The 112613-nt window shown below is 62.7% G+C and carries 110 protein-coding genes and 1 tRNA gene (1 of these 111 running past the window's edge); 37 read left to right on the top strand and 74 right to left on the bottom strand.

Annotation, left to right across the window (positions count from 1 at the left end):
• Both HALO32_RS03255 and rluD read right to left on the bottom strand, forming a co-directional pair.
• Positions 1-430 (bottom strand): polyphenol oxidase family protein (locus HALO32_RS03255; protein ID WP_192576421.1); only part of this gene is annotated, 430 nt, incomplete at its 3' end.
• A gap of 10 nt (positions 431-440) precedes the next feature.
• Positions 441-1400 (bottom strand): 23S rRNA pseudouridine(1911/1915/1917) synthase RluD, encoded by a 960-nt coding sequence (gene rluD / locus HALO32_RS03260; protein ID WP_151442373.1) that lies wholly within the window; start codon positions 1398-1400, stop codon positions 441-443.
• Positions 1401-1525: 125 nt separating this feature from the next.
• On the opposite strand from rluD, the gene HALO32_RS03265 reads away from it, so the two are divergent.
• Positions 1526-2341, top strand: a complete 816-nt coding sequence (locus HALO32_RS03265; protein WP_151442374.1) for an outer membrane protein assembly factor BamD — start codon at positions 1526-1528, stop codon at positions 2339-2341.
• A gap of 32 nt (positions 2342-2373) precedes the next feature.
• A complete protein-coding gene (brnA, locus tag HALO32_RS03270; RefSeq protein ID WP_151442375.1) occupies positions 2374-2610 on the top strand; it encodes a type II toxin-antitoxin system BrnA family antitoxin in 237 nt (78 codons plus the stop codon).
• Between the two features lie 89 nt (positions 2611-2699).
• Here the strand turns inward: brnA and HALO32_RS03275 are convergent, their stop codons facing one another.
• Positions 2700-4331, bottom strand: coding sequence for an NAD+ synthase (locus HALO32_RS03275; RefSeq protein ID WP_151442376.1), 1632 nt, complete (start codon positions 4329-4331; stop codon positions 2700-2702).
• A gap of 101 nt (positions 4332-4432) precedes the next feature.
• Between HALO32_RS03275 and HALO32_RS03280 the strand changes: the two genes are divergently transcribed.
• Together HALO32_RS03280 and HALO32_RS03285 are read left to right on the top strand one after the other, a co-directional pair.
• On the top strand, positions 4433-4777 hold the full coding sequence (locus HALO32_RS03280; protein ID WP_325063449.1) for a PP0621 family protein: 345 nt from the start codon (positions 4433-4435) through the stop codon (positions 4775-4777).
• Between the two features lie 137 nt (positions 4778-4914).
• Positions 4915-5463, top strand: a complete 549-nt coding sequence (locus HALO32_RS03285; protein ID WP_151442475.1) for a GspH/FimT family pseudopilin — start codon at positions 4915-4917, stop codon at positions 5461-5463.
• Positions 5464-5596: 133 nt separating this feature from the next.
• Here the strand turns inward: HALO32_RS03285 and HALO32_RS03290 are convergent, their stop codons facing one another.
• The 16 genes from HALO32_RS03290 to rplU all read right to left on the bottom strand — a co-directional run bounded on the left by HALO32_RS03290 (position 5597) and on the right by rplU (position 21043).
• A complete protein-coding gene (locus tag HALO32_RS03290) occupies positions 5597-6907 on the bottom strand; it encodes a PilX N-terminal domain-containing pilus assembly protein (protein ID WP_151442377.1) in 1311 nt (436 codons plus the stop codon).
• Positions 6904-7494: a PilW family protein gene (locus tag HALO32_RS03295; RefSeq protein ID WP_151442378.1), complete on the bottom strand. Its 591-nt coding sequence runs from the start codon at positions 7492-7494 to the stop codon at positions 6904-6906. The genes HALO32_RS03290 and HALO32_RS03295 overlap by 4 nt, the downstream gene beginning before the upstream one ends.
• The gene (pilV, locus tag HALO32_RS03300; protein WP_151442379.1) at positions 7491-8009 is read right to left on the bottom strand and encodes a type IV pilus modification protein PilV; all 519 of its coding nucleotides are present in this window, start codon (positions 8007-8009) and stop codon (positions 7491-7493) included. Before pilV ends, HALO32_RS03295 begins: the two co-directional genes overlap by 4 nt.
• Positions 8006-8452 (bottom strand): GspH/FimT family pseudopilin, encoded by a 447-nt coding sequence (locus tag HALO32_RS03305; protein ID WP_192576422.1) that lies wholly within the window; start codon positions 8450-8452, stop codon positions 8006-8008. Before HALO32_RS03305 ends, pilV begins: the two co-directional genes overlap by 4 nt.
• On the bottom strand, positions 8439-8867 hold the full coding sequence (locus HALO32_RS03310) for a type IV pilin protein (RefSeq protein WP_151442476.1): 429 nt from the start codon (positions 8865-8867) through the stop codon (positions 8439-8441). Before HALO32_RS03310 ends, HALO32_RS03305 begins: the two co-directional genes overlap by 14 nt.
• A 383-nt stretch (positions 8868-9250) precedes the next feature.
• Positions 9251-10219: a 4-hydroxy-3-methylbut-2-enyl diphosphate reductase gene (gene ispH / locus HALO32_RS03315; RefSeq protein WP_151442381.1), complete on the bottom strand. Its 969-nt coding sequence runs from the start codon at positions 10217-10219 to the stop codon at positions 9251-9253.
• Positions 10220-10357: 138 nt separating this feature from the next.
• Complete coding sequence (gene fkpB, locus HALO32_RS03320; RefSeq protein ID WP_151442382.1) at positions 10358-10819, bottom strand: FKBP-type peptidyl-prolyl cis-trans isomerase; 462 nt, start codon at positions 10817-10819, stop codon at positions 10358-10360.
• Positions 10820-10894: 75 nt separating this feature from the next.
• Entirely contained in the window at positions 10895-11383 is a 489-nt protein-coding gene (gene lspA, locus HALO32_RS03325; RefSeq protein ID WP_151442383.1) for a signal peptidase II, read from the bottom strand.
• 58 nt (positions 11384-11441) lie between these two features.
• A complete protein-coding gene (gene ileS, locus HALO32_RS03330; RefSeq protein WP_151442384.1) occupies positions 11442-14276 on the bottom strand; it encodes an isoleucine--tRNA ligase in 2835 nt (944 codons plus the stop codon).
• Positions 14277-14286: 10 nt separating this feature from the next.
• Entirely contained in the window at positions 14287-15402 is a 1116-nt protein-coding gene (gene ribF, locus HALO32_RS03335) for a bifunctional riboflavin kinase/FAD synthetase (protein WP_151442385.1), read from the bottom strand.
• Between the two features lie 312 nt (positions 15403-15714).
• Positions 15715-17238, bottom strand: a complete 1524-nt coding sequence (murJ, locus tag HALO32_RS03340; protein ID WP_151442477.1) for a murein biosynthesis integral membrane protein MurJ — start codon at positions 17236-17238, stop codon at positions 15715-15717.
• A gap of 282 nt (positions 17239-17520) precedes the next feature.
• On the bottom strand, positions 17521-17787 hold the full coding sequence (rpsT, locus tag HALO32_RS03345; protein WP_151442387.1) for a 30S ribosomal protein S20: 267 nt from the start codon (positions 17785-17787) through the stop codon (positions 17521-17523).
• A gap of 205 nt (positions 17788-17992) precedes the next feature.
• Entirely contained in the window at positions 17993-19132 is a 1140-nt protein-coding gene (proB, locus tag HALO32_RS03350; protein ID WP_151442389.1) for a glutamate 5-kinase, read from the bottom strand.
• A 13-nt stretch (positions 19133-19145) separates the two neighbouring features.
• Entirely contained in the window at positions 19146-20333 is a 1188-nt protein-coding gene (cgtA, locus tag HALO32_RS03355) for an Obg family GTPase CgtA (RefSeq protein WP_151442390.1), read from the bottom strand.
• Positions 20334-20417: 84 nt separating this feature from the next.
• On the bottom strand, positions 20418-20675 hold the full coding sequence (gene rpmA / locus HALO32_RS03360) for a 50S ribosomal protein L27 (RefSeq protein WP_089714316.1): 258 nt from the start codon (positions 20673-20675) through the stop codon (positions 20418-20420).
• Between the two features lie 56 nt (positions 20676-20731).
• Positions 20732-21043 (bottom strand): 50S ribosomal protein L21, encoded by a 312-nt coding sequence (rplU, locus tag HALO32_RS03365; protein ID WP_151442391.1) that lies wholly within the window; start codon positions 21041-21043, stop codon positions 20732-20734.
• 292 nt (positions 21044-21335) lie between these two features.
• Here rplU and ispB point away from each other — a divergent pair, with 292 nt between their 5' ends.
• The 4 genes from ispB to HALO32_RS03385 all read left to right on the top strand — a co-directional run bounded on the left by ispB (position 21336) and on the right by HALO32_RS03385 (position 24657).
• Positions 21336-22343: an octaprenyl diphosphate synthase gene (gene ispB, locus HALO32_RS03370; protein WP_151442393.1), complete on the top strand. Its 1008-nt coding sequence runs from the start codon at positions 21336-21338 to the stop codon at positions 22341-22343.
• Between the two features lie 91 nt (positions 22344-22434).
• A tRNA-Pro gene (locus HALO32_RS03375) sits at positions 22435-22511 on the top strand.
• Between the two features lie 1256 nt (positions 22512-23767).
• Positions 23768-24043, top strand: a complete 276-nt coding sequence (locus HALO32_RS17910; protein WP_192576423.1) for a hypothetical protein — start codon at positions 23768-23770, stop codon at positions 24041-24043.
• Positions 24044-24222: 179 nt separating this feature from the next.
• Positions 24223-24657, top strand: coding sequence for a DUF4113 domain-containing protein (locus HALO32_RS03385; RefSeq protein ID WP_151442394.1), 435 nt, complete (start codon positions 24223-24225; stop codon positions 24655-24657).
• Here the strand turns inward: HALO32_RS03385 and HALO32_RS03390 are convergent.
• The gene (locus HALO32_RS03390; RefSeq protein WP_151442395.1) at positions 24644-25306 is read right to left on the bottom strand and encodes an SOS response-associated peptidase; all 663 of its coding nucleotides are present in this window, start codon (positions 25304-25306) and stop codon (positions 24644-24646) included. The two genes, HALO32_RS03385 and HALO32_RS03390, sit on opposite strands and share 14 nt — an antisense overlap.
• A 532-nt stretch (positions 25307-25838) precedes the next feature.
• On the opposite strand from HALO32_RS03390, the gene HALO32_RS03395 reads away from it, so the two are divergent.
• From HALO32_RS03395 to HALO32_RS03435, 9 genes are all read left to right on the top strand, one after another.
• On the top strand, positions 25839-29714 hold the full coding sequence (locus HALO32_RS03395; RefSeq protein ID WP_151442396.1) for a sensor domain-containing protein: 3876 nt from the start codon (positions 25839-25841) through the stop codon (positions 29712-29714).
• A gap of 233 nt (positions 29715-29947) precedes the next feature.
• Positions 29948-32383, top strand: coding sequence for a type I restriction-modification system subunit M (locus HALO32_RS03400; RefSeq protein WP_151442397.1), 2436 nt, complete (start codon positions 29948-29950; stop codon positions 32381-32383).
• On the top strand, positions 32376-33701 hold the full coding sequence (locus HALO32_RS03405) for a restriction endonuclease subunit S (RefSeq protein WP_151442398.1): 1326 nt from the start codon (positions 32376-32378) through the stop codon (positions 33699-33701). The genes HALO32_RS03400 and HALO32_RS03405 overlap by 8 nt, the downstream gene beginning before the upstream one ends.
• A gap of 46 nt (positions 33702-33747) precedes the next feature.
• Positions 33748-35559 (top strand): GmrSD restriction endonuclease domain-containing protein, encoded by a 1812-nt coding sequence (locus HALO32_RS03410; RefSeq protein WP_151442399.1) that lies wholly within the window; start codon positions 33748-33750, stop codon positions 35557-35559.
• 3 nt (positions 35560-35562) lie between these two features.
• Positions 35563-36219 carry a type II toxin-antitoxin system toxin DNA ADP-ribosyl transferase DarT gene (gene darT, locus HALO32_RS03415; protein WP_151442400.1) on the top strand — a complete coding sequence of 219 codons (657 nt, stop codon included), beginning with the start codon at positions 35563-35565 and terminating at the stop codon, positions 36217-36219.
• Positions 36216-37310 carry a type II toxin-antitoxin system antitoxin DNA ADP-ribosyl glycohydrolase DarG gene (gene darG, locus HALO32_RS03420; RefSeq protein WP_151442401.1) on the top strand — a complete coding sequence of 365 codons (1095 nt, stop codon included), beginning with the start codon at positions 36216-36218 and terminating at the stop codon, positions 37308-37310. The genes darT and darG overlap by 4 nt, the downstream gene beginning before the upstream one ends.
• A gap of 40 nt (positions 37311-37350) precedes the next feature.
• Positions 37351-38574 carry a hypothetical protein gene (locus HALO32_RS03425; RefSeq protein WP_151442402.1) on the top strand — a complete coding sequence of 408 codons (1224 nt, stop codon included), beginning with the start codon at positions 37351-37353 and terminating at the stop codon, positions 38572-38574.
• 73 nt (positions 38575-38647) lie between these two features.
• Positions 38648-42007: a type I restriction endonuclease subunit R gene (locus HALO32_RS03430; protein ID WP_151442403.1), complete on the top strand. Its 3360-nt coding sequence runs from the start codon at positions 38648-38650 to the stop codon at positions 42005-42007.
• The gene (locus HALO32_RS03435) at positions 42004-42705 is read left to right on the top strand and encodes a M48 family metallopeptidase (protein WP_151442404.1); all 702 of its coding nucleotides are present in this window, start codon (positions 42004-42006) and stop codon (positions 42703-42705) included. The genes HALO32_RS03430 and HALO32_RS03435 overlap by 4 nt, the downstream gene beginning before the upstream one ends.
• A gap of 1302 nt (positions 42706-44007) precedes the next feature.
• On the opposite strand, the gene cas6 is transcribed toward HALO32_RS03435, so the two are convergent.
• The 10 genes from cas6 to HALO32_RS03485 all read right to left on the bottom strand — a co-directional run bounded on the left by cas6 (position 44008) and on the right by HALO32_RS03485 (position 56466).
• Positions 44008-44988 carry a CRISPR system precrRNA processing endoribonuclease RAMP protein Cas6 gene (cas6, locus tag HALO32_RS03440; protein ID WP_151442405.1) on the bottom strand — a complete coding sequence of 327 codons (981 nt, stop codon included), beginning with the start codon at positions 44986-44988 and terminating at the stop codon, positions 44008-44010.
• Positions 44985-46166, bottom strand: coding sequence for a type III-B CRISPR module RAMP protein Cmr6 (gene cmr6 / locus HALO32_RS03445; protein ID WP_151442406.1), 1182 nt, complete (start codon positions 46164-46166; stop codon positions 44985-44987). The genes cas6 and cmr6 overlap by 4 nt, the downstream gene beginning before the upstream one ends.
• A gap of 37 nt (positions 46167-46203) precedes the next feature.
• A complete protein-coding gene (gene cmr5 / locus HALO32_RS03450) occupies positions 46204-46716 on the bottom strand; it encodes a type III-B CRISPR module-associated protein Cmr5 (RefSeq protein ID WP_151442407.1) in 513 nt (170 codons plus the stop codon).
• Positions 46713-47603: a type III-B CRISPR module RAMP protein Cmr4 gene (cmr4, locus tag HALO32_RS03455; protein WP_151442408.1), complete on the bottom strand. Its 891-nt coding sequence runs from the start codon at positions 47601-47603 to the stop codon at positions 46713-46715. Before cmr4 ends, cmr5 begins: the two co-directional genes overlap by 4 nt.
• A gap of 75 nt (positions 47604-47678) precedes the next feature.
• Positions 47679-48860, bottom strand: a complete 1182-nt coding sequence (locus HALO32_RS03460; RefSeq protein WP_151442409.1) for a type III-B CRISPR module-associated Cmr3 family protein — start codon at positions 48858-48860, stop codon at positions 47679-47681.
• The gene (gene cas10 / locus HALO32_RS03465) at positions 48857-50845 is read right to left on the bottom strand and encodes a type III-B CRISPR-associated protein Cas10/Cmr2 (RefSeq protein ID WP_151442410.1); all 1989 of its coding nucleotides are present in this window, start codon (positions 50843-50845) and stop codon (positions 48857-48859) included. Before cas10 ends, HALO32_RS03460 begins: the two co-directional genes overlap by 4 nt.
• A complete protein-coding gene (gene cmr1, locus HALO32_RS03470; RefSeq protein WP_192576424.1) occupies positions 50842-52107 on the bottom strand; it encodes a type III-B CRISPR module RAMP protein Cmr1 in 1266 nt (421 codons plus the stop codon). Before cmr1 ends, cas10 begins: the two co-directional genes overlap by 4 nt.
• A 50-nt stretch (positions 52108-52157) precedes the next feature.
• The gene (gene csm6 / locus HALO32_RS03475) at positions 52158-53381 is read right to left on the bottom strand and encodes a CRISPR-associated ring nuclease Csm6 (RefSeq protein ID WP_192576425.1); all 1224 of its coding nucleotides are present in this window, start codon (positions 53379-53381) and stop codon (positions 52158-52160) included.
• Positions 53382-53462: 81 nt separating this feature from the next.
• Entirely contained in the window at positions 53463-53696 is a 234-nt protein-coding gene (locus tag HALO32_RS03480) for a hypothetical protein (protein ID WP_151442413.1), read from the bottom strand.
• Positions 53697-55311: 1615 nt separating this feature from the next.
• Positions 55312-56466, bottom strand: coding sequence for a hypothetical protein (locus HALO32_RS03485; protein WP_151442414.1), 1155 nt, complete (start codon positions 56464-56466; stop codon positions 55312-55314).
• A 77-nt stretch (positions 56467-56543) separates the two neighbouring features.
• Between HALO32_RS03485 and csx16 the strand changes: the two genes are divergently transcribed.
• Together csx16 and HALO32_RS03495 are read left to right on the top strand one after the other, a co-directional pair.
• A complete protein-coding gene (gene csx16, locus HALO32_RS03490) occupies positions 56544-56924 on the top strand; it encodes a CRISPR-associated protein Csx16 (RefSeq protein WP_225809714.1) in 381 nt (126 codons plus the stop codon).
• Positions 56925-56986: 62 nt separating this feature from the next.
• Positions 56987-58246 (top strand): Card1-like endonuclease domain-containing protein, encoded by a 1260-nt coding sequence (locus HALO32_RS03495; protein WP_151442415.1) that lies wholly within the window; start codon positions 56987-56989, stop codon positions 58244-58246.
• Positions 58247-58569: 323 nt separating this feature from the next.
• Here HALO32_RS03495 and HALO32_RS03500 read toward each other — a convergent pair whose 3' ends face one another.
• From HALO32_RS03500 to HALO32_RS03560, 14 genes are all read right to left on the bottom strand, one after another.
• Positions 58570-60525 (bottom strand): DUF927 domain-containing protein, encoded by a 1956-nt coding sequence (locus HALO32_RS03500; protein WP_151442416.1) that lies wholly within the window; start codon positions 60523-60525, stop codon positions 58570-58572.
• Positions 60522-60854, bottom strand: a complete 333-nt coding sequence (locus HALO32_RS03505; protein ID WP_151442417.1) for a hypothetical protein — start codon at positions 60852-60854, stop codon at positions 60522-60524. Before HALO32_RS03505 ends, HALO32_RS03500 begins: the two co-directional genes overlap by 4 nt.
• Complete coding sequence (locus tag HALO32_RS03510; RefSeq protein WP_151442418.1) at positions 60851-61150, bottom strand: hypothetical protein; 300 nt, start codon at positions 61148-61150, stop codon at positions 60851-60853. Before HALO32_RS03510 ends, HALO32_RS03505 begins: the two co-directional genes overlap by 4 nt.
• A gap of 92 nt (positions 61151-61242) precedes the next feature.
• The gene (locus tag HALO32_RS03515; protein ID WP_151442419.1) at positions 61243-62256 is read right to left on the bottom strand and encodes a hypothetical protein; all 1014 of its coding nucleotides are present in this window, start codon (positions 62254-62256) and stop codon (positions 61243-61245) included.
• Positions 62257-62416: 160 nt separating this feature from the next.
• Positions 62417-63007, bottom strand: coding sequence for a tyrosine-type recombinase/integrase (locus HALO32_RS03520; protein WP_225809716.1), 591 nt, complete (start codon positions 63005-63007; stop codon positions 62417-62419).
• Positions 62973-63851 carry an IS21-like element helper ATPase IstB gene (gene istB, locus HALO32_RS03525; protein ID WP_151442420.1) on the bottom strand — a complete coding sequence of 293 codons (879 nt, stop codon included), beginning with the start codon at positions 63849-63851 and terminating at the stop codon, positions 62973-62975. Before istB ends, HALO32_RS03520 begins: the two co-directional genes overlap by 35 nt.
• The gene (istA, locus tag HALO32_RS03530; protein ID WP_151442421.1) at positions 63848-65362 is read right to left on the bottom strand and encodes an IS21 family transposase; all 1515 of its coding nucleotides are present in this window, start codon (positions 65360-65362) and stop codon (positions 63848-63850) included. Before istA ends, istB begins: the two co-directional genes overlap by 4 nt.
• A gap of 191 nt (positions 65363-65553) precedes the next feature.
• Positions 65554-66012 (bottom strand): site-specific integrase, encoded by a 459-nt coding sequence (locus tag HALO32_RS18065; RefSeq protein WP_225809718.1) that lies wholly within the window; start codon positions 66010-66012, stop codon positions 65554-65556.
• A complete protein-coding gene (locus HALO32_RS18070; RefSeq protein WP_225809720.1) occupies positions 66009-66503 on the bottom strand; it encodes an Arm DNA-binding domain-containing protein in 495 nt (164 codons plus the stop codon). The genes HALO32_RS18065 and HALO32_RS18070 overlap by 4 nt, the downstream gene beginning before the upstream one ends.
• 451 nt (positions 66504-66954) lie before the next feature.
• Complete coding sequence (locus tag HALO32_RS03540) at positions 66955-67518, bottom strand: PIN domain-containing protein (protein ID WP_151442422.1); 564 nt, start codon at positions 67516-67518, stop codon at positions 66955-66957.
• Complete coding sequence (locus HALO32_RS03545) at positions 67518-67970, bottom strand: helix-turn-helix domain-containing protein (protein ID WP_151442423.1); 453 nt, start codon at positions 67968-67970, stop codon at positions 67518-67520. The genes HALO32_RS03540 and HALO32_RS03545 overlap by 1 nt, the downstream gene beginning before the upstream one ends.
• Positions 67971-68354: 384 nt before the next feature.
• Positions 68355-68807 carry a universal stress protein gene (locus tag HALO32_RS03550; protein ID WP_151442424.1) on the bottom strand — a complete coding sequence of 151 codons (453 nt, stop codon included), beginning with the start codon at positions 68805-68807 and terminating at the stop codon, positions 68355-68357.
• 93 nt (positions 68808-68900) lie between these two features.
• Complete coding sequence (locus tag HALO32_RS03555; protein WP_151442425.1) at positions 68901-70397, bottom strand: SLC13 family permease; 1497 nt, start codon at positions 70395-70397, stop codon at positions 68901-68903.
• A gap of 124 nt (positions 70398-70521) precedes the next feature.
• Positions 70522-70764: a hypothetical protein gene (locus HALO32_RS03560; protein WP_151442426.1), complete on the bottom strand. Its 243-nt coding sequence runs from the start codon at positions 70762-70764 to the stop codon at positions 70522-70524.
• A gap of 661 nt (positions 70765-71425) precedes the next feature.
• Here HALO32_RS03560 and HALO32_RS03565 point away from each other — a divergent pair.
• From HALO32_RS03565 to HALO32_RS03580, 4 genes are all read left to right on the top strand, one after another.
• The gene (locus tag HALO32_RS03565) at positions 71426-73108 is read left to right on the top strand and encodes a ShlB/FhaC/HecB family hemolysin secretion/activation protein (RefSeq protein ID WP_151442427.1); all 1683 of its coding nucleotides are present in this window, start codon (positions 71426-71428) and stop codon (positions 73106-73108) included.
• Positions 73109-73172: 64 nt separating this feature from the next.
• The gene (locus HALO32_RS03570) at positions 73173-76376 is read left to right on the top strand and encodes a two-partner secretion domain-containing protein (RefSeq protein ID WP_151442428.1); all 3204 of its coding nucleotides are present in this window, start codon (positions 73173-73175) and stop codon (positions 76374-76376) included.
• Positions 76377-76472: 96 nt separating this feature from the next.
• Positions 76473-77138, top strand: coding sequence for a hypothetical protein (locus tag HALO32_RS03575; protein ID WP_225809722.1), 666 nt, complete (start codon positions 76473-76475; stop codon positions 77136-77138).
• A gap of 100 nt (positions 77139-77238) precedes the next feature.
• Complete coding sequence (locus HALO32_RS03580) at positions 77239-78243, top strand: GlcNAc-transferase family protein (protein ID WP_192576426.1); 1005 nt, start codon at positions 77239-77241, stop codon at positions 78241-78243.
• 65 nt (positions 78244-78308) lie between these two features.
• Here the strand turns inward: HALO32_RS03580 and HALO32_RS17915 are convergent, their stop codons facing one another.
• Positions 78309-78446: a hypothetical protein gene (locus tag HALO32_RS17915; RefSeq protein ID WP_192576427.1), complete on the bottom strand. Its 138-nt coding sequence runs from the start codon at positions 78444-78446 to the stop codon at positions 78309-78311.
• Between the two features lie 444 nt (positions 78447-78890).
• Between HALO32_RS17915 and HALO32_RS03585 the strand changes: the two genes are divergently transcribed.
• Together HALO32_RS03585 and rapA are read left to right on the top strand one after the other, a co-directional pair.
• The gene (locus tag HALO32_RS03585; RefSeq protein WP_151442430.1) at positions 78891-79691 is read left to right on the top strand and encodes a TlpA family protein disulfide reductase; all 801 of its coding nucleotides are present in this window, start codon (positions 78891-78893) and stop codon (positions 79689-79691) included.
• Positions 79692-79808: 117 nt separating this feature from the next.
• Entirely contained in the window at positions 79809-82757 is a 2949-nt protein-coding gene (rapA, locus tag HALO32_RS03590) for an RNA polymerase-associated protein RapA (RefSeq protein ID WP_151442431.1), read from the top strand.
• A gap of 239 nt (positions 82758-82996) precedes the next feature.
• On the opposite strand, the gene HALO32_RS03595 is transcribed toward rapA, so the two are convergent.
• Positions 82997-83902, bottom strand: a complete 906-nt coding sequence (locus HALO32_RS03595; protein ID WP_151442432.1) for a TIGR01777 family oxidoreductase — start codon at positions 83900-83902, stop codon at positions 82997-82999.
• A 91-nt stretch (positions 83903-83993) separates the two neighbouring features.
• Here HALO32_RS03595 and HALO32_RS03600 point away from each other — a divergent pair, with 91 nt between their 5' ends.
• The 11 genes from HALO32_RS03600 (at position 83994) to fabB (ending at position 94625) form a co-directional block, all read left to right on the top strand.
• A complete protein-coding gene (locus tag HALO32_RS03600) occupies positions 83994-85052 on the top strand; it encodes an NAD(P)/FAD-dependent oxidoreductase (protein ID WP_225809725.1) in 1059 nt (352 codons plus the stop codon).
• A 125-nt stretch (positions 85053-85177) separates the two neighbouring features.
• A complete protein-coding gene (locus HALO32_RS03605; RefSeq protein WP_151442434.1) occupies positions 85178-86092 on the top strand; it encodes a MerR family transcriptional regulator in 915 nt (304 codons plus the stop codon).
• A 13-nt stretch (positions 86093-86105) separates the two neighbouring features.
• Complete coding sequence (phrB, locus tag HALO32_RS03610) at positions 86106-87524, top strand: deoxyribodipyrimidine photo-lyase (protein WP_151442435.1); 1419 nt, start codon at positions 86106-86108, stop codon at positions 87522-87524.
• Positions 87525-87551: 27 nt separating this feature from the next.
• The gene (locus HALO32_RS03615; protein WP_151442436.1) at positions 87552-87986 is read left to right on the top strand and encodes a nuclear transport factor 2 family protein; all 435 of its coding nucleotides are present in this window, start codon (positions 87552-87554) and stop codon (positions 87984-87986) included.
• Between the two features lie 25 nt (positions 87987-88011).
• Complete coding sequence (locus HALO32_RS03620) at positions 88012-88806, top strand: SDR family NAD(P)-dependent oxidoreductase (RefSeq protein WP_151442437.1); 795 nt, start codon at positions 88012-88014, stop codon at positions 88804-88806.
• Positions 88803-90179, top strand: a complete 1377-nt coding sequence (locus tag HALO32_RS03625) for an NAD(P)/FAD-dependent oxidoreductase (RefSeq protein ID WP_151442438.1) — start codon at positions 88803-88805, stop codon at positions 90177-90179. Before HALO32_RS03620 ends, HALO32_RS03625 begins: the two co-directional genes overlap by 4 nt.
• Positions 90176-90955 (top strand): DUF1365 domain-containing protein, encoded by a 780-nt coding sequence (locus tag HALO32_RS03630; RefSeq protein WP_151442439.1) that lies wholly within the window; start codon positions 90176-90178, stop codon positions 90953-90955. Before HALO32_RS03625 ends, HALO32_RS03630 begins: the two co-directional genes overlap by 4 nt.
• Positions 90956-90984: 29 nt before the next feature.
• Complete coding sequence (locus HALO32_RS03635) at positions 90985-92220, top strand: SAM-dependent methyltransferase (protein ID WP_151442481.1); 1236 nt, start codon at positions 90985-90987, stop codon at positions 92218-92220.
• Positions 92221-92225: 5 nt separating this feature from the next.
• On the top strand, positions 92226-92753 hold the full coding sequence (locus HALO32_RS03640) for a DUF2878 domain-containing protein (RefSeq protein ID WP_151442440.1): 528 nt from the start codon (positions 92226-92228) through the stop codon (positions 92751-92753).
• A gap of 125 nt (positions 92754-92878) precedes the next feature.
• Positions 92879-93394: a 3-hydroxyacyl-[acyl-carrier-protein] dehydratase FabA gene (gene fabA / locus HALO32_RS03645; protein WP_151442441.1), complete on the top strand. Its 516-nt coding sequence runs from the start codon at positions 92879-92881 to the stop codon at positions 93392-93394.
• Positions 93395-93407: 13 nt separating this feature from the next.
• Positions 93408-94625 carry a beta-ketoacyl-ACP synthase I gene (gene fabB / locus HALO32_RS03650; RefSeq protein WP_151442442.1) on the top strand — a complete coding sequence of 406 codons (1218 nt, stop codon included), beginning with the start codon at positions 93408-93410 and terminating at the stop codon, positions 94623-94625.
• A gap of 70 nt (positions 94626-94695) precedes the next feature.
• On the opposite strand, the gene HALO32_RS03655 is transcribed toward fabB, so the two are convergent.
• Genes HALO32_RS03655 through HALO32_RS03670 form a run of 4 tightly spaced genes read right to left on the bottom strand, consistent with a single transcriptional unit; the run spans position 94696 to position 98384 of the window.
• Entirely contained in the window at positions 94696-95454 is a 759-nt protein-coding gene (locus HALO32_RS03655; protein ID WP_151442443.1) for a lysophospholipid acyltransferase family protein, read from the bottom strand.
• Complete coding sequence (locus HALO32_RS03660; RefSeq protein ID WP_151442444.1) at positions 95451-96341, bottom strand: sugar nucleotide-binding protein; 891 nt, start codon at positions 96339-96341, stop codon at positions 95451-95453. The genes HALO32_RS03655 and HALO32_RS03660 overlap by 4 nt, the downstream gene beginning before the upstream one ends.
• Positions 96342-96365: 24 nt before the next feature.
• On the bottom strand, positions 96366-96941 hold the full coding sequence (gene ssb / locus HALO32_RS03665; RefSeq protein ID WP_151442445.1) for a single-stranded DNA-binding protein: 576 nt from the start codon (positions 96939-96941) through the stop codon (positions 96366-96368).
• 48 nt (positions 96942-96989) lie between these two features.
• Complete coding sequence (locus HALO32_RS03670) at positions 96990-98384, bottom strand: MFS transporter (protein ID WP_151442446.1); 1395 nt, start codon at positions 98382-98384, stop codon at positions 96990-96992.
• A 160-nt stretch (positions 98385-98544) separates the two neighbouring features.
• Between HALO32_RS03670 and uvrA the strand changes: the two genes are divergently transcribed.
• Positions 98545-101406, top strand: a complete 2862-nt coding sequence (uvrA, locus tag HALO32_RS03675) for an excinuclease ABC subunit UvrA (RefSeq protein WP_151442447.1) — start codon at positions 98545-98547, stop codon at positions 101404-101406.
• A gap of 163 nt (positions 101407-101569) precedes the next feature.
• Here the strand turns inward: uvrA and rplQ are convergent, their stop codons facing one another.
• The 24 genes from rplQ to rplB all read right to left on the bottom strand — a co-directional run.
• Positions 101570-101956 carry a 50S ribosomal protein L17 gene (rplQ, locus tag HALO32_RS03680; protein ID WP_151442448.1) on the bottom strand — a complete coding sequence of 129 codons (387 nt, stop codon included), beginning with the start codon at positions 101954-101956 and terminating at the stop codon, positions 101570-101572.
• A gap of 39 nt (positions 101957-101995) precedes the next feature.
• Entirely contained in the window at positions 101996-102994 is a 999-nt protein-coding gene (locus HALO32_RS03685) for a DNA-directed RNA polymerase subunit alpha (protein ID WP_151442449.1), read from the bottom strand.
• Between the two features lie 86 nt (positions 102995-103080).
• On the bottom strand, positions 103081-103701 hold the full coding sequence (gene rpsD / locus HALO32_RS03690; RefSeq protein ID WP_089714379.1) for a 30S ribosomal protein S4: 621 nt from the start codon (positions 103699-103701) through the stop codon (positions 103081-103083).
• Between the two features lie 12 nt (positions 103702-103713).
• Positions 103714-104100, bottom strand: coding sequence for a 30S ribosomal protein S11 (rpsK, locus tag HALO32_RS03695; protein WP_040183105.1), 387 nt, complete (start codon positions 104098-104100; stop codon positions 103714-103716).
• A 39-nt stretch (positions 104101-104139) separates the two neighbouring features.
• Entirely contained in the window at positions 104140-104496 is a 357-nt protein-coding gene (gene rpsM / locus HALO32_RS03700) for a 30S ribosomal protein S13 (RefSeq protein WP_151442450.1), read from the bottom strand.
• Between the two features lie 123 nt (positions 104497-104619).
• On the bottom strand, positions 104620-104733 hold the full coding sequence (gene rpmJ, locus HALO32_RS03705) for a 50S ribosomal protein L36 (RefSeq protein ID WP_009099023.1): 114 nt from the start codon (positions 104731-104733) through the stop codon (positions 104620-104622).
• Positions 104734-104807: 74 nt separating this feature from the next.
• On the bottom strand, positions 104808-106139 hold the full coding sequence (secY, locus tag HALO32_RS03710; protein ID WP_151442451.1) for a preprotein translocase subunit SecY: 1332 nt from the start codon (positions 106137-106139) through the stop codon (positions 104808-104810).
• Entirely contained in the window at positions 106140-106574 is a 435-nt protein-coding gene (gene rplO, locus HALO32_RS03715; RefSeq protein WP_071943833.1) for a 50S ribosomal protein L15, read from the bottom strand. It abuts the gene before it with no gap.
• A 3-nt stretch (positions 106575-106577) separates the two neighbouring features.
• The gene (rpmD, locus tag HALO32_RS03720; RefSeq protein WP_089714387.1) at positions 106578-106760 is read right to left on the bottom strand and encodes a 50S ribosomal protein L30; all 183 of its coding nucleotides are present in this window, start codon (positions 106758-106760) and stop codon (positions 106578-106580) included.
• A 5-nt stretch (positions 106761-106765) separates the two neighbouring features.
• A complete protein-coding gene (gene rpsE, locus HALO32_RS03725) occupies positions 106766-107266 on the bottom strand; it encodes a 30S ribosomal protein S5 (RefSeq protein WP_089714388.1) in 501 nt (166 codons plus the stop codon).
• 11 nt (positions 107267-107277) lie between these two features.
• The gene (gene rplR, locus HALO32_RS03730; RefSeq protein WP_151442452.1) at positions 107278-107628 is read right to left on the bottom strand and encodes a 50S ribosomal protein L18; all 351 of its coding nucleotides are present in this window, start codon (positions 107626-107628) and stop codon (positions 107278-107280) included.
• Positions 107629-107637: 9 nt separating this feature from the next.
• Complete coding sequence (gene rplF / locus HALO32_RS03735; protein ID WP_151442453.1) at positions 107638-108168, bottom strand: 50S ribosomal protein L6; 531 nt, start codon at positions 108166-108168, stop codon at positions 107638-107640.
• A gap of 9 nt (positions 108169-108177) precedes the next feature.
• Positions 108178-108570: a 30S ribosomal protein S8 gene (gene rpsH, locus HALO32_RS03740; protein ID WP_151442454.1), complete on the bottom strand. Its 393-nt coding sequence runs from the start codon at positions 108568-108570 to the stop codon at positions 108178-108180.
• A 32-nt stretch (positions 108571-108602) separates the two neighbouring features.
• A complete protein-coding gene (gene rpsN, locus HALO32_RS03745) occupies positions 108603-108908 on the bottom strand; it encodes a 30S ribosomal protein S14 (RefSeq protein ID WP_089714396.1) in 306 nt (101 codons plus the stop codon).
• Between the two features lie 10 nt (positions 108909-108918).
• Positions 108919-109458 carry a 50S ribosomal protein L5 gene (rplE, locus tag HALO32_RS03750; protein WP_151442455.1) on the bottom strand — a complete coding sequence of 180 codons (540 nt, stop codon included), beginning with the start codon at positions 109456-109458 and terminating at the stop codon, positions 108919-108921.
• An 18-nt stretch (positions 109459-109476) separates the two neighbouring features.
• Positions 109477-109791 carry a 50S ribosomal protein L24 gene (rplX, locus tag HALO32_RS03755; protein ID WP_151442456.1) on the bottom strand — a complete coding sequence of 105 codons (315 nt, stop codon included), beginning with the start codon at positions 109789-109791 and terminating at the stop codon, positions 109477-109479.
• Between the two features lie 14 nt (positions 109792-109805).
• Entirely contained in the window at positions 109806-110177 is a 372-nt protein-coding gene (gene rplN, locus HALO32_RS03760; protein WP_106232380.1) for a 50S ribosomal protein L14, read from the bottom strand.
• A gap of 52 nt (positions 110178-110229) precedes the next feature.
• On the bottom strand, positions 110230-110490 hold the full coding sequence (gene rpsQ, locus HALO32_RS03765) for a 30S ribosomal protein S17 (protein WP_151442457.1): 261 nt from the start codon (positions 110488-110490) through the stop codon (positions 110230-110232).
• 1 nt (position 110491) lies between these two features.
• Entirely contained in the window at positions 110492-110683 is a 192-nt protein-coding gene (gene rpmC, locus HALO32_RS03770) for a 50S ribosomal protein L29 (RefSeq protein WP_089797139.1), read from the bottom strand.
• On the bottom strand, positions 110683-111096 hold the full coding sequence (gene rplP / locus HALO32_RS03775) for a 50S ribosomal protein L16 (protein ID WP_040183130.1): 414 nt from the start codon (positions 111094-111096) through the stop codon (positions 110683-110685). Before rplP ends, rpmC begins: the two co-directional genes overlap by 1 nt.
• Before the next feature lie 15 nt (positions 111097-111111).
• Positions 111112-111810 carry a 30S ribosomal protein S3 gene (rpsC, locus tag HALO32_RS03780; protein WP_151442458.1) on the bottom strand — a complete coding sequence of 233 codons (699 nt, stop codon included), beginning with the start codon at positions 111808-111810 and terminating at the stop codon, positions 111112-111114.
• Between the two features lie 11 nt (positions 111811-111821).
• A complete protein-coding gene (gene rplV / locus HALO32_RS03785; RefSeq protein ID WP_089714407.1) occupies positions 111822-112154 on the bottom strand; it encodes a 50S ribosomal protein L22 in 333 nt (110 codons plus the stop codon).
• Positions 112155-112172: 18 nt separating this feature from the next.
• Positions 112173-112448, bottom strand: coding sequence for a 30S ribosomal protein S19 (gene rpsS / locus HALO32_RS03790; RefSeq protein WP_151442459.1), 276 nt, complete (start codon positions 112446-112448; stop codon positions 112173-112175).
• Between the two features lie 33 nt (positions 112449-112481).
• On the bottom strand, positions 112482-112613 hold the 3' portion of the coding sequence (gene rplB / locus HALO32_RS03795) for a 50S ribosomal protein L2 (RefSeq protein WP_151442460.1). 699 nt of this gene lie beyond the right edge of the window; 132 of the gene's 831 nt are visible here — the last part of the coding sequence; the start codon falls outside the window, past its right edge; its stop codon occupies positions 112482-112484.

A 112613-nucleotide genomic window follows, 5' to 3' on the forward strand; every position in this document is an offset into this window, starting at 1 on the left:
CGGTCGCCTCGATCACCCCCCCGGCCAGTCCTCGCCAGCCGGCATGGGCCACCGCCACCCGCTCGCCGCGACGATCGCAGAGGAACACCGGCAGGCAGTCGGCGGTGAGCACCACACAGGCATAGTCGCGATTCATGGCCACGGCGGCGTCCGCCTCGGGCCGGGAAGGAGAGTAGCCCTGCTGCACCCGGGCACCGTGCACCTGGTCGAGCCACAGCAACGGGCGGCCGTCGCCCACCTCCTTTTCCAGTTGCCGGCGGCACAGCGCCACATGGGTCGGGTTGTCGCCCAGGTTCTCGCCGGGATTGAAGGCGGCGAAAGGCCCCTGGCTGGGGCCGGTCTCGCGGGTGGTGACGAAGGCACCCACGCTCTCCGGCGCCGGCCAGTCGGGCAGGATCGGAGTGGGGCGCAGGTCGAAGGTATCGCTCATCACGGGGTCCTTAGCGCATGGTCTCGCGGTCTTCGCGCAGGTAGTCGAGCAGCATCAGCAGGTCATCCGGCAAGGGTGCGCGGAACGCCATGCGCTCGCCGCTGGCCGGATGCACGAAGACCAGCTTGCGAGCATGGAGTGCCTGGCGCGGGAACTCGCGCAGGATCTCCTTGAGCGTCTCGCCGGCGCCGGCGGGCAGCTTCAGGCGCCCACCGTAGACCGGATCGCCGATCAACGGATAGCGCGCATGGGCCAGGTGCACGCGTATCTGGTGGGTACGGCCGGTCTCGAGCCGGCAGCGCACATGGGTATGGGCGCGGAAGCGCTCCACCACCCGGTAGTGGGTCACCGCCGGCTTGCCCGAGGCGTTCACCGCCTGGCGCTTGCGGTCGCGCGGGTGGCGGCCGATGGGCGCATCCACCGTGCCGCCGGCGGTCATCACGCCCACCACCACCGCATCGTACTCCCGGGACACGCTGCGCGCCTGCAGCTGCTCGACCAGAGCCGTCTGGGCGGTCAGGGTCCTGGCCACCACCATCAGGCCGCTGGTGTCCTTGTCCAGGCGGTGCACGATGCCCGCCCGGGGGATGGCTGCCAGCTGCGGGTCATGGTGAAGCAGGGCATTGAGCAGGGTGCCGTCAGGGTTGCCGGCGGCAGGGTGCACCACCAGGCCGGGCGGCTTGTCGATCACCAGCACCTCGGCATCCTCGTACACCACCCTCAGGGGAATGTCCTCGGGCTCGAAGCGGGTATCGTCCTCGAGCTCGGCCGCCAGGGCCAGGGCCTCACCGCCATAGACCTTGTCCTTGGGCCTGGCCGGCAGGCCATCCAGGGTCAGGGCCCCGCTCTTGATCCAGGCCTTGAGCCGCTCCCGGGAAAAATCGGCGAAGAGTTCGGCGGCGGCCTGGTCAAGGCGCAGGCCTGCCATGCGTTCGGGAACGCGGTGCTGTGCATCGAGGGTCTGGGACATGGGTCGGAACAGGACTCTTTGCGCACCGGGAGCGATGACTGCGTTTCGCTGCAAGGTGCTTTATAGTGGGCAGATATCGGCCGATTCTATCACGGCCACCCGGGTTGTTAGACACGAGGATCACGATGCGCGTTATCACCTCCCCCGCCCGCCTGGCGTCCCTGCTGCTGGCCGGTATTGTGCTGGCCGGTTGCGCCAGCAACGATTCCCAGGAAGACGAGCTCTCTGGCGTCGCCGAGCGCCAGCTCTACGAGGAGGGCCGCGAGGCCCTGGAGAGTAGCCGTTACACCACCGCCATCAACCGGCTCGAGGCCATCGACACCCGCTTCCCCTTCGGCGAGCATGCCGAGCAGGCGCAGCTGGAACTGATCTACGCCTACTACGAGACCGACGACTGGGAAGGCGCCCGGGCCGCCGCCAGCCGCTTCATCCGCCTGCATCCGGACCACCCCCAGGTGGACTACGCCTACTACATGCGCGGCCTGGCCGCCTGGCAGGCGGGGCGCTTCAGCCTGGAGCGGCTGCGGCTGATCGACATCTCCAAGCGCGACCTGGGGGCCACTCGCGATGCCTATGCCGACTTCCGGGAGCTGATCCAGCGCTTCCCGGACAGCCAGTACGCCCCGGACGCCCAGCAGCGTATCGTCTATCTGCGCAACGTGCTGGCCCGCCATGAGTTGCACGTGGCCGATTTCTACCTGCGCAAGGGGGCCTACCTGGCCGCCGTGGAGCGCGGCCGCTGGGTGATCGAGAACTACCCACAATCCGCGGCCACCCATGACGCCCTGGCGGTGATGGTGGAAGGCTACCTGGGCCTCGACATGCGCGACCGCGCCCGCGAGTCGCTCCAGGTACTGATCGACAACGCCCCGAACCACGAACGCCTCCGCGGCCGCACCTTCCGCCCGGAGCACGTGAAGGCTGACGGCCTCTCGGCATGAGCTCGCCGGGCGCAGCAGTGAGGTAGTCCTTTATGAAAGCCCATGATCTCGATAGCCGCTTCGATGACGGTAACGACATCATCGACGAGCTCGACCTCTCGCAAGCCAGTCGTCCGCTCAGAAAGCAGAAGCGCGTCAACGTCGACTTCCCGACCTGGATGATCGACTCGCTGGACCGGGAAGCCGCTCGTCTCGGCGTCACCCGCCAGTCCATCATCAAGATCTGGCTCGCCGAGCGCCTGGAGCAGCACGGCTCACATTCGCACTGATCCTCCCTCTTGAAGGCAGAACGCCACCGCCCGCAAGGGGGGGTGGCGTTTCTCGTTTCTATTGGCTCGGCGCTTGCGGCTTGGCGCTGTCAGTCCCCCGGCTGCCAGGCATTGACGATGGGATAGCGGCGGTCGCGACCAAAGCCGCGGCGGGTGACGCGCACCCCCACCGGCGCCTGGCGCCGCTTGTACTCGCAGCGGTCCACCAGCTTGACTACCTGGTAGACGTCATCGCGCTCGAAGCCCGCCTCTATGATCGCCTCGGCGCTCATGTCGCCCTCGATATAGCGCACCAGGATGGCATCGAGCACGTCATAGCCGGGCAGGGAGTCGCTGTCCTGCTGGTCCGGAGCGAGCTCGGCGGTCGGCGGCCGCTCGATGACCCGCTCAGGGATCGCCGGCGACTGGGTGTTGCGCCAGCGCGCCAGGCGGTAGACCCAGGTCTTGTAGACGTCCTTGATGGCGTTGTAGCCGCCCACCATGTCGCCGTAGAGCGTGGCATAGCCCACCGCCATCTCGCTCTTGTTGCCGGTGGTCAGCACCATCAACCCCTTCTTGTTGGAGATCGCCATCAGCAGCACGCCGCGGCAGCGTGACTGCAGGTTCTCCTCGGTGGTGTCCCGCTCGGTGCCGGCGAAGCTCTCGGCGAGCGTCGTCATGAAGGCCTCGACCATCGGCTCGATGGGCAGCACCTCGTAGCTCACGCCCAGCATCTCGGCCTGCTCGGCGGCGTCCTGCCGGGAGATATCCGCCGTGTAGTGGTAGGGCATCATCACCGCGTGGACGCGCTGCGGGCCCAGGGCATCCACGGCGATGGCCAGCGACAGCGCCGAATCGATGCCGCCGGAGAGCCCCAGCACCACGCCCTGGAAGCCGCTCTTGTTGACGTAGTCACGCAGGCCGGTGACCAGCGCGCAGTAGAGGTTATCTTCCGGCTCCACATCGGGCTCGGTCTCGCCCGGCTGCGGCACCCAGTGGTGCTTGTCGCGCACGAACTGCACCGGCATCAGGCCCACCGCCCAATGGGGCGCCTGCACCATCAGCTCACCCTTGGCATTGACGCAGGCCGAGCCGCCATCGAACACCAGCTCATCCTGGCCGCCGATCTGGTTGACGTAGACGATGGGCAGTTCCACCTCGCGGGCGCGCTCCTCGAGCAGCGACAGGCGCTCGGCGGGCTTGTCCTGGTGGAAGGGCGAGGCATTCAGGGTAACCAGGATCTGGGCGCCGGCGTCGCGGGCCTGGCGGACCGGCTTCTCGCTCCAGATGTCCTCGCAGATCAGGATGCCGATCTTCGCCCCCTTGTGCTCCACCACCAGCGGCTGGCTGCCACTGGTGAAATAGCGCTGCTCGTCGAACACCTGGTAGTTGGGCAGTGCCTGCTTGGCGTACTCGTCGAGCCACTCACCGTTGTAGAGCACCCCGGCCAGGTTCCAATTGTGGCCTTCGCGGCGCCCCGGGTAGCCGACGATGACCATGACATCGCGGGACATTTTCTCGGCCATGTGGGCCCGGGCGTGGCGCAGGCGAGTCTCCATGGAGTGGCGCAGCAGCAGGTCCTCCGGCGGGTAGCCGGTCAGGAAGAGCTCGGGCAGCACCACGATATCGGCACCATGCTCGATACGTGCCTCGCGCACGGTCTCGATGGCGAGGTCGGCGTTGCAGGGAATGTCGCCGACCAGCGGGTCGAGCTGAGCCATCACCAGGGTCAGGTCTTGCATGGGCTTGGAAATCTCTCGAGAATCGATGGGTGGCCGCCATTGTCCCGCAAGGGCGGCCGAGTGGCAAAGCCGGCCACCCCCACCTGGGAGTCCCGAAAGGAATGAACCTGTTGCTGATTCGCCTGATCCTCTTCGCCGTGATATTCATCGCCGGCCTGAAGCTTTACCGCATGTACCGCGAATGGAAACTCGACCGCGAGGGCCCGTCAGAGGGTGACAACGCCCAGGGCAACCGCATGGTGCGCTGCAGCTGGTGCCAGGTGCACCTGCCCGAGGACGACGCCCTGCGCGAACGCGGCGACTGGTTCTGCTCCGGCGACCACCGCGACAAGTACCTGGCCGAACTGAAAGAAGAGGAGAAGGAGAAACAGGAGCAGAAAGCAGACAAGTGGGAACAAAAGCAGCAAGACACCAAGGACGAGCAGAACGACAAGCGCGGGGACTAGCCCCCGCCCCTATCGCGAGAAAGCCCTCTCGCGCCAATGACTGACAGCCGCTGTAGGCGATCGCTTACAGCGGCGGCACCGTGCCCGACTAGCCTGAAGAAAGCACCCATCGAAAAGGCTCCCGCCGGGAGGGCATCATGCGCCCTGCTGTCAGTTTCCCTCTTTCTGCCCTTTCCTCGCGTCAACACGGGCTGACGCTGATCGAGCTGATCGTCGCCATCGCAGTGCTGGCCATCATCGCCACCGTGGGCATTCCGAACTTCCAGCAGTTTACGGCAAGGAATGAAGTCGCTGCGGAGGTGATGCGTATCAAGACGGCATTGGCACTGGCGAGAAATACGGCAGTGACGAGGCGGACGACGATATCGGTATGTCCAAGACCGACGCCTGACAGTACGGTCTGCAACTTTACGGACTGGACACACTCGCTCGTGGTGGTGGACGGCCAGGTCGCCAGCGGCGACCTGTCGGATGGGGAGTTACTCAAGGTGCTGGAAGGCAGCGGCGGCCCCACCGTAACCTTCAACCGCAGCTATCCCGTCCGCTATCAGGCCATGGGCTGGGCACGAGGCCACAACGGCACCTTTGAGATCTGTGGCCGCCACGGTGATGGAGTGAAAATCATCGTCAGCAATATGGGGCGCGTCAGGATCGGTGGTGACGCGGATGGAGAGCCGATGTGTTGAGCCCACATTTATCGGAGTGACCAAAAATGAGGACTTACCCCATCAATGCCCAAGTTTACTGGCTTGACTAGAGTTTCCAAAGATTGAAAATCGGCCCTCCATATTCTTTTCCTCAAATCATAGGCTATACGCATCAGGCTTCTCCAGCTGACAGGTTGTCTTCATCAGAGGGATTTTCAAGCTCTACCCAACCTTCTAAATGGCCAGAGACTGGCTTATAAAGAAGCCCCGAGTCAACACCCTCGTAATAGAAGCTGCCGTTTATAGTTATCGAACCACCAGTAATTATAGACCCATAAATCTCTGAATGCCCATTCTGTATAAACTCACCTTCTGCCCAGAAAGCGGCATACGTTTTCACGTTATTCTTACCATTAAATTCAATATTGGCGCCAGAGACAAAAAGTGTATCAGCCGAATCCTCTGAAATAATATCTGAAGAACCATCATGAACAATATTTCCAGCCGCCATAACGGTTACCCCATTTATATCGCCACCAGTACTAAGATCTCCGGGACAATAGTAGATAAAGTTTTTATCCATGACTTTAACATGATTCAAATCGTCTATATCTTCGTTTGGCAAAAAATCTGTCGGCTCAGAAAGGCCATCCGCTGAACAGCTTCCATCTGACTCTTGATCCAGTATCTTTATATAGCTATCAGCACCAGTTTTATAGCTCAAGACACCTTCATCTACAACAAGGTACTCAGCAACGATGAGGTCTATATAACTCTGCGCCGAAGGAACATCTATCTCCGCAACACCGGACACGGAGCAAATAGCAGTCTCACAATCGGAAGTGTCACCACCTGAGACACCATCAACATCAGCAGTTCCACTCGCAGTAATGGCACCGGCGGACTGAATATCAATATTCCCCTTGTCTTTAATCAGCAAACTCAAATCACCATTTGAGTGGACATTTCCAACAATAGTAGAGGCGCCATTGACTATGACACTTTCGTCGGAAAGCATCGAGCGAAAAGCATCATATCCTGGCGGCACCATTTCAACCCTAACTCTTCGAGCAGAAATTTCTTCATCATCCGCATCAAGCACAACCCCACGGCTGTAACCAATTACATGTCCACTTTCAGCACAAAGCATTAAGGCTTTGTATTCCTTACTCAATCCACCTCCAGAAATATCTCCAGAGGCCGCATACTCACTCGGGCCTCCCGTAAAACCTGAGCCGGAAAGAGAAGCTGACAAATCATCACAGAACAAAGCTCCTCCAGGAGAATAGTTAAAAGCCAATACAGCATCTAGCATATCATTCACACCTGCCTCTGCTGCTTGAAGCGCGCTAACAGAGAACCGATGATTTGCCGCCATCTTTTCCTCAAGCTGAGATGATTGAAAGCTGGACAAACCCAACAAGGCTGCCACCACCAACACCACCAGACTGACAATTAACGCGACTCCTTTCTGTGAATTCATGTTTCATCACCCCATAGTTCTAGCGCTCTTCCAACCGCCGATCGGTTAGCTATTGTGAAGTGAAAGACCTGATCATCAATCCTTCCAAGATCGTCCACCATAGTGATTGTGGCACGGACACCTAGACCAAAACTTATATAACTAAACTCAATAACACCGACACCTAAGACAACAGGCTCATCAACAACAGTACCGCCGCAGGACGACTCGACAAAGATTGTATTTTCTTCACCAACTGGCTGATAGTACTTAAGAGTATAAGAATCATCGCTGCAAATTGAATTCTCCCTATTAAAGGTAAGGGAAAGGGTTTCACCATCACTTAACAAACTTCCATCTGGTTCCAGCATGTCTGTGGAAGCAGAGCTTCTGACATCATAAGAAATGGAGTCCACCAAAAAACGCAGAGACTCTTGCCTTTCCAAAATCGCCAAAGAGTGATCAAATGACTTTTTGCTGACAACAAACAACTGGAAAGCTCCCAGCGTTATTAAGAGCCCCACAACCAAAGCAATCATTAACTCAACCAAAGAAAAACCTAAAGCCCTGCCGTTTTTCATCGGTTTTTTTCCAAAGGTCATCCTCATGGCGTCACCTCTGGCACTTCACCAATTATACTAGCGAGATACACAAGCTCTGAAACCTCCTCACTCGCAAACCTTTCATCATTCCACTTAACTGTTATAGTGTATCTACAGCCATTTCTAGCAACAGTATCTGAACCACCAGAACCAGCATTATTCTTAACCAAGCTGGGAATAAATACTGACCATTTCTCATACCACTGATCTAGAACTGTCTCGCTTAATTGCTCAGTAACAACAAGTGGATCACTGCTTTTAACTAGTACGTCATCTTTAACATCAGGGCACACCACTGAACTTGATCCTACAGCCTGCATTCCAAGTTGAATCCACAAACGTTCAACCATATCCTGAGCAGCCATAGTTGCCACAGATCTCTGATAGGAAACATGTGCTCCCTGCATAGCTTTCAGTTGCATTGTGGCTAACCCCAAGACCCCAACCGCCAGCACTAGCAAAGCAACCAGAGCCTCTATAAGCGTAAACCCAAAAGAATTCCGAAAGCTAAGGAGTTTCATGACTTGGCTCTCTTGATATTTCCTGCGGCATTAACTTCGATTGCCTTATCACCAATGTCTATCGTGCAAGATGTAAAGGTGCAACTATCTCTTCGCCCCAAACCATTAAATTCAACTGCATCCGTATTTCCACCATTAACAATTACACTTCCGTTAGTCGATGAAAAGGTTCTCAAAACATCAGCACCATACATCACTTCCATCTTCCACCCCCCGGAGTCACTACTTATCTCCGCCCTAACTACATTTCTTCTTTTAACGGCTTCACTTCTTGCAAAATGCAAACCGGTCAACACATTGTTATACTCAGCGGCCAAACGATTGCTTGCAATCATTGAACTGAAATTAGGCACAGCAATGGTGGCCATAATGACAATGACAGCGATAGTCACTAGCAGCTCAATTAAAGTGAAGCCGCAAGATTTACTATTACCAGCATTCATCGACTTTATCATCGGGCCCCTTTTTACCAGTTTGATCAAGAGTAAAGCTTGGGCACGCTGTGTCATCATTTTGAGGCGAACCGGCAGAGGGCGAAGCGGTAATACTATAGCTAGCAGAAGATGCATTGGCTGTGACACTATAATAATTTTCAGGTGATTCTATCGTTGTGCTTTCACTGGCACTTAAACTGGTTTTTTCACTGTTCCCAATACATGTAGTATATGTTTTAGTAGCTCCAGAGGCTGACACAGAACGAATACGATAATCACTAGTCACTGTATAACACCGCTCCAGTTGCCCTGCAGTTTGCATCAAAGCACTCTTGGCATCCGTCCGCCGCGACTCGGTCACATACCGCTGATAGTTCGGAATCGCAATCGCCGCCAGGATGCCGATCACGGCTACCGCAATCATCAATTCGATGAGTGTGAAACCGGCGGAGCGCCGGGTGCTGCCTGTCGGGGCCTGGGGCCTGGATCGGGGGCTTGTGGGGGCCACGCGGTGCGTCTCCCTGCGAGTCAAGGTATTTGTTTCAGTATGTATCAATACGGGACATTCCGATAGGGTGCGGGATCAATATTGCCATACCATCGGGTGAGTGGCTGCTTACACGCTGGCTTAGGCGAGGCCTGTGGGCTTGAGGGGCTCATAGCCGCCTCACGGCGGCACCATCGCTTCGCGTTGGGTCGCGCTGCAAGCAGTGCTCCCACAATAGCACCGCACCTACAGCCGCCTGGTAGCGGCACCATCGCTTCGCGATGGATCGCGCTGCAAGCAGTGCTCCCACAATAAAAGCGCTACTCGCTGGCGATAACGCGTTCGCGCAGCTCGCGGGGCATGGAGAAAGTGATGGTTTCCTCGCGGCCGGCGAGTTCCTCGGGAGCGGTGGCGCCCAGCGCCTGCAGCCGCTCGATCACGCCCTTGACCAGCACCTCGGGGGCGCTGGCACCGGCGGTGACACCGATCACTTTGACCCCGTCCAGCCACGCCGGGTCGACCTGCTCGGCGCTGTCGACCAGGTACGCCGGGGTGCCGACCCGCTCGGAGAGCTCGCGCAGGCGGTTGGAGTTGGAGCTGTTGCGGCTGCCCACCACCAGCACCAGATCACAGCCGTCTGCCAGCTCGCGCACGGCGTCCTGGCGATTCTGGGTGGCGTAGCAGATGTCGTCCTTGCGCGGGCCCTGGATCTCGGGGAACTTGGCGCGCAGGGCGTCGATCACCCGGGCAGTGTCATCCATGGAGAGGGTCGTCTGGGTGACGAAGGCCAGCTGGCTCGGATCCTTGACCTCGAGCCGAGCCACATCCTGTTCATCCTCGACCAGATAGATCTGGCCGCCATGGGAGGTATCGTAGCGTCCCATGGTGCCCTCCACCTCGGGGTGGCCCTCGTGGCCGATGAGGATGCATTCCTGGCCACGACGAGCATAGCGCAGCACCTCCAGGTGCACCTTGGTGACCAGCGGGCAGGTGGCGTCGAACACCTTGAGGCCGCGGCGTTCGGCTTCGGCCTGCACGGCACGCGAGACGCCGTGGGCCGAGAAGATCACGATGACATCGTCGGGCACTTCCTCGAGCTCCTCGACGAACACCGCCCCGCGCTCGCGCAGGCTGTCGACCACGTAGCGATTGTGAACCACCTCGTGGCGCACATAGATCGGCGGACCGAACGTGTCCAGCGCACTGTTGACGATATCGATGGCGCGGTCGACGCCAGCGCAGAAGCCGCGCGGGTTGGCGAGCCTGATGTGTATGGGGTTGGGTTGCATAGGGCCTTGCCTTGATGCTTGAGCATCTGCCTGTCGATAAGTTGGGGGTCGCCGCCTTCGCGCTGCAAGCAGCGCTCCTACACAGAACCTCGGTAATCCGCCAGACAATGTAGGAGCTTTGCTGGCAAAGCGATGGGGTCAATGCGTCGTAGCGGGCTTCACGTCCAGCACTTCCACCTCGAAGGTCAGGGTACGCCCTGCCAGCGGGTGGTTGAAGTCCACTTCCACCTGTTCGCCCTCGATATGCTTGATCACCCCGGGCAGTTCGCCGCCAGCGGCATCGGCGAAGGACATCACCATGCCCACTTCCGGCGCCTCGTCCTCGAAGTCGTCGCGCTTGAGCATCTGGATGTTCTGAGGATTGTGCTGGCCGAAGGCGTGCTCGGGGGTGATCTCGAAGCTGCCGGTCTCGCCGGTCGTCAGCCCCTTGAGGGGGTGCTCGAAGCCGGGCGGCAGGTTGCCGTCGCCCACCTGGAAGGTAGCGGCCTGCTTGTCACGGGTGGAATCCACCACGGTGCCGTCTTCCAGGCTGAGGGTGAAGTGCAGGGTCACTTCCATGCCCTCGCCGATGCGAAGGCCCTGGGATTCCTGGTTGTTCATGGCGTGTCTCTCGAAGCGTGCATGAAGTTCGCGAATGTGATGGCCGCTTGGACGGCAGGGCAGCGTGCGGGTTCCTCAGCCACGGCGGCGCGCTCGGCGCTTCTCGCCGAACAGCGATTCCCAGATCAGGCCGATGGCCCCCAGGGTGATGCCGATATCCGCCACGTTGAAGGCCGGGTAGTACCAGCCGGCGACGTGGAAGGAGAGGAAGTCCACCACGTAGCCGTGCACCAGTCGGTCGTAGAGGTTGCCGAGCGCCCCGCCGATGATCAGCGCCAGCGACACGGCCAGCAGCGTCTCGTCGGCCTTGAGGCGGCGCATCCACACCGTCAGGCCGATGCTCGCGCCTACGGCGATGATGGCGAAGAACCAGCGCTGCCAGCCGGGGTGGCCGGCCAGGAAGCTGAACGCCGCGCCGGTGTTGTGCAGCAGCGTCAGGTTGAAGAACGGCAGCACCTCTACCGGCCGAGCGTAGTCGAGCAGCCCGCTGGCGAGGTATTTGGTGGCCAGGTCCAGCACGACCACCGCCAGCGCCAGCCACAGCCAGCGCAGGGGGCGATGCATGGGCGGCAACGTAACGGCGCCGCCTGTATCCGCCCGCTTGCCGGATGACGCCTGGCGATCAGGCATAGAGACGCGTCTCGCCAGGGCCGTCCGGCAGGTTGCCGATGCAGCGCCCGCAGAGGTCCGGATGCGCGGGGTGGGTGCCCACGTCCTCGCGGTGGTGCCAGCAGCGCTCGCACTTGTTGTTGGGGCTCTCGACCACGGCCACCTTGAGCCCCTCGAGCTCGGTGGCCTCTGCTTCCCTGGCCTCGCCGAGCGGCGCCAGACGCACCTCGCTGGTCAGCATCACGAAGCGCAGCTCGTCGCCCAGCTTGGCGAGCGTGGCTTGCAGGGCGTCGTCCACATAGAGGGTGACCTCGGCGGCCAGGCTGCCCTTGATGGCCTTGGCGTTGCGGGCATCCTCCAGGCACTTGTTCACGGCCTGCTTGACCTCGAGCACCTGCTCCCAGAAGTCGCGGCCCATGTCGGCATCGTCCGCCAGCGTCTCGAGCCCGGTGTAGTACTCGACCAGCAGCACGCTCTCGCCGCGCTCGCCAGGGATGTTCTCGAAGATCTCCTCGGCGGTGAAGGAGAGGATCGGCGCCACCCAGCGGGAGAGCGCCTCGACGACCTGGTAGAGCGCGGTCTGGGCGCTGCGCCGCGCCAGGGAGTCGGCCTGGGTGGTGTACTGGCGATCCTTGATCACGTCCAGATAGAAGCCGCCCAGCTCCCGGGCGCAGAAGCCGTGCACCTGCTGGTACACATCGAGGAAGCGGTACTCTTCATAGGCCGTCTCGATGCGTGCCTGCAGCTGGGCGGCGCGGTCCACCACCCACTGGTCCAGGGCCAGCATGTCCTCGAACGGCACCGCATCGCGATCCGGCGTGAAGCCGTTGAGGTTGGCCAGCAAAAAGCGCGAGGTGTTGCGGATACGCCGATAGACGTCGGCGGTGCGCTTGAGGATCTCGTCGGAGACCGCCATCTCGCCGCCGTAGTCAGTGGAGGCCACCCACAGGCGCAGGATGTCGGCACCTAGCTTGTCCATCACCTCCTGGGGCGCCACCACGTTGCCCACCGACTTGGACATCTTGCGGCCATGGGCATCCACGGTGAAGCCGTGGGTGAGCAGGCCGCGATACGGCGGGTGGCCGTCGATGGCGCAGCCGGTCAGCAGAGAGGAGTGGAACCAGCCGCGGTGCTGGTCGGAGCCCTCCAGGTAGAGATCGGCACGCGGGCCGTTCTCGTGGCCGTGGGGATGCGAGCCGCGCAGCACGTGGCGATGGGTGGTGCCGGAGTCGAACCAGACGTCCAGGGTGTCGGTGACCTTGTCGTAGTCGGCGGCCTCCTCGCCCAGCAGCTCAGCGGGGTTGAGACGGAACCAGGCGTCGATGCCCTCCCGCTCCACACGCTGAGCGGCCTGCTCCATCAGCACCACGGTGCGCGGGTGCAGCTCACCGGTCGCCTTGTGCAGGAAGAAGGGAATCGGCACCCCCCAGTTGCGCTGGCGCGAGATGCACCAGTCCGGGCGGTTGGCGATCATGCTGTGCAGCCGCGCCTGGCCCCAGGCCGGGGTGAAGGTGGTCGCCTCGATGCCGGCGAGGGCTCGCTCACGCAGGGTCTTGCCATCGCGGCCTTCGAGGTCCATGCCCACGAACCACTGGGCGGTGGCGCGGTAGATCACCGGGGTCTTGTGGCGCCAGCAGTGCATGTAGCTGTGCGTGATGGTCTGGTGGGCCATCAGCGCGCTCACCTCGTCGAGCTTGGCGACGATCTGCAGGTTGGCCTTCCAGATCATCTGGCCTCCGAAGAACGGCAGGTCGTCGACATAGACGCCGTTGCCCTGCACCGGACTCTCGATCTCGTCGAAGGTCATGCCGTGCTCGCGGCAGGTGATGAAGTCGTCGACGCCGTAGGCCGGCGCCGAGTGAACGATACCGGTGCTGCCCACCTCGACCTCGACGTAGTCGGCCAGATAGACCGGTGACAAGCGATCGTAGAAGGGATGGCGAAAGTGGACGCCATCCAGTCGCTCGCCGGTGGCAGTGGCGACGATCTCGCCTTGCAGCCCGAAGCGCTCGAGGCACGACTCCACCAGCTCCTCGGCCAGCACCAGCAGGCGCTCGCCGGTGTCCACCAGGGCATAGGTGAACTCGGGATGCACATTAAGCGCCTGGTTGGCGGGGATGGTCCAGGGCGTGGTGGTCCAGATCACGATGGCGGCTGGCTTGGCAAGCCGGTCGAGGCCGAAGGCGGCAGCCAGGCGGTCAGCATCCTCCACGGGGAAGGCCACGTCGATGGCGTCGGACTTCTTGTCCTGGTACTCCACCTCGGCCTCGGCCAGCGCCGAGCCGCAGTCGAAGCACCAGTTGACGGGTTTCAGCCCCTTGAAGACATAGCCCGCCGCGACCATGTCGGCCAGCGCGCGGATCTCGCCGGCCTCGTTGGCATAGTCCATGGAGCGGTAGGGCGTGTCCCAGTCGCCGATCACCCCCAGGCGCACGAAGTCGGCGAGCTGGCCATGGATCTGTTCGGCGGCATACTCGCGGCACAGCTCGCGGGCCTTGCCGGGCTCGAGGTGCTTGCCGTGAGTGGTCTCCACCTTGTGCTCGATGGGCAGGCCGTGGCAGTCCCAGCCGGGCACGTAGGGGGCATCGAAGCCGGCCAGGTTCTTCGACTTGACGATGATGTCCTTGAGGATCTTGTTGACGGCGTGACCGATGTGGATGCTGCCGTTGGCGTAGGGAGGGCCGTCGTGAAGGACGAACAGCTCCCTGCCCTGGCGTTCTTTGCGCAGGCGATGGTAGAGGTCCATCTGCTTCCACTGCGCCACCCGGGCGGGCTCACGCTTGGGCAGCATGCCGCGCATGGGAAAATCGGTTTCTGGCAGGTTCAGAGTGTGCTTGTAGTCGCTCATATCCTGGGGGTCAGCCGTCGTCGTGGTCGGCGGGGGCACCCGCCGAGGAATCGGAAGTCACGGCCTCGCGCGCCAGCGGCGCCGATGCCAGAGGAAGAGAATCGTCGCGGCCGTCGCCTGCCGGACCTGCCGCGACAGGGTGTGCCGCCTCCTTTGCACCGGCAGCGGGGTGCTGTAGACAGTCGGCACCGGCGGCGGGGTGCTGTAGAAAGTAGGCCCGGGCGCGCGCCTGGTCGGCGCGGATCTGGGTCTTGAGCTCGTCGAAGTGGGCGAACTTCACCTCGCCGCGCAGCTTGGCGCAGGGGAAGACCGTCAGGCGCTCCCCGTAGAGGTCGCCGTCAAAGTCGAAGAGGTGCACCTCGAGTACCGGCCGAGAACTTCCCACCGTGGGGCGCCAGCCGATGTTGGCCACACCGGGCAGGCGTCGCCCGTCGGGGAGCTCGGTGACCACCGCATAGACGCCCTGCAAAGCCAGCGACAGGGCCGGCTGCGGCAGGTTGGCGGTGGGTACGCCGATGGTACGGCCCAGCTGGCGGTCGCGCACCACACGGCCGCCCAGCCGGTAGACGCGACCCAGCAGGCGCGCCGCGGCGGCAAAATTGCCGCTGGCCAGCAGGGTGCGCACCCGGGTGCTGGAGACCCGCTCGCCGTCGATGGTGAAGGTGCGAGTGTGTTCGACGCCGAAGCCCCAGGACTCCCCCACCTCGGTGAGCAGGTGAAAGTCGCCGCGGCGATCGCAGCCGAAGCGGAAGTCGTCGCCCACCACCAGATGACGCACACCCAGGCCGTCCACCAGCACGCGCTCGATGAACTCCAGGGCGGTCAGGCTGCGCAGGGCGTCGTTGAAGGGCAGGCAGAGGATGCGGTCGACCCCGCACTCGCCAAGCAGCGCCACCTTGTCGCGCAGCCGGTTCAGCCGCGGCGGTGCCTGGTCGCCGGCGAAGAACTCCCGAGGCTGCGGCTCGAAGACCACCACGGTCACCGGCAGGCCGAGCCGAGCAGCATGCTCGCGGCACTGGTCGAGGATCGCCCGGTGCCCGCGATGCACGCCATCGAAGTTGCCGATGGTGGCCACGCAGCCGCGATCCTCGTCACGCAGGTTGTGCAGTCCTCGAATCACTCGCATGGGGTCGTCACGCTGGGAAATAAAGTTAACGATTATAACGGACCGGGGGCCCCTTGACAGCCGGCGCGGCTTGGTCTTTCCCTGCTATCTCTTGTGGGGGCCGGTGATCGGCTGCTTATTGGGGGAGCTGACGGTTCGACGCTTCGTCTGGCACAGTGATGGAGTTCTCCGCTTATCGCTGTGCAAGCACAGCTCCTACTAAAACCTGCTCTTACAGCACTCCGCTCCCCAACCCCCTCCCTGAAACAGGTGGAGTGTAGGAGCAACGCTTGCGTCGCGATCCGTCGCGAAGCGGCGGTTGGTTGGCACCGGTCAGCCCTTCATCCGGAAATGCCGAATCCGCACCCCGAAGGCCGCCAGCCAGGCGAAGTAGACCGCCGCCCCGGCCGCCACCAGCACCGCCAGCCAGCCGGCGCGCGTCCAGACGCTCCATTCGAGCCACGCTTGCCACTCGGGGGCCAGCCAGGCCAGCCCCACGCCCATCACCGTGCAACCGCCAAGCAGTTGCACCGCATAGCGCCCCCAGCCGGGCTGGAAGACCAGCACGCCCTCCCTTCGCAGCAGCCAGGCCAGCAGGCCGGCGTTGAGGAAGGCCGAAAGCGCCGTGGCCAGTGCCAGGCCGGCATGGGCCAGGGGCCACACCAGGATCAGGTTGAAGACCATGTTGGCGACCATGGCGATGATGCCCACCTTCACCGGCGTGATGGTGTTCTGGCGAGCGAAGAAGCCCGGCGCCAGCACCTTGATCAGCATGAAGGCCACCAGGCCGAACGCATAGGCCCTGAGACTCATCGCCGCCATGGCGATATCGCGCTCGGTCATGGCGCCGTAGTGAAACAGCGCGATCAGCAACGGCTCGGCCAGCACGGCAAGGGCCAGGGCCGCGGGAAGCCCCAGCAGCAGCACGGTACGGATCGCCCAGTCGAGCATGGCCGCGAAATGCTCGCCGGACTGTTCGGCATGGCGCCGGGAGAGCGCCGGCAGGATCACCGTGCCGATAGCGATGCCGAACACCCCCAGCGGCAGCTCCACCAGGCGATCCGAGTAGTAGAGCCAGGAGACGCTGCCCGCCGCCAGAAGCGAGGCCAGCACGGTGTCGAGCAGCAGGTTGATCTGGGAGACCGAGACGCCGAACAGCGCCGGCGCCATCAGCCGCAAGATGCGCCGCACGCCGCTGTGGGCGAAGTCGGGCCACGGCCTTGGCAGCAGCCCCAGCCTCGCCAGGAAGGGAACCTGGAAGGCCAGCTGGGCACCGCCGGCGATGAGCACACCCCAGGCCAGCGCCATGGCCGGCTCCTCGAACAGCGGCGTGAGCAGGACCGCTGCCCCGATCAACGAGAGGTTGAGCAGCACCGGGGTGAAGGCCGGCACGGCAAAGCGGTTCCAGGTGTTGAGCGTACTGCCGGCAAAGGCCGTGAGCGAGATCAGCAGCAGATAGGGAAAGGTGAGCCTCAACATGTCGGCGGTCAGCGCCAGCTTTTCCGGGTCGCGGCCAAAGCCGGGGGCGAAGGCCCACACCAGCCAGGGCGAGGCCAGCATGGCCAACGCCGTGATCAGCGCCAGCACCGCCGTGAGGCTGCCGGCCACCGCATCGAGCAGTTCCTTCACCTCGCGCTTGCTGCCTCGGGTGGCGTATTCCGACAGTACCGGCACGAAGGCCTGGTTGAAGGCCCCCTCGGCGAACAGGCGACGCAGGAAGTTGGGGATCTTGAAGGCAACGAAGAAGGCGTCCGCCCCGTCGCCGGCACCGAACAGGGTGGCGATCACCACGTCGCGCGCCAGCCCCATCACCCGCGAGAGCATGGTCATCATGCTGACCACCAGGCCGGAGCGCATCAGGCCGCCCGCCTTGGGCGCCACCACCTTGTCGCTCTCCTCCACCGGCGCCGGCGGCTGCTCGCGATCCGTCACATCTACCTCCTCACCTGAGCCGTGCTCCGGTGAGAGCGATCTTCAGATCGCGAAGGGGGTCAAACGCCTCCCCGGCAGCTCAGGCTCCACCGCCGGGCGCCTTCCGGCGCCATTCGCGCAATGAATTGCGCTCCCACAGGGAATCGTCGGCACCTTCAGGAATCAAAAAAACCGGCCGCAGCCGGTTTTTCTGCTGGCGCTCCCGACTTACGCCGCGAGTGCCTTGATGCGCTTGTTCAGGCGGCTCTTCAGGCGCGCGGCCTTCTTCTTGGAGAGCACGTCCTTGTCGGCGATACGGTCGATGACCGGCTGCGCCTGCTTGAAGGCGTCCATGGCCTGGGCGTGGTCACCGCCGTTGATGGCCTTGACGACGTTCTTGATGTAGGTGCGGACCATGCTACGCTGGCTCGCCTTCAGAACACGACGACCTTCTGCCTGACGGGCACGCTTGCGGGCTTGCTTGCTGTTCGCCACTGACTGTCTCCTTGGAGAAAGTTGTGGTCGCCATCTATGGGCGACGCTTGATAACGGTATGATCCAACAGGAAAATAAAAAATCCCCGTCGGCCTGGCCATGTTGCCGGCTGCGCACTTGAACGCAGTCGCTTAGGGGCCGTGTCTGAGAGGATGGCGCATCCTATCACGCCAATCCCGTTCTTGCCATAGTTCCTGCGATGGTGCTAGAGCACCACCAGGTTGTCACGGTGGATCAGCTCCGGCGATTCCATGTAGCCGAGGATGGCCTCGATCTGGTGGCTGGGCTTGCCCACCAGCATACGGGCCTCGTCGGCGCCGTAGTTGACCAGCCCCTTGGCCACGCGACGCCCCTGATCGTCGACGCAGAGCACCATGTCGCCCCGGCGGAACTGGCCGCTGACCGCCGTCACGCCCACCGCCAACAGACTGGAGCCGCTGCTCTTGAGTACCTTCACCGCGCCGGCATCCAGGGCCAGGGTGCCACGCACCTGAAGCTGGCCCGCCAGCCAACGCTTGCGCGCCGCCATGGGTGCCTGCTCGGGGAGCAGCAGAGTGCCCAGCCGCTCGCCCTCGGCCAGGCGGCCGAGCACCGCCGGCTGACGGCCACTGGCAATCACCGTGACTGCGCCGGAACGGGCCGCCAGCTGGGCTGCCCGCACCTTGGTGGCCATACCGCCGCGACCGAGCACGCCACCGCCGCCGGCTACCGCCGCCAGGCTCGGGTCATCGGCGCGCCCCTCGGCGATCAGCCGTGCCTCGGGATTGCCACGCGGATCGGCATCGAACAACCCCTCCTGGTCGGTGAGGATCACCAGGGCATCGGCCTCCAGCAGGTTGGCGACCAGGGCGCCGAGGGTATCGTTGTCGCCGAAACGGATCTCGTCGGTGACCACGGTGTCGTTCTCGTTGACCACCGGCACCACCCCCAGGGCGACCAGGGTGCGCAGCGCCGAGCGGGCGTTGAGGTAGCGCTTGCGGTTGGAGAGGTCGTCGTGGGTGAGCAGCACTTGGGCGGTGAGCAGGCCGTGGCGAGCGAAGTGGCCCTCGTAGCATTCGGTGAGACCGTTCTGGCCTACCGCCGCTGCGGCCTGGAGCTCATGCACCGCCGAGGGCCGGACCTGCCAGCCCAGGCGCGCCATCCCGGCTGCCACCGCGCCGGAGGAGACCAGCACGACCTCGATGCCCCGGTGATGCAGTTCGGCAATCTGATCCACCCAGCCGCCGATGGCCACCTCGTCCAGCGCGCGGCCGTCGTTGGTCAATAGCGCGCTGCCGATCTTCACCACCACCCGGCGAGCACCCACCAGCGCCTCGCGGCCTGCCACCTGCTCGTTGTGCTCCATTCGCTCTTGATCCTCAGGGCGCGTATTCGATCTCGACGTCGTAATCGTCATCATCGAAATCGTCGTCATCTTCGTCGTCGCGCTTGCGCCTGCGACCCAGGCGGGCTTCGGTGCGCGCCACCGCCTCGTCTTCCATGCGTGCGCGCATCTCGCGGGCACGCTCGGCGGCCTCCTCATCCTCGTTCTCGAGGCGGCGCTGCTCGGTGAGCCAGCGGTGGGCAGCCTGCACCAGGGCGTCGGTGCCGTCGCTGGAAATCGCCGAAATGCGGAACACCGGCCCCTCCCAGCCAAGCCGACGGACGATCTCGTCGGCTACTGCCTCGCGCTCCTCGGCCGGCAGCAGGTCGAGCTTGTTGAGCACCAGCCAGCGCGGCAGCTCGGCCAGCGCCGGCGAGAACTCACCGAGCTCATGAATGATCGCCTCGGCGACCTCCACGGGATCGGACTCGTCGAAAGGCGCCACGTCCACCACATGAAACAGCAGCCGAGTGCGGGTCAGGTGCTTGAGAAAGCGCAACCCAAGGCCGGCGCCATCGGAGGCACCCTCGATCAGGCCGGGCACATCGGCCATCACGAAATGCTCATGCAGGCCAAGCTTCACCACGCCCAGGTTGGGCACCAAGGTGGTGAACGGATAGTTGGCCACCTTGGGCTTGGCCGCGGAGACGGCGCGGATCAACGTCGACTTGCCGGCATTGGGCTGACCCAGCAGGCCGACGTCGGCCATCACCTTCATCTCGAAGCGCAGGTTGCGACGCTCACCCTCGGTGCCCGGCGTGGTTCGCCGCGGCGCCCGGTTGGTGGAGGACTTGAAGTGAATGTTGCCAAGCCCCCGGCGTCCGCCCTGGGCAACCGGCACGACCTGGCCGATCTCGGTGACGTCGGCAATCACCTCGAGGGTGTCCTCATCGATCACCGTGGTGCCCACCGGCACCTTGACGTGCAGGTCGTCGCCGGCGCGCCCGCTCATCTGCCGCCCCATGCCGGGCTGGCCGTTCTGCGCCTTGTAAAAGCGCTGGTACTTGAAGTCGATGAGGGTATTGAGGGCATCGTCACCGATCAGGTAGACGGTGCCGCCATGACCACCATCGCCGCCGTCGGGACCGCCCTTGGGCACGTATTTCTCGCGGCGGAAGCTCAGGCAGCCATTACCGCCCTTCCCGGCTTCCACAATGATCGAGGCTTCGTCGACGAACTGCATCTCTTACTCTCCTGACGGCCCGTGCCGCCATGATACAAGAAGGCCCCGCCTGGGCGGGGCCTTCTCGCTGCAAGCATCAGGGTCTCAGGCAGAGACGATACTGACGAACTTGCGGTTCTTCGGACCCTTGGTCTCGAACTTGACCACGCCCTCGTCCAGCGCGAACAGCGTGTGGTCCTTGCCGATCCCGACGCCGGTACCGGCGTGGAACTTGGTGCCACGCTGACGGACGATAATGTTGCCGGGATTGACGACCTGACCGCCAAACAGCTTGACGCCGAGGCGTTTGGATTCGCTGTCGCGACCGTTACGGGTAGAGCCCGCTGCCTTCTTATGAGCCATTGCAAAGTCCTCGCTCGTTCAGGGGATATATCGAAAGCGTTCCGCTGCCGCGGCGCTTACGCGGAGATCCCGGTGATCTTGACTTCAGTGAACCACTGGCGGTGGCCCTGACGCTTCATGGAGTGCTTACGACGACGGAACTTGATGATGGTGATCTTGTCGCCACGGCCGTGGGAGACGACCTCGGCGGCCACCTTGGCACCGTCGACCAGCGGGGCGCCAACGGTGACGTCCTCGTCGTTACCCACCAGCAGGACCTCGTCAAACTCGATGGTGTCGCCGGTCGGTACTTCCAGCTTCTCGAGCTTGAGCGTCTGGCCTTCCTGAACGCGGTACTGCTTGCCACCGCTCTTGATAACTGCGTACATGCTTTTCTCTCCAGGACTCATCGGGTGTTGGCTCTTCATCGACCTGCTGCGAGTGGCGCCCCTTCCGGCAGCCATCTGACAGGGAGCATGATGAGTGGGTCGCGGATTATAACCGTGAGGGAACGACCGTACAACCCGCGAAGCAGGCTCCGAGAGCGATACAGTCAACCCGGCCGAAGGCCCGGCAGCACCAGCTTGACGCCCCCATGGGGGGCCCATAGCATGACCGGCAACCCGAAGCCAGAAGGGGCGCCTCTTGCCCCGGCACCCATTACTCGTCGAAACCGCCTCCATGCCAGCCAACGCCGCACCGCCCCAGTCATCCAGTCCCGCTCCCGCGTCGCTGCTCCATACCGTGGTCGCCGATGACTTCCTCGCCGTGAACCGCACCATCATGGCCCAGCTCGCCTCGCGCATCCCGCTGGTGGAAACCATCGGCCAGTACATCATCGAGAGCGGCGGCAAGCGGCTGCGCCCGCTGCTGGTGCTGCTGGCGGCACGCTCGCTGGACTACGCGGGCGACCGGCATATCACCCTGGCAACCCTGGTCGAGTTCATGCATACCTCGACGCTGCTGCACGACGACGTGGTCGACGAGTCCCACCTGCGTCGCGGCAAGGCCACGGCCAACGATGCCTGGGGCAACGCCCCCTCGGTACTGGTGGGGGACTTCCTCTATTCCCGCTCCTTCCAGATGATGGTGGAAGTGGGCTCCATGCGCATCATGGACGTGCTCTCGCGTGCCACCTGCACCATCGCCGAGGGCGAAGTGCAACAGCTCACCAACGTAGGCAATCCCGATACCGACGAGACAGCCTACTTCGAGACCATCCTGGGCAAGACCGCCATGCTCTTCGAGGCGGCCTCCCACAGCGGTGCCATCCTCGCCGATGCCAGCCCGGAGCAGGAAACGGCCCTGCAGCACTACGGCCGCTACCTGGGCCTGGCCTTCCAGCTGATCGACGACCTGCTCGACTACGAAGGCGACGCCGAAGCAATGGGCAAGAACGTCGGCGATGACCTGGCCGAGGGCAAGCCGACCCTGCCGCTGATCCAGGCCATGGCCGCCGGCTCTGCCGAGCAGCGAGGCCTGATCCGCCAGGCCATCCGCAAGGGCGGCCTCGACCACCTGGACGAAGTACTGGCCATCGTGCACGACACCGGCGCACTGGACTACACCCGGGCTCGCGCAGAAGAGATGGCCGACAAGGCCTTGGCACAGCTCGACGCCCTGCCCGAAAGCCCCTTCCGCGACAGCATGGCCCAGCTCGCCCGCACGGCCGTCGACCGGCAGACCTGAGCGGCGCAAAGCCGCCAAGAGACTTGCATGGCGGCAAGGCATGCGTATAATACGCCACGTCGGTTGCCACGCGCCCGACACTAGAAAGATTCGGAGTATAGCTCAGCTTGGTAGAGCGCTGCCTTCGGGAGGCAGAGGTCGTAGGTTCGAATCCTGCTACTCCGACCAAAAAACATAGTAAAAACGGCCACTTAGCCCTTCGCGGCAGTGGCCGTTTTTCGTTGTCAGCTCTCTAGGTTCCATGCAGGTTCCATGCGTAAAGAACTCCTGGGTCACCACAGATCGCAAGAGGCGGTTAACGGTTTCCATAAGTCAACGGGACATCCCCTGCACCCAGGGACGTGCCGCCTGCCACCGGGACGGAACGAACGGGCTCGCCTGAGATGAGTTGCTCTCCAGAAGGGCAGCGGACACAACCCGCTGCGCTTGCCACCGGGATACCCAGGTGGCGCGGGTATGGCCCATCCTCCTGGACGGGTCATCGTCATCCGGCATGAAGGGAGAGCAGAAGCTATCGGCTAGCTATGCCAGCTTGTCTTCCAAAAACACTTACAGCAGCTTGCCCGCGGTGATCAGCACCTTGAAGCCGTCGGTCGCGAACACCTCAGAAGGACATTGACCCTTGAGCCCGGAGCTGACTTAGCAGCTAGCTGGTCTGGGCGACCTCACCCAGGATCACCTAGCCGGGCGGCAGGCTGCCGGCGAAGGCCCTATGGTATGAATGCCGTCGCTCCCTGCGCCTCGATGTAGCGGTGACCTGCTTCAATGATCGACACGCTCCCATCATGCAAGATTCATCTTGTCAATAGTCAACGGCTACCTGAAACTGAGGTCAGGCAAAGGTCATGGGAAGACAGGCGCAGGTACCCAAGCGGGGGCGTCGTTGCCAAGGCATGAAGCCACAACAGGATCATCGTGGCTTCCCACGCTTAAACCTGAGTGAGTACATAACATGCAAAAGCAATCTCTAATGGCTCTGCTCCTGGCGTTAGGGTTTATCCCGGTAGGGACGGCTATCGCCCAAGAGCCGCAAGATGAAGATAGTCAAGCCACAACCTCGCTCGAAAACGCCTTATCCAATCAGCCATCCGATGAAGCCCAGTTCGGCCTGATGACTGCCATCGATGCGGTCTCCGCGGGTGGTGTAGATGGTCAGGCCATCAGCCAGGCCAGAAGCAACTCAGGTGAGGAGGAGGACGACAACGACGACAACAGTGCTGACTCCGACGACAGTGCCACCGGTGACAGACAGGCCCTAACCTCTCTCAATAACGCCTTGGAAAATAAACCAGACGAAGCCAGCTTCGGCCTGACGACTGCCATCGATGCGGTCTCTAACGGTGGTGTGGATGGTCAGGCCGTCAGCCAGGCCAGAAACAACTCGGGTGATAACGACGGTAACGGCGACAATTCCAACAACCCCAATGACAATACCAACAGTGCTGGCGGTGGCGGTAACGGCGGCGGTAACGGCGGTGGTACCGGTGGTGGTGCTGGCGGCGGTGCCGGTGGTGGTGCTGGCGGTGGTAACGGCGGTGGTGCCGGTGGTGGTGCTGGCGGCGGTGCCGGTGGTGGTGCTGGCGGCGGTAACGGTGGCGGTAACGGCGGCGGTAACGGCGGCGGTGGCGGTAACGGCGGAAATGGAAATGGCGGAGGTCGTCGCTAAGCCATCGGCCCAGGCAGGGGTTAACCGGGCATGAATCCCTAAAATCCTCGGTTGCCTATGGCGGGCTCTGTCGCGAAAAACTGGTTCTGACAGGAGCCCGCCATACCAGACCCGAATCCCCACCCATCCGGAACCGCCTAGCTTACCGCGACCCCACCCACAGCGACGGAGGAGCACTGACCTATCGGGCTTTCCGAGCCGGCATAGGACAGCCTGGCCCGGACCGTCTATGTCTTCCTCAAGACCAACCGACACCGCCCCGACCTGCCCCAGTATTCACCGAGTGCCGTGGTCGAACTGACGAAACCGACCGACGACAGCCGGGAGATCCTGCACGCTGTTGCCCAGGCCTTTGTTGCTATCTACGGCCCCCACTATCGGTTCATGAAGGCCGGCGTGATGCTGATCGACCTGATCGACGCCAACCGCCAGCAGCTGTCGCTGCTCGACACGGCCCAGACTGCAGCAGACCGGGAACGCGGCGAACGGCTGATGGCCACCCTGGACGAGCTCAACCGCCAAATGGGCCGCGGCACCGTCAAACTCGGCATGCCCACGCCCAACGCGGCCTGGCACCTGCGCTGCGCCAATCGTTCGCCGAGGTGGACGACTCGCTGGGAGGACCTGCCGCGAATTACGGTTCGTTAATCGGCTCAATCAGGTCGACGTCGTCCTCCATGGGCTTGTTGACCCGCTGGCTGACCGGCCAGTGGGTGATCAGCGCGGCATTCAGGTGATGCACCATTCGGCGGATCGTCTCGCGATCCGTCAGGTCGGGATCGAGCCAGGGCTCCAGGCTCTCGGCATCCAGCGCCAGCGGCATGCGCGGGTGGATCTCCTTGGCGACGCCGCGGGCCGGCTCGGTGAGGATCGCGCAGCCGGGCTTACCGTCGGGGCGCTCCGTCCAGATCCCGGCAAACCACAGCGGCTCACGATCGGTACGTGTCAGGTAGTGGGGCTGCTTGCGGCCCTCGAGTCGCACCCACTCAAACCACCCATCCGCCGGCACCAGGCAACGGTGGTGGGCAAAGGCACCCTTAAAGTAGTTGGAGGTGGCGACCTTCTCGACGGTGGCGTTGATGGGCTGTGGGGCCTTGTCGTCGGCCCAGTGGGGGCGATAGCCCCACCACAGCTCGTCCAGGGTCAACTGGCTGTCGGGGTCAGGCCGGAGAACAGCAGTGATCCAGGTGCCCGGTGCGACGTTGTAGCGAGGCGCCAGCGGAGGCTCGGCCAGCGGCAGCTTCAGGGAAGCCGAGAGGCTGCGAACATCAAGGTAGAGGACGAAGCGGCCACACATGATGGATACCGGGGCTGGGGATTGAGGTCATGATAACGGAACTCCTACTGGTGTGAGACTCAGCGCCCGACACCGTCAGGTAGTAAAGGTATCGTCAATCGGCTTACATCAATGGTCGCTGATCGCTTACAGCCACATCGAGATACTGCTACACGGTTGAGCCGGGGTGTCGCCGGCAGTATTCGGCCTCGGTCATCCGGAATCTCGTGGCAGCCTATAACGACGAGCAAAGAATTTTCCTCGATCAAGGAGCCTGCAAAAATTTGGTTCAACTATAGGGGCCCTACCTGAGCGAGAAAGGCGTCTGATATAGTCAATCCAGCACCATGAGATCTTCCCTACCACGATGCCCTCCGTGTTTGGCGCCTAGGTTCAATTTCACTTCTGGGCCGACGCGAGGACGGTACAAACGACCCGTCAGGCACACGCCTGTCAAATTCGCCGCTTGAAGACACGCGCCACTTTCGGCCACTCAGGCCGGTACCCCCATGGCCGGCTTATCCGGCCTAGCCACCAAGGACGGACTACCACCATGACACAGCGTCCGTTGGCGACGTATCTGACCGGCCTGATCTTGCTCTGCGTCTTGCCCTTGGGGTTGCTGTCCTTCTGGCTGGCCTTCGACAGTGTCCGCGATCGCGGGCATGAGATGCGCCAGGAAGCGCAGCAGCTTGTCCACAACGCCCGTGGTGCGATCGATCACTATCTGGATGCGCGCATTCGGGCACTCTCGATGCTGGCTGCCTCTCCGCTGGCGGATGCGCCCGAGCAATGGCCGCAGCTGTATGACGAGGCGCAAGGGTTTCGCGAGAGCTTCGGGAGCCACGTGGTATTTTCCGACGTGGGTGATCCGATGCAGATGCGCTTCAATACCCGAGTGCCCTATGGCACCAAGCTCCCGCCGCTTCCCCGTCCCGACGGCAAGGCCGCTGCCCCCCAGGCACTGGCGACGGGGCAAGCCGCCGTGGGTGATAGCTTCATGGGGCCCGTGGCCAACGAGATGCTGGTGGCCATCGTCGTGCCGGGCTTGCGTGACGGGGAAGTCACTCACCTGATGCTCAGCCCCTTGGCCGTCACCCAGTTGCAGCAGCGACTCGATACCCTGGCCTTGCCCGAGGCATGGTCACTGACCCTGACCGACAGCCAAGGGGGGCGTCTCGCCTATCGAGGCGGGACCAACGGTGACAACGTGGACCAGGAGGCGGCCGAAACTTTCCGCGGCGCCTCTGAGCGCTCCCCCTGGGAGGTCAGGTTGTCGATTCCTGAATCGGCCCTCAATGCCCCGCAACAGATGCTCGCCATCAGCCTGGCGCTGTTGATCATCACGGCCATTCTGGGCGGTGTATTCGGTGGCACCGTTGCCGCACGCCGCCTGGGTCGCCAGATGGCCGCCTTGGCGGAGCCTGACGCCTCAGCCCCCGCTTCGACCATACGAGAAATCGCCGATGTTAGGCGGCAACTCCAAGACAATGCCTCGCATCTGCGTAGCAGTGAGGCTCGCCACCGGGAGCTGTTCGAGGCCAACCCCCATCCGATGTGGGTCTACAGCCTAGAGACGCTCTCCTTCCTGGCGGTCAACGACGCCGCGATTCGTCAATACGGCTATAGCCGTTCGGAGTTCATGCGGATGACCATCAAGGACATCCGCCCATCCGAGGATATTCCCCGCCTGCTCGCCAACGTCGGACAGGTGGCCAGCAGTGCACAGCCGTTGGACCATGCGGGGGCCTGGCGGCACGTCACGCGCGACGGTCGAGACATCGACGTCGAGATCCATTCTCACAGCCTCCAGTACAATGGCGAGCCCGCCGAATTGGTGCTGGCGCATGACATCACTGATCGGCTTCGCGCCGAGGCGGCCTTGCGCAACAGTGAGGCCGAGTTCCGTACCCTGATCGAATCCATGCCCCAGATCGTCTGGGTCACCCGGCCCGACGGTTGGCACCTGCAATACAACCAGCACTGGTTCGACTTTACCGGGCTGACGCTGGAGGAAAGCCTCGGCCACGGCTGGAATCCGGCGTTCCACCCGGACGATCGACAGCGCGCCGCCGAACGGTGGCAGGCCGCCACCGCCACGGGGACCCCCTACGAGATCGAGTATCGACTGCGCCGCGCCGATGGCGCCTATCGCTGGATGCTCGGTCGTGCCCTGCCCTTGCGTGACAGCAGCGGCCAGATCGTCAAGTGGTTCGGCACCTGTACCGACATCCACGAGCTCAAGCGCACCGCGGAGCGCCTCACCGAGGCCCAGCGCATTGGCCGAATGGGCGACTGGGAGTACGACCTCGCGACCCAAGCCATCATCTGGTCCTCGCAGGTCTACGAGATCCTTGGTCGAGATCCGGCACTGGGGCCGCCGCAAGGACTGGAGGAGAACGAAGCGCTCTTCGCCCCGTCGAGCCGCCCACTACTTGTCGCCAAGGTCGAACAAGCCATTTCCAAAGGAGAGCTCCAAGAGTATGAACTAGTGGTCACCCACCCGGCCGGCAAGGAAGTGCAGGTGCGCGTCGTGGCGGTACCGAGCAAGGATTCGCTTGGCCGTGTTACTGGCCTATACGGCACGATCCAGGACATCAGCGAGGAAAAACGCGCCGAGCGTGCCTTGATGATTCGCGCCCATCAGCAGCGGTTGGTGGCCGAGTTCGGCCGCTCGGCACTCGCCTCGACGGACATTGAGGAGGTCTTCCGGGAGGCGGTCACCCTGATGGCCGACGGACTGGGCGTGGACTTTACCAAGGTTCTGCTCTGCGATGCATCGACCAATGCCTGCACCCTGGTAGCCGGTGTCGGCTGGGAAGCGGAGTGGATCGGTCGCAAGGTTTATCGCACTAGCTGGGCCTACTCCCAGACCGACCATGTCATGGATTCGCAGGAGCCGGTGATCATCGAGAACTTTCATGACGAAACGCGCTTCTCGCCATCACCGCTGCTCATACGGCACGGCATCCTGAGCGGCATCAATGTGGTAATCAAAGGGGTCGAGGCACCACTAGGCAGCCTCGGCGCCTATGCCCGTGAGGCACACTCCTTTTCTTCCGATGACATCCGCTTTCTGGAGAGCCTCGCCAATACGTTGAGCACGGCGCTCGAGCGACGCCTCGCCGATGAGCGCCTCGCCCACATGGCCCACCACGATGCGCTGACCAATCTGCCCAATCGCTTCCTGCTCACCGACCGGCTCAGCGTGGCGTTGGCTGAGGCCCAGCGGCACGGTCAGCACCTGGCCCTGCTGTTCCTCGATGTGGACCGTTTCAAGAACGTCAATGACGTCTACGGCCATACCTTCGGCGACCGCATTCTCCAGGAAATCGCCGAGCGGCTAAGAGGCGCAGTGCGGGCGATGGATACCGTCAGTCGCCAGGGCGGCGACGAATTCCTGGTGGTACTACCCGAACTGCACAATGACACGGAAGCCAAGCGTATCGCCGAGACGCTGCTGAGCACCTTCGCGCCTCCTTTCCAGGTCGAGAGTACCGAGGTAGTGCTCACGGCCAGCATCGGCATCGCCTGTTTCCCTGCCGATGGCCAGGAGGCCGAGACCCTGTTGCGTAATGCCGATGCCGCCATGTATATCGCCAAGGATCGAGGCCGCAACCGCTACCAATTCTATGCCGCGGACATGCATGCCAGGACCATGGAACACCTCATGCTGGAAGGTGACCTCCGCCGGGCGATCGAGAACCACCAGTTGCACCTGGAATACCAGCCCCAGATCGACTTGACGACCGGTGTCACCCTGGGACTCGAAGCCCTGGTCCGATGGCGACACCCCACCCACGGCCTGGTGTCCCCCGGCAAGTTCATCCCCATCGCCGAGGAGAGCGGCCAGATCATCCCGATCGGCACCTGGATCCTGGAAGAGGCTTGTCGCCAGCATGCCCGCTGGATCGACGACGGACTGCCGGTCGGCACCATCGCAGTCAATGTCTCGGCGCACCAGTTCCAGCAGCCCGACTTCGTCGAGGTGGTGGAGTCTGTGTTGACGCGGACCGGCCTGGCCGCAGACCGCCTGGAACTGGAGGTCACGGAGAGCGTGGTCATGCAGGGCATGGAGGTGGTGCTGGACAAGCTCCGGCGCCTGAACGCGCTGGGGGTCAAGCTGGCCATCGATGATTTCGGCACCGGCTACTCGAGCCTGAGCTACCTGAAACAGTTTCCCCTCTACCGACTCAAGATCGACCAGTCGTTCACCGCCGGCCTGCCGGATAATCGTGAGAGCCTGGCCATCACCCAGGCCATCATCCACATGGGACACAGCCTGGGCCTGGATGTCCTGGCAGAAGGGATCGAAACCCAGGCCCAAGAGACCCAGCTACGACACATGGCATGCAACGCGGGACAGGGGTATCTCTATGCCAGGCCACTCCCCGCCGATGACATCGAGGCATTCTTGTCGGCCCGATAACGCCGCGCTCAGCCAGGCCGAGCACTCCGTGCGTGGCTCTTGAAGCCTCCGGGTAGAGGCGACCACTCACCAGCACGGCCCTGTTCGCCCTGGCTGCTCTCTGCCTTACCCCACGCGCACCGCTGCCCCGCCAACCGGGCGTAGCCTTATGCTCCCATCTTTGGTGAGATAGGCACCAGTCACCACTGGTCGCACGAGGCGGCCGGCTCATCGAACACAGGGAACCGCTGTACATGATCCTCACCCTCAACCAGCTGGAACGGCACCTGTTCAAGGCGGCCGACATCCTGCGCGGCCGCATGGATGCCTCGGAGTTCAAGGAGTACATCTTCGGCATGCTCTTCCTGAAGCGCTGCTCGGACGTCTTCGAGCAGCGCCAGGATGAGGTCCGCGACCAGCTCAGGCAGGCCGGCAAGGGCGACATCGACATCGCCCAGGTGATCGAGATGCCGAGCTGGTACAAGGCGACCTTCTACGTGCCCGAGCAGGCGCGCTGGCCCTACCTGCTGAAGGAGGCCCACCAGGGCGTCGGTAATGCGCTGAACAAGGCGCTGGCCGGCCTGGAAGAGCACAACCCCAGCCTCACCGGGGTGCTGGAGCATATCGACTTCACACGCAAGGTGGGCTCCACCACCCTGCCGGACAAGAAGCTCCGCGACCTGATCGTTCACTTCAGCGAGTACCGCTTGCGCAACGAGGACTTCGAGTTCCCCGATCTGCTCGGCGCCGCCTACGAGTACCTGATCCGCGACTTCGCCGACTCCGCCGGCAAGAAGGGCGGCGAGTTCTACACCCCGCGCCCGGTGGTCCGCATGATGGTGCGGCTGATGGACCCCCAGGAGGACCACAGCGTCTACGACCCCTGCATGGGCTCGGGCGGTATGCTGATCCTCTCCAAGGAGTACCTGGAGGAACAGGGCGGCGACCCGCGCCGGCTCAACCTCTTCGGCCAGGAGACCTCCGGCTCGGTGTGGGCCATCGCCAAGATGAACATGCTGCTGCACGGGGTCAGCTCCGCCGACCTGCGCAACGACGACACCCTCACCGACCCGCAGCACGTCGAGGGCGGCGAGCTGGTGCGTTTCGACCGCATCCTCACCAATCCGCCGTTCTCCATCGGCTACACGCCGAGCCAGCACTTCCCGGAGCGCTTCCACTACGGCAGCGTGCCGGAGGGTGCCAAGAAGGCCGACCTGATGTTCCTGCAGCACATGGCCGCCTGCCTCAAGTCCGACGGCCGCCTGGCCACCGTCATGCCCCACGGCGTGCTGTTCCGCGGCGGCGACGAGAAGCGCATCCGCGCCGGGCTGCTCGAGGACGACCTGGTCGAGGCGGTGATCGGCCTGGCCCCCAACCTCTTCTACGGCACCGGCATCCCCGCCAGCATCCTGGTGCTGCGCGCCAAGGGGGCCAAGCCCGAGGAGCGCCGGGGCCGGGTGCTGTTCATCAACGCCGACCGCGAATACGACGAGGGCCGCGCCCAGAACCACCTGCTGCCCGAGCACATCGAGAAGATCGCCAGCACCTATGAGGCCTTCGCCGACGAGCCCGGCTTCGCCCGGGTGGTGCCGCTCATGGAGCTGCGCGACAACGACTACAACCTCAATATCCGACGCTACGCCGACAACACCCCGCCACCAGAACCCCAGGACGTTCGCGCCCACCTCATGGGCGGCGTGCCGGTGGCCGAGATCGACGCCAGACGCCTGCTCTTCGACGCCCAGGGCCTCGACCCCATGGCGCTCTTTACGCCCCGCAGCTCTGGTGAAAAGCCTGATCCCGACTACGTGGACTTCACCGAGCACCTGGCCGAGAAGCGCGACCTCAAGCCCGCCATCGAGGCCGATGCCAGCCTGCGGCAGAAGGAAGCCAGTGTGATGGCCGCCTTCGAGGCCTGGTGGGCCGAGCACGGCGCCAGCATCACCGGCCTCTCCGGCAACGGCGGCCGCCTCACCCGGCTGCGCGATGAGTTGCTGGGTAGCTTTACCGCGGCGCTGGAACCTACCGCCATGCTCGACCGTTTCGCGGTACGCGGCATCATCGCGGGCTTCTGGTTCGACAACAAGAACGAATTCCGCACCCTGCAGGCCCGCGGCTGCCTGGGCGTGGTGGACGCCTGGCGCACCAGCATCGTGAGCCTCCTGGAGGACGAGCAGAGCAAGGCCAACCCGCTGGACCACCGCCTGGTCCACTTCCTGCTCGAGGACTACGTCGCCGAGCTCGAGGAGCTCGCCGCCCGCAAGGCGGAGCTGGACGCCCAGATCAAGGCCGCCGAGGCCAAGCCGGAGGCCGACGACACTGAAGAAGCCGAATCCGATAACGGCGAGGACGACGATGCCCCGACGCCGGAGCAGATCAAGGCCTGGAAGAGCCAGCGCACTCAGGTGAAGAAGCAACACGCCGCCAAGCGCAACAGCTTCGAGCAGCACCTGAACCAGGCCGTGGACGCCTTAGACGAGCCCGCCGCAGCCGAGCTGGTCAACACCATCCTGCATAACGACCTCAAGGGCATCCTCGAGCGCTATATCCGCCAGCAGCGCCAGCAGGTGATCGCCACCTTCGAGATCTGGTGGGACAAGTACGGAGTGACGCTGGCCGACATCGAGGCTGAGCGCGACGCCGCCGCCAGGGAGCTGCAGCAGTATCTGGAGGGGCTGGGGTATGTCTAACTATCCAGAACTTCTAGCTTTGGAGTGCATGGTATCAGACCTCAGAGATGGGACACATGGCACCCATGAAAGGACCGAGTCAGGCGTGCCTTTCCTCAGCGCGAAAAACATCACTGATTCGGGCTTTGTGACGTGGAACGAGGATGACGACAAGATTACCGAAAGAGACTACCAGGCACTCAACTCCAGCTTCACATTAAAGTCTGGAGACCTATTGCTGACGATAGTTGGCAGCCTAGGCCGAAGGGCGATTTTTTTTGGTGAAAAGGTAACCTTCCAACGCAGCGTTGCTTATATAAGACCTAGAAAAGAGAAGGTTTTCCCGAAATATCTATTCTATGCTGTTGGGCATGAAAGTTTTCGGAGAGCGATGATTCAGAGGAGTAATGCCACTGCGCAAGCTGGCCTCTATTTAGGTGAGCTCGCCAAGATTAATGTGGGATGGTTTCCCATCAATGAGCAGCGGCTCATCGCCCACATCCTCGACACCCTCGACACCCAGATCCAGAAGACCGATGCGCTGATCGCCAAGCTGGAGAAGGTCAAGGAGGGCTTGCTCCACGATCTGCTGACCCGCGGCATCGGCGAGAACGGCCAGCTCCGTCCCAACTCCGAACAGGCGCCGGAGCTCTATAAGGAGTCGCCGCTGGGGTTGATTCCAAAACCTTGGAATACTGCAAAGCTGTCAGAGCTGATACTCGAGCACAACTCAGGCCTATACACACCAAAATCAAATTATGGGCGCGGCACCCCTATGCTCGGCGTCTCTTCACTTTACGCAATGGACGTACTTCAAAATCAAGAGCTTCGACGGGCGCCTATACCCAACAGCATGCTGGATAAGTACATCCTCAACGAAGGGGATATTGTATATGGAGAATCGTCGCTCGTACTTAATGGAATAGCCAAAACCGTGGTTGTTGGTGAGCTCGGAGAAGGTAAAGGTTTTGAGTGGCACACAAGAAGGATCCGTGTTGACAAAAGCACAGCGCACCCTGGTTTTATTTCAGCTCAACTCAGCCATTTTCAGTCCGTTAGAAATAAGATCATGTCCGTGGCTACTCAAACAGCACTTACCGGAATGACAACAAAGGATTTTTTCTCGGTCAGCGTTGTTCTTCCGAATATAAATGAGCAAAAAATAATATTCAGGAGGCTAGGGCAACTTGACGAAAGGATTGAAAAAGAAAGTTCAAAACTGACAAAGCTGAAATCTCTAAAAAAAGGGCTCATGGACGACCTCCTTACCGGCCGCGTCCGCGTCACCCCGCTGCTCGACCAGGCCCAAACCCAAGCTCAGCCCACCACCCCGGCATAGACCGGGGCACCCACAACAACCGGACCACATCGCACAGGGAACCGCCATGACCACCTTCGACAGTACCAAGCGCTCGCTGCCCGAGCTGCTCAAGGACATCACCACCGGCAAGATCCAGCTCCCCGACTTCCAGCGCGGCTGGGTGTGGGACGATGACCACGTCCAGAGCCTGCTGGTCAGCATCGCCCGCTCCTTCCCCGTGGGGGCGGTGATGCTGATGGAGACTGGCGGCGAGGTACGCTTCGAGACCCGCCCGGTGGAAGGTATCGACCCGGGCAGCGTGACCAAGGACCCGGACCAGTTGATTCTCGACGGCCAGCAGCGCCTCACCAGCCTGACCCAGGCCGTCGGCCTGACCTCCCCGGTGGACACCCGCACCGCCAAGGGCAAGGACATCAAGCGCCACTACTACTTCGACATCCGTACCGCCCTGGAAGGTGAGGACCGGCTGGAAGATGCCATAGTGGCGGTGGACGAGACCCGCCAGAAGCGCAGCGATTTCGGTCGCAAGGTGGACCTGGACCTCTCCACCCGCCAACTGGAATGCGAGCTACTCCACTTCCCCTGCGACAAGCTGCTGTCACCCAATGAATGGGCAAGCGACCTGTTCAAGTTCAACCAGGAGGAGATCGGTACCTACTTCGAGTTCCAGGAAAAGGTCCTCAGCGCCTTCTCCGCCTACCAGTTGCCGGTCATCGAGCTCAAGAAAGAGACCTCCAAGGAGGCCGTCTGCCTGGTGTTCGAGAAGGTCAATACCGGCGGCGTGCAGCTATCGGTCTTCGAACTGATCACCGCCAGCTACGCCGCTGAGGGCTACAATCTGCGCGACGACTGGTTCGGTTCCGACATTCGCAAGGTCCCCTCGCGCAAGGCCCGTTTCGAGGAGCACGAACTGCTCAGGGACGTGCAGAGCACCGACCTGCTCCAGGCCATCACCCTGTTGCACACCCGGGAGCGCAAGCTACAGGACATCCAGGAGGGCAAGACGGGCAAGCAGGTGCGTCCAGTCAGCGCCAAGCGTGCCTCGGTGCTGGACCTGCCGCTCTCCTCCTACCAGCGCTGGGCCGATGAGGTCGAGAAGGGCTTTGTCGAGGCGGCCCGCTTCCTGCTCCGGGAGTGCTTCTACAGCCGCCGCGAGCTGCCCTACGCCACCCAGGTGGTGCCCCTAGCCGCGATCATGACCCTGCTGGGCAATCGCTGGCGCGAGCCGCGTATCCACCAGAAGCTATCCCGCTGGTACTGGAGCGGCGTACTGGGTGAGCTCTATGGTGGCGCCGTGGAGACCCGGATCGCCCTGGACCTGGAAGAACTGATGAACTGGTTCGAGAACGACGTCGAGGTGCCGCGTACCGTGACCGATGCCTCCTTCGACCCGACCCGTCTGGAATCCCTGCGTAGCCGCCTCAGCGCCGCCTACAAGGGCATCAATGTGCTGATCCTGCGTGAGGGCGCCGAGGACTTCTTTTGGAAGGGCGACATCCAAGAGCTGGACAACCAGGGCGTCGAGCTGGACATCCACCACATCTTTCCTCGCGCCTGGTGCGACCAGCGGGGTATTCCGCCCCGGGTCTACGACGCCATCATCAACAAGACGCCGATCTCCTATAAGGCCAACCGCATGATCGGCGGCGACGCACCTTCCCAGTACCTGGCACGCCTGCAGGGCCACGAGCAGGTCCAACTCGGTGACGAGGCGATGAACGCCATCCTCGAGGGCCACCGCATCCCCACCGAGGCCCTGCGCGCCGACGACTTCGATGCCTTCTACCAGCAGCGCAAGCGCCGCCTGCTCGAGATCATCGAGAAGGCCATGGGCAAGAAGCCGCTGGTGGGTTCGGATGAAGGGATTGACGACTGAACCATGGCCATTGACCTGTCACGCAGCCTCAATCCCGACAAGGCGCTGATCTTTCGCATCACGCACCGCGCCAATCTGCCGTGGCTGCTGGAACATGGGCTCACCTGTCGTTCGGCTGCGGAACAGGACCCTGAGTTCATCACCATCGGTAAGCCGGAGCTGATCGAAAAGCGGACGAGGCGGGCGGTGCCGGTCCCGCCGGGTGGCGTCCTCAGCGACTACATACCGTTCTACTTCACACCAGCGTCGATGATGCTCTACAACATCGTGACTGGCCATGGGGTGCCCCGACAGAACCGTGGGGACATTATCGTGCTGGTGACCTCGCTTCCTCACCTACGACAGCTCGGCCTCCCCTTCCTGTTCAGCGATCGGCATGCCTACCTGGCCAACGCCGAGTTCAGCAACCGGCTGGAGGATTTAGCGGAGTTCGTGCCCTGGCGGCTCCTACAGTCCAAGGACTTCAAGCGTGACCTCGAGAACCCCGACAAGACGGACCGCTATCAGGCCGAGGCGCTGATCCATCGTCATCTGCCGGTCTCGGCACTACTGGGAATCGGCACGTATACTGACGAGATGCGATCCGCCGTCGAAGTACAGGTGGCGGCACACCAGCTTCCGTTGAAGGTGGTGACACGACCCAACTGGTTTTTCCCATGATTGAATACACCCGTGGCAACCTCCTCGAGGCCGACGTCGAGGCACTGGTCAACACCGTCAACACCGTCGGTGTGATGGGCAAGGGCATCGCCCTGATGTTCAAGGAGGCCTTCCCCGAGAACTTCGCCGCCTACGAGGCCGCCTGCAAGGGGCAGGAGGTGGTGACCGGCCGCATGTTCGTCACCGAGCATGATGCCCTGCTGGGGCCACGCTGGATCATCAACTTCCCTACCAAGCAGCACTGGCGAGCCAGGACGCGGTTGGAGTGGATCGAGACCGGGCTGGAGGACCTCAAGCGGGTGATCCGTAAGCGGGGTATTCGCTCCATCGCCCTCCCACCGCTGGGATGCGGCAATGGGGGACTCGACTGGGACCAGGTGCGCCCGCGTATCGAGGCCGCGCTAGGTGAGCTGGATAATGTTCAAGTGCTGGTCTTCGAGCCCACCGCCGAGTATCAGAATGTCGCCAAGCGCTCAGGCGTCGAGAAGCTGACGCCGGCGCGGGCGCTGATTGCCGAGCTGGTGCGCCGTTACTGGGTGCTGGGCATCGAGTGCTCGTTGCTGGAGGTCCAGAAGCTCGCCTGGCTGATGGAGCGACGTATCGTCGCCCATGGCCTCGATAACCCCCTCAACCTGCAGTTCCAGCCCCACCGCTATGGCCCCTATTCCGACAGGCTGCGGCACTTGCTCAACGGCCTGGATGGCAGTTACCTGCATAGCGAGAAGCGCATCAATGACGCCACCCCCGATGAGGTGGTGTGGTTCGATGAATCATGCCGAGAGCGCGTCACTGCCTATCTGCGAAGCGCCGAGGCCCTCCCCTATGCCGAGGCACTCGAGGAGGTAGATGACCTCATAGACGGCTTCCAGTCGCCACTAGGCATGGAAGCACTGGCCACCCTCGACTGGCTGATCAGCCAGCAGCAAGTCGAACCGACCGTCGAGGCCATCAAGGAAGGGTTGCGACATTGGCCCGATGATGTGGCTGGCCAGCGCAAGCTGCGACTCTTCTCGGATCGCCTGATCGCGCTGGCGCTGGAGCGGCTAACGAGTGGTTCTGATATTCAGGCACCATTGATCGCCGAGTCGTAGGGCGACATTACAACGGGCCTCGAACGGATGGGAGGTGGGTGTGGAGGAAGGGACACCGATCACGCATATCGATCGCGAACGGCTATATGAAAAGGTGTGGTCATCGCCCATGAGCCATCTCGCTCGCGAGTATGGTGTGGCGAGCCAAAGGCTGAAGGATTTGTGTGTTCAAGCCAAAATACCCACTCCCCCCGCGGGGCACTGGACGCGGGTGGCGGCAGGAAAATCGGTGATTCGGCCGCCGCTTCCCGAAGCGGCCAGAGATGCCAGTATCGTAATCATTGCGCCTTCCCCATCTTGCAACAAGACATCATCTCAACCGGCTAGGGTGGAGGCGGATGGCCGGAAGGCTAAGTCTGCAACGAAATCGATTCCTGGGCCCAAGCAGAAGTCGTCCGCCAAGTCAGCGCCCTACTTGAGCGTGCCGACTCAGTTGAGAAATCCGCATCGCATCATCGCCGCCTGGCTGGAAGAACATCAGCGAAGCCGGGAAAACGCCCGAAGAAGCACCCTGCCCGGTTTGGCGCCGACTCCTTTTACCTCGGTGGATCGCCGCCGGCAGCGGATTCTCGATACCCTTTTCAAGGCCATCGAGAAAGCGGGCGGTAAAGCGATAGAGGAAGACCGCAAGAAGTTGGCTATCGAGCTTGAAGGGGAGGCGATTCCCATCCAGCTGCGTGAGAAGAACAGGCAGATTCGTCGCTCCTTGACGGAAGATGAGAAGCGCTGGAGCTGGAATGCCGGTAAAGACTGGAAGCTTGAACTACAGCCGACCGGAAAGCTGGTCTTCGAGATCAAGCGCTATTTGCCCAGAGACTTCAGGCAGGACTGGCTGGAAACGGATGAGGTGACGCTGGAAGCGTGTCTCCCGGAAATTTTCAATACGCTGACGCGGGCCGCGCCGCTCCTGGCGCTCGAAACCCAGAAGCGGCGGGAAAGGGAGCGACTCGCCAGAATTGCCGAACATGAACGCTATCTTGCTGAGCAGGCGCGCAAACGCGACGACAACCAGTGGCAACGGTTTCTTGAAGTCGCGGACAACTGGCAGCGCCATGAACGTGCCCGACATTTTTTGCAGGCCCTGAAGCAGCTCGATCTCGATCCGGACATCATGATCGGAGAGAGATCCTTGGGTGAATGGCTGGTGTGGGTCGAGCGCAGACTGACAACCGGCAATCCGCTGAATCAGGGTATCGACACCCTGTTTGCCGACATTGAGAAAGTCACCAACTACACCTACTCACAGCAACACAAGCACTGGTAGCGCTCTTTCAAGCTCCACAGCATATTGTATTCATTAGCTTTACAGTTCACTCATCGCGCTTTGGAGTCACGGCATGGCAGGTCCCGAGTACACGGACGTCGAGAAGCCCTTCATCGACCAGCTGATGGGTCAGGGCTGGGAGTTCTTGACCGGTTCGGTGGACGACCCCGCCGTGACCCACCGCGAGAGCTTCGCCCAGGTGGTGATGGAGCCCGTGCTGCGCGAGCGGCTGTGCCAGATCAATCTGCGCGACGGCCAGCCCTGGCTCGATGAGGCCCGCCTCGACCAGGCGGTCGCGGCCATCACTCGGCTGCCGGCCAGCAAGGTGCTGGAGGCCAACAAGCAGGCCACCGAGCTGCTAGTGAACGGCCTGCCGGTAGAGGGGCTCGAGGGCTGGGACGGCGGCCGCGGGCAGGTCTTGCGCTATATCGACTGGAACGAGCCTACCAACAACGTCTTCACCGTGGTCAACCAGTTCAAGGTGAAGTGCCCACCCGGCCATGACTCGGCCAAGGGGCACGTGATCCCCGACCTGGTGCTGCTCGTCAACGGCATCCCGCTGGTGGTGGTAGAGTGCAAGAGCCGCACCGTGCCCGAGGGGCTCAGTCAGGCGGTGGACCAGCTGCGCCGCTACCACGACCAGCGCTTTCTGGAGAACGAGGTCGAGGAGCACGAGGGGGCGCCGGCGCTGTTCTCTACCAGCCAATTCCTGGTGGCCAGCAACTTCGACGAGGCGCGGGTGGGCACCATCGGCGCCCGCTTCGCCCACTACCTGAGCTGGAAGACGGTAGCGCCGCTGCGCGAGGCGGAGGTGGCCATCGATCTCGACGTGGCGGATCTGTCCGCCCAACAGCGCCTGGTCGCCGGCATGCTCACCCGGGCCAACCTGCTCGACATCGTGCGCCACTACACCCTGTTCATGAATATCGGCGGCCAGGAGATCAAGCTGGTCTGCCGCTACCAGCAGTTCCGCGGCGTGACCCGGGCCGTCGAGCGGCTGAAGCACGGCAAGACGCGCCGCGAGGACGGCGAGAGCGATCGCCGTGGCGGCATCATCTGGCACACCCAGGGCAGCGGCAAGAGCCTCTCGATGGTGTTCTTGGTGCGCAAGCTACGCACCGACCCGGCCCTGCGCCGCTTCAAGGTGGTGGTGATCACCGACCGCAAGGACCTGCAGGCCCAGCTCTCCGCCACCGCCGAGCTCACCGGCGAGAGCGTTGAGAAGGCCGGCAACACCGCGCAGCTCAAGAAGCTGCTGGCCCGCGACGGTCCCGGTCTGGTGTTCGGTACCATCCAGAAGTACCGCGATCCGGATGCCGAGGGCGAGAGCGAGAGCGAGGCAGAACCGGAAACGCACGATACTGGCGCCAGCGGCGGGCTGGACAGCGGCCGCCGCGATGCCGCCGAGACCCCCAAGAAGCCGACCCTGAGCGAGCCCTTCGAGGTACTCAACACCAGCGAAGACATTCTGATCCTGGTGGACGAGGCCCACCGCACCCAGGCCGGCGACCTGCACGCCAACATGATGCGCGCCCTGCCCAACGCCGCCCGCATCGGCTTCACCGGCACGCCCATCATCATGGGCGACAAGAAGCGCACCCACGACATCTTCGGCGACTACATCGACCGCTACACCATCAAGGAGGCCGAGCAGGACGGCGCCACGGTGCCGATCCTCTACGAGGGGCGCACCGCCAAGGGGGCGATCAAGGACGGCGCCAGCCTCGATGGCCTGTTCGAGGACCTGTTCCGCGATCACAGCAAGGAGGAGCTGGAGGCGATCAAGAAGAAGTACGCCACCAAGGGGCAGATCTTCGAGGCGCCACAGCTGATCCAGGAGAAGGCCCAGGACATCCTGCGCCACTACGTCACCCATATCCTGCCCAACGGCTACAAGGCGCAGCTGGTGGCCTACAGCCGCCGTGCGGCGCTGCGCTACTTCGAGGCTCTCGAGCAGGCCAAGGTCGAGCTGCTGGAGGAGGCCATGGCGCTCTCTCCCGAGGACAAGGCCCTCGATGACACTCAGCTGCTAATCCGACCGCTGCGGGTCAAGGCGGCCATCCAGGCCTGGCGCTATCGCCACGTGCTGCGCGAGCTGGAGTTCGCGGTGGTGTTCAGCAGCGGCAACAACGACGATTCTGCCTGGGCCAGGTGGAGCGATCGTGCCGCCGTCGAGAACCACATAAAGCGCTTCAAGAAGCCACTGCCGCCACTGGGTGGGGTGACCCCCAAGGACCCCGCCAAGCACGACCCGCTGGCTTTCCTGATCGTCAAGAGCATGCTGCTCACCGGCTTCGACGCTCCCATCGAGGGGGTGATGTACCTCGACCGCTCGCTGCGCGAGGCGGAGCTGCTGCAGGCCATTGCGCGGGTCAACCGCACCGGCCACGGCAAGAGCCACGGCATCGTGGTGGACTACTTCGGCGTGGCCAACCACCTTAAGGAGGCGCTGGCCGCCTACAGCGAGGAGGACATCGAGGGCGCCCTGCAGAGCCTCAAGGACGAGATCCCGCTGCTGCGCGACCGTCACCTTCGGGTCATCGACGTGCTGCGCACCAAGGGCGTGGACGACCTGGACGACGCCGAGGAGGCGGTGCAGGCGCTGGCCGATGAACGGGTGCGCGCCGAGTTCATGGTCAAGCTCAAGGAGTTCAACCGCGGCCTGGACGACGTGCTGCCGCGCCCCGAGGGGCTGGAGTTCGTCAACGACGCCAAGCGGCTCGCCTATATCCACGCGCTGGCGCGCAACCGCTACAAGGACACCCCGGAGCTGGGTCGCGACATCGGCAACAAGGTGCGCAAGCTGATCGACGACTACGTAATCTCGCTCGGCATCGACCCGCGCATCCCGCCGGTGCAGCTCACCGATGCCGAGTTCGACGACCATATCGGCCGCCAGGTGGGCGACCGCGCCAAGGCCTCGGAGATGGAGCACGCGGTGCGCTCCCACGTGCGCAAGCACCTGGACGAGGACCCGGTGAAGTACGGCCGCTTGAGCGAGCGCCTGGAGGAGCTCCTCGACCAGCTCGATGACCAGTGGGACGAGCAGGTGGAGGCGCTCAAGACGCTGATCCAGCAGCTGCGGGACGGCGCCAGCGTCGATGGCGAGGCGATCCCCGACATGCCGACCCACGCCGAGCCTTTCTGGCGGGAGCTGATGGCCAGCGCCGATCTGGAGGTGGAGCAGATGGACGCCGCCACCGCCCAGCGGCTGCTCGACGCCACCGAGGAGGTGGTGGCCACGATCCAGCAGGAGATCGCCATCCCCGACTTCTGGAAGCCCTCCCACATCCCCGACCAGGAGCGCCTCAAGCAGCACCTATTCAGCCAGCTGATGATGGGCGGCCTGGTGCCCATGGACCGGACCGAGGCCACCGCCGAGCGGCTCTTCGACCTGGCCCGCAGCAACCACCACAAGCTGGTGAGCGCATGACGCAGTTGGCCGTGGACGATCTCACCTTCGAGGTGCGCGAGAGCGCGCGCCGCAAGACGCTGGAGATCACCGTGGACCGCGACGGTGAGCTGGTGATCGCCGCGCCAAGCGGCACCGATGAACAGCACCTGCGCGACTTCGTGCTCGAGAAGCGGCTATGGATCTACCGGAAGCTGGCGCAGAAGGCCGAGCGCCGCCGCCGGCTTCCGCACAAGGAGTACGTCAATGGCGAGGGTTTCCTCTACCTGGGACGCAGTTACCGGCTGAAGCGGGTGGCAAGCGACGCCCAGGATGCCCCGCTCAAGCTCGTCGCCGGGCGCTTCCAGCTACGCGAGGACGCGCTACCCGATGCCCGCGAGCATTTCGTCCGCTGGTACAGCGCCCGCGCCAGCGACTGGCTCACCACCAAGGTGAAGGAGCACGCCCGGCGGATGCAGGTCGATCCTGCCGGCGTAACGGTACAAGACCTCGGCTACCGCTGGGGCTCCTGCGGCAAGGGCAACCGGGTCTACTTCCACTGGAAGACCATCCTGCTGCCCCGCCACATCGCCGAGTACGTGGTCGTCCATGAGCTTGTCCACCTGCACGAGCCCCACCACACGCCCGCCTTCTGGCGCCGCCTCGAGCGCGCTATGCCGGACTACGAGCAGCGCAAGAGCTGGCTCGCCCGGCACGGGATTGAGGTGGAGGGCGTTTGATCTGCCCTTATGGGATCAATGCCAGGACGGCCAGCTTCTTATCGGAGATCAGGGCAATATTCAGTGGTGAAATAATGGGTCAACGCGCTGAAGCGTTGGTCTTAATCCCTTAGTAGTCAGGGAAGGATTCGGAGCACCAACGCTGACGTGTACCCCATCATCTACCTGTCTTAATCCCTTGGAGATCAGGGAAGGCTTCGGAGCCATCGACATGATTCTCAGCTTCGACCGCGCCGGGTCTTAATCCCTTGGAGGTCAGGGAAGGGTTCGGAGCATGACCACACACCATGACCCCATCGTCTGCATGTCTTAATCCCTTGGAGATCAGAGAAGGCTTCGGAGCCGCGTGATGCCTAACTGTGCCAACGCTTTTGAATCTTAATCCCTTGGAGGTCAGGGAAGGCTTCGGAGGAGAAGAAGGACGCCGAGTTCGCTGCTAAGCGGTCTTAATCCCTTAGAGATCAGGGAAGGCTTCGGAGCCAGCACGCCAAGCTGGTCGACTCCGAGTAACCGTCTTAATCCCTTGGAGATCAGGGAAGGCTTTGGAGTGCGAGCATGGCGACAAGTCTCCCTTGGAGCAAGTCTTAATCCCTTGGAGATCAGGGAAGGCTTTGGAGGACAACAGGTTCGTCAACGCCGTCGCCGACGTGTCTTAATCCCTTGGAGATCAGGGAAGGGGTCGAAGGATAATATCGAACTGAGCTTTAGTACGGGGACACGTCTTAATCCCTTGGAGTTCAGGGAAGGGTTCGGAGGGAGCTCACCGAGCAAGCCAAGAAGCCTGACCTGTCTTAATCCCTTGGAGTTCAGGGAAGGGTTCGGAGCACCTATCATCGCCTAATAGCCAGGAGCACAACGTCTTAATCCCTTGGAGTTCAGGGAAGGGTTCGGAGGGTACACACTGTCTGCAGTGTCTTGATACGTCTGTCTTAATCCCTTGGAGTTCAGGGAAGGGTTCGGAGCGCGGAGAACTACCGTGACGAGCTCAGAGCAGGTCTTAATCCCTTGGAGTTCAGGGAAGGGTTCGGAGGCATCAGCTTGTCATGTCGGTCATGCCGATCGGTCTTAATCCCTTGGAGTTCAGGGAAGGGTTCGGAGTCCAACTTCAAAAATATCTCAAGGTTTTCAAATGGTTACCTTGTGCTCAAGGGTGGTCGTTTTTTAACCAAAAAGTTGGCTAATTTATGACCAGCTGCTTGCAACAAGATCCCATATGATAACGTTTCTCGTTATTAAAGAGCATGTTGCCTTAACAGGAATCCTGAGCCGAGGTGCGATGCAGGTCAAGGTAAGGTGTCCGGATCAAGAGGTGGTACATTCCTCAGCCATATCATTGGTTGCCTGCTGGACAGCCTGGTCAGTTTGCTCCAATCGATACTGCCCCAGTCCGAAACTGGTGTTCTTACCGAGGTGGGTATATTGGCCCAGCCACAGCCAGGGGAGCCACTGGTCAAGAGATCCCGAGAGCTGCAACGTACCCACCAAGCCATTGAGACTCATGGCCTGTCGCTGTCGGCTAGAGTAGCGCTGCCACTGCTGCATCCGGGTTGTCTCGGTGAGTTCGAGGTCTTCCGGGATCGTAGGTCGCTTCCATGTCGCGCCCCAGTAGCTGCCGGCATAGAGCTCGATCTTTCGCGCCAGGGCATGCAACACGATAGGCCCAGTGAGCTCGCTGCCTTGGCGGAGTTTACCGCCCGACTGGATGCGGGTGGGTGACAGCAGCTCCATGGTCACCTCGCGTCCTGATGTGAGCGCCGGAATACTCAAGTGCGCCTCGTGTGGGACCACGCGGGGCGAATGCTCATGGAAGATTGTCTGGACATCGCCGTTTGGCGAGAGCCATTCAACCTGCTCGAGCCGGCACCGCGCCTTGCCCTTGCCGAGCCCCTGGGTCGCTGCCCGTTGCCAGGCCATGATGATGACGGACAACTGGTCGATAGCTGAGCCGAACAGCACCATGTGGAAGCTCCAGGACTCCCCGGCGGCAAGCTGGCGGTTTTGCTGATTATCGGCTTCCAAGATATAGGGAGCGGGAATATCGGGAAATCGCGACTGTTCCGGCCCGGGGCGCGGCTCGAACAGCGCCGGATACCGGCAAGCATCACGCATCGGGCACTCACCGCAATGGGGCAGGTCGGTCAGACAGCTAACCGATTTCAGGCCATGGCCGAAGGCACCGCGCAGCATGGAGCCGGGGTACTCGGCCACCATCAGCGGCGCCTCGGTCCTGAGGGTAAACCGGTAGCGAGCGATGGGCAGGCTGTCGGACAGGGCAAGGCTCATTCGTCAACCAGTAGTTCGTTGATCAAGGGCTTCATCTCCTTCTGACGGTTCTTGCTGCCGTACGTCTTGAAGAAGCCGCGGGCGAAATTGGCCAGGGCCAGTCGGTCCTCTTTCGGCCACTCCTTGGCTGCCTTCAGGGCCTCACCAATTTGACGGTGGAAGTCGGCGCCGCTGCCGGCTTGCTGGTTGGCGGGCAACTCGGCCTGTTGCTGCAGCTCCAGCAGAAGGCGTCGCGACTCGCTCAATGAGGCCAGGGCGCTCTGTTCAGCACGTTCGGCTTCCTCGCGTGCCCGCTCCTGGCGACGTTTGTCCTGAGTCCTCTGCTGCTCTTCATCGAGCTCGACGAAGGCGCCATACCCGGCAGCGGTCCTGGCCCCGGCGCCCAGGTTGGCAAGCGCGGCCTCGAGGGCTTGCTTCGCCACCTCGACCAGCGGCTCGTCCGCCTTGCTGCGCGGTGCCACGGCGAACTGCAACACAATACTGCGCGCCACCAGAAAGGGCACCGGGATCGGCGCGTGCCAGTCGGCCGGGACAGTCTCGGCTCGTCCAGGCTGGGCGGCACCCTGCTCGTACCATTTGCCCATGTGCGGCGTCATGGTGTCGAGGGTGAGGCTGACCGGCTCCAGCGGCAAGGCATCGAAGAAGATGACCCGGCCGGCCACCAGCTCGGGTTCGCCGGCGAAGCTTTGCGCTGACAAGGGATCCTTGTCGTCGCTGCCGAAGAGTTGCTTGCGAATCTCAGCGGGATAGTCGTTGAGCTCCAGCCAGGCTCGAGCGAGACCCTTCACCGCACTGCCCGGCAGATAGGGCGTTCCGAGTACCGGGTGCCAACTGAGTCCGTTCTCGACCGGGTGCGGGCTGCCCAGGCCCGTGGCGAAATGCCAGCTGGATTGCCGGGCAAAGGTCACGCCCCCCAGGCTCTCGGCGAGACTCGCCAAGCGTTCGGTCTGGCGCTGCAAGGCAGGCGCGTAACCGACACAGCTACTGCCCTCGCTCCGGCGCTGCTCATTGCCATGATGGCCTAGCAGAGAATGCAGGAAATCCCGTTTGCCCGTGTCCTCGACGCTCCAGTTTTGTGAATACTGGTTGAAGAAACGCTCGAACCAGAGGCCGGCATGGCCCTCCACGGGGCGCGTGCTCTGCGCGTCGCGGCTGTGGCCGTCGTAGAGTGGGATCATCGGCAGCCCCCTTGCAGCGGATCGTTATCGTGGCATGTCATTCCGGCACCTCATCGTCCTTGACCAGTGCCTCGGCAAACTTTTTCGCCCAGCGCAGCAGCGCCTGGGTCTCCGCCTGAGCATGGCGATAACATTGCTGGTTCTCCGCAGTGATGGCCGTCAACAGCGCCGGTGTAGTCTGGGCGTGGGCGGCAAAGAGGGGCGTCCCCGTCGTTTGCTGGTGCTCATGGGGGCCGCACAGCCAGGTTTCCACGAGGCCATACACTGCCTGGTAAGCGGCCGACTTGCTGCGCTTGGCATAATAGAACGCCATGGCCTGACCGAAGCCATTCACCTGGATCATGCCGGGCAGGCGCCGAGTGAAGCTCTTCAGCTCGCTTTGCTTGATGTCACCGTTGGCCTGGGCCGACTGTATCCAGGCCAGGGCATGGGCGGCTCGGGCCTGCTCGACCAGCTGGTGGGGGCTGGTCTTGCCACTTGCCTTGTCAGCCTCAGCGGGGCCTTGTGAAGCACCACTCTTGCGCGTGACGCTGACCTGTCGAATGCTCATGCCATCGCCTCCTTCACCACCTCAACACGACACCACCCCATCCCCACGGTCTCGTTGCCGCCCACCTGCAGCCAGGGTCGCTCGATGAACAAGCCGTCGAGCAGTTCCGACATCAGTGCATCAGCACTCTTGTCGATGGCGTCATAGCGCGAGGGTTGGGCACTCAAGCAGACATACAGCACGGTCTCCGGAGACAGGTTTTCCTCGTACCATAGCGCCCCCGCCGCCACCGTCTTAGTCTCGCTGTCCAGCCGGATATGCGGCTGCATCGGCAGCGCACTGCGGCACAGGTGGCGGAAGCTATCGTCGTCGACCAGTGTGAGCTGTTGCCTGAGTTCCTTCTGATAATCCTCCTTGCCGCAGAGGCGCTCGAACACATCGAGCCAACCGGCAAGATCCGCCACAACCTGGCTGAAGCGGAATTCTTCGAGGTAGAGTTCTTCACCGCCTGACTGGCTTTTGGCCACTAGCGCCTGCTCGCTCTCGACTTCCGGCACCGCGGGAAGGGCCTCTACCAGACCCAGGCGCTGAAGATCGCGACCCAGACGCCGCAGCAGGGAGGGACAGGTTACCCAGCGAAAATGGCTGGTCAGCGAACGCACTGGCAAGAGCGCCAGCCGGGCATCACTGACCAGCAGACTGCCGGCATGCACCGAGGCGTTGGCCGTGTCCGGCCCGAACACGGCCTGGGCCAGCTTGGCGTCGAGGCCGTTGCCCTCGGCGTGGGCCCGCAAGGCGCCCTTCACGGAAGAGCCGAAGACGCACGGCCAGTCACTATGGGCCTCCCGCTGGATAGGTAAGTCGATGACGTCATCGGCACTACCAGAGCCCGCATGCAAGGGGGTCTGTGCCGTCAAGCCGAGTAAGCGATGAGAAAGCTGAGACATGGTGTTCTCCTGGTCTCCGCCCGGTGTCCGGCCCGGGCGATTGAAATCGTATAGAGGGGGCAGCCGAAAGATGATTCAGGGATTGGGGTCGGGCCAGTCAATGGCCGACGCCAGTATTCGCCCCTTGCCCCAGTCACCGTCAGCGCCAATCTGGGAACCGTTCAGCCGCTCGAGGGCTTGCCCCATGGGGGTATCGTCGCGAATCTCGCAAAACAACACAGTGCCCGGCGCCAGGTAGCTGCGCACGGGACGTGGGCGACGAAGGCGCTGATCCCAGCCGCCCTCGCGGAAGGCGCGAGGACGACAACTTGACACCAGGCGCAGCGCCACTCCCTCAATGTCGCCCTCCCAGACATCCAGGCCATCCGCAGTGGTTATGGGCATGAAACCGGGCAAGCCGCTGCTGGCATCAGCTTCGGCAATCAGGGCTGGCGCAATCAGCCAGAGCGCCAGGCGCTCGCCCTTGCCGTGCACGGACTCGGGTAACGGAAGGCGCGCTTCCTCGCTCAAGTTGACACTAGCCATACGCCCTTCCCCGCCCAGGCGCAGCGTCTGCTGTGATGTGGCATCGCGGATCACGGTTCCAGGTACCCCGCTCACCCAGGCCTCGACGCAGGTCGATTCGTCGCGCAGGCGCAGGTGGCGGGTCTGGTACAACAACCCCGGCTTTACCGTGCCACTGCGATTGTCGCGACCAATGCCCAGGCGAGGCTCTTCCTCGACCAGAGCGTCCAGTGTCACGATCTGCTCGACCGTCGGCACGCCACCCTCGAGCCAGGTCATCATCCCCTCGGCAGTCAACCAGGCGCCCTCCACCACCTTGCTGCCTAAAGGGGTACCGGCCGCCACCGTGGGCAATGCTACCCGGCCCAGGTCGGATTCCACCGCACTACCCGGCACCAGCCGCGATACCTGAACCTTGCCGTCATGCTCACCGAGCATCACATCGGCAGGACACGGCCACAGGGTCTCGCCACCATGGCGCAGCACTACCACCGCCAGAGATAATTCACCCAGGTGGTCGGCATCACCGAGGAGCGACTGCAGTGACGGTTGCGCTTCCCCCCTGGAGAAGGCGCTCCAGTCCACCCCGAGTTGATCGCCAAGCCACGTCCGTATTGCACCCATCAGGGTGCGTGCCGGCGGTGGAAACACACTGGAGAGTTCACTGACCCCCACCGCATCGTGGGCGCGGGTTTCGCGGAAGAACCAGCTGTCGACAGCATGGAACCGCCAGCAGGTCAGTTGCTTGCTCATCGCTCGATCCTCCCTTCCCGGGCCAGAAAACGTACCAACTTGAAGGTGTCGGGATTCAGGCTGGCCGAGGCCTTCAACTGGCTGCGACCGGCACTATCCAACTGCCGAGTAACCGGCACCGCCTGTTCCAGGAGGTCATGAACCAGCTGGTCGAGGGCCGCATCGCCGAAGTGCTTGAGCTCGAGCCCCGAGTGCAACAGTTCGGCGCGCACCAGGCTTGCCAGCAGGCCGCGCTGCGCCCCGTCTTCCATGAGCAAGGGTAAGCGCTCGCCCAGTGCCCGCACCCGGAACAAAAATTTGTTGGTGAAGCGTGCCTCGTCCTGCTCGCGGAAGCGTCGGGCGATGCGTTCGATAGCAAGCTCCTGCGAGGCGCCGTCATGGCGCAGTGCCGTCTCCCAGGGCTGGGCCCACGTCAGGTGTATACCACCCGGCTGCCAGACCCTTACGGCAATGGCATCGCGCCCGGTCGCCTCCTTGGCTACCTCGTCCAGCAGGGCATGGGCATCCTGCAGAACGCCGGTCAGAGGGCGCCGGATATGACAATAGAGCAACGCCCCAGAGAGAGACGTGGTGATCGACAGCGATGCCTTGCTCGCCTCTGTCTGGAAGCAATCCGCATAGAAGTCGCGAAGCGTCGCCGCGCAGGACAAAGCCTCGGTCACCGGTAGCAGCGCCAGCACGTCGTCACCTCCGGCGTAGACCAGAAAGCCGTGATGGGCAGCGACCCGCTCGGGGACACCCTGGGTGAAGGCGTTCAAGGCTCGCGAGATGGGGCGCTGCTTGCTCGGCTCACTGAGCTGGCTCCCCAGGCTGTCGCCATCCATCATCAAGATGGCATAGAAGGGGGCGGGTTCACCCAGGCCTGAGGCGTGTCGCAGCATGTTCAGGCCGCTCTGCAAGCGCTCCACGTCATGGCTGGCCAATTCGCTGTCGTCGAAGCGTTGCGGGTTCTCCAGTACTGACGAGAAGAAGATCGAGGGGTCCACCCCGGCCAGCCTTGGCGCCATGTCCGCCTGCTGCAGGGCCTCTCCGAGGCCGGGCAGTATCGAGGCCGCCTCTGGTCGACCCAACGCCGCTTCACCACGCTCGAACTGCTCGCGTAACGCCGTGGCCACCTCCGGATCGTCTCGGCCAGCGGCCAGCAGCTTCATCAACCAGGGCAGCGCGGCCAAATGCATGACCGATGGCACGCTAAAGGCCAGCTCCCACCCCTTGAGGGTTGGTGCATCGGTCCGATCGTTCAGGCGATGGCTAAAAGCGGGGAAATGGCGCACGAAGCGGCGCTTGATGAATGCCAGTGCCGAGAGTATTTCCCCTTCTCTCAGGTCAGTATCACCCGCCTTCATTGCCTGACGCAGCGGTTGCCAGAACGCCTTGAGACGTTCGGCATCCGGAAACGATTGGCCGGAAAGCTCTTGTTGGGCGGCCATCATCATGCAGGTGATGCCACCCTCCTCCGCTGGCCAGTGGCTGCGCCAGTTCTTGCGACGCTCGAGTAATTGCTCGGCCGACGCGTCATTGGTCACTACCCAGTTAATCTCCCAGAACCGGTTCACCTGGCGCTGCCAGATCTCTCGAGTGGCCTGATACTGGGTGTCGCCCATGGCCTGGAGAAAGGGCTCCAGATCGGTCTTCCAGACATGCTCGGCCAGGGCTTCCCAGGCTCGCGTCACCTCGGCTACCACGCGGCCGGCTTCGAAATCCTGGTCAACCCTGGCGCCCAGGGCCTTGAAGCGGTTGGGCAGGCTGCCTTGCTGGGGGGGATGACTCGTCGCCTCGCCACACATTGCCGCCAGGAAATCCTGGTCAGGCTCCGGGAACTGTACCTCGCCTCCTTGATGCTTGACGGCTTGCATGGCGACGCCGGCCAGCCATGACAGAAGGAAAGAGCCTGCCCAGAAATCCCGAGTGCGCCTTGCCTGAGCCACGAAGCCCTGCACAGGGCCCAAGGTGAGATGGAAATAGCGTTCGTTACCATCGCTCATGCCTGCGCCTCCCGGGGTTGTTGGGTTGAAGGGGACAACAGGGTGCTGCGCTGTTCGAAGCGATCAAGCAAACCGTGCAGGACCGACCAGTCGATGTCTTTAGTGGATAGGGGCAGGATTTCAGGCCGCCCCTTACCTGCTTTGAACTTGAGGCCAGACTCAGTGGCTGGTAAGAAAACCGCCGGCATCACCAATTGCGTGGCCAGACATTCGCCACTGGGCAGTTGGTGGACATGGATGAATAAAGGCGAGGCGCGTCGATCACCCGAGCTCTGAGTCGAAATATCCAACTTAGCCCCGTCACTGGAGAAGAAGTAATTATGAGGTAAGCCAAAAATAACCCTCTCCGGCGCTCTGAGGGGTTTCTCTCCCTTAGCTACTCGATGCATCTGATCATGATCGTCACTGAAATTCTTTTCGGCGGGCTGACCATTGACCATGTCGTTACGCCCAAAGCCGCGATAGAGCTGCATTTCGTTGCCCAGGTACTCCAACAAGGGGGAGGGAGCATCGCCTTGAAGAGAAATATCTAGCCGAGTCAGACCGGAGAAGGCGGTAAAGGGAGGAAGTGAATTCCCTTCCAGCGGCAGGTTCCCTAGCAGCCCTGAAATAACCTGCCGATACGCCTCGGCAGTCTGCGGAGCCTGCAAGGCACCGCCTTTCAAAGCCTGCAGGCTGACCGACCCCAACCCCTTGCGTGCTCGTGACCCTTGCCCGCCCAGCAGGCCGAAGACCAGCAGCGCCTCCTCCAAGCTCTGCCACTGGGCGTCGGTTGGGCCGTTGCGACCGGGTCGGCCAATCAGGACCAAGGTAAAGCAACCTCCGGGCTGTATGGCACTGCGCTTAACACCCCCTTTCGGTGGTTTACCCGGTTGAAATAGGCCCAAGCCTAGAAGGTAAGGCAATGAGGACTTTTCTGTTATATGAGGCCGGCCAACCTCAACATCAGCGCTCTCCACGCGCAGCGTTACCCTGGCCTGGCCGCCCACCTCGTGGCCCTGGGCATCCTTCTTCGCCGCCAGGCCGAAGAGCTCCGCCTCCTCATGATGCAGGCGCTTCAGCGCCGTCGCCCCCTCCTCTTGATAAAGGCGCGGCCACTGCAGGGCACGCCACCAGAAGCGCAGGGCACCCTTGAGGGATGGTGGGCGAATGGAAGCAGCCTGCTGGGTCGCATCGCCGATGAACATGGGCGTGGTGACCAGGAACTGCGCCTCCAGTCGCCGCTGCCGGCCCGTGGGAACGGGGGGTAAGGGTGTGGACATGGGTACTCCCTGCATAGCGTTGTCGTTCTGCCTGGCGTGGCGGTCGGCCATCAATCGACCCGTCGAATCTGGCCGGGCGACAGGTTGATGGCATAGCCGCCACCGCGGGTGCGTTTGCCCCTATGCTCGCCGCTCCGGGAATCGAACATCTGCTCGATCTTCAGGTAGCTGGCAAGAGCCTCCGGCAGCGCCTCCTTGAGGCGGCGATTGATACGATAGGTCACCTGGCTGACGTCCAGTCCGAGCCACATGCTCGACTCGAAGTCGCCGAGGCGGATGCCTGCGGCTTCCAGGGTGGCCTCGTGACCATCGAGCCAGTCGCGGACCTGTGCCCGGTAGTCATCGGGGTGGTCGAGTGGCAGCCCCAAGCTGTGGCTGAGCTGAATCAGCATTTGCCAGCCCAGGGCATGACCGCCATCTTCCTCGGTGGCGAGCCGACGCAGGCTGCCATCGAGTTGGCGAGTTGCCTCGGCGACGATCTGGTACCAGCTCCAGTCGAAGCGGCTGGAAAACGTGATCGACTCCACCCACCGCTGCTGCTCGAAGATGTCCAGGCGCATGGCGGCGTCGTGAAGCTCGATGCGGATCTCCTGGGGATGCGTGCCGAGGTTGATCAGATCCACCAGCTTGCGAAAGCTGACGCCCTCCCCCTGGCTACGCAGCATGTCGGGCAGCTGGTCACGCTGACGAATGAAGGGGATGTCGGCCAGGCTGACACGCGCATCGCGGGCGTCCAGGACGTTGCCAAAGCGGTCATGGATCTCGCGCGGCTCACGGGTCGGATAGTAGAAGTCAGGCAGGCCTTCGTAGCCTTCGCTGACCAGCACGTGGGACATGCGGTCCTGGGGTCGGCCGAACAGGCTCATGGCGTAGCCGAGATAGAAGGTCATGGTCTTGCGGCCGCCGGCTATCGAGGCGTGCACCACGCTTGCGTCGTCAGCGGTGAGCTGGCGCACGGTGTCCATGATGAAATCGGCCAGGGCCTCGTGATCCTCGAGGGTACGTGCATCGTCCACGGGACAGCCGTTGGCATCGGGCACCATCAGGATCTCGACGTTGTCACGGTTGAGGGTCGGTCTGCCCAGCTCGCGGCAGAGAGCCGCCAGGTGGCCCTCGTCGAACAGGCCACGGCTGACAACGTCGGCCCCCTTGCGGGTGGTGATGATCTTCACCCTGTCCGGCCAAGGCGCCTCTCTCTCGGCAAGGCCGTAGAGGGTTTCGGTCACTACCTGAGGAGTCATGCCGGTGACGGCGACCAAGACTTGCGCTGACATCGACGCTCCCTGTCGAAAATCTTGTATGTGCAAACCCACCCTACGCCCATTCCGTGCTGCGGACATCAGTTGCCATCCCCTTCAATAGTCATAGCCTTCCTGCCAGTCCTCGTGCTCTGCCAGGGCGGTCAGCATGTCGTCGGCACAGCCGGAAAGGTTCATCAAGCCACCCGTGTCGTCATGCTCAAAGTTCTCACTGCCCTCGTAGCCGTAGCCGGTGTTGTTGCTCACCACCTGCTTCTCATCGGCCCAGAACGGCACATAGGGCATGACTGAAGGAGAAGGAGGAAAATCGTCATCATGTTCGTCGGCCATGGTGTGCCCCTTGTTATTCGAACTGGCATTAGCCTAGCCCGAGGCAGCACGTCCATGGCCGTACGCAAATTTTCGCTGCCGTGACCTTACCTGATTTAGAGCCGATTCAGCCGCCTCAAAGGCATCTTGCAGAACATGGTCTAATCCGAGCACAATTTGAGGCGTTTCATGGAACTTTGTATTATTCGAAAGTGCAAATATAGAAATCACAAACTCCACCAAGATCCCCGCTCTTAATCTCCGGATGACTCGGGAAAGTTTCTTCGATTGAAGTGGATCCACGCATCCTCCGCTGCGAGTGTCGCACTATGCCGGATAGTGCCACACCACTGTCCCCGGACAGCCCGATAACTCCGACCGTTGATCGTAAGGATGTTCTGCACCGTGTATCCCTTGGGTAATTTTAGCCCTACGACTGGGCGATCGTGGTGGTATCCCATATCGTCTCTCCAGTGTTCAATAAGGAAAAGGTACTGACGATAAATCCCTTGGAGATCAGGGAAAGGTTCCGAGCAAGGCCCACGCCGAGGCGTATGAGCAGGAAACGTCTTAATCCCTTGGAGGTCAGGGAAAGGTTACGAGGCCTACTGCGCGTATCACCATGTTGCTCACGGGTCTTAATCCCTTGGAAGTCAGGGAAAGGTTCCGAGCAGCAAGGCGCGCAAAGGCTCCGGGCCGAAAACGTCTTAATCCCTTGGAGATCAGGGAAAGGTTCCGAGATTTTCCGCAGACCCTGACCGAATGGCGCAACGTCTTAATCCCTTGGAGATCAGGGAAAGGTTCCGAGCAAGCTCGCTCGTGCCGCGTGGTGGCGTGCGTAGTCTTAATCCCTTGGAGATCAGGGAACGGTCCCGAGAACCGCATTGGAGAATCATCATGGCTTTTGAATGTCTTAATCCCTTGGAGATCAGGGAAAGGTTACGAGGAGTACAACGCGGCGCTGGAAGCCGTCCAGGCGTCTTAATCCCTTAGAGGTCAGGGAAAGGTTCCGAGGGAAAATCGTATCCAGATGAAGCGGTTGAAGGAGTCTTAATCCCTGGAGGATCAGGGAAAGTTTCCGAGCGAGACCCGTGGCGCTGCCGGTGGCCCGCCGCTGTCTTAATCCCTTGAGGGTCAGGAAAAGGTTCCGAGCGAACAGCGACAGCAAGACGATCAAAGGGCAGGTCTTAATCCCTTGGAGATCAGGGAAAGGTTCCGAGCCCTGCTCGTCAGCCTATGCGGCGGATATTGGGTGTCTTAATCCCTTGGAGATCAGGGAAAGCTTCCGAGTGCCCCGATGGTCACGTTCCCGCTCGAAGGCGAGTCTTAATGCCTTGGGGTTCAGGAAAGTTGAGAAAACATCCTACCCGGTAAATTATCTTGTTTTTAAAGAGCCAGTTGCCTCATCAATTATCCTGAGCCGGCATAGCCAGCAGGTCAATACGAGACGCGCTTTCTTTAACTACGCACGACTGTATGGGCAGGTTCCTCGCCAAAGTCAGTCAGGCCATCTGCTACCTGTTCCCGGTCAACTTGCGATGCTCCCCTGTCTGGCAAAAAATCCGATTTCTGGTAGCCCTCTGCGAGCCCTCGCAGGGTTCGCCGACAACGACGCCGATGACCTTCGCCGCTGATGTCATAGGCAAGCAGCCAGGTCAGCAACGCCACCGGCTCCCGTTATGCCGGAAAGCGTGGCCACCACCTGCCTGTGCAGCGTCTCTCTTCCTTCCAGGCAGAGCAGGTCGTTGAAGTCGGTCGGCCGGTGCTCGAGGCTGCCGGCAGCGAAGACGGGGCCACAAAGTCTGTCGCCGGGCTGCATGGCCGCCCGGGCTTTATCCATGCCGACATTTCCTGCCCGAGGTTTCCAGACATCCTGGTCGTGAAAAAAGACAACGGGGCCTTGGAGGCTTTGCCGAACGCTGGCCAGGTTGCCGGCATGCAGGGCCACGCGGATCTCTCCCGGCCAGACCAGCGCCAGGCTCAGGCCCGTGACCAGCCCCTCGCAGATGGCGGTGGGCAGCTGTCTGGCGGCTTGGCGACCGCCCTGGGCGCGTATCGTCACGTAGCTGCCGACACTGGCCCCCTCATGAGGTAGACAAAGCCGCTTGAGATCGCCGCGAAAAGCGTCTCGCGAATCGAGATGCAGCAGCTGGTAGCCGACGAGGCCATTCTTGGCATGCTGCAGCGCAGCCATCACGGTGCCGCCCCGAAAGTTGCTCTTCACGCGCAGATCGATACGCGCCAGCAATGCCTCATTAGCCTGGCCGGCGAGGCGCCTGTCCAACCAGGGGTGGTGCGCCATCATCGGCAAGGCGCGCTCCCAATGGTCACTCCATCGCCGAAAGCGAACCTGTCGCTCGGCATCCTCACGACGCCGCTGCTCCACTGCGTACCCCGGGTCACGCATCACCAGGGGCGAGACACCTACCGCGCCGGAGCCACCGGCGAGGTGGCCGCGCCACCAGCGAAAGCCGTTGAAGTCGCGAACGACCCCGCCATGCTTGAAGGTGGAAAAGCGCAGGAACGGCCACTCGTCTCCCCCCGGCAGACGATTGATATGCAGCAAGACACTGCAGCTATGGCGGTAGGCCTTGTCGATCACCGGCACCTCGCGCCCCTTGAGCAGACAGCCTGGCGCCGGCAAACAGCCACGCAGCGCCTCCGCGTCGATCCCCACTTCTGCCGCACAGGCCACGACGTCCTGCCAGGCCATGGCCAGCAGTTCGACGGAGCTGGGCATCGCCACGAAATGGTTTGTGGATGAACCAGAGGCTGCCGTCTTGCCGGTCATGGACGCCTCCTGGGCGTGACTGAAGGAAGACGTCATCTTGCCGGCACGAGTCGCCAAGATGCGGAGGACAAATTTTCGTGGCGCACACACGTTTCAGCGCCGAGCAGAATGGCGCCATCTCGCCACCTTTCGCTGCCGACGGAGACGACATGGACGTGACCACCTTCTTTGTCAGCCGTCACCCCGGGGCCCTTGAGTGGCTGCTCCAGCAGGGCATCGACGTGGACCACTACCACGTCCATCTCGATCCGCGGGAAGTCACCGCCGGCGACATCGTCATCGGCACGCTGCCGATCCACATCGCTGCGGACATCACCGCCAAGGGAGCCGACTACTGGCACCTCAGCCTGAACCTCCCGGTGGAGCTGAGAGGTTGTGAGTTGACGGCGGAATTGATGGCTCACTACGGGGCACGGTTAGAACGCTTCGGTATTCTTCGGCTATCCGATAGGCTGTGAACACACGCGGCCTCTATGGGCCGACAGACGGACGCGCCGAATTTCAGCAAAGGACCCACCACATGCCCCAGTTGCACATCACCCTGGTGACCGGCCGACCCGAGGCCAATCTGATCCCCCTGCTGCAACTTAAGCCCGAGCGAGTCTGCCTGGTGGCCAGTGAGCGAATGACCGAGGCCGCGGAGAGGCTTCACCTGCTGCTGAAGGATCAGTTGCCTGCCGGCACCGACATTCAAGTCAGGAAGGGACTGCCGGACACCGAGCCGCAGGCCATCAGTCAGTACGCCTTTGCCCTGGCTGATGAATTGGAGGCCAGCAAGTCCGCCGATCCTGGGCTGGCGATCACCTATGACCTGACCGGGGGCACCAAGCTGATGGCGCTGCTCTTCCAGGAGGCGATGCGCTGTTGTGACGCCGAGATGATCTACACGAACTCGGATACCGGCTGCATCTATCATATGGGTGCCGAACTGCAGCCGGACAGCTTTCGCAGCGAGGCAATCGAGTCGGTGCTGGATGCCAATCTCTACCTGCACGCCAATGGCAAGCGCCTCCTGCGGAGCGCCTCGGATGAAGCTGCATGGCAGGAACAGGCGCGTTCCCGCAAGGCCCTGACCAAGCACCTTGCCCGCCATGCAGCCGAGCTCGATGGCCTGACCGGCCAGCTCAACTACTTGATCCAGGTATCACAAGGTGACAAGCCGGCGGTCATCCTTGAGGGCGACCGTCAGACGGGCCCACGACTCAATGACCAGGGCTGGCAGCAAAGCCTTTCTCATCCGCCGGGTGGGGACTGGAAGAAGGCGCTGACGCTGATGAATGAGGTCGGCGTGCTGGAGTGGTCACCATCGGCTCCCCGGGAGCTGCGTTTTCCATTCCTGGATGGTGCCCTCTATCTCAGCGGGGGCTGGCTTGAGGAGTATGCCTGGCACTGCGCGCGAGATGCCGGCCTCGAGGACGTGCACTGCAGCGCACAGATCCTCGACGAAACCGGCCGCAAGAGCGATGTGCGCAACGAGTTTGACTGCCTGGTGGTACACCGTAATCGCATGCTGATCTTCGAGTGCAAGACCGCAAGGATGAAGGTCGAAGAGCGCGACCAGCAGGTGCTCCACAAGCTCAACAGCCTGACGGAGCAGTCGGCCGGCCTCTACGGCACCCGTGTTCTGCTGACCTCCGGCACCTTCGGTAGCAAGGAGCACCGCGACACTAACCTCAAGCGGGCGCAAAGCATGCAGGTCAAGGTCACGGAGGGCGCGGACCTCAAACAGCTGCCGGAGCGGATCAAGGGCTGGATGGAAACGGGAAAATGGTTCGTTTGATCAAGGCAACATGAGCCGACGGATCAACTGCAACTGCTCTCATCGCTGTCGTGATTCGGCGCTCTAGTCGCCCCACAGCCCCGCCAATCAAGCTGCTGAACGTTGTCGAACACCCGCTCCAGCGGCTCCACCTCATAGGCGGCAGCCCTGGACGTGTTGGATTCTGAATCGCCCCGCCTCTGATGCTGGTGTCCCGCCTGTCCCCTATGTCCCGATGGCTCAGTCACGGGGGGTCAGGCGGGACATGAGCGGGACCAGGGGCCGTAACCCCTGTCCCGCTTGCCGCAGAAAAGCCACTAAGCAGGTCATCAAAACAAGATGACTCACTCAGATGCCTCCACGTCATCAATTGGGCGGATCGCATACACGCGGGCGCGCCTGCCATCAATCCGCATGCGCACCGACCGAACACCCTCTTCTCGCTCGGCAATCCAGCCGGCAGTCTCCAGGGCGTCCAGCCCGCGGCGCAGGTCGAAACCATCCAGCGCTTCGCGCATGGCGGTGTTATTGAACAGATAGACCCGCCCCTTGTCTTCATCGCGCCACCAGCCAGCGCGATCACGTACCGGTACTGAGTTGCTTTTCAAGCTGCTGAACCGGGCGTCTCCGTGTCGCTCGATGAAACTGCGCACCTTGTCCAGAATTTGCTCGTGCTCGGTCTGCACGCTTCCCTGCCCGGCCTTCCAGGCGGTGAAAGCCTGGATGGCTGCCGCCAGCGCCTCACCCTCCTTCCAGCCGGTCAGCCCATACCGCGTGGCCTGCTCGCCGGCCAGGGCGATCAGTGCTAGCGTCTTGGCGGCACGACCTTGCAATCGGGTCGTGGCGGTGAAATCAGGATCTCGAGCGAAACGGTCCACCTCGCCGGCCAAGTCGATGTCATCGTGTACCAGTTGCTCGATGAAGGCGGGCCCAACATGGCCGTAGTGGTAGTCCACCTGGCTCTGGAGATGGTCCGCGAAGGCGCGGCCATCCGCCAGGTGATGCAGATTGTCGAAGGCCCCGTGCTGGCGCTTGGCCGGGACATCCAGCAGGCGAATGCTCTGTCCAGCCTTGGGGCGTTTCCCTGCCTCGCTCATGTGGGCAGCCAGGGTGTGCTCGCCGCTACTCAAAAGGGCGATACGCCAGCGGTGTGGGCGCCGGACGGTACCGCTGCGGCTGGCGCGTGTCTTGCCGGTGCCATTGAACAATGCGTAGATGGTCGCGCCGATCTCCCCGCCATCGGCTTCGCCTATCTCGTCCAGCACCAGGGCGGTATCACTCAGCGCCGCGGCGATACCTTCCAACCCATTGCCGGTCGCTCGCCAGGTACGCATGAAGTCGGGACCGCCCCAGACGCTCGCCGCCACCTTCAGCGCCGTGGTCTTGCCATTGGACGAGTCCCCCACCAGATGGATGCCGGCAGAATGGCGATGGACCAGCTCCAGTAACGGCCCAGCCAAGGCCGTGGAAACGGCCAGTACCAGAATCGGGTTGCCGCGACACAAGACACCGATCTTGTCGCGCCAGCAATCCAGGGTGCTGGCAGTCGCGAAATCGTCCTGGGTGGCGAATTCGGACTGGAAGGTGATGTCGCTCGCCAGGGTAGCTGGCGCAATGGTCCGCCTGGGCATCACGAAAGCACGCCCTTCCTCCAAGGTGTGCCAGCCGACACGGCTTGCCGCGATCACACTGTTCTCGGGGGTAGACCGGGCCAACCACTTGTTAAGCAGCTTCTGGGCGTCGGGGTTGATCCGAACCCCCATGTCCAGCAGTTCGCCGCGCAGTTCCTCGCCGCTACCCTTGAGTAACCTCAGCGGCATGGCCCACTGGCGCCAGGGGCCGTAGAGCGGCTTGAAGCGCAGCAGCAGGCCATGATTTTCGCCACGTTCATCGTGGGTCGCGGCCAAGCACTCGATGGGGCTGCATACCCACACATCATACGGCTCGGGGTCATGGCCACTCCTGGGCTGGCGCTGGCCGTGGTAGTACAGCCCCGGCAGCCCATACCGGGTGCGGGTCATATAAGTGGTGAAGGTCGGACGCCGGGGTTCCCTGACCCGCTCCGATGCGCCGTCGGCTTTCTGGTTAGGGTCCTCCTCATACCCCATCACGTTGTCGCTTACGGTGAAGGCTTCGTCCTGTGCGGGACAGAGCGCAGGTGCCTGTGGCCCGGTGGTGTCCCGGCTGTGAACCTTGTCCTTGCTGGGCCGGGACAGTCGGGACATCTGGGACATCTCGTTTGCGGTGGTGGTGAAATCGCCCATGCTGGCCACTCGCCCCATGTTTCCTAGCTTCTTCATGCCCGGCCCTCCTTCGCCTCGCGAATGGCGCTGCGAGCCGCGGCCCGCCAAGACCCCAGCAGCCGTGCGCAACGCGCAGCAATCGCCTTCTGGTCAGCCCTGGAGCAGCCGACAAGGGAAAGCAATTCCAGGACCCGCCTGATACGGTTGTACCGGCACCAATACGCGGCCTGGAAGAAGTGCGTCGGAATCGTGACACAGCGGCAGTGACGGCAATTCACGACGAACTGGCCACCCTGGCGGCGCAGGAAGATCTCCGCGGCCGCTTGCTGGATGACACGATGCGGGTTGTGAACCGGGAGCCGATCTTGTTCAGTAATAGAGTTCATGAGGATGCCCTCCCTGCTTCAGCGGTCGAGGCAACACTTTCCGCCGCCTCCAGCCACTCGAGTACGTCTTTCAGGCGATAGCGCACGGACCGGCCACGCTTAACGAATCGCGGTGCCGGACGACCGAGCAAGCTGCCGGTCGTGCGCGCCTTGCGCGCCGTGGGCGGCTGCGCGGGGATGAGATGGGGGAAGACGGCCGCTTCAGGCAGCTCGATCAGTGCGGGATCGAAGCCGTCGCGGTAGCGGGCCAATGCACTGGCCAGAATGTTGCTGGGATCGGTTTGCTTGGTGGTCATTGCAGCGCCTCCACGTGGCTCTTGTGGGTTGACGCTTGCAGGGTGGCTGATCCCCAGTCAGGTGGGTTGCAGGTGCGAAATGCACATTGCAATTATCGGCGCTTCTTGGCTTCCCACGCCTTGAGTGCATGGCTCACGACATCCTGCAGCTTTCGGTTGCCCATGTTCGTTACATCATCGGGCATCGAATCGAGCATGTCTTGAACGATGCGCGACATGTTTGGACGACCTCCATGCCAGTAACCATGGCCATGTTCGCTGGCATACAACTCCACCAACATGCCAAAGACTTCCAATAAGCGTTTTTCCTCGCCTTCGAAATCCTTTGTCGGGCCCAACTCTTCCAAGCTTTCAATGAAGCGATCAAGATTCTGACGTCGAACGACTATCTTGCTTTCTTTAGGCAAGCACTTGCTTTCGATCAAGTTATCAGCGCCTTTCGCATAATGGTCTAACATAAAATAACCCGAACTTACTTCGCATATTGCGTGCTTTGGTTCATTGATCTTGGCAGTAGGATCTTCATACAACGTACAGATGACGCTATCTCGCTCCACCCAAGCTGCTTCTTCTGGTTGAAAAAGTTCCAAAGTATATCCACCAATCATTTCTTGATACAGCTTCTTAACATCAGCACGTTCACCGGCCATCAACGGCAAATCCCACACCCCCTCAATCTCGAAAAAATCATTATGCCAACCTACATATCTATCACTATAAATTTCCGAGCGTAGCGGTATAACCCTCAAGGACCCTGTTTCTATCGCCTCCTTTAGCTCGCTATCAAAAGACATGATTTCATCTAACGTCCAACCAAGAACTTTCCATGCCTTTTCCTCAAGCCGCTCATCAAGAGTGCTTGTTGAATCTGATTTAACATCAGGAGGAACAAGCTTCACTTCTGTTCTCATCAGGCTGTCAAGTTGACCTCGCCTAGCGTAAGTCGGAGCTAGAAATAATACAGAGAGCTTCAAGTGTCGTTCCAACGCGAGCTGCAATACATCTTTGGGAGCCACTTGCTCTGATAGCAAAGCAGACAGATGCGAAGCGGCATCCTCAATCGTCAGCCACTCTTTTAAGCGATAAAGTTTTGTACTCATAGCCATTACGCGACTCCTGACACGCCCTTGGAGAAGCAGCTGGCAGGCTGGGTGGAATCGCAATGTTTCGAAGGTACTGCCATAGCCAGCTTGGATCATCGGGCTCACGAAATTGCGCAAGCTATTCGATTATCTTCCCCGGTGTATTGCCGTACGGCACCTCCTCTCAGCTTTTGGCCACATGGACGTCCTCAAGGAACTCCCTATTGGAGACATCTTGTGCCTCTGCTGCGACGATTGTTTCAGTGCTCAGCCTCGGCGCCCTTCGGGCGAATGCTTCAACGATGTCGCGCTTGTGGTCTGGGGCCAGGTGCGCATAGTGCGCGATGGTCGTCTGAATGTCAGCGTGGGCCATCAGCTTGGACACTGCCAATAGATCGGCGCCTGCCATGACCAGTTGTGACGCGAAGTTGTGCCGTAAGGTGTAGAGCTGCAAGTCATTGGGCAGACCACCGGACTTGCGAACAGCCGCCCAGGGCTTTTGCATCGCTGTCGGCGCCATTCGCTTGCCAGTGACCGGTGACGGGAACACCAGGTCGACCTTCGGTTCACCCTGCTGCTTCCACCAGCCCTTGAGCACGTCCACGGCCGCACCTGACAGAGGGAAGGTCTGCGGCTCGGGGCGCTTGTGGGCAGTTTTCTCGATGGTGTAGCGCGTCAATCTGTATGAGAAGCCAGCGACAATCTGGATGAGAAATCGGTGTCGCGGCCCTGCTCCTTTTTTAAGCTCCCTCCCCTGGTAGGCAAGCGGTGTCATTCGTGGCCGTGTCGCCCGTGTCGCTGAGCGACACGGAGTGGCTTGTCTTGAGTGTCGCGCATGTTGCCGGCCGTCCTTGCGAGCGCTTGGTCTCCATCGCGGTCCGGCGTCGATAGCTGTCGACGTTGAGCTCGAAGAGGGTGGCGTGGTGGACCAGGCGGTCGACGGCGGCCAACGTCATGGCGGGATCCGGGAAGATCTTGCCCCACTCGCCGAACGGCTGGTTGGCGGTGATCAGCAGCGAGCGTTGCTCGTAGCGGGCGCTGATCAGTTCGAACAAGACGCTGGTCTCGGCCTGGTCCTTGGCGACGTAGGCGAGGTCATCGAGGATCAGCAGATGGTACTTGTCGAGCTTGGCGATGGCGGCCTCGAGGGTGAGCTCCCGACGAGCCACCTGAAGCCGCTGCACCAGGTCGGTGGTGCGGGTGTAGAGCACTCGATAACCCGCCTCCACCAGGGCCAGGCCGATGGCCGCCGCCAGATGGCTCTTGCCCCCGCCGGGAGGGCCGAACAGGATCAGGTTGGCGCCTTCGTCGAGCCAGCGGTCGCCGCTGGTCAAGGCCCTCACCTGGGCCTGGGAGACCATCGGCACCGCGGTGAAGTCGAAGTTGTCGAGGGTCTTGCCCGGCGGCAGCCGGGCATCGGTCAAGTGGCGTTCGAGCCGGCGCCGGGCCCGCTCGGCAAGTTCGTGTTCGGCGAGCGTGGCCAGCAGCCTCGCTGCCGGCCACCCCTCCTGATCGGCCTGGTCGGCGAAGCGCGACCACACCGCCTTGATGGTGGGCAGGCGCAGGTCGGTGAGCATCAGGGTGAGCCGTGCGGCGTCGGTCGTCGAGGAAGGGTTCATGCCACCCCTCCCATCGCCGGGCGGTCCATCAGCGCGTCATAGATCCCCAGCGACACCAGTCGCACCTCGACGCGGGGCAGCTCGCTCGGGGAAGGACCGAAACGCGCTCGCAGCGCGTCGAGGTTCGGCAACTCGCCGGCCTCGAGCAGCCCCTCCAGGTGCTGCGCGAGGGCCGCTTCACAGCCCCGCTCGTGGGCCAAGGCCAGCAGGCCGACCATGCAGCGGCAGGCCGGCCGGGCCTCCCCGCCGGCAAGCAAGGCGTCGAAGGTGCGCCGATAGGCCTCCCGCGGGAACAGCTGGTCGCGGTAGACCAGGTTCAACAACGCCACCGGCTTGCGCCGCAGGGCATGAATGACGTGGTGGTAGTTGACGACATGGCCATGTCGGCCGCCACGCTGGGCGCGCCCGCGGGGCAGGGTCATCAGCGCGCTGCCACCGACGAACACGTCCAGGCGATCGTCATGCAGGCGCACCCGCAGCTGATGGCCAATCAGCCGGGACGGCACCGAGTAGAACACCTTGCGCAGCGTGAAGCCGCCGGAAGACGTCACCCGCACCCGAATCTCCTCGTAGTCCTGGCTACGTTGCCGGGGCAGCGGCTGCAGCGTGGTCCGTTCGGCGTCGATCCGAGGCTGATGCCGGGCGTTGCGCCGGCTGACCAGTTCATCGATGAAGGCCCGGTAGGCGGTCAGGTTATCGAAGTGGCGTGAGCCGCGCAGCAGCAAGGCATCGTGGATGGCGCGCTTGAGGTGGCCATGGGCACTCTCGATGCTGCCGTTCTCATGGGCCACGCCGGTGGTGTTGCGGGTCGGTACCATGCCGTAATCCCGGCATAGCGCCTCGTAGCGCAGGGTGAGGTCATCCTGGGCCGCCTGCCCGAGGTTGCGAAAGGCCGCCGACAGGCTGTCGGTGCGGTGCTCGCGTGGGGCGCCGCCGAGGGCCCACAAGGCGTTCTGCAGCCCCTCCGCCAGCGCGACGAAACTCTCGCCGCCCAGCACCACATGGGCGTGCTGGAAACCGCCATACACCATCCGGAAGTGATACAGGCGATGGTCCAGGGGCCCCTCGGCCACCGTGACCTGCAGGTCGGCCATATCAGTGAAGTCGGACAGGCCCATGTGCCCCGGTTCATGGGTCTGGCGAAAGATGACCTCCTGTTCGGGCCCATGCACCGCCCGCCAGGCGCGCACCCGGCGCTCCAGGGTCCGGCGGATGCCGTGGTCGAGCTCGGGATGGCGGCGCCGCAACTCCTCGAACACGGCGATCGACCGCAGTCCCGGGGCCGCCTCCAGCAGGGGCACCACCTCCTCGTCGAAGAGCCCAGCCAGTGGATCGGGTCGACGCCGGGTGCGGGGTGCCGCCGTCTGCGATGGCAACCGAGGGTCGTCCTCGAGGCGGTAGGCAGTGGCGGTGCTGAACGCGGCCTTGGCAGCGGCGGCGGTGGGACTATCACTACGGCGAAAAGTCATGTAAAGCCTCACTTGGTGATCGGTGACGTGTCGTCCCGGCACGGGGTGCTCCTCTTTGGCGAGAAGACCACTCTATGCCGGGTCGGCCGCGATCACCCGGCGGGGTTCCCGAAGGGGATCCCGCCGTCCTTCCCTCGTCGACGTCGTTCGGGCTACGCCCTCCCGACGTCGACAACCGAAGGTCTCGGCTTTCTCATCTTGATTGTCGCGGGACTCTCATCTTGATTGTCGCTCTATACGATGGTTTTGCGGATCGTGGCGAATGGCAGATTGACGTGCTCCCAGCGCAAACCGAACAAGTCACCTGGGCGAAAGCCGGTGTAGTACATCGTCAGGATCCACGGCACGACGTGATCGACATAAGGGACGCGATCGAGGTCGGTCAGATAGGCCTTGCCATGAGCGCGACTGCTGCGTCGCTGCTGGCGCTTCTCGTCCTGGTATGCCTCCAGCCCGGCGAACAGCGCCCTCACCTCCTCAGGTTCCAAATAGCGGCGCTCGGTGCCCTGCTCGGCCAGCTGTTCCTCCGTCAACGCCGGCTTCTGGAGATTGATACCCTCCAGCGGATTCGTCGGGATAACCTGGCGCTCGGCAGCATGACCCAGCAGCGTATAGAGAGCACCGAAGTCACGCTTCAAGGTGGAGAAGGCACGGGGCTTAACGTCTGATTCGTCATCTTGCGGTGCATTCACCCTTCCTGCTGGGCTTGCCAGCGCTCGACATCGGCACGCGTCAGACTGCCCATTGGCTTGTCGAGCCAGTCAGCAAACGCATAGCGGATGCGCCGCAGAGTGGCCGCTCCATCCTTCTTGCGGTTCTGGTAGGCGGTGTAGGGACCATCCAGATAGGCACGGAGGGTCTGCTGTTGCCGGCGCTTTTCTTCGGCCTTTGCCTCCTCCAGTACGGCTCGTGGGTCGCCGCCTTGGGTCACGATGGCCAACACCTCGCCGGCATCCTTGCGCGCCTGGGCGGCCGTCATGTTGCCGATGCCGTATCGGCCAAGGGTCAGCACACGGCGCTGGCCAGCCCGATTGTAGTAGGACACGCGCAGTGACAGGCCACGCTTGCCGGCGCGAACATGGTAGCCAGTTTGATCGGGGTCCCACACCTCGCCCCCTTCAGGAAGCTCTTTGGTGAGACGCTCCAATACCCTAGTCGTCAGCCGTTCTGTCTTTGTCGTCATACCCTTGGCCTCGTTTTCTAGGTTCCAAATAGGTTCCGGAGGTAGGTTAGAACAGGCAAAAACGGGCAACAAGCAGAAAACACTAATGTATTGTTAAAACGCTGTTTTTATTGATATATATGGCGGTATTTGTTTCTGTTAGCTTCTCCTCAAATATAGCGATCACGCCTTCGGGAGGCAGAGGTCGTAGGTTCGAATCCTGCTACTCCGACCAAAGAATTCAAAGGTTTAGGCCCATTTTCTCTCATACAGCCTGAGTCTCACGTGACCAGATAGTGACTCAATACCCTCGGCCATGCCGGGGGTTTTGCGTTTCTGATGGCTACGGCGGAACGCACGTTCTCCGGCGCCAGGTGTAACCGGCCATTCCGGCGCAACAGCTTAACAACTTCGTCAACGCCTTCCGCCCAAGGCTGAAAGCGATGGCCAAGTGAGGTCGGTCTGCTAGCCGTTACAGGACATCGATGAACTCCCGCAGCCTGTCGGCGGTGACGATCAGGCCACAGGCTGCCAGGGTATCGAGATACTCCTCGGCACTTTTCGGAGGCCTGCGCAAGCTGGCGCGGTGGCGATGGGCGGTCCTGAGCACCAGTCCCTCGTTCAGCTCGAACTGCTGTTCCAGGAAGGTATCGGGATGGACGGCCTCGATCCCGAAGCCGGCCAGGGTGTCGGCGGGAAAGTCCTTCAGATTGAAGGTGACGATCAGCTGGGCTCCAGCGCGAATGGCCGCGGCCAGAACATGACGGTCGTCAGGATCGGGGAGCTCAAGCGCCGGTATCAGCGGCTCGTGTCCGGTGACCAGGACATCCGGCACCGCTTGATTCATGAGTTCGACGGTTCGCGGTAGCGCTTCCGCCAGTTCGGGGCGCTTCTTGAGCAGGTTGCGCGTCCACTCGTCGTGGATCTGCTCGGTCCAGCGCGCCGCATAGAGCCCCGAGGTGGCCAGGCGCATCAACAGGTCCCGCAATGGCGCGGGGTAGAGCACACAGGCGTCGTAGACGACCACGAAGCGCATCAGTAGCCCATGTCCAGGTCCTGAGCCTGGTCGGCCAGCTCCTGTAGAGCGGCCTCGGAGGCCTCCTCCTGCTGGCGCTTGTAGGCCAGCAGATCCTGCAGGCGAATCCGGCGATGCGTGCCCACTCGGCTAAACGGAATCGCCCGCTCCTCAAGAAGCTTGACCAGATGCGGCCGCGAGACATTGAGCATGTTGGCGGCTTCCTGAGTCGTCACCTCGGCATGGGTAGGCAGGATGGTCACGGCATTGCCCTGGGCCATCTCGGTCAGCAGGTCGCGCAGCAGCACCAGCGCCTGACGGGGCAGCACCAGGTCCGCATCTTCAAGTTTGATATGCGCACGATCGCTCTCCGGCCGTTCACGGAGCAGTTGGCTAAGCTCGGTGGCACTGGCCCTGGCCAGGCGGGTGAGCTCGGCGTCATGGGGCACTGTATCTTGGGTAGCGGTGTTCATGGCATGACCTCCAGGCAGCCCGCTACTGCTGACTGCCGTCTCGTGTTCCATCGTTACTTCCCAGGCTATTCGAAATAAACAAAAGTCGCAATATCCGAAACGGGCTAATGATTACCAAACTGGTACGCTCAGGATTGTAAAATTCAAGCGGTGAGACACGGCATGGCAGGTCCCGAGGACATGGACGTCGAGAAGCCCTTTATCGGCCAGCTAGTGGGTCAGGGCTGGACTTCCTGGCCGGACTATGAGCAGATCAAGTCCTAGCCCGTCCAGCACGGAATCAAATTAGAGGAAATCTAGCCTCTGATATCGACCAAAATACTGGTAAAAAATGGCCACTCAGCTCATATGAGCAGTGGCCGTTTTTGTTGCAAAATCGTGAGCTCAGGTCACGGTAATGACGGTGCAATCGGCGGTGTGACTGACCTTGTGGGAGACGCTGCCGAACACCATGCCGCTTACGTCACTGACACCGCGGCTGCCCATGACGATGGCATCGACACCGAGCGCCTCGGCCTCCTTGACGATCAGTTCCGCCGGGCGGCCCTGACGGACCACCTCCTCGACCTCGATGTCAGCAAGATCGACCGCGGCGCGCGCCTTGTCGATCGCCTTCTGGGCCTCTTCCTTCATCCCGGCCGCCAGCTTCTCCCGATCCTCCTCGGTGAAGGGTTCGGGGGTGCCGCCGGTAAACAGGCCGAGGTTGTCCGGCGGGAACTCGGCCACGGTCATCAGATGCAGAGTGGCGGACGTGCCCCTCGCCAGCTGGGCAGCTACCTTGAGCGCGTGCTCGGCATGACGGGAACCGTCGACGGGAACGAGGATTGACTGGTACATGATATCTACCCTTCTAGTGACATACCGGGGTACCCCGCGGCACCCCTCTTACCTTAAGACTAGACGCTGACAGTGATCCAGCATTGTTCTGGATCAAGCCGCCCAACCGAAGCCAAGCACGGGCATGGCCAGCAAGAACACCACCAGGGTGATGACCAGGATCGCCGCCAGCCCCACCAGGGCCCCGGCGCGCATCATCTCGGCCACGCTCAGCCGGCCGCTGCCGAACACCACGGCATTGGGCGGTGTTGCCACCGGCAGCATGAAGGCACAGCTCGCCGCCATGGCCACCGGCACCGAAAGCAGCAGCGGACTGGCACCGAGGCTCACAGTCAGTGCTGCGGTCAGCGGCAGGATCGCCGCCGCGGTGGCGGTATTGCTGGTCACGTGACTCATCAGCATCACCACCACCACCACCATGGCTACCAGGCCCCAGGTCGGCCAGGTACCGAAGGCCCCAAGGCCCTCCGCCACCGCCGCGGCGAGGCCGCTCCCCTCGATTGCTGCGCCCAGACTGAGCCCCCCACCAACCAGCAGCAGTACCCCCCAGGGCAGCTGCCGAGCGCTGTCCCAGTCCATCAGGAACTGGCGCTGGCGCCACCGGGCCGGTACCACGAACAGCAGCAAGGCCCCGATCACGGCGATGCCGGCATCACTGAGCGATACCGGAAGCCAGGACTCGAGCAGCGGCCGGGTGACCCAGGCCAGGGCAACCAGGGCAAAGACCGCCGCCACTCGCTGCTCGGGAGGGCTCATGCGCCCCAGATCCTGGTTCTGTTCGTGGAGCATCTGCGCCACGCCGGGCAGCTCGTCGTGGCTCACCGGGTAGATCCAACGGGTCAGCAGCCACCAGGCCAGCACCAGCAGCAACAGGGCGGGAGGCACCGCCACCAGCATCCACTGGGCGAAGCCGATCTTGATGTCGTAGTTATCAGCCATGAAGCCGGCCAAGAGGGCATTGGGCGGCGTACCGATCAGGGTGCCCATACCGCCGATGTTGGCAGCCAGGGCGATCCCCAGCAGCAGGGTCAAGGCCATGTTATGGCTAGCGCCCTCGCCGCCTTCCCGCTCCAGCATGGCAAGTACCGAGATACCGATAGGCACCATCAGCGCCGCCGTGGCAGTATTGCTGACCCACATGCTCAGCCCCGCCGTGGCCAACATGAAGCCGCCCACCAGTCGATCCGGGCGCAGCCCGGAGACGCGCAGCACCAGCATGGCGATGCGCCGATGCAGGCTCCAGCGCTGGATCGCCTCGGCCAGCAGGAAGCCGCCGAGAAAGAGAAAAATCAGCGGATTGGCGTAGGGCGCCGCCACCTGGTCGATGGGTGCCACGCCCATGAGTGGCAGCACGGCCACCGGCAGCAGCGCGGTGACGGCGATGGGTACCGGCTCCAGCACCCACCAGACCGCCATCCAGGCGGTCAGGGCCACCACCTGCCAGGCCGCTGGCGGCATGTCAGCCGGTGACTCCACCAGCGCCAGCAACAGGAAGGCCAGAGGCCCCAGCGCCAGCCCCAGCGGGACCTTGAGTCGCGCCAGGCGTGACGGCGATGCCTCCCGGGCATCATCGGGCATCGAGTCAGTCATGGCTCCGCTCCCTGTCGTCGGCTGTTTTCCAGCATACACGGTTAGCGGATGGCGTCAGCGCCAGAACTCCAGACCTGGCGGGCCACCGAGCCACACCGTATTGTGTGTCTACCGTGCGGCCCGTTCAGTCCACATCATCATCGTGGTCAGCCAGGCGTCTGACCATGGCCTTGCGCGCCCTGTTGCGCCGGTAGAGCCGCACCAGGGCGACCCACAGGGCCGCCACTACCATGGCCGCCAGAGTCCAACCCTGCCAAGGACGCGCAGCATCCCCCATCAGGGTCTCCAGAGTAAGAATCAGGATAAACCCCAGCGCCTGGCTGGCGATCGCCAGGGCACGCAGGGTATCGAAGGTGGATACGGCCATGCAGGCTCCCGCGGGTGTGAGTGACAGCATCACAGGCTGGCAGTGGGCTAGCCGGGCCTAGTGTAACGCGACCAAGGTCCCGTCGCCGCTGGATATCCTCAAGATCTCCCAGTGGAGGAAGGACACGCGAAGTGACTGCATCGTTGCCGTCTGTGTGTTGACGCACAGACGGCGATCTATACGCACACCATAATATCATTCACGAGGCTTATCAAAATTGCGAAGCCGAGGAAGTGAAGCGAAACAGTTTCAAGGACATGAAACACCACACATTATGTCAAACACTCCCCTCATATCAACTTCGATGAAAACAATAAAAAAAGCACCCTTAAAATCCTTATTTAAAGCAATTAGTCATTTTTTGAAAAAACACGACTTTTCTGAGAAAACGTAATACATTGAGAGCCGGCGGGCAAATTCACTTTGCCACCTCCCACATAGCGCCCCTTCTTTCTTCTTTCGCCTATTTTGAAATCTTGATCGCAACAACAAAAAACCTGCTGAATCAATACCATCGTCTCTTCGACGCTATATCGGGGAGAAATTCAGTGAGCACCTTTACAAGTTTCTTACCAACTTTCACCTGAACTGACAAACAAGAGCCTGCGATTTCTACAGACTCCAATGAAATCAGAAAGAAAACGCCAAGGTAAATATGGTGATGAAGAAAATTATCTCCTTTGCACTACTCGCATTAAGCCCAGGGATTGTTGCCGCTCAAGTTGCCGGCGGCGCTCTACCCAGCGCCGGCGGCCAGCTTCAGCAGATCCCTCCATCGCCGACTGTGGAAAAAACCGCACCGGAAATTAATGTGCAACAGCCACAGGCGCCAGTAATGGATGCCAGCAGCAGTGCGAGGATCGAGGTCAATGCACTGAGCCTGAGCGGACAGAGCCTGTATACCGAGGCGGAACTCCTCTCGCTTACCGGCTTCCGACCGGGAACACAGCTCTCCCTGAGTGACCTGCAGGCAATGGCCTCACGGATCACCAACTTCTATCACCAGAATGGCTATTTTGTCGCGCAAGCCTACCTGCCTGCCCAGAGCATCGAAGAAGGCGTAGTGAAGATCGCGGTGGTGGAAGGTCGCTACGGCGATATCACCCTGCGCAACCAGAGCAATCTCTCGGACGAGCTGGCCACTGGCCTTCTCAGTGACGTCGATACGGGTGAGGTGATCAATCGCGCCCCTCTCGAGAGCCGGCTTCTGCTGCTGTCGGACATCCCCGGGGTCAACGTGCAGTCGACCCTGGTGCCGGGCCAGTCGGTGGGAGCGGCTGACCTGATCGTCGATGTCACGCCAGGACAGCGGGTAACAGGCAGTATCGATGCCGACAACGCGGGCAACTACTACACCGGCGAGGAGCGACTGGGCGGAACAATTCACATCAACAACCTAGCAGGACGAGGTGATGTGGCCAGCCTGCGCGTGCTAAGCAGTTTCGACGGCCTCGATTACGCTCGTGGCGCCTACCAGATGCAGTTTGGCAAGGCGACGGCCGGCGTGTCCTACAGCCATCTCGAGTATGAAGTCGGCAAGGAATTCCGTGATCTGGGTGTCGAAGGCGATGCACAGATTACCAGTGTCTTCGGTCGTTACCCGTTGATCCGCTCACGCCAGACCAATCTCTATGCGCAGCTAGGCTACGACTACAAGACCTTCGAAGACAGATACGATCTTCTCCCCACGGTCAAAAAGAACGCCAATGTAGTTACAGCGGGTTTCCATGGTGACCACCGCGATGAATTGGGCGCGGGCGGCCTCACGGCGGCTTCCGTCACCCTGCATGCCGGCGAAATCGATATCGAGACACCCTCCTTTCGCAACGATGATGCCATGACGGCGAGGAGCAATGGCTCCTACGAAAAAGTGGACTTGAGTGTCATGCGAGTACAGCAACTCACCGACATTTTCTCCCTCTATGGATCGGTAAGCGCCCAGTTCGCCTCGGGCAATCTCGATAATTCCGAGAAGATGTCACTCGGCGGAATGAATGGCGTGCGCGCCTACCCCCAGGGTGAAGCCTTCGCCGATGAAGGTTACCTGGCAACCCTGGAAGCACGGCTCCTGCTGGCAGGCCTTTCCCAGCGTGTGCCAGGCAACGTGCATCTTCTCGGTTTCGTCGATGCCGGTACGGTCACTATCCACAAGGATCCCTGGAATGAAATTGAAGACGCTGACAATGACCGGACCCTGAGCGGAGCCGGTGTGGGCGTCAACTGGGTCGATTACAACAATTTTTCCGTCAAATCCTACTACGCCCATAAGCTGGGTAATGAAGAAGCCACTGCAGCACCGGATTCGGACGGTCAATTCTGGTTACAGCTGGTCAAGTATTTTTGATCGTTTTTTCGAAACATTGGCACTCACCCGTTAACCCGACGTGCAACATACTTGGAAAAACATCATGAATAGAATCTACCAATCCATCTGGAACCAGAAAATCGGCACCTTTGTCGCGGTTTCCGAATTTGCAAAGCGGGGCGGAAGGAAAGTTGCCAGCAGTAGCGGTAGCATTTCAGCCAGTGGCGTCCGCTTCACACTGAAGCCGCTGATCGCTTCGATGCTCCTGGCGGTCACTGGCAACGCCTGGGCCTTGCCGGTGGGAGGCGAGGTGTCTGCCGGCAGTGTCAGTATCGGTAGCGATGCTACGTCTATGGACATCATCCAAGGCAGTCAGAATGCCGCCATCAACTGGCAGGCGTTTGATATTGCCTCAGGAGAGGCGGTGAACTTTGCCCAGCCCAACAGCAGCGCAGTCGCGCTTAACCGCGTCCTGGGATCCGACCCCTCCGCCATCATGGGCAGGCTCACTGCAAACGGTCGCGTCTTCCTGGTCAATCCGAACGGCGTGCTCTTCGGTCAGAACGCCTCGGTCAACGTCGGCGGCCTGGTGGCCTCGACATTGGCAATCAGCGACAGCGACTTCATGGCAGGTCGCTACGACTTCGCGGGCGCCGGGGACGGCAGCATCGTCAACCAGGGCACGATCAATGCCGACGGTGGCCATGTCGCCCTGCTCGGCGCCAATGTCAGTAACCAGGGCACCCTTCAGGCCAATCTCGGTACCGTGGCGCTGGCAGCGGGTGACGCCATCACCCTCGACGTGGCGGGTGATGGCCTGCTGAATGTGGCCGTCAGCGAGGGTGCGCTGGATGCGCTGGTGCAGAACGGCGGAATGATCCAGGCCGATGGTGGCAAGGTCTTGATGACTGCGCAATCGGCAGGTGAGATGTTCCAGTCCACGGTCAACAACAGCGGAGAGATCCGCGCCCAGAGCATCGAAAACCGCAATGGCACCATCATGCTGACGGGTGACGGGCAGAGCGGCACCCTGAACCTTGGCGGCAGCCTGGATGTGTCCGGCGCCGATGCCGGTGAAACCGGGGGTAGTGTCACGGCAACCGCCCATCATGTCGGCCTCTATGATGCGGTGGTTGATGCCTCCGGCGATGCCGGCGGCGGCAGCGTGCTGATCGGTGGCGGATACCAGGGCAACGACCCCGCTTTACAGAACGCTAGCGCAACCTACATGAGCGCCGATTCCCGCATCAACGCCGATGCCATCACCACGGGTGACGGCGGCACGGCGGTGCTGTGGGCGGACAATTCGACCCGCGCCTATGGCACGATCTCGGCGCGTGGCGGCGCACAATCCGGTAACGGCGGCCTGATCGAGACCTCCGGTGGCTGGCTGGACGTGGCGGGCATCAGGATCGATACCCGCGCAGCCAACGGTACCGTGGGCATGTGGTTGCTCGATCCGGCGGATATCACCATCTCCAGTGCGGCCACCACGGGCGCCACCGAGACCGGCAACGTCTTCGCGCCAAACGCCGGGGTCAACGAGGCCAATATCAATGTTGCCGATCTGGTCACTGGCCTGGGAGGCAGCAACATCACCGTCACCACGGAAAACAGCGGCGCCAGTGGCACTGGAAACGGCGACATCAGTGTGAATGACGCCATCACCTGGCTGGCGCAGACCACCCTCACCTTTAACGCCGATCGCGACATCAACATCGACGCGGCGATTACCGGCACGGATGGCAGCCTGGTAGCCAACGCTGAGCGCGATGTGAACGTCAACGCCGCCATCACCACCACCACCGGCAACCTCACCTTCGACGCGAAAAACGACGTGACACTGGCAGCGGCGTCAACCATCACGACTGGCAACCTCACTGCGGTCGCCGGTCAGGATGTCAACATCGAATCGCCAATCACGGTGACGACCGGCGACGTCACGCTGATTGCCGACAACGACGGTACCGGGCCGGGGGCCACCCTCGGCGGCACCGCAATCATCAACTGTGCTTCTAACTGCATTACTATAGGCACGGGCGATCTGAGCATTCGCTTCAACCCTGCCAGTTACGCCACCACTAACGACGAAATCCTCGCGTATGATCTGAAACTGACCGGCGGAGGAATCCTGGATGCCAAGGCCTGGGTATTCGGGCAGGGCCAGGACAAGGTGTATGACGGCCTGCGCGACGCGACCGTCAGTGGCATGGAACCCGACACCACCGCTACGCCACCACCCGTTGCGCTGGGCACGACAAGCAATGCCCTGTTCGACACCAAGGATGTGGGCGTCGAAAAGCCGATCACTTATGAGACCAGCTTTGACGACCCTGTGTATGCACTCTTTACTCCCTACGAGACCACGCCTGGCACCTATTTCACCCGGGCGGATATCACGCCGGCACCACTGACCATCACGGCCAATGACGGCACCAAGGTCTATGGAGAAACCTTCCCGCTGTCCCGCGATGCGTTTACCTCTGACGGACTGGTGAATGCCGAGACAGTGACCGATGTCACCCTGACCAGCGCCGGCACGGTCGCCACTGCCAACGTGGATGGCAGCCCCTACGCAATTACTCCAACCGATGCAACGGGCGGCACCTTCGATCCTGACAACTACATCATTGCGTATGTCGACGGCGCCTTGATGGTTACCCCGGCACCCCTGTTGATCACCGCCAATGATGACAGCAAGATGTTCGGTGAAACCCTGACACTCTCGCCAACGGCCTTCACGTCCGACGGTCTCGTCAATGGTGAGAGCGTCGACAGCGTCGCCCTAAACAGCGATGGCACAGTCGCCACCGCCACTGTTGATGGCAGTCCTTATGCGATCGAAGCCAGCGATGCCGATGGCGGGACCTTCGTAGCCACCAACTACGACATCACTTATGCCCCTGGAGAATTGGTAGTCAATCCTGTCCCCGTCGAGCCAGAGCCGACGCCCGAGCCGACCCCTGAGCCGACGCCGGAGCCAACGCCCGAGCCGACGCCTGAGCCAACGCCCGAGCCGACCCCTGAGCCAACGCCCGAGCCAACGCCTGTCGAGCCCGACGTCGCTACTCCTGAAGAACCTACCTTGCCAGAGGAGGCTCTCAGGCCCGACATCCCCTCGGTGGATGAAAATGGCGGCTCGCCCGAGAACAATAACGAAGGGCTGGAGCTGACCTTCGCGACAGCCGCCATCGCTATTCCGACATCGCAGCTGGAGCGGGTAGGGCCGCAGCCGGAAAGCGATCGCGTGACGTCGCGCGATGCCTATGTGGCGCCAGTTTATGAGCCCAAGCAGGACCGCTTCTGATCTTGAGACATGAGTGGGGCAAGCTGCTACCAACGCTATCATAGTGCTGGTAGCAGTTCTGCATGATGTAAACGCAGGATAATCTCCTTTGGAGCCATGCCCTTGATTACCAGGAAAACACTCCGTCTGTGGTGGTTGATGCTTGCCTTTGTCGTACCGCAAGTTGCACAGGCAAATTCCTACGACCAGTTGGATTCAACACCACGATTCACCATCGATCACACATCGGAGCAGGTGAGGGGAACCATTAACTGGATCATCGACTCGGGGGACAATCTTGGCATGCCCTTCATGATTATCGACAAGCAGGAGGCGAGGGTTTTCATGTTCGATGTGCAGGGTGAACTCCGCGGGGAGGCCTCCGCCTTGCTGGGCATGGCGGTGGGTGACGATTCCGTTCCGGGCATTGGCGAGCGAGCCCTGGCGAGTATTCCGCCGGACGAGCGCACGACGCCCGCGGGCCGCTTCGTGTCCTCACTAGGGCGCAACCTCAAGGGCGGCGAGATACTCTGGTTAGATTATGAAGACGCCCTTTCCCTCCATCCGGTTGTCGCCGGCACCCCCAGTGAGCGCCGGGAGGAGCGACTGGCGTCACCCCATGTACAGGACAAGCGGATTTCCTATGGCTGCATCAATGTGCCGAAAACCTTCTATACCACCCTGGTAAGCCCCGCCTTCAAACACTCCAATGGCGTCGTCTATGTGCTGCCCGAAACCCGCTCGAATCATGCCGTCTTTACCTCCTATTATGAGGTTAAGTGATACGGCTATGGGACATGCCACTAGCCCAATCGCGTTTCCAACAATCCTGAGGCAGCAAGACAAGATCTTTTTAACTTCAAACACTACAAGAGGCTGCATCATGGACTTGGAAAACAGAAAGTCAATATTCGTGAGCATTGCTGCCTTCTGTGATCAAAACCTTATGCTCACATTGAGAAGTCTGTTCGAAAGATCGAGTGGTAAAATTGATATTCACGTAGGCGTTTTCGACCAGGCTTTTGATAATATAACGCCTCAACTTGAAGAGTTTCACTGGCAGGATAACATCCGTTATTTGTATATAAATCCTATCGAATCAAAAGGCGTTTGCTGGGCAAGAAACATGATTGGCGGTCTTTACGATGGGGAAGACTTTTATCTACAGATTGACTCACACACGCTATTCAAGCCAGATTGGGACACCTTTCTTATTGAAAATTTGATAAACCTGAAAAATCATAGCTCCCTTCCTGTCATCAGCACATACCCTCCTCCTTTTGAATTTGACCAACACGGAAATCCTGTTGAGAAATATACGCCTTCAGAGTCCATCTATTCATTGAGAGCGAGGGAAGAGGGCTTTGCCAGGCAGGATTCCCATGAACTCAAGTTCATGGTTGCTCATGAAAAAGGCGGTGATTACTCAGCCGGACATCATGTCGCAGGCGGGTTCATCTTTACTCTTGGTCATTTCCTGGAGGTTATCCCCTATGATCCCAGCTTCTATTTCCATGGGGAAGAGCAAGGAATAGCATTGCGAGCGTACACAAGGGGGTGGGATATCTTTCATCCCCGTCATGACCAGATACCCCTCTTGCATCTCTACAAGCAGAAGGGGGTCGAGAATTCTTCCCACCATTGGAGGAAAGACATCGAGGAAAAAAGAAAAATAAAGTGGCTGGAAAGAAAAGCAACGTCTGAACTGCGACTGTCAGACTTGATCAATAACAATATACTCAGTACAGGCTTTGGACTGGGAAGCGTCAGAACGCTTGATGAATTCGCTCACTTCAGCGGAATCGATTACCTTAGCAAAACGATCCACCCTTCCAATGCAAGAATCATCACGCTGAGCCCGGCACCCCCGGGGTCGATTTCCTCGTAAATCATGAGATGGAACCCTCCCCACCCTAGCCGGCGTCTTGCCGCCGGTCAGGATCCCGGCCGCCATCATTCGCCGAAGTCCTCATACAGCCAGCCGCGCAGGGCGTCCAGGCCGTGGGGAGCGGGGCCCGGCTCGGGCAGCATGCCGGGCACGAAGCCGCGGGCCAGGAAGGACTCGAGCAGCGTCTCATCAGCGCTGATCACCCGAGTTCGACACTTCCAGCTCGATTTTGGCCTGAAATCGGCATCTGTAGTCTAGGAATTCAGTAACTTAGCGAATACTCGCCAATTTCTTTGTATTGACACGTTTTGCTTGCGATTTCCTGCCAATCATAGATTTTCCGGTCTATGGTGTGGTGTGAAGTGGACCCCATCCTTCGGACCACCTGACAGGTCATCTAAGCTCTGATCGGTTGATCATAGGCGTCAGGCCGCCTGGATCAGTGGTTGATTGAAGTACTCCTCATCGGGAGTCGCATCGTCCAGTCCTGGAACAGGCAACATATCGAGGGTGGATACCGCCATACAGGCTACCGAAGAGGGGTGAGTGACAGCCCTGCCCGCCGGCAGTAGGCTTGGTGAAACGAATCCGCCCAGTGTCACCGCTGCCGCGCTAGCCGCCGACCTCTCGGGAGTCACCGCCACGACATGGATGCCATCGCCCTGGGGCCTGTCCTTATCGCGCTACCCCGCCTCTACGCCTTTTTCGCCGCCCTCTTCCTGCTGGCTGCCAGCGCTTTCCTGCTGGGCCTGCCGCGGGGCCGCCATGCTCGCTGGTTCAACGGCCTGCTGCTGGCCTGGCTGATCGGTGCTCGCGTGGGCCATGGACTGATGAACCTGGGTGCCTATGCCGAAGCGCCGCTGGACATCCTCAAGCTCTGGCAGCCTGGCTATCACGGCCTCTGGGGCCTGCTGGCCGCCTTGGGCTGGACCGCCTGGTCGCTGCGCGATCGGCTGGGGGCAATGCTGGGCGGCATGGGCCTGGCACTGGGTGCCTCGCTGCTCTGGCTGACACTGGTCACCCTGGCGCCGCTCGGCGGCGGCATGGCACTACGCGAGTTGCCCGACCTCGCCCTGGAGAACCTCGAGGGCGAGGAGGTGAACCTGGACTCGCTGTCCGACGAGCGAGTGGTGGTCAATCTCTGGGCCACCTGGTGCCCGCCCTGTCTTCGCGAAATGCCGCTGCTGGCCGAGGCCGACGCCCGCGAGGGGGTTACCGTGGTGATCGTCAACCAGGGCGAGGAGTTGCTGCAGGTGGTGCGCTATCTCGACGAACAGGGCCTCGATTTTGACCATGCCCTGCTCGACCCGCGCCAGCGGCTGATGGTGCTGGCCGAGTCCCCGGGCCTGCCCACCACCCTGCTGTTCGACGGCGAGGGGCGCGCCCTGGATCAACATGTGGGGGAACTCACCCGCGCCCAGCTGTCTACCTGGCTGGAAGAGCGCTGATCGGCACGAGTGCTTAAGCCGCGCCGGGCTTTGCTGTAAGATACCGCGCCCTGCTGCTGCCGGGCTCAGCGTGGTCAGCGGCACCGACGAAACGATCTCAAGCATCCCCGAGGCACCATGAGCGATTTCTCTCCCGGCCAGCGCTGGATCAGCGACGGCGAGGCCGAACTCGGCCTGGGCACCATTCTCAATAGCGATGCCCGCAGCGTTACCGTGCTCTTCGGCGCCAGCCAGGAAACCCGCACCTACAGCAGCCGCAACGCCCCCCTGACCCGGGTGGCCTTCGGCAGCGGCGACCGCATCCAGTCCGCCGAGGGCTGGCAGATGACCGTCGATGACAGCAAGGAGGTCGGCGGCCTGATCGTCTATATCGGCGAGGACGACGCCGGCGAGCTGTGCGAGCTGCCCGAGGCGCGGCTCGCCGACACCATGCAGTTCGACCAGGCCCGCGACCGCCTGCTTACCGGCCAGGTCGACCGCAACGACTGGTTCGATCTACGCTTTCGCACCCTGCACCACTTCCACCGCATCCAGCAGAACCCGGCGCTCGGCCTGGCCGGGCCGCGCATCGATCTGATACCCCACCAGCTCTACATCGCCGACGAGGTGGCCCGCCGCCACGCGCCGCGGGTGCTGCTGGCCGATGAGGTAGGGCTGGGCAAGACCATCGAGGCAGGATTGATCCTGCACCGCCTGCTGCTCACCGGCCGCGCCGAGCGAGCGCTGATCCTGGTGCCGGCGAGCCTGACCCACCAGTGGCTGGTGGAGCTGTTGCGCCGTTTCGCCCTGGAGGTCACCCTGCTCGACGAGCAGCAGAGCCAGGCCCACGGCGATGCCAACCCCTTCGACACCGGTCAGTTGGTGCTGGCCAGCCAGGACTGGCTATTCGCCAACCCCCACCGCCAACAGCAGGCGCTGGCCTGCGACTGGGACCTGCTGATCGTCGACGAGGCCCACCACCTCGACTGGAGCCCGGAACAGAGCGGCCCCGGCTACGACTGTGTAGGACGCCTGGCTGCCCAGGTGCCCGGCATCCTGCTGCTCACCGCCACCCCGGAGCAGATGGGCCTCACCAGCCACTTTGCGCGGCTGCGCCTGCTCGACCCCGACCGCTACCACAGCCTCGAGGCCTTCCGAGAGGAAGAGCAACACTACGTGGAGGTCGCCGAGGCGATCGACGCCCTGGAGCGCCTGCCAGGAGAAGACACCGATCGCCATCGGGTTGCCGCGGTGATCGTCGAGCCCGACAGTCTGGCCCTGCTCGATACACTCGCCGACCCCGAGCGAGGCGATGACCAGCACGCCGCCGCCCGCGATCAGCTGCGCGACCAGCTGCTGGACCGCCACGGCACCGGCCGGGTGATGTTTCGCAACAGTCGCCGCCATGTGGGGGGCTTTCCGGAGCGTCGCCTGCACCTTACGGCGCTCGAGGCGCCCTCCTCCTACCGCCGAGTGCTGCGCCGCCTGGCCCGTGACGAGGACTACCTGGACGAGTTGCTGATCGAGACCGGCCTCGACCATCCCGAAGTGCTGATCTATCCGGATGCCATGTACCGGGCGCTGACCCACGACCCGCTCAACACCGAACCCTGGTGGCAGTTCGACTCGCGCGTGACCTGGCTGCTGGAGCGTCTCGCCGACGACACCGAGACGGGGTTCGCCGACGACAAGGTGCTGGTGATCGCCCACCACCGCGAGACCGCCTTGGGACTTGCCGAGGGGCTACGGGTACTCGGCGGCTACCAGGCGCCGGTGTTCCATGAGGGCCTCACGCTGATGGAGCGCGACCGTGCCGCGGCGGCCTTCGCCGACCCGGAAGAGGGCTGTCAGGTGCTGGTCTGCTCGGAGATCGGCTCGGAAGGACGCAACTTCCAGTTCTGCCGCCATCTGGTGATGTTCGATCTTCCGCTGCACCCCGACCAGCTGGAGCAGCGCATCGGCCGGCTCGACCGCATCGGCCAGCGCCACGCCATCGAGCTGCATGTGCCGGTGTTCGCCGACAGCCCCGGGGAGAAGCTGCTGCGCTGGTATCACCAGGGCATGGACGCCTTCAGCGCGCCCCATGGCCTGGGCAGCGAAATCCATGCCGCCTTCGGCGACACCCTCGCCGACAGCCTGCTCGACGACGAGGCCCTCGAGGAGGTGATCGCGGAGACCCGGTCGCTGTTCGAGGCGCGCCTGGCCGAGCGCGATGCCGGGCGCAACCGCCTGCTGGAGCTCAACGCCTGCCGACACGAGCGCGCCGATGCAGTCATCGAGGCGATCCGCGAGCTCGATGCCGACAAGGCCCTGACCCGCTACCTGGACCAGGCGCTGGACATCTTCGGCGTCGACAGCCAGGAACTGGGCGGCGACATCCTGCATCTGCAGCCGAGCCCACAGATGCTCGACGGCCTGCCAGGCCTGGTGAAAGGGGAGGAGGGCTTCTCGGCCACCTTCTCCCGCGCCCGGGCCCTCGCGCGGGACGATGTCCAGCGCCTCTCCTGGGAGCACCCGCTGCTACGCGAGATGATGGGGCGTATTCTCGACGGGCCCATGGGCAATACGGCGCTGGCCCTGCTCAGGCATCCGGCGATTCCCGCCGGCAGGCTGATGGTCGAGCTGGTCTTCCGTACCCACTGTCCCGCACCGAAGCGTCTGCACCTCAACCGCTTTCTGCCGCCCACCGCGGTGCGGGTGCTGCTCGACGAATCCGGCACCAATCTGACTGACAAGATCTCCTTCACTGGCCTCTCCAAGGCCGTGCAGAAGGTCAAGAAGGCAGTGGCCCGGGACCTGATCAAGAGCCGCCACGACCGGCTGCGCGAGCTGCTCGACGGCGGCGAGGCGGAGGCCGAGCGGGAACTGCCGAGCATCGTCGAGGCTGCTCAGGGGCGTATGCGGGCCGAGCTCGATGCCGAGCTCAGCCGCCTGGAGGCGCTCTCGCGTCTCAACCCGGCGGTGCGTGCCGACGAGCTCGAGGCGTTACGCACCGAGCGCGCCGCCCTGGACGAGGCCATTGAGGGCACCCGGCTGCGCCTGGACGCGGTCCGGGTGATCGTCACCGTGGGTGAGGAAGCGCGGTGAATCAGACGAGTCGGGGCTGATCCGGGGACAGGACTGCGAGCGGGGCCGGCCTTCCGGAGGCGCTGTGAACCCCTCCCTGGGCGCTACCGATGCCCAGCTTCGCTCTCGCGTCCCGCTCCGCTTGCAGGACCGGTGCTGGCCATCCTTGGCCAGCCCGTTCGAAGCAGTGCTTCTCACCCCTGGCATAGGACCTCCTCTTCGGCCTGTCCCCGGCGCCCCTCAGCGTGTTTCGGGAAGCATCACCCCAGGATATCGGCCAGGGCGGCTTCCAGGGTCTGGAACTTGAACTCAAAGCCGGCCTCGAGCAGCCGGGCCGGGCGCATGTCGGCGCCGGTGAGCAGCAGCCGCGACATCTCCCCGAACGCGGTCTCCAGGGCAATGGCCGGTACCGGTATCAGGGCGGGGCGCCCCAGCTGCTTCGCCAGGATGCGGGTGAACTCGGCATTGGTGACGGGATGGGGCGCACTGCCGTTGAAGGGGCCCTCCAGGTCCTCGCGCTCCAGCAGAAAGATGATGGCCCCGACCAGATCCTCACGGTGGACCCAGGGCATGAACTGCTTGCCGTCGCCAAAGCGACCGCCCAGCCCCATCTTGAAGGGCGGCAGCATCTTCTGCAGGCTGCCGCCGCCAATATCCAGCACCAGGCCAATGCGCAGCACAGCCACGCGAACGCCGAAGTCCTCGACCTTCCGGGCGGTTTCCTCCCAACGCTTGCAGAGGCGGTGCGCGAATTCGTCATGGGGCGGTGTCTCTTCGGTAACCTCGCCATCGCCCTGGTCACCGTAGTAACCCATGGCCGACGCCGAGACCATCACCTGAGGCGTGCGACCCTGACTGGACTCGAGCTGTTCGCAGAGCGTGACCAGATCCCGGGTGATATTGACTCGGGAGTCGATCAGACGCTTCTTCTGGTCGTCACTCCAGCGTTTCGCGGCAATCGGCTCGCCGGCCAGATTGACGATGGCATCCGGCGGCGTATCGACGAAATCGAGCACCGAACGGCGGATGTCGCTGCCTTCAGGCAGGCGATCGCGCACCTGCTCCGGTTCCCGCGACACCACCAGTAGGCGATGCCCAGCCTCCTTCAGTCGCCGGCAGAGCCGTTGCCCGACAAAACCGCTGCCGCCCGTGATCAGCACTCGCATCCAGAATCCCTCCCAAGCCACCGTGAGTTATACAGCCGTTGTACACTTCTGCTAGTCTAGCCATCAACGCCGTTGACTGCACGAGATGACCATGCCCCAGCCTCACGATTCCACCGCCATCATCGGCGCGGGTATTGCCGGCCTCGCCTGCGGCCAGGCCCTGCACTCCGCCGACCAGCCTGTGCGCCTGTTCGACAAGGGCCGAGCCCCTGGCGGGCGAATGTCCAGCCGCCGGCTACCGGCCGCCGTCGTCGATCATGGTGCCCAATTCTTCAGCGTGCGCGACTCGGCCTTCCGTCGCCGGGTGAGAGACTGGCAGGATGCGGGCCATGTCGCCACCTGGCCCGATACCCTCTGGCAGGTGGACGAGAAAGGTTGGCAGCGTCACCGTGACGATGTCGAACGCTTCATCGGCACCCCGAGCATGAGTGCCGTCCCCCGCCGACTGGCCGAGGGACTCGACATCGTCACCGCTACGCGCATCGAGCGCCTCGCTTCCCGAGACGACGGGTGGTGGCTACTGGACCAGCATCAGCAGCAGCATGGTCCCTTCGCGCGAGTCGTGATCGCCATACCCACGCCGCAGGCCGCGGCGCTGCTGGTTGACCACGAGCCGGCCCTCACGGAGGCCTGCGAGGCCGTGATCCAGCGCCCCTGCTGGACCGCCTGGGCATGCTTTGATGCCCCCTTGCCATCCCTGCCGGGCGTCGATGACGACTGGCAGGCGGTGCGCCTGGATCCCGGCCAGGACCGGGCGCCGGCCGCCGATCCGCTGCGCTTCGTCACCCGCAACGACCACAAGCCCGGACGCCATGAACAGGGCGAGAGCCTCAGCCTGCTGGCAAGGCTGGAGTGGAGCGAAGCCAACCTGGCGCTCGATGCCGAGGCCGTGGCCCGGCAACTGCTCGAGGCCTTCCACGAGTGTCTCCCGAAGGGTGTCACCCTGCCCGAACCCAGCGACCTGGGCGCCCACCTCTGGCGTTACGCCCAGCCGAACGTCTTCGCCGCGGGCGAGGCCGTCAACCTCGACTATCGGCGCTCGTCCACGGGCCTGGCGCTATGTGGCGACGGCTGGCGCGGGCCGCGGGTCGAGGATGCCTGGCTCTCCGGCCACCACCTCGGCGAGGCCCTGGCGGCCGACACCCCCTGACCCTTCGCGACTGGAGACTTCCATGTCCTACGCCCTGATCCTGTGCTCGCCCACGGCTCCAGCGATCCGAACTGGCGAGCGCTCTTCGACCACTTCGCCGAGCAGGCAAGGGAGTCGGCACGCTCATGAATGACCAGGCAACCCGCCCGGCCGATACGCCGCTCTACCCGATCCGCGAAGTCTCCCGGCTGACTGGGGTGAACTCCGTCACCCTGCGCGCCTGGGAGCGACGCTACGGTCTGATCAAGCCGCAGCGCACCCCCAAGGGACACCGTCTCTATGCCCGCGAGGACATCGAGCGTGTCGAGCGCATCCTGCAGTGGCTGAATCGTGGCGTACCGGTCAGCCAGGTCCGGGAATTGCTCGATCAGCCGGAGACCGCGGAAACCCCGACACCGGCGGCCGGCGACTGGCCGGGCCAGCGCCGCCTGTTGATCAGCGCCGTACAGGCCCTGGACCTGAGCCGCCTGGAAGAGTTGTTCAACCAGTCGCTGGCACTCTATCCGGTACCCACCTGCCTGGCCGAACTCTGGCAACCGGTCGTCCGTCAACTCGAGGAGAGCTGGGGGGAGCAACTCGGCGACGTACTGCAGCGCCGAACCCTCGAAACCTTTCTGCGGACCCGCATCGGCACCCGGCTACTGCATGCCAACCCGTTGGCCAGAGGCCCGACGCTCCTGGTCATGCCCCTGCCCGATGACCCCGCCCCGCTGTGGGTGTTGCTGACGGCGCTGGCGGCCAGCGACTGCGGCTACCGGGTGCACCTCTTCGACGCCCCGCTGCCCTGCAGTGAACTGCCCTTGGCGGTGGAGCGCTTCCAGGCGAGGGCTATGCTGCTGGCCAGCGGCAAGGCGGAAAAGGCCGAGCTGGTTCGGCGCCAGCTGCCACGCCTGGCCGAGCAGCTCGAGGTGCCGCTGATGGCCTGCGGCCCCATGGCACGCATTCGCGAGGCCGACCTGGAGGGTACTCGCGTGGAGCTGCTGGGCGATGACCTGGGCGAGGCCATGGAAAACCTCCAGGCCCGCCTTCCCGTCCGCTGAACCGGAGCCATCCATGACTCGTCCCGTGATCGTCTGGTTTCGCAGCGACCTGCGCATCCACGACAACACCGCCCTGAGCGCGGCCGCCCGCCAGGGCCCCGTGATCGCCGTCTTCCTGCGCAGCCTCCCCCACTGGCAGCGCCACGGCCACGGCGCCAACAAGCTCGACTTCTGGGGCCGGGGAGTGGCCGCCCTGGGTGACAGCCTGGACGGCCTGGGAATCCCGCTGCTACACCGCGATATCGACGACTTCAGCGAGGCCCCGGCGACCCTGCTGGCCATTGCCCGGGAGACCGCCGCGACCGCCCTGCACTTCAACCGCGAATACCCGGTGGACGAGCTGGCGCGGGATGGCGCGGTGATCGATGCCTTCGACGAGGCGGGCCTCGCCGCCACCGGCCATCATGACGCCGTGGCCTTCGCGCCCGGCGAGTTGCTCACCGGCAAGGGCGACTACTATGGCGTCTTCACGCCCTTCGCCAGGGCCTGGCACCGCCAGCTGACGCCGGAACGGATCGCCCTGCGCGACACCCCGCCGCCTCAGGCACGGCTCGACACCGTCCCCGACCCGCTGCCCGAGCTTCCCGATGTTGACGATACACCCATCGACCGCCGCCAGTGGCCGGCCGGCGAAGGGCCTGCCGCCGACCACCTGGAGCGCTTCCTGCGTTTTCGGGGCCGCCACTATGCTGAGCAGCGCGACTTCCCGGCGGTCCGCGGCACCAGCGAACTCTCGCCCTACCTGGCGCTGGGCATGATCTCCCACCGCCAGTGCCTGCAGGCGGTGATCGCCGAGAACGACGGCGCCCTGGCGGAGGGCGACGCCGGGCTCACGGCCTGGGTCAACGAACTGGTGTGGCGTGAATTCTATCGTCACGTCGCCGTCGGCTTCCCACGGGTCTGTCGTCATCGTGCCTTCCAACGGCACACCGAAGCGCTTGACTGGCGCAATGACGAAGCCGGGTTCGCCGCCTGGTGCGAAGGGCGCACCGGCTACCCCATCGTCGATGCCGCCATGCGCCAACTCGCCGCCACCGGCTGGATGCACAACCGGCTGCGCATGGTCACCGCCATGTTCCTGAGCAAGCACCTGCTGATCGACTGGCGCCGCGGCGAGGCCTTCTTCCTTCGCCACCTGGTGGACGGCGAGTTCTGCGCCAACAACGGGGGTTGGCAGTGGGCCGCCTCCACCGGCACCGATGCCTCACCCTACTTCCGCATCTTCAACCCCACGACCCAATCGACGCGCTTCGACCCTGACGGCCGTTTCCTGGCCGAGTGGCTGCCGGAACTGGCCAAGCTGCCCGCCAAGTCGCGCCATGCCCCCCCGCAGGATCTGTTGGGGGACGTGGACTATCCCGCCCCCATCGTCGACCACCGTGCCGCTCGGGCCCGCGCTCTGGAGGCCTTCAAGGCCCTCAACAGGGACTGATCGGCAACTGATATCGGAGCTCTTGCCATGCGCCAGTTACCCGACCTGGAGGCTTTTTGCGCCTTCTTCAATAAGCTAGACAAAACCTGTACAAAAAAGCTGCACAAGATATATACTGACGACATCGAATTTGTCGATCCGCTGCACCGTATCAAGGGCCGCGAGGCGCTGGAGGGCTATTTCCGCACCCTGTACGACAACGTGACATCGTGCCGATTCACCTTCTACGAGACGCTGCAGCAGCAAGACACGGCATTCATCACCTGGACGATGCACCTGGTGCACCCCCGCCTCGATGGCGGTCGCGTCGTGGACGTCGAAGGCTGTTCGCACCTGCGCTTTGCGCCGGACGGACGCGTCGTCCAGCACCGCGACTACTTCGACGCAGGCGCCCTGCTCTACGAACGATTGCCGGTATTGGGGGGCGCGATACGACTGGTGAAGCGACAACTGGCCCGCTGACGGCCACCGAAAACGGGGAGAAATCATGACCACAGCAAGCGACAGGCAGCGCATCTGGCTGACCGGGGCGACGTCCGGCATTGGCCGCGCCCTGGCCGAACGTCTGCTCGACGATGGGCACCGGGTGGCCCTCAGTGCGCGCAGCGAGTCGGCGCTCGGTGAACTCGCCGCCGGTCGCGACAATGCCCTGCTGCTGCCCCTGGACGTCAGCGACCACCAGGCCGTACAGCGGGCCGGCGAGCGGCTGGGCGAGGCATTCGGCGGCCTGGACCTGGTGATTCTCAATGCCGGGACCTGCGAGTACCTGGACGCCCGCGACTTCGATGTCGACCTCGTCGAGCGGGTCTTCGCCCCGAATTTCTTCGGCGCCGTCTACGGCGTCGAGGCTGCCCTGCCCCTGCTGCGCCGGGCCCGTGCCGAGGGCGGGCGCCCGCTGCTGGCCGCCACCTCGAGCGCGGCGGCCTATCTGCCGCTGCCGCGGGCGGAAGCCTACGGGGCCTCCAAGGCGGCACTGAGCCACTTCCTGGAGTCGCTGCGTCTCGACCTGGATGCTGAAGGCATCGACGTCAGTCTCATTCACCCGGGCTTCGTCAAGACGCCGCTGACCGACCGCAACGACTTCGCCATGCCCATGCGCGTGAGCGTAGATGAAGCCGCCACGGCAATCCTCGACGGCCTCGCCAAGCGCCGCCTGGACATCAATTTCCCGCGGCGCTTCACGCTGCTGGTGCGACTGATGGGCATCCTGCCCCCGCGTCTTCGCCATCGCCTGGGTTTGCGCATGACCCGCCAGGACACCCCATCGGAGAGCCGTTCATGACCGCCTCGTTTACCCCGCCCCATTCGCCGCGCCACGGCGCTTACCGCGCTGGCGGCCAACGTATCGCCGTGATCGGCAGCGGCATCGGTGGCATGGCCGCCGCCTGGTACCTGTCGAGCCACCATGAAGTGACGCTCTTCGAGGCAGCCGACCGCCTGGGCGGGCATACCGCCACCGTGGACGTGGAGCTCGAGGGTGAACAGTACGCGATCGACACGGGCTTTATTGTCTTCAACGACTGGACCTATCCGCACTTCCAGCGGCTGCTGGCGCGGCTGGGCGTGGCCAGCCAGCCCACCGAGATGAGCTTCTCGGTGCACGAGACGGCCCGCGACTTCGAGTACAATGGCCATACCCTGGGGAGCCTGTTCGCCCAGCGGCGCAACCTGCTTCGCCCCAGCTTCCACCGTCTGCTGCGTGACATCCTGTGCTTCAACCGCGAGGCGAGCCAGGCCCTGGATGACGGCCAGCTCGACCCGGCCATGAGGTTGGGCGCCTGGCTGGACGCCAATGGCTTCGGCGACGCCTTCCAGCATCAGTACCTGCTGCCCATGGGCGCGGCGATCTGGTCGGCCAGCATTCGCGACCTGCGCGACTTCCCGCTGCTGTTCTTTGTGCGCTTCTTCCGCCATCACGGCCTGCTGTCGATCAACGACCGCCCCCAGTGGCACACCCTGGTCGGTGGCTCGCGCAGTTACATTCCGGCATTGACCGCGCCCTACGCCGACCGAATCCATCTCTCCACCCCGGTACTCGGCATCCGCCGCCATGCCGACCGGGTCGAGATCCGCACCGCGAGCGGCATCCAGGCCTTCGACCAGGTAGTACTGGCCTGCCACGCCGACCAGGCGCTGGCGATGCTCGACGACCCGGGCGGCGCCGAACGTGAGGTCCTCGGTGCCCTCCCGTATGCCGACAACGAAGTGGTGCTGCACACCGACACCCGCCTGTTGCCCCGGCGCCGTCGAGCCTGGGCAAGCTGGAACTACCGGCTCGATGGACGCGGCGACGACGCCCGGGTCTCGGTGACCTACGACATGAACATCCTGCAGCGGCTTACCGCCCCGCACACCTTCTGCGTGACCCTCAACGACAGCGCCACCATCGACCCCGGCAAGGTGCTGGGTCGCTTCACTTATGCACACCCCCAGTTCACCCTGGCCGGCCAGGCGGCCCAGGCCCGTCACGGCGAGATCTCTGGGCCAGAGCACCGCACGCACTACTGCGGCGCCTACTGGCGCAATGGCTTCCACGAGGACGGTGTCTGGAGCGCCCTGCGGGTGGCCCAGGCCATGGGCTGCGATGAGGACGACGTACGCGACACCTCCATCACCCTGCCCGACGTCGCCGTCGCCGAGGAGCGGGTGGCATGATCCGCTCGCCCCGCTCTCGCATCTATCGTGGCACCCTGCGCCACCGCCGCTTCCTGCCGCGTCCGCATGCCTTCGAGTACCGCATGTGGATGGCCTGGCTCGATCTCGACGAGCTGCCCGAGCTGTTCGACGGCGTGCCCGGCTTCAGCGCCCGGCGCCCGGCCCTGGCACGCTTCCGGCGTGAGGACTACCTGACACCCCACGACCGCCCGCTCAAGCAGGCGGTGCGCGAGGAACTGGAGCGCCAGCTGGGCAATGCCCCGGATGGGCGCATCTGCGTGCTGACGCAGCTGCGTACCCTGGGGCTGGGCTTCAATCCAGTGTCGCTCTATTACGCCTATGATGCCCGCGGCGAGCTGCGCGCCGTGCTCGGCGAGGTGAGCAACACGCCCTGGGGCGAGCGCACCCGCTATGCCTGCGCCGTGTCTCCCGGCCGCCATGGCCATGTGGCCGAGTTCGACAAGGCCATGCACGTCTCGCCCTTCAACCCCATGGACATGACCTACCGCTGGCGCTTCGACACCCCCGGCGAGTCCCTGTCGATGCACATGGAGAACTGGAAGGATGGCGAGCGCCACTTCGATGCCACCCTGAGCCTGCAGGCCCGTCCGGCCAGCCGAGGCGTGCTGCTGGCCACCCTGGCCCGCCAACCCTGGATGAGCCTGAAGACCCTCGCCGGCATCCACTTCCAGGCGCTGCGCCTCTGGCTCAAGCGCATTCCCGTCCATGACCATCCCGGCCAGGACCACCCTTCCCGTGAGGAGAGTTCGTCGTGAATACCCTTCGCTCCGCCACTGCCCGCCCCATGCCCCCCGAGGGTGACCGGCTGACCCGCTGGCTCAAGCCACGGGTACTGGCCCAACTCGACCGCCTGGAGGGCGGCGACATCACCCTGATCGACGGCCATCAGCGCCACCAACTGGGCCAGGGAGGGCCGCTGCGGGCCACCCTGGTGGTACGCCACCATCGGGCCTGGAAGCGCCTGGCCCTGGGTGGCACCGTGGGGGCCGCCGAGTCCTACATGGAGGGAGACTGGGATGCCGATGACCCGGTGGCACTGGTGCGGCTGTTCGCCGCCAATCTGGAGCGGGTCAACGGCGAGATCGAGAATGGCACGGCTCGCTTCGGCCGCTGGCTGCTCGGTGCCCTCTATGGCCTGCAGCGCAACAGCCTGCGCGGTTCGAAGCGCAACATTGCCGCCCACTACGACATCGGCAATACGCTGTTCGCCACCTTCCTCGACCACGACCATCGCATGTACTCCAGCGCGGTCTTCCCGCACGCCGAGGCAAGCCTTGAGGAGGCCTCGACCCACAAGCTCGACCTGATGCTCGAGAAGCTCGATGTCCAGCCCCATCACCACCTGCTGGAGATCGGTACGGGCTGGGGCGGGCTGGCCATCCATGCGGCGAAGACCCGCGGCTGCCGCGTGACCACCACCACCATCTCCGCGGAACAGCACGCCTTCACGGCACGGCGCATCGAGGAGGAAGGACTGGAAGGGCGCATCATCCTGCTTCAGAGCGACTACCGCGAACTCGAGGGCCAGTACGACCGCCTGATCTCGGTGGAGATGATCGAGGCGGTAGGTCACCAGTACCTGGGCACCTACCTGGCGACCCTGGACCGGCTGCTCACCGATGACGGCCAGGCCATGCTGCAGGCGATCACCATCCGCGACCAGCGCTACGAGGCGGCCAAGCGCGAGATGGACTTCATCAAGCGCTACATCTTCCCGGGGGGCTTCCTGCCGTCGCATTACGCCATCCTCGAGGGCCTGACGCGACACACCTCGCTGAACGTCGTCGACCTCGACGAGATCGGCCTGCACTACGCCCGCACCCTGCGCGAGTGGCGCCACCGCTTCGAGTCCAACCTGGAGACCGTGCGTCGACTCGGCTATGACGAGCGCTTCATTCGCATGTGGCGCTACTACCTCTGCTACTGCGAGGGCGGCTTCCTGGAGCGTACCATCGGCACCTGCCAGCTGCTGCTGGCCAAGCCCGGCGCCCGGCCGGCCCCGCTCACCGGCGCGGCATGATCGCGATGGCCAACCGAACCGACAGCCCCGTGAAGATGCTGGTCAACCTGGCCGCCTTCCAGGTCGGCTGGTTCGCCTGCGTGCTGGGCGGCTCGATTGTCGGCCTGCTGGTCACCGCCGTGATCCTCACCCTGCACCTGACCTGCCTGGCCCGCCCCGGCGAGTGGCGCTGGCTGGTGGGTTTCGCCGCACTGGGACTGGTAGTGGACGGGAGCCTGGCGCTGGCCGGCGGCTTCGGCTTCACGGAGGGCATACTCGCCTTCGGCGTGCTCCCGACCTGGCTATGGCTGCTCTGGCCATTGTTCGCCACTCTGGTCCATCATTCGCTGTCATGGCTCTGGCAATACCGCTGGCTGGCCGTGCTCGGCGGCGCGACCAGCGGCCCGCTCTCCTATTACGGCGGCGCCCGCCTCGCCGGCGTCGAGCTCGCCCCCTGGTTGCTTCCCGCCGAGGCGCTGGCCTGGGCGCTGATCTGCCTGGCCCTGAGCCGTCGACTCGGTAGTTCGCTTGTCCTGACCAGAGAGACCCGCTGAGGCCTGACCCTCCTCTCCCGTCCGCGACGTGCATTCATTCTGTCTGGACAGTAGACTAGTGGCAGCCGCCCGGCGGCCCCAGGCCGCTTTCGGCACACAACAATCTCGACTCTCGGAACCATTCAGTGACCAAGCAACACTCCTTTGATCGCGAAGAACTGCTGGCCTGCTCACGCGGCGAGCTGTTCGGTCCGGGCAATGCCCAGTTGCCGGCCCCCAACATGCTGATGCTCGATCGCATCATGCACATCCACGAGGAAGGCGGGGATCATGGCAAGGGCGAGCTGATCGCCGAGCTGGATATCAAACCCGAGCTGTGGTTCTTCGACTGCCACTTCCCCGGCGACCCGGTGATGCCTGGTTGCCTGGGCCTCGATGCCATGTGGCAACTCGTCGGGTTCTACCTCGGCTGGCTCGGTCATCCCGGCCGTGGCCGCGCCCTGGGCTGTGGCGAGGTCAAGTTCAGTGGTCAGATCCTCCCCGACGCCCAGAAGGTCACCTACAGCATCAACATCAAGCGCATCATCACCCGGCGCCTGATCCTGGGCATGGCCGACGGCACCGTATCCGTCGACGGCCGCGACATCTATCAGGCCAACGACCTGCGCGTCGGCCTGTTCACCTCCACCGCGAATTTCTGAACAGGAGGCTCCCATGCGACGAGTGGTAGTCACCGGCCTGGGCATCGTGTCCTGCCTGGGCAATGACGCACAACAGGTACTGGAAGCGCTCAGGAACGGGCGCTCGGGCATTCGCTTCAAGGAAGACTATGCCGAGCGGGGCTTCCGCAGCCAGGTGGCCGGTAGTGTCGACATCGACCTGGATGCCTTGATCGACCGCAAGCTGCGCCGCTTCATGGGCGATGCCGCGGCCTATGCCTACATCTCCATGGCCCAGGCGATCGAGGATGCGGGGCTGGCCCCGGAACAGGTCTCCAGCGAGCGTACCGGGCTGATCGCCGGCTCCGGTGGCGCCTCCAGCGCCAATCAGGTCGAGGCTGCCGACGTGATGCGCGAGAAAGGGCTGCGCCGTGTGGGCCCCTACCGGGTCACCCGCACCATGGGCAGCACCGTCTCGGCCTGCCTGGCGACCCCGTTCCAGATCAAGGGCGTCAACTATTCCATATCTTCCGCCTGCGCTACCTCGGCCCACTGCATCGGCAGTGGCGTGGAGCAGATCCAGATGGGCAAGCAGGACGTGGTCTTCGCCGGCGGCGGCGAGGAGGAGCATTGGACCCTGTCCTGCCTGTTCGATGCCATGGGAGCGCTCTCGACCCACTACAACGACACCCCCGACAAGGCCTCGCGGCCCTATGACCAGGCTCGCGATGGCTTCGTCATCGCCGGCGGTGGCGGCATGCTGGTGCTCGAGGAGCTCGAGCATGCCAAGGCCCGCGGTGCCAAGATCTATGCCGAGGTGACCGGCTACGGTGCCACCTCCGACGGGCACGACATGGTCGCCCCCTCCGGTGAAGGGGCGATGCGCTGCATGCGCCAGGCCATGGCCACCGTCGATGGCAAGATCGACTACATCAATACCCACGGCACCTCCACGCCGGTGGGCGATGTGGCCGAGCTCAAGGCGATCCGCGAGGTCTTCGGCGACTCCACGCCGGCGATGAGCTCCACCAAGTCGCTGACCGGTCACTCCCTGGGGGCTACCGGCGTGCAGGAAGCGGTCTATTCGCTGCTGATGATGGAGAACGACTTTATCGCCGCCTCCGCCAACGTCGATACCCTCGACGAACAGGCCGACGGCTTTGACATCGTGACCCAGCGTCGTGACGACGTGGCGGTCGACCGGGTTCTTTCCAACAGCTTCGGCTTCGGCGGTACCAACGCCTGCCTGGTGCTGGAGAAGTACCGCGACTGATATGTAGCGATTCACCCCCGCCATGCAAGAGGCGCCCCATCGGGGCGCCTCTTGCATGGCGAGAACGACGTCAGGCCAGGGGTTTCTCGACCGGTGGTGCGGCAGCTGCCGGACGTGGCACCTCGGAGATCTCGGCCAGCCGAGCCTCGATCCACGACTCCACCTCGACCATCACCTCCTCGGAAGTACGACCGGCGGTCTCGATGGGCTCACCCACCTCCAGTGACAGGCGCCCGGGGCGCTTGACCCAGTGACGTCCCGGCCAACGCTCCCCGGCATTGTGGGCCACCGGCACCACCGGCACGCCGGCGCGACAGGCGATCACCGCACCACTCTTGTTGTAGCGCTGCCGGCTTCCCGGCGCCACCCGAGTTCCCTCGGGGAAGATCAGCACCGAGAGACCCTCCTCGAGCCGGGTCTTGCCCTGGGTGAGCACCTGCTTCATCGCCCGAGCGGGCTTGCTACGATCCAGGGCGATGGGATGCAGCAGCCGTAGCCCCCAGCCGAAGATCGGGATGTTCAGCAACTCGCGCTTGAGCACCGTGCATACCGGCGGATGCAGCAGTTGCAGGTAGACGGTCTCCCACTCGGACTGGTGATTGGCGAGGAGGACGCAGGGACCATCCGGCAGGCGTTCATGGCCGTGGAAGTCATAGCGCACCCCACAGGCCAGACGGAACCAGGCGATAATGAAATGGTTGTAGAGGTTGAGCAGGCGATAGCGAGAGCGCAGCGGCAGAAAGGGCGCTGGGGGCAGAAAAAGCACACCACAGACCAACATGGCCAGGAAGTAGCCGGCATAGAAGATCAGGCTTCGGATCACGTTCATCGAGACATCGACTCCTCTTGGGCCTCGCCGTCATCCCTGGCCATGCACCAGGTGTCCAACATGCGACCGACCTCCAGGCGCCAGGGCTTCTGGTGGACGCCGAACACGTCCAGTACCCGCCGGCAATTCAGCACACGACGCAGCGGCTGGTCGTGATGATGGCTCAGCGCCTTGACGCTACCCAGTGTAACCTGTTCGCCACGCCCCTCTAGCCGTGTAGCAAGCTGGGTGCGCACCATGGAGACGAAGGTATAGGCGCTCACCGGCTCGGGACCGGCCAGATGGTAGCTGCCCCAGGATTCGGCACCGCAGTGCTGCTGCTGGAGCATGCCGATCAGCGCCATGGCCACGGCATCCGCCGACGTTGGGCAGAAGATCACGTCGGACTCTGCCCGCACCTCGCCACCATCCGTCAAGGTGTCGAGCAGCTCGCCCAGCCAGGCTTGGCTACCGTCCAGGGCGAACAGTGGTCCCAGGCGCACGATCAGGTGCCGGGGGTACTCGGCACGGATTCGGTCGCCGGTACGGATCAGACGCCTCAGGCTCTCGTCGCGGGGTTCCGGGATGACGTGCTCGTCGATGGGAACATCGAGGCCGTCCTCATAGAGCTGGTCGGAGACGCACCATACCAGCGGGATCTCCGCTTCGTGGCAGGCCTCCATGCAAGCCTCGACCGCCTCGGCATGGGCCGTAACGGCGGCCGGCTCGGCCGTGATCGGCCGTAACAGCGGCGGGATCACCAGCGCATCCGGGCGAATTTCCTCGAGAAGCCGCGGCGTGGCCGTAAGACCTGGCTCGATGGTCAACTCGGTGTCGCTGCGACGGTTGGCCTCGCGCGCCAGCGCCAGGCTCAAACAGTGCCCGGCCTCCAGAATCAGCAGCTTCACGACATCTCCTCGGCTGTTCCCTGACTAGAACGGGATCTCGTCATCGAAATCGTCGAAGCTGCCCGGATCCGGGGCGCCGTAGTTGCCGCCCTGCTGCTGGCCACCGCCCTGCTGCGGAGGAGCAGGCTGCGGGGCCGGATGCTGGGGCTGGCCCCCCTGTTGCGGTGCGTTGCCATAGCCGCCCTGCTGCTGACCGCCCTGCTGGGGCTGGCCGCCATACTGGCCGCCCTGCTGACCTCCAGACTGGCCACCACCGTCGCCGCCGCGGGAGTCCAGCATCTGCATGTCGTTGGCAACGATCTCGGTGCTGTACTTGTCCTGGCCGCTCTGGTCCTGCCACTTGCGGGTCTGCAGGCGGCCCTCGATATAGACCTTGCTGCCCTTCTTGAGGTACTGCTGGGCGATCTCGGCGGTCTTGTTGAACAGCACGACCCGGTGCCACTCGGTGCGCTCCTGGCGCTGGCCGCTCTGCTTGTCCATCCAGGTATCGGTGGTAGCCAGGTTGAGGTTGGCAACGGCGGTGCCGGAGGGTGTGAAGCGCACCTCCGGATCCTGGCCGAGGTTGCCGATGAGAATGACCTTGTTGATGCCGCGAGCCATGAGGGACTCCTTGCTGTCGTGAAGTACGTTGTAAGGATCATACGCGGCTCAGGCGCCGCTGTGGTGATTCCTGGAACCGGTAAGGCGGGCCAGGGCCTGCTCGTCGAGGCGCTGCCGGTCCACCTTGAGATAGGCCACGCGCTCTTCGGGAACGACCAGCACATCCTCCACCCCGGCCACCTCGGCGAAACGCGCCATCAGGGTATCCAGCGCATCATCATGCTCGCTGTCGTCGAGCGCCACCACCTCGCTGGTCAGGTGGCGAGGGGGCGTCATGCCGGCCATCACCGCCAGCCAGGCCAGACCCACCAGGCCGCAACCGATGAAGACCGCGGAAAGCCCCCACTGCTGAACCAGGGCGCCACCCAGCACGCCACCCAGGAAGGCGCCCAGGAACTGGCTGGTGGAATAGATGCCCATGGCGGTGCCCTTGGCCCCGGCCGGGGCCAGCTTGCTGAGCATCGATGGCAGGGTGGCCTCGAGCAGATTGAAGGCGATGAAGAACAGCAGCAGCCAGCCGAACAGCGCCGAGAACCCGTCGCCCAGGCCCGCCAGCCCGAACAGACTCAGGGTGATGCCGGTAATGGCCGAAAGGCACATGGCCTTCATGCGGCGACGCTTCTCGGCGATGATCACCAGCGGCACCATGGCCACGAAGGCCAGCAGCATGATGCTCAGATAGGTGAGACCGTGGCGCTCGACAGCGATGCCCGCCTCGAGCAGCCGGAAGGGCACGGCAACGAAGATCGCCATCAGCACCAGGTGCAGGGCAAAGATCGAGGTATCCAGGCGCCAGAGGTCGCCGCGCGTCAGGATACCGCGCAGCTGACCACGGTCGATGCCCACATCCCGGTGGCGCAAGCGACGCGGCGCCGGCGGCACCAGCTTCCACAGCACCGCCAGGCCCAGCACCGCCAGGGCCGCGGTGAACCAGAAGACGCCGGCCAGGCCGAAGCTTGCGGCGAGCCAGGGGCCGAGCACCATGGCCACGGCGAAGGCGACACCGATGGAAAGACCGATGGTGGCCATGGCGGCGGTGCGCACCTGTTCCCGGGTCTGGTCGGCGAGCAGCGCCATGATGGCGGCGGCCACGGCGCCACTACCCTGCAGGCAACGGCCCAGTATCACCCCGCCGATGGAGTCGGCGCCGGCGGCCACCACGCTGCCCAGCAGGAACAGCAGCAGGCCCGCGGCGATCACCGGCTTGCGTCCCAGGCGATCGGAGAGCAGGCCAAAGGGGATCTGCAGCAGCGCCTGGGTGAGACCATAGATTCCCAGCGCCAGGCCGACCAGCAGCGGCGTCGACCCTCTCAGGTCATCGGCATACAGGGCCAGCACCGGCAGCACCATGAACAGGCCCAGCATGCGCGTGGCATAGAGCCCCGCCAGCCCGGTGATGGCGCGGCGCTCGGTAGCTAACAGCAGTCCTGAAACCTTTCGCATGGCGGTTCGAACATCCGTGGGCGGACCGTCGGGTCCGGAGGTGGACCGCATATTCTAGCGGCTCGCCGGGGCGCAGGGAAAGTCGATGGCGGCGCGTGCTTTGCCGCCGATGCGGCCCGCCCCGTATAATCGACCTTTTGCCGCGTCAGGCGAGGTGGGAATGGACACAATTCTGGTCAGAGGTGCGCGCACCCACAACCTGAAGAACATCGACGTCGATCTGCCCCGCGACAAGCTGATCGTGGTCACCGGGCTTTCCGGCTCGGGGAAATCGTCGCTGGCCTTCGACACCCTCTACGCCGAAGGTCAGCGCCGCTACGTGGAATCCCTCTCCACCTACGCGCGCCAGTTCCTGTCGATGATGGAGAAACCCGACGTCGACCATATCGAAGGCCTCTCCCCGGCGATCTCCATCGAGCAGAAGTCGACCTCCCACAACCCGCGCTCCACCGTGGGCACCATCACCGAGATCTACGACTACCTGCGACTGCTGTTCGCCCGTGCCGGCACCCCGCGCTGCCCCGAGCATGGCGAGGACCTCGAGGCCCAGACCGTTTCGCAGATGGTCGACCAGGTACTCACCCTGCCCGAAGGCAGCAAGCTGATGCTGATGGCGCCCGTGATCAAGGGACGCAAGGGCGAACACCTGCAGCTGCTCTCCGAACTGCGCGCCCAGGGCTTTGTACGCGCCATGATCGACGGCCAGGTGCTGGAGCTCGACGATATCGCCCCGCTGGACAAGAACAAGAAACACGACATCAGCGTAGTGGTCGACCGCCTCAAGGTGCGCGAGGGGCTGCAGCAACGACTGGCGGAGTCTTTCGAGACGGCCCTCAACCTGGCCGACGGGACCGCCGTGATGCATTTCATGGACGGCGAGCACGAGGACATCCCCTTCTCGGCGCGCTTCGCCTGCCCGGTATGCGGCTACTCCATCGCCGAACTCGAACCGCGCATGTTCTCCTTCAACAACCCGGCGGGTGCCTGTCCCACCTGCGACGGCCTCGGGGTACAGCAGTTCTTCGATCCCGAGAAGCTGATCAGCCATCCCGAGCTGTCGCTGGCCGAGGGCGTGATCAAGGGCTGGGACCGGCGCAGCGTCTACTACTTCAATCAGCTTCAGGCCGTGGCCGACCACTACCGCTTCACCCTGGAGACCCCCTGGCAGGACCTGGCTCGCCATGAGCGCGAGATCGTCCTCCACGGCAGCGGCAGCGATGACATCGCCTTCAGCTACGTCAATGATCGAGGCCGCAAGGTCACCCGTGAGCACCCCTTCGAGGGCGTGCTACCCAACATGCAGCGCCGCTATCGCGAGACGGAATCGAGCATGGTCAGGGAGGACCTGGCACGACACATCGCCGTCCAGCCCTGCCCCACCTGCCATGGCTCGCGGTTGCGTCGCGAGTCGCGCCACGTCTATATCGACGATCGCACCCTGCCACAGCTGGTCCGCCTGCCCATCGGCGAGGCCCTTAGCTACTTCGGTGCCCTAAGCCTGCCCGGGCGCAAGGGCGAGATCGCCGTCAAGATCGTCAATGAGATCCACGCCCGCCTGGAATTTCTGGTCAACGTCGGGCTCGACTACCTGAACCTGGAACGCAGTGCCGAGACTCTCTCCGGCGGCGAAGCCCAGCGCATTCGCCTGGCCAGCCAGATCGGCGCCGGCCTGGTGGGCGTGATGTATATCCTCGACGAGCCCTCCATCGGCCTGCACCAGCGTGATAACAACCGCCTGCTGCAGACGCTCGAACGCCTGCGCGACCTGGGCAACACCGTAATCGTGGTCGAGCACGACGAGGAGGCCATCCGCGCCGCCGACCACGTGCTCGATATCGGCCCCGGTGCCGGCGTCCATGGGGGGCACATTGTCGCCCAGGGGACGCCGCAGGAGATCATCGCCACGCCGGCGTCGCTCACCGGGCAATACCTCGCCGGCTCACGGCGCATCGAGATCCCGCCCTGGCGCATCCCCGGCAACCCGGAGAAGGTGGTGCGCCTGACCGGCGCCCGGGGCAACAACCTGCAGGACGTCACTCTCGAGCTGCCGTTGGGTCTGTTCGTATGCATCACCGGCGTCTCGGGTTCCGGCAAGTCGACGCTGATCAATGCCACCCTGATGCCCATCGCTGCCCGCGAACTCAACCGCGCCACCAGCCTGACGCCGGAGGTCCATGAGCGTATCGAGGGCCTCGATCACCTCGACAAGGTGATCGACATCGACCAGAGCCCCATCGGCCGAACGCCGCGCTCCAACCCGGCGACCTACACCGGCATCTTCACGCCCATCCGCGAACTGTTCGCCGGCACCCAGGAGGCGCGCTCACGTGGCTACAAGCCGGGCCGCTTCTCCTTCAACGTCAAGGGCGGTCGCTGCGAGGCGTGCCAGGGCGAGGGCATGATCAAGGTGGAGATGCACTTCCTGCCGGACATCTATGTGCCCTGTGACGTCTGCAAGGGCAAGCGATACAACCGCGAGACACTGGAGATCGCCTACAAGGGCAAGAACATCCACGAGGTCCTCGAGATGACCGTGGAGGAGGCACTGGCCTTCTTCTCGCCGGTACCGGCCATCGCCCGGCGCCTGCAGACCCTGCTCGACGTAGGGCTCTCCTATATCCGCCTGGGCCAGAGCGCCACCACCCTCTCCGGCGGCGAGGCACAGCGGATCAAGCTGGCCAGGGAACTGGCCAAGCGCGACACCGGCAAGACCCTCTACATCCTCGACGAGCCGACCACCGGCCTGCACTTCGAGGACATCCGCCAGCTGCTCACCGTGCTTCACCGCCTGCGCGACCATGGCAACACCATCGTGGTGATCGAGCACAATCTGGACGTGATCAAGACTGCCGACTGGTTGATCGACCTGGGCCCCGAGGGCGGCTCCGGCGGTGGACGCATCATCGCCGAGGGCACCCCCGAGCAGGTGGCACGTATCGAGGCGTCGCACACTGGGCGCTTCCTCAAGCCGCTGCTGGAGCGCACCAAGGCCAGCAAGGCGGAGCCGGAGACCACCGCATAACGGCAAGGAGCAAGGCAGTATGCTCCCTCCATTCAGACTCGCCAGGGATTCCTTGCCACTTGCTCTGGCCGAAGGCCAGCCTTGCCACTTGCCACTCAAAGAAAAAACCGGCTCCTGTAAAGGAGCCGGTTTGGCGTGCCACTGACGGAAGGCCGGTCGAGGATCACTCCTCGGCGACGGCTTCCTCGACGACCGGACGGTCGACTAGTTCGACGAAGGCCATGGGGGCGTTGTCGCCGGTGCGGAAGCCGCACTTGAGGATACGGACGTAACCGCCCGGACGCTCGGCGTAACGCGGACCCAGCTCATTGAAGAGCTTGCCGACCGCTTCCTTCGAGCGGGTACGGCTGAAGGCCAGACGACGATTGGCGACGCTGTCCTGCTTGGCCAGGGTGATCAGCGGCTCGATGACGCGACGCAGTTCCTTGGCCTTGGGCAGGGTTGTCTTGATCATTTCGTGCTCGACCAGCGAGACGGACATGTTCTTGAACATGGCCTGCCGATGCGAGCTGGTGCGATTCAGGTGACGACCACTCTTACGATGACGCATGGTTGTGATTCCTTACCAAACTGGGACTCGAGTCGAGGCTCACGCGGAGGCCTTGTCGTCCTTCAGGCTTGCCGGCGGCCAGTTTTCCAGCCGCATGCCCAGAGAAAGCCCGCGGGCGGCCAACACGTCCTTGATCTCATTCAGGGACTTCTTGCCGAGATTCGGGGTCTTCAGCAGCTCGACCTCGGTGCGCTGGATCAGATCCCCGATGTAGTAGATGTTCTCGGCCTTGAGGCAGTTGGCGCTGCGAACGGTCAACTCGAGATCGTCTACGGGGCGCAGCAGGATCGGATCGATATGATCCTCTTCCTCCACCACTTCCTGTTCCTTGTCGGCTTCCAGGTCAACGAACGCGGCCAGCTGCTCCTGCAGGATGGTCGCGCTGCGACGAATCGCCTCTTCCGGATCCAGGGTACCGTCGGTTTCCAGGTCGATGATCAGCTTGTCGAGGTCGGTACGCTGTTCAACACGCGCGGCCTCCACGCTGTAGGAAACCCGACGCACGGGGCTGAAGGTAGCATCCAGCTGCAGGCGACCGATGGCACGTGATTCGTCGTCGGCATCGCCACGCACGTCCGCCGGCTCGTAGCCGCGACCACGAGCAATCTTGAGCTGCATCTTCAGCTCGGAACCCTCATTGACGTGGGCGATGACATGCTCGGGGTTGACGATCTCGACATCATGGTCGAGGGCGATATCCCCGGCAGTCACGACGGCAGGGCCCTGCTTGTTCAGCGAGAGCACTGCCTCATCGCGGCTGTGCATCCGGAGCGCCACGTCCTTGAGGTTCAGGAGGATTTCGATGACATCTTCCTGGACGCCTTCGATCGCACTGTACTCATGCTCGACACCGGCGATCTCGACCTCTACCACGGCACAGCCGGGCATGGACGAGAGCAGGATACGACGCAGGGCATTCCCCAGCGTGTGGCCGAAGCCACGCTCGAAGGGTTCGAGCACGATCTTCGCGTGATGTGCACTGATCTCTTCGACCTTGATGTCGCGAGGACGGAGAAACTCTGTCACTGAACGCTGCATATGAACACCTTTCAGGCTGCCAAACGGATTGTCGGTACTCTCGGCCACTCCCCGCGAGCGGAGAGTGGCGTGGCGGCAGGCGCCGCTTACTTCGAGTACAGCTCGACGATCAGGTTTTCGTTGATGTCGGCAGACAGGTCACCGCGTTCGGGCAGGGCCTTGAAAGTGCCTTCCATCTTCTTGGCATCGGTCTCGACCCAGACCACGTCACCGCGGTTGGCGGCGATGGCCAGGGAAGTCTGGATGCGCGCCTGGTTCTTCGCCTTCTCGCGCACGGAGACCACGTCGCCAGGCTTGACCTGGTAGGACGCCACGTTGACGGTCTTGCCATTGACAGAGATCGCCTTGTGACTGACCAGCTGACGTGCCTCGGAACGCGTGGAGCCGAAGCCCATGCGGTAGACGACGTTATCCAGTCGGGATTCGAGAAGCTGCAGCAACAACTCGCCGGTCGCACCCTTCAGGCGGGCCGCTTCCTTGTAGTAGTTGCGGAACTGCTTCTCGAGTACGCCGTACATGCGACGTACTTTCTGCTTCTCGCGAAGCTGCAAGCCGTAGTCGGAAAGACGCTGACGGCGCTGGCCGTGCACACCCGGAATCTGTTCGGATTTGCACTTCTTCTCGAAGGGAGTGATACCGCTCTTGAGGAAGAGGTCGGTCCCCTCACGACGAGACAGTTTGCACTTCGGTCCAATGTAACGAGCCATGAATCTGTCTCCTTAAACGCGGCGTTTCTTCGGCGGACGGCAGCCATTATGGGGAATGGGCGTCGCGTCGGTGATGCTTTGCACGCGGAAGCCGGCGGCATTGAGAGCGCGCACGGCGGATTCACGGCCAGGACCGGGGCCCTTGACCAGCACGTCGACGTTTTTCACACCATACTCGGCTGCAGCGGTCGCTGCACGTTCGCTTGCCACTTGAGCAGCGAACGGGGTGCTCTTGCGAGAACCACGAAAACCCGAACCACCGGCAGTCGCCCAGGAAAGGGCGTTGCCCTGGCGGTCTGTGATCGTAATGATCGTGTTGTTAAAAGAGGCGTGGATATGCGCGATGGCATCCACTACCTGCTTTTTAACCTTCTTACGGTTGCTACGCGGGTTAGCCATGTTGATGTCGTTTCCTGTCTTTACGCCAGAACGTGCGTGTTATTTGCGAATCGGCTTGCGCGGGCCCTTGCGGGTACGCGCATTGGTCTTGGTACGCTGACCACGCAGCGGAAGACCACGACGATGACGCAGACCACGATAGCAACCCAGGTCCATGAGACGCTTGATATTAAGCGTGACATCACGGCGCAGGTCACCTTCCACGGTGTACTTGCCGACTTCAGACCGCAGGGAGTCCAGATCTTCACTGGACAGTTCCTGGACCTTGATGGTCGGCGCGATGCCGGTAGCAGCGCAGATTTCCTGCGCACGCGTACGGCCAATCCCGAAGATATAGGTCAGCGAGATCGCCGCATGCTTGTTGTCCGGGATATTGACGCCTGCAATACGGGCCATCAGCTTACTCCGAAATTTGAGCGGCTTGCTCGATTAATCATCTACAAAAGGCGCAACAGCATACCTCTTCCCTCGCTCGAGGACAAGAGGCATGCCGACACCCGGTTCATTGCAGCGCTGGAATCAACCCTGGCGCTGCTTGTGCCGCGGCTCGATGCAGATGACGCGCACAGCGCCATTGCGTCGAATGATCTTGCAGTTGCGGCACATTTTCTTCACGGAAGCTCGAACTTTCATGTTCCATCTCCATAGTTGGCTCGCGCCACGAGCCGATGAATCCGCTCATGGCGCACCAATTCGTCAGCGGTGTCTCAGCGCATGATGCCGCCGCTACCATAGCCTTTCAGGTTGGACTTCTTCATCACCGACTCGTACTGGTTCGACATGAGGTGCGACTGCACCTGGGCCATGAAATCCATGGTCACCACCACCACGATCAGCAAGGAGGTACCGCCGAAGAAGAACGGCACATTCCACGCCACAATCAGGAACTGGGGCATCAAGGATACCCCGGTGATGTAGAGGGCACCGAACAGGGTCAGACGCGTCATGACCTTGTCGATATAGCGAGCCGTCTGTTCGCCGGGACGGATACCCGGCAGGAAGGCCCCCGACTTCTTGAGGTTGTCGGCGACATCCTTGGGGTTGAAGACCAGCGCTGTGTAAAAGAAGCAGAAGAATATCACCGCCGCGCCGAAAAGCAAGATGTACAGCGGCTGACCCGGGCCCAGGGCCTGGGAGGCACGCTGTAGCCACTCCATGCCATCGCCGGCTCCGACCCACTGTCCCAGCGAAGCGGGAAACAGCAGGATGCTGGAGGCGAAGATCGCCGGAATCACACCCGCCATGTTCACCTTGAGCGGCAGGTAGCTGCTCTGACCGGCATACATCTTATTGCCGACCTGTCGACGCGGATAGTTCACGGTGATGCGACGCTGACCGCGCTCGATGAACACCACGAAAGCCACGGTGGCAACGCCCAGCACGGTGAGGGCCAACAGCGGAAGGACGTTCCACGCTCCCTCGTTGCGGGCCAGCTCGAAGGCTTGCCCCACGGCACCCGGCAGGCCGGCGACGATACCCGCGAAAATCAGCAGCGAGATGCCGTTGCCGATGCCCTTCTCGGTAATCTGCTCGCCCAGCCACATCAGGAACACCGCACCGGTCACGAAGCTGACGATGGCAGTGAAGTAGAAGCTGAAGTCAGCCGTGTAGGCGATCCCCTGACTGGCCAGGCCCACCGACATGCCGGTGGCCTGCACCAGGGCCAGCAGTACGGTGCCATAGCGCGTGTACTGGCTAATCTTGCGTCGGCCAGCCTCACCTTCCTTCTTGAGCTGCTCGAGATGCGGTGACACCGCCGTCATCAGCTGCATGATGATCGATGCCGAGATGTAGGGCATGATGCCCAGCGCCATGATACTCATGCGCTCCAGGGCGCCACCCGAGAACATGTTGAACATGCCCAGGATGGTGCCCTGCTGCTCCCTGAACAAGGCAGCAAGCTGGTCAGGATTGATACCGGGAACGGGGATGTGGGCACCGATACGGTAGACCACGATGGCGAGGAGCACGAAGCGCAGGCGCGCCCAGAGTTCACTCAGACCGCTGCCCATCGCCGGCATGTTTCCTGACTTGGCCATTTAGTCCTCTACCTTGCCGCCGGCGGCTTCGATTGCGGCACGGGCACCCTTGGTGACCTTGATACCGCGGACCGTGACCGCCTTGTTCAGTTCGCCGGACAGGATCACCTTGGCATGCTTGGTGGCATCCTTCAGCACGTTGGCATCCTTGAGGGTGTCCAGGGTGACTTCGTCACCCGCGACCCGTGCCAGTTCGGCCAGGCGGACTTCCTCGGAAACCAGAGACTTCGCGGAAGTGAAGCCGAACTTGGGCAGGCGCCGCTGCAACGGCATCTGACCGCCCTCGAAACCGGGCTTCACGCTACCGCCGCTGCGCGACTTCAGACCCTTGTGGCCACGGCCACCGGTCTTGCCCAGACCGGAGCCGATGCCACGGCCGACGCGCTTCTCGGCGTGCTTGGAACCCGGTGCCGGGCTCAGGCTATTGAGTTTCATGGATTACTCTCCCTCAACACGCACAAGGTAGTTGACCTTGTGGATCATGCCGCGGACGGCAGGGGTGTCTTCCAGTTCAACCGTGTGACCGATGCGACGCAGGCCGAGGCCCTTCATGTTGGCCTTGTGCTTGGCCAGTACGCCGATGGTACTGCGGGTCTGGGTAACCTTGATCGTTGCTGACATGGCATTTACCCCGTGATCGCTTCGACAGGCAGACCGCGCTTGGCGGCCACGTCTTCCGGCGACTGCAGGGCGGCCAGACCATTGACGGTCGCCCGCACTACGTTCACCGGGTTGGTGGAGCCGTAGCACTTGGCCAGGACGTTATGCACGCCGGCCAGTTCAAGCACGGAGCGCATGGCACCGCCGGCGATGATCCCGGTACCCTCGGAAGCGGGCTGCATGTACACCTTGGAGGCGCCGTGACGGGCCTTGACCGGGTACTGCAGAGTGCCGCCGGTGAGGTTCACCTTGACCATGTTGCGACGTGCCTGATCCATGGCCTTCTGGATCGCCACCGGCACTTCACGTGCCTTGCCGCGACCGAAACCCACACGACCGTTACCGTCACCCACGACGGTCAGGGCGGTGAAACCGAAGATTCGGCCACCCTTGACCACCTTGGCGACACGGTTGATCTGCACGAGCTTTTCCTGCAGATCGCCGTTTTGCTGTTCGTTCTTCGCCATCGTAAAACCCTTTAGAATTCCAGGCCGCCTTCACGAGCGGCGTCGGCCAAGGCCTTCACACGACCGTGGTACTTGAAGCCGGCACGATCGAAGGCCACCTGGGTGATGCCAGCCTGCTTGGCGCGTTCGGCGATCAGTTCGCCCACCTTGGTAGCGGCGTCGGCATTGCCGGTCGCACCCTCGCGCAGGGCCTTGTCCAGCGTCGAAGCGCTGGCGAGGACCTTGCCACCATCCGGCGAGATAATCTGCGCATAGATGTGGCGGGGGGTACGGTTGACGCACAGGCGATACACGCCCAGCTCGCGGATCTTGCCGCGAGCACGGCGGGCACGACGGAGACGAGATTCTTTCTTCGCGTTCATAACCCTGCCTTACTTCTTCTTGGCTTCTTTGCGACGCACCTGCTCGTCGGCGTACCGGACACCCTTGCCCTTGTAGGGCTCAGGCGGGCGGAAGGCGCGGATTTCCGCAGCACACTGGCCGAGCTGCTGCTTGTCCGCGCTTTTCAGCACGATGACGGTGTTCTTGGGCGTTTCCGCCGTGACACCTTCAGGCAGCGTGTAGTCGACCGGGTGCGAGAAGCCCAGTGTAAGATTAAGCGTCTGGCCCTTGGCCTGGGCACGGTAACCGACGCCGATGATTTCGAGGCTCTTGGTAAAGCCCTCGCTGACACCGGTGACCAGGTTCTGGACCAGGGCACGGGTGGTACCGACCATTGCCCAGCTCTTCGCGGACTCGCTCGGCTGGAAGGTCAACTGCCCCTCTTCCTGGCCGATCACCACGTCGGGGTGAACGGTCTGGGTCAGGGTTCCCTGGCTGCCCTTGACGGACAGCTGGTCACCGTCGAGCTTGACCTCGACGCCTGCGGGCAGTTTGACCGGATATTTGGCTACGCGGGACATTCCAAACTCCTAGAATACGGTGCAGATGACTTCACCACCAACACCCGCCTGACGCGCCGCACGATCGGTCATCACCCCATTGGAGGTGGTGACGATGGCAACGCCCAGACCTTCGGCGACCTTCGGCAGCGCGTCCTTGCCCTTGTACTGGCGCAGGGACGGCTTGGAAACCCGCTGCAGGTGCTCGATGACCGGCTTGCCCTCGAAGTACTTGAGGGTCACGGTCAGCTCGGGCTTGGCGGTCTCGCTGACGGCGAAGTCGCTGATATAGCCCTCTTCCTTCAGCACGCGGGCCACCTCGACCTTGAGCTTGGAGGACGGCATGGAAACCGTCTCCTTGGTGGCCATCTGCGCATTGCGGATACGAGTGAACATATCCGCCAGAGTGTCTTGCATGCTCATTTACGTTGCGCTCCTGATGATTCTGCGTGGCGTTACCAGCTCGACTTCTTGAGTCCGGGCACATCGCCACGCATGGCGGCTTCACGCAGCTTGTTGCGGCCGAGGCCGAACTTGTTGTAGTAACCGTGCGGACGACCCGTGATACGGCAGCGATTGCGCTGACGCACCGGGCTGGAATCGCGCGGCAACTGCTGCAGCTTGAGCTGCGCGTCGAAGCGCTCTTCGTCAGAAGCATTGACGTCCTGGATGACCGCCTTGAGCTCGGCACGCTTGGCGGCATACTTCGCCACCATCTTGGTGCGCTTGAGCTCGCGCTCTACCATGCTTTTCTTTGCCATGATCCCACCCTTATTTCTTGAACGGGAAGTTCAACGCGCCAAGCAGCGCGCGACCTTCTTCATCGGTTTTGGCGGTGGTGGTGATGGTGACATCCAGACCACGAATCCGGTCGATCTTATCATATTCGATCTCCGGGAAGATGATCTGCTCACGCACCCCCATGGAGTAGTTGCCACGACCGTCGAAGGACTTCGGGTTGAGACCACGGAAGTCACGAACGCGGGGGATCGCGATGTTCACCAGGCGATCGAGGAAGTCCCACATGCGCTCGGAGCGCAGTGTCACCTTGATCCCGATCGGCCAGCCTTCACGCACCTTGAAGCCCGCGATGGACTTGCGTGCCTTGGTCACCAACGGCTTCTGACCGGAGAGCTTCTCCAGGTCACCGATAGCGTTGTCGATCAGCTTCTTGTCGCTGGTCGCTTCGCCGATACCCATGTTCAGTGTCACCTTGGTGACCCGCGGGATCTGCATCACATTGGCGTAGCTGAACTGCTCTTGGAGCTGAGCCACCACCTCGTTTTGATAACGTTCTTTCAAGTTCGCCATTTTGCTATCCGACTCGCGTTAGGCGTCGATCTGCGACTGCGTCGACTTGTAGATACGTACCTTGGTACCGTCTTCCTGCACCTGGAAGCCGACGCGATCCGCCTTGCCGGTCTCCTGGTTGAAGATGGCCACGTTGGACGCGTGAATCGATGCCTCGCGCTCGACGATACCGCCCTGATTGCCCGCCATCGGGTTGGGCTTGGTGTGACGCTTGACCATGTTCACACCGGACACCACGAAGCGGTTTTCGAGAACCCGCTTGACGGTGCCGCGCTTGCCCTTGTCCTTGCCGGCGATGACGACGACTTCGTCGTCACGTTTGATTTTTTGCATATCCGCCTCGCTCCTTACAGCACTTCAGGCGCCAAGGAAATGATCTTCATGAACTTCTCGTTGCGAAGCTCACGCGTCACCGGCCCGAAGATACGGGTGCCGATCGGCTGATCGTTGGTGTTGTTCAACAGCACAGCCGCATTTCCATCGAAGCGGATCAGCGAACCGTCGTTACGACGAACGCCACTACGGGTGCGAACCACCACTGCCTTGAGGACCTGGCCCTTCTTGACCTTGCCACGAGGAATGGCTTCCTTCACCGTGACCTTGATGATGTCACCGATACGGGCGTAGCGACGGTGGGAACCGCCCAGCACCTTGATGCATTGCACCCGGCGCGCTCCGCTGTTGTCGGCGACATCCAGCATTGTCTGAGTCTGAATCATCGGTTTTCTCCAAACCTAATCTGACTGCACTGGCTTGACCGGCGTATACCGATCAACCCTTGGCCTGTTCGACGACTTCGACCAGGGTCCAGGCCTTGTTCTTGGACAACGGACGGCATTCCTGGATGGATACCGTGTCGCCGGACTTGGCCTGATTCGACTCGTCGTGGGCTTGCAGCTTGGTGGAGCGCTTCATGTATTTTCCGTAGATCGGGTGGCGCTCACGACGCTCGATCATCACAACGATGGACTTGTCCATCTTGTCGCTCACCACCTTTCCGGTGAGCGTACGGGCATTCTTTTCTTCGGCCATCTCAGTCACCTGCCTTCTCGTTGAGCACAGTCTTCACGCGGGCAATGTCCCGACGAACCTGCTTGAGCAGATGAGTCTGGCTCAGCTGACCGGTGGCCTTCTGCATGCGCAGGTTGAACTGCTCGCGGAGGAGTTCGAAGAGCTGCTCCTTGAGCTGCTCGGCTGACTTCTCACGAATTTCCTGGGCTTTCATCACATCACCGTCCGTTTCACAAAGGTGGTGGAGACCGGGAACTTCTGGGCGGCCAGGGCAAATGCCTCACGGGCCAGCTCCTCGGAAACGCCCTCGATCTCGTACAAGACCCGACCCGGCTGGATCTGTGCGACCCAGTACTCGACGGAGCCCTTGCCCTTACCCATGCGGACTTCCAGAGGCTTCTTGGAAATCGGCTTGTCCGGGAAGACACGGATCCAGATCTTGCCGCCACGCTTGACATGACGCGTGATGGCACGACGGCCGGCCTCGATCTGACGGGCGGTGACACGGCCCCGGCCAGTGGCCTTGAGGCCATACTCGCCGAAACTGATCTTGCTACCGCGATGCGCCAGGCCACGATTGCGGCCCTTCTGCATCTTGCGGAACTTCATACGCTTGGGTTGTAACATCGACTCGCTCTCCCCTTACCTGGAACCTTTCTTCTTGGAGGGTGCGGCCTGCGGCTGTTTCGCCTTGGCGCGGACCTCCTCGATGCCCCCGAGGATTTCACCTTTGAAGACCCAGACCTTGACACCGATGATGCCGTAGGTGGTGTGCGCCTCATAGGTGGCGTAGTCGATGTCCGCGCGCAGCGTGTGCAGCGGGACGCGACCTTCCCGGTACCATTCGGTGCGGGCGATTTCCGCGCCGCCGAGGCGACCGGAAAGCATCACCTTGATGCCGCCGGCGCCCAGGCGCATGGCGTTCTGCACGGACCGCTTCATGGCACGACGGAACATCACACGACGCTCAAGCTGGCCGGCGATATTCTGCGCGACGAGCTGGGCATCGAGTTCCGGCTTGCGGACTTCCTCGATGTTGACGTGCACGGGCACGCCCATCATCGCGGTGACATCACGACGCAGCCGGTCGACGTCTTCGCCCTTCTTGCCGATCACGATGCCCGGGCGGGCAGTGTGAATGGTGATGCGGGCGTTGTTGGCCGGGCGCTCGATGTGAATGCGACTCACGGACGCATTCTTCAGGCGCTCTTCCAGGAAGCGACGGACTTCGAGGTCGCTATTCAGCTTGTCGGCATAGGCGCCGCGCTCGGCATACCACACCGAGGTATGGTCCTTGACGATACCCAGGCGAATGCCTGTTGGATTGACTTTCTGACCCATCTGGTCGACTCCTACTTCTCGGCTACCTTGACGGTGATGTGGCAGGTACGCTTCAGGATGCGATCCGCACGGCCCTTGGCGCGTGGACGGATGCGCTTGAGCGTCATGCCCTCATCGACACAGATGGTCGAAACACGCAGCTCGTCGATATCCATGCCGTCGTTTTCTTCCGCGTTCGCGATGGCGGACTGCAGCACCTTCCGAACCAGCTTCGCGGCCTTCTTCGGGGAGAAGGTCAGCAGGTCGAGTGCCTCGGCGACCGGTTTACCGCGCACCTGGTCAGCCACCAAACGGGCCTTCTGGGCGGATAAACGAGCGCCACGCAGCTTTGCTGTGACTTCCATCTCTCAATCCTCTCTGGCTTACCGTTTGGCTTTCTTGTCCGCCACATGACCGCGATAAAGGCGGGTAGTAGCGAATTCGCCCAGTTTGTGGCCAACCATTTCCTCGGAGACGTGCACCGGGACGTGTTGGCGACCGTTGTGAACCGCAATGGTGAGCCCGACCATGTTGGGCAGGATCATCGAGCGACGCGACCAGGTCTTGATCGGTTTACGGTCGCTCTTCTCCACTGCAGTCTCGACCTTCTTCAACAGATGAAGGTCAATAAAGGGACCTTTCTTCAGTGAACGTGGCACAGCCGTTACCTCTTGATGTCTTGGCGTTGGATCTTATTTCCGGGCCTTGCGGCGACGGATAATCAGCTTGTCGGTGCGCTTGTTCTTGCGGGTCTTGTGGCCCTTGGTGGGAATGCCCCACGGAGACACCGGGTGACGTCCACCGCTGCTGCGGCCTTCGCCGCC

This window comes from Halomonas lysinitropha, assembly GCF_902500215.1.
GTDB classification, from domain to species: domain Bacteria; phylum Pseudomonadota; class Gammaproteobacteria; order Pseudomonadales; family Halomonadaceae; genus Halomonas; species Halomonas lysinitropha.

What these genes read in the sequence shown, in the direction of transcription:
- HALO32_RS03460 (WP_151442409.1), bottom strand. Translation starts at nt 48,860, where the DNA reads ATGAGCAAGCAACTGACCTGCTGGCGGTTCCATGCTGTCGACAGCTGG.
- HALO32_RS03585 (WP_151442430.1), top strand. Translation starts at nt 78,891, where the DNA reads ATGGATGCCATCGCCCTGGGGCCTGTCCTTATCGCGCTACCCCGCCTC.
- rplX (WP_151442456.1), bottom strand. Translation starts at nt 109,791, where the DNA reads ATGCAAAAAATCAAACGTGACGACGAAGTCGTCGTCATCGCCGGCAAG.
- HALO32_RS03570 (WP_151442428.1), top strand. Translation starts at nt 73,173, where the DNA reads ATGAATAGAATCTACCAATCCATCTGGAACCAGAAAATCGGCACCTTT.
- HALO32_RS03560 (WP_151442426.1), bottom strand. Translation starts at nt 70,764, where the DNA reads ATGGCCGTATCCACCTTCGATACCCTGCGTGCCCTGGCGATCGCCAGC.
- HALO32_RS03615 (WP_151442436.1), top strand. Translation starts at nt 87,552, where the DNA reads ATGCGCCAGTTACCCGACCTGGAGGCTTTTTGCGCCTTCTTCAATAAG.
- HALO32_RS03640 (WP_151442440.1), top strand. Translation starts at nt 92,226, where the DNA reads ATGGCCAACCGAACCGACAGCCCCGTGAAGATGCTGGTCAACCTGGCC.
- phrB (WP_151442435.1), top strand. Translation starts at nt 86,106, where the DNA reads ATGACTCGTCCCGTGATCGTCTGGTTTCGCAGCGACCTGCGCATCCAC.
- HALO32_RS03495 (WP_151442415.1), top strand. Translation starts at nt 56,987, where the DNA reads ATGCCCCAGTTGCACATCACCCTGGTGACCGGCCGACCCGAGGCCAAT.
- csm6 (WP_192576425.1), bottom strand. Translation starts at nt 53,381, where the DNA reads ATGTCAGCGCAAGTCTTGGTCGCCGTCACCGGCATGACTCCTCAGGTA.
- HALO32_RS03290 (WP_151442377.1), bottom strand. Translation starts at nt 6,907, where the DNA reads ATGAATTCACAGAAAGGAGTCGCGTTAATTGTCAGTCTGGTGGTGTTG.
- rpmJ (WP_009099023.1), bottom strand. Translation starts at nt 104,733, where the DNA reads ATGAAAGTTCGAGCTTCCGTGAAGAAAATGTGCCGCAACTGCAAGATC.
- HALO32_RS03430 (WP_151442403.1), top strand. Translation starts at nt 38,648, where the DNA reads ATGGCAGGTCCCGAGTACACGGACGTCGAGAAGCCCTTCATCGACCAG.
- HALO32_RS03295 (WP_151442378.1), bottom strand. Translation starts at nt 7,494, where the DNA reads ATGAGGATGACCTTTGGAAAAAAACCGATGAAAAACGGCAGGGCTTTA.
- rpsD (WP_089714379.1), bottom strand. Translation starts at nt 103,701, where the DNA reads ATGGCTCGTTACATTGGACCGAAGTGCAAACTGTCTCGTCGTGAGGGG.
- HALO32_RS03280 (WP_325063449.1), top strand. Translation starts at nt 4,433, where the DNA reads ATGAACCTGTTGCTGATTCGCCTGATCCTCTTCGCCGTGATATTCATC.
- HALO32_RS03435 (WP_151442404.1), top strand. Translation starts at nt 42,004, where the DNA reads ATGACGCAGTTGGCCGTGGACGATCTCACCTTCGAGGTGCGCGAGAGC.
- rpsM (WP_151442450.1), bottom strand. Translation starts at nt 104,496, where the DNA reads ATGGCCCGTATTGCAGGCGTCAATATCCCGGACAACAAGCATGCGGCG.
- rplV (WP_089714407.1), bottom strand. Translation starts at nt 112,154, where the DNA reads ATGGAAGTCACAGCAAAGCTGCGTGGCGCTCGTTTATCCGCCCAGAAG.
- ispB (WP_151442393.1), top strand. Translation starts at nt 21,336, where the DNA reads ATGCCAGCCAACGCCGCACCGCCCCAGTCATCCAGTCCCGCTCCCGCG.
- rapA (WP_151442431.1), top strand. Translation starts at nt 79,809, where the DNA reads ATGAGCGATTTCTCTCCCGGCCAGCGCTGGATCAGCGACGGCGAGGCC.
- rpsQ (WP_151442457.1), bottom strand. Translation starts at nt 110,490, where the DNA reads ATGGCCGAAGAAAAGAATGCCCGTACGCTCACCGGAAAGGTGGTGAGC.
- HALO32_RS03565 (WP_151442427.1), top strand. Translation starts at nt 71,426, where the DNA reads ATGAAGAAAATTATCTCCTTTGCACTACTCGCATTAAGCCCAGGGATT.
- uvrA (WP_151442447.1), top strand. Translation starts at nt 98,545, where the DNA reads ATGGACACAATTCTGGTCAGAGGTGCGCGCACCCACAACCTGAAGAAC.
- rpsE (WP_089714388.1), bottom strand. Translation starts at nt 107,266, where the DNA reads ATGGCGAAGAACGAACAGCAAAACGGCGATCTGCAGGAAAAGCTCGTG.
- rpsC (WP_151442458.1), bottom strand. Translation starts at nt 111,810, where the DNA reads ATGGGTCAGAAAGTCAATCCAACAGGCATTCGCCTGGGTATCGTCAAG.
- HALO32_RS03480 (WP_151442413.1), bottom strand. Translation starts at nt 53,696, where the DNA reads ATGGCCGACGAACATGATGACGATTTTCCTCCTTCTCCTTCAGTCATG.
- brnA (WP_151442375.1), top strand. Translation starts at nt 2,374, where the DNA reads ATGAAAGCCCATGATCTCGATAGCCGCTTCGATGACGGTAACGACATC.
- HALO32_RS03410 (WP_151442399.1), top strand. Translation starts at nt 33,748, where the DNA reads ATGACCACCTTCGACAGTACCAAGCGCTCGCTGCCCGAGCTGCTCAAG.
- HALO32_RS03285 (WP_151442475.1), top strand. Translation starts at nt 4,915, where the DNA reads ATGCGCCCTGCTGTCAGTTTCCCTCTTTCTGCCCTTTCCTCGCGTCAA.
- rplP (WP_040183130.1), bottom strand. Translation starts at nt 111,096, where the DNA reads ATGTTACAACCCAAGCGTATGAAGTTCCGCAAGATGCAGAAGGGCCGC.
- HALO32_RS17910 (WP_192576423.1), top strand. Translation starts at nt 23,768, where the DNA reads ATGACAATACCAACAGTGCTGGCGGTGGCGGTAACGGCGGCGGTAACG.
- HALO32_RS03405 (WP_151442398.1), top strand. Translation starts at nt 32,376, where the DNA reads ATGTCTAACTATCCAGAACTTCTAGCTTTGGAGTGCATGGTATCAGAC.
- HALO32_RS03305 (WP_192576422.1), bottom strand. Translation starts at nt 8,452, where the DNA reads ATGAATGCTGGTAATAGTAAATCTTGCGGCTTCACTTTAATTGAGCTG.
- murJ (WP_151442477.1), bottom strand. Translation starts at nt 17,238, where the DNA reads ATGCGCTCCGGCCTGGTGGTCAGCATGATGACCATGCTCTCGCGGGTG.
- rplQ (WP_151442448.1), bottom strand. Translation starts at nt 101,956, where the DNA reads ATGCGTCATCGTAAGAGTGGTCGTCACCTGAATCGCACCAGCTCGCAT.
- HALO32_RS03265 (WP_151442374.1), top strand. Translation starts at nt 1,526, where the DNA reads ATGCGCGTTATCACCTCCCCCGCCCGCCTGGCGTCCCTGCTGCTGGCC.
- ribF (WP_151442385.1), bottom strand. Translation starts at nt 15,402, where the DNA reads ATGCGAGTGATTCGAGGACTGCACAACCTGCGTGACGAGGATCGCGGC.
- secY (WP_151442451.1), bottom strand. Translation starts at nt 106,139, where the DNA reads ATGGCCAAGTCAGGAAACATGCCGGCGATGGGCAGCGGTCTGAGTGAA.
- HALO32_RS03545 (WP_151442423.1), bottom strand. Translation starts at nt 67,970, where the DNA reads ATGAACACCGCTACCCAAGATACAGTGCCCCATGACGCCGAGCTCACC.
- proB (WP_151442389.1), bottom strand. Translation starts at nt 19,132, where the DNA reads ATGGAGCACAACGAGCAGGTGGCAGGCCGCGAGGCGCTGGTGGGTGCT.
- HALO32_RS03670 (WP_151442446.1), bottom strand. Translation starts at nt 98,384, where the DNA reads ATGCGAAAGGTTTCAGGACTGCTGTTAGCTACCGAGCGCCGCGCCATC.
- HALO32_RS03515 (WP_151442419.1), bottom strand. Translation starts at nt 62,256, where the DNA reads ATGGCTATGAGTACAAAACTTTATCGCTTAAAAGAGTGGCTGACGATT.
- pilV (WP_151442379.1), bottom strand. Translation starts at nt 8,009, where the DNA reads ATGAAACTCCTTAGCTTTCGGAATTCTTTTGGGTTTACGCTTATAGAG.
- darG (WP_151442401.1), top strand. Translation starts at nt 36,216, where the DNA reads ATGATTGAATACACCCGTGGCAACCTCCTCGAGGCCGACGTCGAGGCA.
- HALO32_RS03595 (WP_151442432.1), bottom strand. Translation starts at nt 83,902, where the DNA reads ATGCGAGTGCTGATCACGGGCGGCAGCGGTTTTGTCGGGCAACGGCTC.
- cmr4 (WP_151442408.1), bottom strand. Translation starts at nt 47,603, where the DNA reads ATGTCTCAGCTTTCTCATCGCTTACTCGGCTTGACGGCACAGACCCCC.
- HALO32_RS03550 (WP_151442424.1), bottom strand. Translation starts at nt 68,807, where the DNA reads ATGTACCAGTCAATCCTCGTTCCCGTCGACGGTTCCCGTCATGCCGAG.
- rpmC (WP_089797139.1), bottom strand. Translation starts at nt 110,683, where the DNA reads ATGAAAGCCCAGGAAATTCGTGAGAAGTCAGCCGAGCAGCTCAAGGAG.
- rplE (WP_151442455.1), bottom strand. Translation starts at nt 109,458, where the DNA reads ATGGCGAACTTGAAAGAACGTTATCAAAACGAGGTGGTGGCTCAGCTC.
- HALO32_RS03275 (WP_151442376.1), bottom strand. Translation starts at nt 4,331, where the DNA reads ATGCAAGACCTGACCCTGGTGATGGCTCAGCTCGACCCGCTGGTCGGC.
- HALO32_RS03395 (WP_151442396.1), top strand. Translation starts at nt 25,839, where the DNA reads ATGACACAGCGTCCGTTGGCGACGTATCTGACCGGCCTGATCTTGCTC.
- cas6 (WP_151442405.1), bottom strand. Translation starts at nt 44,988, where the DNA reads ATGAGCCTTGCCCTGTCCGACAGCCTGCCCATCGCTCGCTACCGGTTT.
- HALO32_RS03520 (WP_225809716.1), bottom strand. Translation starts at nt 63,007, where the DNA reads ATGACACCGCTTGCCTACCAGGGGAGGGAGCTTAAAAAAGGAGCAGGG.
- cmr1 (WP_192576424.1), bottom strand. Translation starts at nt 52,107, where the DNA reads ATGTCCACACCCTTACCCCCCGTTCCCACGGGCCGGCAGCGGCGACTG.
- rplF (WP_151442453.1), bottom strand. Translation starts at nt 108,168, where the DNA reads ATGTCCCGCGTAGCCAAATATCCGGTCAAACTGCCCGCAGGCGTCGAG.
- rplR (WP_151442452.1), bottom strand. Translation starts at nt 107,628, where the DNA reads ATGAACGCGAAGAAAGAATCTCGTCTCCGTCGTGCCCGCCGTGCTCGC.
- rluD (WP_151442373.1), bottom strand. Translation starts at nt 1,400, where the DNA reads ATGTCCCAGACCCTCGATGCACAGCACCGCGTTCCCGAACGCATGGCA.
- rpmA (WP_089714316.1), bottom strand. Translation starts at nt 20,675, where the DNA reads ATGGCTCATAAGAAGGCAGCGGGCTCTACCCGTAACGGTCGCGACAGC.
- cmr6 (WP_151442406.1), bottom strand. Translation starts at nt 46,166, where the DNA reads ATGATCCCACTCTACGACGGCCACAGCCGCGACGCGCAGAGCACGCGC.
- fkpB (WP_151442382.1), bottom strand. Translation starts at nt 10,819, where the DNA reads ATGAACAACCAGGAATCCCAGGGCCTTCGCATCGGCGAGGGCATGGAA.
- fabB (WP_151442442.1), top strand. Translation starts at nt 93,408, where the DNA reads ATGCGACGAGTGGTAGTCACCGGCCTGGGCATCGTGTCCTGCCTGGGC.
- ssb (WP_151442445.1), bottom strand. Translation starts at nt 96,941, where the DNA reads ATGGCTCGCGGCATCAACAAGGTCATTCTCATCGGCAACCTCGGCCAG.
- HALO32_RS03605 (WP_151442434.1), top strand. Translation starts at nt 85,178, where the DNA reads ATGAATGACCAGGCAACCCGCCCGGCCGATACGCCGCTCTACCCGATC.
- HALO32_RS03540 (WP_151442422.1), bottom strand. Translation starts at nt 67,518, where the DNA reads ATGCGCTTCGTGGTCGTCTACGACGCCTGTGTGCTCTACCCCGCGCCA.
- HALO32_RS03500 (WP_151442416.1), bottom strand. Translation starts at nt 60,525, where the DNA reads ATGAAGAAGCTAGGAAACATGGGGCGAGTGGCCAGCATGGGCGATTTC.
- rpsK (WP_040183105.1), bottom strand. Translation starts at nt 104,100, where the DNA reads ATGGCTAACCCGCGTAGCAACCGTAAGAAGGTTAAAAAGCAGGTAGTG.
- HALO32_RS03580 (WP_192576426.1), top strand. Translation starts at nt 77,239, where the DNA reads ATGGACTTGGAAAACAGAAAGTCAATATTCGTGAGCATTGCTGCCTTC.
- rpsH (WP_151442454.1), bottom strand. Translation starts at nt 108,570, where the DNA reads ATGAGCATGCAAGACACTCTGGCGGATATGTTCACTCGTATCCGCAAT.
- ileS (WP_151442384.1), bottom strand. Translation starts at nt 14,276, where the DNA reads ATGAGCGACTACAAGCACACTCTGAACCTGCCAGAAACCGATTTTCCC.
- cas10 (WP_151442410.1), bottom strand. Translation starts at nt 50,845, where the DNA reads ATGAGCGATGGTAACGAACGCTATTTCCATCTCACCTTGGGCCCTGTG.
- rpmD (WP_089714387.1), bottom strand. Translation starts at nt 106,760, where the DNA reads ATGTCAGCAACGATCAAGGTTACCCAGACCCGCAGTACCATCGGCGTA.
- rpsN (WP_089714396.1), bottom strand. Translation starts at nt 108,908, where the DNA reads ATGGCAAAGAAAAGCATGGTAGAGCGCGAGCTCAAGCGCACCAAGATG.
- HALO32_RS03600 (WP_225809725.1), top strand. Translation starts at nt 83,994, where the DNA reads ATGCCCCAGCCTCACGATTCCACCGCCATCATCGGCGCGGGTATTGCC.
- HALO32_RS03575 (WP_225809722.1), top strand. Translation starts at nt 76,473, where the DNA reads ATGCCCTTGATTACCAGGAAAACACTCCGTCTGTGGTGGTTGATGCTT.
- ispH (WP_151442381.1), bottom strand. Translation starts at nt 10,219, where the DNA reads ATGCAACCCAACCCCATACACATCAGGCTCGCCAACCCGCGCGGCTTC.
- HALO32_RS03510 (WP_151442418.1), bottom strand. Translation starts at nt 61,150, where the DNA reads ATGACCACCAAGCAAACCGATCCCAGCAACATTCTGGCCAGTGCATTG.
- HALO32_RS03635 (WP_151442481.1), top strand. Translation starts at nt 90,985, where the DNA reads ATGCCCCCCGAGGGTGACCGGCTGACCCGCTGGCTCAAGCCACGGGTA.
- cmr5 (WP_151442407.1), bottom strand. Translation starts at nt 46,716, where the DNA reads ATGAGCATTCGACAGGTCAGCGTCACGCGCAAGAGTGGTGCTTCACAA.
- HALO32_RS03390 (WP_151442395.1), bottom strand. Translation starts at nt 25,306, where the DNA reads ATGTGTGGCCGCTTCGTCCTCTACCTTGATGTTCGCAGCCTCTCGGCT.
- HALO32_RS03400 (WP_151442397.1), top strand. Translation starts at nt 29,948, where the DNA reads ATGATCCTCACCCTCAACCAGCTGGAACGGCACCTGTTCAAGGCGGCC.
- lspA (WP_151442383.1), bottom strand. Translation starts at nt 11,383, where the DNA reads ATGCATCGCCCCCTGCGCTGGCTGTGGCTGGCGCTGGCGGTGGTCGTG.
- istB (WP_151442420.1), bottom strand. Translation starts at nt 63,851, where the DNA reads ATGAACCCTTCCTCGACGACCGACGCCGCACGGCTCACCCTGATGCTC.
- rplN (WP_106232380.1), bottom strand. Translation starts at nt 110,177, where the DNA reads ATGATTCAGACTCAGACAATGCTGGATGTCGCCGACAACAGCGGAGCG.
- HALO32_RS03625 (WP_151442438.1), top strand. Translation starts at nt 88,803, where the DNA reads ATGACCGCCTCGTTTACCCCGCCCCATTCGCCGCGCCACGGCGCTTAC.
- rplO (WP_071943833.1), bottom strand. Translation starts at nt 106,574, where the DNA reads ATGAAACTCAATAGCCTGAGCCCGGCACCGGGTTCCAAGCACGCCGAG.
- HALO32_RS03485 (WP_151442414.1), bottom strand. Translation starts at nt 56,466, where the DNA reads ATGACCGGCAAGACGGCAGCCTCTGGTTCATCCACAAACCATTTCGTG.
- rplU (WP_151442391.1), bottom strand. Translation starts at nt 21,043, where the DNA reads ATGTACGCAGTTATCAAGAGCGGTGGCAAGCAGTACCGCGTTCAGGAA.
- HALO32_RS18070 (WP_225809720.1), bottom strand. Translation starts at nt 66,503, where the DNA reads ATGACGACAAAGACAGAACGGCTGACGACTAGGGTATTGGAGCGTCTC.
- HALO32_RS03620 (WP_151442437.1), top strand. Translation starts at nt 88,012, where the DNA reads ATGACCACAGCAAGCGACAGGCAGCGCATCTGGCTGACCGGGGCGACG.
- HALO32_RS03555 (WP_151442425.1), bottom strand. Translation starts at nt 70,397, where the DNA reads ATGACTGACTCGATGCCCGATGATGCCCGGGAGGCATCGCCGTCACGC.
- HALO32_RS03310 (WP_151442476.1), bottom strand. Translation starts at nt 8,867, where the DNA reads ATGATTGCGGTAGCCGTGATCGGCATCCTGGCGGCGATTGCGATTCCG.
- HALO32_RS03655 (WP_151442443.1), bottom strand. Translation starts at nt 95,454, where the DNA reads ATGAACGTGATCCGAAGCCTGATCTTCTATGCCGGCTACTTCCTGGCC.
- darT (WP_151442400.1), top strand. Translation starts at nt 35,563, where the DNA reads ATGGCCATTGACCTGTCACGCAGCCTCAATCCCGACAAGGCGCTGATC.
- HALO32_RS03685 (WP_151442449.1), bottom strand. Translation starts at nt 102,994, where the DNA reads ATGCAGCGTTCAGTGACAGAGTTTCTCCGTCCTCGCGACATCAAGGTC.
- cgtA (WP_151442390.1), bottom strand. Translation starts at nt 20,333, where the DNA reads ATGCAGTTCGTCGACGAAGCCTCGATCATTGTGGAAGCCGGGAAGGGC.
- HALO32_RS03505 (WP_151442417.1), bottom strand. Translation starts at nt 60,854, where the DNA reads ATGAACTCTATTACTGAACAAGATCGGCTCCCGGTTCACAACCCGCAT.
- HALO32_RS03630 (WP_151442439.1), top strand. Translation starts at nt 90,176, where the DNA reads ATGATCCGCTCGCCCCGCTCTCGCATCTATCGTGGCACCCTGCGCCAC.